94 protein-coding genes and 2 pseudogenes (2 of these 96 only partly in view) are annotated in these 115343 nt (G+C 63.6%); 49 read left to right on the forward strand and 47 right to left on the reverse strand.

The features are described from left to right. The 3 genes from putA to mutM all read right to left on the reverse strand — a co-directional run. Positions 1 to 1901, reverse strand: partial view of a bifunctional proline dehydrogenase/L-glutamate gamma-semialdehyde dehydrogenase PutA gene (gene putA, locus J2R99_RS05795; protein WP_307153509.1) — the 5' portion only. It extends 1822 nt beyond the left edge of the window; 1901 of the gene's 3723 nt are visible here — the first part of the coding sequence; the start codon lies at positions 1899 to 1901; its stop codon lies off the left edge, out of view. 215 nt (positions 1902 to 2116) lie between these two features. Beyond that, positions 2117 to 2890, reverse strand: coding sequence for an enoyl-CoA hydratase (locus tag J2R99_RS05800; RefSeq protein WP_307153510.1), 774 nt, complete (start codon positions 2888 to 2890; stop codon positions 2117 to 2119). 74 nt (positions 2891 to 2964) lie between these two features. Next, entirely contained in the window at positions 2965 to 3855 is an 891-nt protein-coding gene (gene mutM, locus J2R99_RS05805; RefSeq protein WP_307153511.1) for a bifunctional DNA-formamidopyrimidine glycosylase/DNA-(apurinic or apyrimidinic site) lyase, read from the reverse strand. A gap of 120 nt (positions 3856 to 3975) precedes the next feature. Between mutM and ubiE the strand changes: the two genes are divergently transcribed. Genes ubiE through coaBC form a run of 3 tightly spaced genes read left to right on the forward strand, consistent with a single transcriptional unit; the run spans position 3976 to position 7588 of the window. Continuing rightward, positions 3976 to 4725: a bifunctional demethylmenaquinone methyltransferase/2-methoxy-6-polyprenyl-1,4-benzoquinol methylase UbiE gene (ubiE, locus tag J2R99_RS05810; RefSeq protein WP_307153512.1), complete on the forward strand. Its 750-nt coding sequence runs from the start codon at positions 3976 to 3978 to the stop codon at positions 4723 to 4725. A 27-nt stretch (positions 4726 to 4752) separates the two neighbouring features. Next, on the forward strand, positions 4753 to 6324 hold the full coding sequence (gene ubiB, locus J2R99_RS05815; RefSeq protein WP_307153513.1) for a 2-polyprenylphenol 6-hydroxylase: 1572 nt from the start codon (positions 4753 to 4755) through the stop codon (positions 6322 to 6324). 40 nt (positions 6325 to 6364) lie between these two features. Beyond that, on the forward strand, positions 6365 to 7588 hold the full coding sequence (coaBC, locus tag J2R99_RS05820; protein ID WP_307153514.1) for a bifunctional phosphopantothenoylcysteine decarboxylase/phosphopantothenate--cysteine ligase CoaBC: 1224 nt from the start codon (positions 6365 to 6367) through the stop codon (positions 7586 to 7588). 47 nt (positions 7589 to 7635) lie between these two features. On the opposite strand, the gene J2R99_RS05825 is transcribed toward coaBC, so the two are convergent. The 3 genes from J2R99_RS05825 to dctP form a co-directional block, all read right to left on the reverse strand. Beyond that, on the reverse strand, positions 7636 to 10107 hold the full coding sequence (locus J2R99_RS05825) for a glycogen/starch/alpha-glucan phosphorylase (protein ID WP_307153515.1): 2472 nt from the start codon (positions 10105 to 10107) through the stop codon (positions 7636 to 7638). Between the two features lie 149 nt (positions 10108 to 10256). Next, on the reverse strand, positions 10257 to 11831 hold the full coding sequence (locus J2R99_RS05830) for a malonate--CoA ligase (RefSeq protein ID WP_307154158.1): 1575 nt from the start codon (positions 11829 to 11831) through the stop codon (positions 10257 to 10259). A 66-nt stretch (positions 11832 to 11897) separates the two neighbouring features. Beyond that, the gene (dctP, locus tag J2R99_RS05835; RefSeq protein ID WP_307153516.1) at positions 11898 to 12827 is read right to left on the reverse strand and encodes a TRAP transporter substrate-binding protein DctP; all 930 of its coding nucleotides are present in this window, start codon (positions 12825 to 12827) and stop codon (positions 11898 to 11900) included. 306 nt (positions 12828 to 13133) lie between these two features. Here dctP and lnt point away from each other — a divergent pair, with 306 nt between their 5' ends. Continuing rightward, positions 13134 to 14756 (forward strand): apolipoprotein N-acyltransferase, encoded by a 1623-nt coding sequence (gene lnt / locus J2R99_RS05840; RefSeq protein ID WP_307153517.1) that lies wholly within the window; start codon positions 13134 to 13136, stop codon positions 14754 to 14756. Positions 14757 to 14849: 93 nt separating this feature from the next. Further along, a complete protein-coding gene (locus J2R99_RS05845; protein WP_307153518.1) occupies positions 14850 to 15278 on the forward strand; it encodes a helix-turn-helix domain-containing protein in 429 nt (142 codons plus the stop codon). A gap of 77 nt (positions 15279 to 15355) precedes the next feature. Here the strand turns inward: J2R99_RS05845 and J2R99_RS05850 are convergent, their stop codons facing one another. The 5 genes and pseudogenes from J2R99_RS05850 to J2R99_RS05865 form a co-directional block, all read right to left on the reverse strand. Beyond that, a complete protein-coding gene (locus J2R99_RS05850; protein WP_307154159.1) occupies positions 15356 to 16102 on the reverse strand; it encodes a M48 family metallopeptidase in 747 nt (248 codons plus the stop codon). 202 nt (positions 16103 to 16304) lie between these two features. After that, positions 16305 to 16736, reverse strand: a complete 432-nt coding sequence (locus tag J2R99_RS05855) for a DUF2852 domain-containing protein (RefSeq protein WP_307153519.1) — start codon at positions 16734 to 16736, stop codon at positions 16305 to 16307. A gap of 172 nt (positions 16737 to 16908) precedes the next feature. Then, on the reverse strand, positions 16909 to 17166 hold the full coding sequence (locus J2R99_RS17775; protein WP_503167843.1) for a helix-hairpin-helix domain-containing protein: 258 nt from the start codon (positions 17164 to 17166) through the stop codon (positions 16909 to 16911). 69 nt (positions 17167 to 17235) lie between these two features. Beyond that, positions 17236 to 18516: pseudogene (locus J2R99_RS05860) on the reverse strand (polyhydroxyalkanoate depolymerase); the annotation flags it as partial. Positions 18517 to 18621: 105 nt separating this feature from the next. Next, positions 18622 to 19422, reverse strand: a complete 801-nt coding sequence (locus J2R99_RS05865) for an ABC transporter permease (RefSeq protein WP_307153521.1) — start codon at positions 19420 to 19422, stop codon at positions 18622 to 18624. 225 nt (positions 19423 to 19647) lie between these two features. Here J2R99_RS05865 and J2R99_RS05870 point away from each other — a divergent pair, with 225 nt between their 5' ends. Further along, positions 19648 to 20415, forward strand: coding sequence for an NAD(P)-binding domain-containing protein (locus J2R99_RS05870; protein WP_307153522.1), 768 nt, complete (start codon positions 19648 to 19650; stop codon positions 20413 to 20415). A 16-nt stretch (positions 20416 to 20431) separates the two neighbouring features. Here the strand turns inward: J2R99_RS05870 and J2R99_RS05875 are convergent, their stop codons facing one another. From J2R99_RS05875 to J2R99_RS05900, 6 genes are all read right to left on the reverse strand, one after another. Then, positions 20432 to 21187: an ABC transporter ATP-binding protein gene (locus J2R99_RS05875; protein ID WP_307153523.1), complete on the reverse strand. Its 756-nt coding sequence runs from the start codon at positions 21185 to 21187 to the stop codon at positions 20432 to 20434. 116 nt (positions 21188 to 21303) lie between these two features. Next, entirely contained in the window at positions 21304 to 21615 is a 312-nt protein-coding gene (locus tag J2R99_RS05880; protein ID WP_307153524.1) for an HPr family phosphocarrier protein, read from the reverse strand. Beyond that, a complete protein-coding gene (locus J2R99_RS05885; protein WP_092811793.1) occupies positions 21612 to 22013 on the reverse strand; it encodes a PTS sugar transporter subunit IIA in 402 nt (133 codons plus the stop codon). The genes J2R99_RS05880 and J2R99_RS05885 overlap by 4 nt, the downstream gene beginning before the upstream one ends. Positions 22014 to 22067: 54 nt before the next feature. Continuing rightward, positions 22068 to 22514: an HPr kinase/phosphorylase gene (locus tag J2R99_RS05890; RefSeq protein ID WP_307153525.1), complete on the reverse strand. Its 447-nt coding sequence runs from the start codon at positions 22512 to 22514 to the stop codon at positions 22068 to 22070. 6 nt (positions 22515 to 22520) lie between these two features. After that, positions 22521 to 24314: a sensor histidine kinase gene (locus tag J2R99_RS05895; protein WP_307153526.1), complete on the reverse strand. Its 1794-nt coding sequence runs from the start codon at positions 24312 to 24314 to the stop codon at positions 22521 to 22523. 14 nt (positions 24315 to 24328) lie between these two features. Then, positions 24329 to 25030 carry a response regulator transcription factor gene (locus tag J2R99_RS05900; protein WP_092811799.1) on the reverse strand — a complete coding sequence of 234 codons (702 nt, stop codon included), beginning with the start codon at positions 25028 to 25030 and terminating at the stop codon, positions 24329 to 24331. Positions 25031 to 25322: 292 nt separating this feature from the next. Here J2R99_RS05900 and J2R99_RS05905 point away from each other — a divergent pair, with 292 nt between their 5' ends. Beyond that, the gene (locus J2R99_RS05905) at positions 25323 to 26936 is read left to right on the forward strand and encodes a phosphoenolpyruvate carboxykinase (protein ID WP_307154160.1); all 1614 of its coding nucleotides are present in this window, start codon (positions 25323 to 25325) and stop codon (positions 26934 to 26936) included. Between the two features lie 140 nt (positions 26937 to 27076). Next, entirely contained in the window at positions 27077 to 28549 is a 1473-nt protein-coding gene (locus tag J2R99_RS05910; protein ID WP_307153527.1) for a gamma-glutamyltransferase, read from the forward strand. A gap of 4 nt (positions 28550 to 28553) precedes the next feature. On the opposite strand, the gene trmB is transcribed toward J2R99_RS05910, so the two are convergent. The 6 genes from trmB to rph all read right to left on the reverse strand — a co-directional run bounded on the left by trmB (position 28554) and on the right by rph (position 35347). Next, positions 28554 to 29165, reverse strand: a complete 612-nt coding sequence (trmB, locus tag J2R99_RS05915) for a tRNA (guanine(46)-N(7))-methyltransferase TrmB (RefSeq protein WP_307153528.1) — start codon at positions 29163 to 29165, stop codon at positions 28554 to 28556. Between the two features lie 88 nt (positions 29166 to 29253). After that, complete coding sequence (gene metK, locus J2R99_RS05920; protein ID WP_307153529.1) at positions 29254 to 30423, reverse strand: methionine adenosyltransferase; 1170 nt, start codon at positions 30421 to 30423, stop codon at positions 29254 to 29256. Positions 30424 to 30576: 153 nt separating this feature from the next. Continuing rightward, complete coding sequence (locus J2R99_RS05925; RefSeq protein ID WP_307153530.1) at positions 30577 to 32733, reverse strand: transglycosylase domain-containing protein; 2157 nt, start codon at positions 32731 to 32733, stop codon at positions 30577 to 30579. Between the two features lie 86 nt (positions 32734 to 32819). Continuing rightward, complete coding sequence (gene hemW / locus J2R99_RS05930) at positions 32820 to 33977, reverse strand: radical SAM family heme chaperone HemW (protein WP_307153531.1); 1158 nt, start codon at positions 33975 to 33977, stop codon at positions 32820 to 32822. A gap of 6 nt (positions 33978 to 33983) precedes the next feature. Beyond that, complete coding sequence (rdgB, locus tag J2R99_RS05935; RefSeq protein ID WP_370872273.1) at positions 33984 to 34634, reverse strand: RdgB/HAM1 family non-canonical purine NTP pyrophosphatase; 651 nt, start codon at positions 34632 to 34634, stop codon at positions 33984 to 33986. Then, on the reverse strand, positions 34634 to 35347 hold the full coding sequence (gene rph, locus J2R99_RS05940; protein ID WP_307153533.1) for a ribonuclease PH: 714 nt from the start codon (positions 35345 to 35347) through the stop codon (positions 34634 to 34636). The genes rdgB and rph overlap by 1 nt, the downstream gene beginning before the upstream one ends. 131 nt (positions 35348 to 35478) lie before the next feature. Between rph and hrcA the strand changes: the two genes are divergently transcribed. The 3 genes from hrcA to pyrE all read left to right on the forward strand — a co-directional run bounded on the left by hrcA (position 35479) and on the right by pyrE (position 38095). Next, the gene (gene hrcA, locus J2R99_RS05945) at positions 35479 to 36540 is read left to right on the forward strand and encodes a heat-inducible transcriptional repressor HrcA (RefSeq protein WP_307153534.1); all 1062 of its coding nucleotides are present in this window, start codon (positions 35479 to 35481) and stop codon (positions 36538 to 36540) included. Positions 36541 to 36647: 107 nt separating this feature from the next. Continuing rightward, positions 36648 to 37322: a nucleotide exchange factor GrpE gene (grpE, locus tag J2R99_RS05950; RefSeq protein ID WP_307153535.1), complete on the forward strand. Its 675-nt coding sequence runs from the start codon at positions 36648 to 36650 to the stop codon at positions 37320 to 37322. Between the two features lie 209 nt (positions 37323 to 37531). Next, positions 37532 to 38095: an orotate phosphoribosyltransferase gene (gene pyrE / locus J2R99_RS05955; protein ID WP_307153536.1), complete on the forward strand. Its 564-nt coding sequence runs from the start codon at positions 37532 to 37534 to the stop codon at positions 38093 to 38095. 18 nt (positions 38096 to 38113) lie between these two features. Here the strand turns inward: pyrE and J2R99_RS05960 are convergent, their stop codons facing one another. Beyond that, positions 38114 to 38725 carry an alpha-ketoglutarate-dependent dioxygenase AlkB gene (locus J2R99_RS05960; RefSeq protein ID WP_307153537.1) on the reverse strand — a complete coding sequence of 204 codons (612 nt, stop codon included), beginning with the start codon at positions 38723 to 38725 and terminating at the stop codon, positions 38114 to 38116. 290 nt (positions 38726 to 39015) lie between these two features. Between J2R99_RS05960 and dnaK the strand changes: the two genes are divergently transcribed. From dnaK to trxA, 11 genes are all read left to right on the forward strand, one after another. After that, the gene (gene dnaK, locus J2R99_RS05965) at positions 39016 to 40941 is read left to right on the forward strand and encodes a molecular chaperone DnaK (protein ID WP_307153538.1); all 1926 of its coding nucleotides are present in this window, start codon (positions 39016 to 39018) and stop codon (positions 40939 to 40941) included. Positions 40942 to 41291: 350 nt separating this feature from the next. Further along, complete coding sequence (dnaJ, locus tag J2R99_RS05970) at positions 41292 to 42431, forward strand: molecular chaperone DnaJ (protein WP_307153539.1); 1140 nt, start codon at positions 41292 to 41294, stop codon at positions 42429 to 42431. Positions 42432 to 42633: 202 nt separating this feature from the next. Next, positions 42634 to 43107, forward strand: a complete 474-nt coding sequence (locus J2R99_RS05975) for a class I SAM-dependent methyltransferase (protein ID WP_307153540.1) — start codon at positions 42634 to 42636, stop codon at positions 43105 to 43107. After that, on the forward strand, positions 43107 to 43685 hold the full coding sequence (locus J2R99_RS05980; RefSeq protein WP_307153541.1) for an NADPH-dependent FMN reductase: 579 nt from the start codon (positions 43107 to 43109) through the stop codon (positions 43683 to 43685). Before J2R99_RS05975 ends, J2R99_RS05980 begins: the two co-directional genes overlap by 1 nt. 255 nt (positions 43686 to 43940) lie before the next feature. Next, positions 43941 to 45341, forward strand: coding sequence for an adenosylhomocysteinase (gene ahcY, locus J2R99_RS05985; protein ID WP_307153542.1), 1401 nt, complete (start codon positions 43941 to 43943; stop codon positions 45339 to 45341). Positions 45342 to 45509: 168 nt separating this feature from the next. Then, positions 45510 to 47981 (forward strand): sensor histidine kinase, encoded by a 2472-nt coding sequence (locus J2R99_RS05990; protein WP_307153543.1) that lies wholly within the window; start codon positions 45510 to 45512, stop codon positions 47979 to 47981. After that, a complete protein-coding gene (gene tsaE, locus J2R99_RS05995) occupies positions 47978 to 49495 on the forward strand; it encodes a tRNA (adenosine(37)-N6)-threonylcarbamoyltransferase complex ATPase subunit type 1 TsaE (protein WP_307153544.1) in 1518 nt (505 codons plus the stop codon). Before J2R99_RS05990 ends, tsaE begins: the two co-directional genes overlap by 4 nt. Before the next feature lie 41 nt (positions 49496 to 49536). Next, positions 49537 to 50235: a nucleotidyltransferase family protein gene (locus J2R99_RS06000; protein ID WP_307154162.1), complete on the forward strand. Its 699-nt coding sequence runs from the start codon at positions 49537 to 49539 to the stop codon at positions 50233 to 50235. A gap of 4 nt (positions 50236 to 50239) precedes the next feature. Further along, complete coding sequence (gene addB, locus J2R99_RS06005; RefSeq protein WP_307153545.1) at positions 50240 to 53353, forward strand: double-strand break repair protein AddB; 3114 nt, start codon at positions 50240 to 50242, stop codon at positions 53351 to 53353. Next, positions 53350 to 56883: a double-strand break repair helicase AddA gene (gene addA, locus J2R99_RS06010; RefSeq protein WP_307153546.1), complete on the forward strand. Its 3534-nt coding sequence runs from the start codon at positions 53350 to 53352 to the stop codon at positions 56881 to 56883. Before addB ends, addA begins: the two co-directional genes overlap by 4 nt. A gap of 51 nt (positions 56884 to 56934) precedes the next feature. Next, a complete protein-coding gene (gene trxA / locus J2R99_RS06015) occupies positions 56935 to 57255 on the forward strand; it encodes a thioredoxin (protein ID WP_307153547.1) in 321 nt (106 codons plus the stop codon). A gap of 63 nt (positions 57256 to 57318) precedes the next feature. Here the strand turns inward: trxA and J2R99_RS06020 are convergent, their stop codons facing one another. The 7 genes from J2R99_RS06020 to J2R99_RS06050 are packed head-to-tail and all read right to left on the reverse strand — an operon-like array spanning position 57319 to position 63574. Further along, positions 57319 to 58629 carry a bifunctional folylpolyglutamate synthase/dihydrofolate synthase gene (locus J2R99_RS06020; protein ID WP_307153548.1) on the reverse strand — a complete coding sequence of 437 codons (1311 nt, stop codon included), beginning with the start codon at positions 58627 to 58629 and terminating at the stop codon, positions 57319 to 57321. Between the two features lie 3 nt (positions 58630 to 58632). Beyond that, the gene (gene accD, locus J2R99_RS06025; protein ID WP_307153549.1) at positions 58633 to 59601 is read right to left on the reverse strand and encodes an acetyl-CoA carboxylase, carboxyltransferase subunit beta; all 969 of its coding nucleotides are present in this window, start codon (positions 59599 to 59601) and stop codon (positions 58633 to 58635) included. Between the two features lie 9 nt (positions 59602 to 59610). Beyond that, positions 59611 to 60468 (reverse strand): tryptophan synthase subunit alpha, encoded by an 858-nt coding sequence (gene trpA / locus J2R99_RS06030; RefSeq protein ID WP_307153550.1) that lies wholly within the window; start codon positions 60466 to 60468, stop codon positions 59611 to 59613. After that, positions 60458 to 60703, reverse strand: coding sequence for a hypothetical protein (locus J2R99_RS06035; RefSeq protein ID WP_307153551.1), 246 nt, complete (start codon positions 60701 to 60703; stop codon positions 60458 to 60460). Before J2R99_RS06035 ends, trpA begins: the two co-directional genes overlap by 11 nt. A gap of 10 nt (positions 60704 to 60713) precedes the next feature. Then, the gene (gene trpB / locus J2R99_RS06040) at positions 60714 to 61961 is read right to left on the reverse strand and encodes a tryptophan synthase subunit beta (RefSeq protein ID WP_307153552.1); all 1248 of its coding nucleotides are present in this window, start codon (positions 61959 to 61961) and stop codon (positions 60714 to 60716) included. Positions 61962 to 61991: 30 nt separating this feature from the next. After that, positions 61992 to 62699: a phosphoribosylanthranilate isomerase gene (locus J2R99_RS06045; RefSeq protein ID WP_370872329.1), complete on the reverse strand. Its 708-nt coding sequence runs from the start codon at positions 62697 to 62699 to the stop codon at positions 61992 to 61994. 59 nt (positions 62700 to 62758) lie between these two features. Next, positions 62759 to 63574 carry an alpha/beta hydrolase gene (locus J2R99_RS06050; protein WP_307153554.1) on the reverse strand — a complete coding sequence of 272 codons (816 nt, stop codon included), beginning with the start codon at positions 63572 to 63574 and terminating at the stop codon, positions 62759 to 62761. Between the two features lie 95 nt (positions 63575 to 63669). On the opposite strand from J2R99_RS06050, the gene J2R99_RS06055 reads away from it, so the two are divergent. The 8 genes and pseudogenes from J2R99_RS06055 to pheT all read left to right on the forward strand — a co-directional run bounded on the left by J2R99_RS06055 (position 63670) and on the right by pheT (position 72297). Further along, positions 63670 to 64833, forward strand: a complete 1164-nt coding sequence (locus J2R99_RS06055) for a glycosyltransferase (RefSeq protein WP_307153555.1) — start codon at positions 63670 to 63672, stop codon at positions 64831 to 64833. A gap of 158 nt (positions 64834 to 64991) precedes the next feature. Continuing rightward, positions 64992 to 65522 (forward strand): annotated as a pseudogene (gene infC / locus J2R99_RS06060) (translation initiation factor IF-3); the annotation flags it as partial. A gap of 588 nt (positions 65523 to 66110) precedes the next feature. After that, on the forward strand, positions 66111 to 66311 hold the full coding sequence (gene rpmI, locus J2R99_RS06065; RefSeq protein ID WP_307153556.1) for a 50S ribosomal protein L35: 201 nt from the start codon (positions 66111 to 66113) through the stop codon (positions 66309 to 66311). 12 nt (positions 66312 to 66323) lie between these two features. Continuing rightward, positions 66324 to 66725 (forward strand): 50S ribosomal protein L20, encoded by a 402-nt coding sequence (rplT, locus tag J2R99_RS06070; protein ID WP_092811868.1) that lies wholly within the window; start codon positions 66324 to 66326, stop codon positions 66723 to 66725. Positions 66726 to 66866: 141 nt separating this feature from the next. Continuing rightward, positions 66867 to 67949, forward strand: a complete 1083-nt coding sequence (gene pheS, locus J2R99_RS06075) for a phenylalanine--tRNA ligase subunit alpha (RefSeq protein WP_307153557.1) — start codon at positions 66867 to 66869, stop codon at positions 67947 to 67949. Then, positions 67946 to 68116, forward strand: a complete 171-nt coding sequence (locus J2R99_RS06080) for a hypothetical protein (protein ID WP_307153558.1) — start codon at positions 67946 to 67948, stop codon at positions 68114 to 68116. The genes pheS and J2R99_RS06080 overlap by 4 nt, the downstream gene beginning before the upstream one ends. Before the next feature lie 106 nt (positions 68117 to 68222). After that, on the forward strand, positions 68223 to 69557 hold the full coding sequence (locus J2R99_RS06085; protein WP_307153559.1) for a protoglobin domain-containing protein: 1335 nt from the start codon (positions 68223 to 68225) through the stop codon (positions 69555 to 69557). A gap of 334 nt (positions 69558 to 69891) precedes the next feature. Further along, positions 69892 to 72297, forward strand: coding sequence for a phenylalanine--tRNA ligase subunit beta (gene pheT, locus J2R99_RS06090; RefSeq protein ID WP_307153560.1), 2406 nt, complete (start codon positions 69892 to 69894; stop codon positions 72295 to 72297). Positions 72298 to 72447: 150 nt separating this feature from the next. On the opposite strand, the gene J2R99_RS06095 is transcribed toward pheT, so the two are convergent. The 5 genes from J2R99_RS06095 to mutS form a co-directional block, all read right to left on the reverse strand. Next, on the reverse strand, positions 72448 to 72942 hold the full coding sequence (locus J2R99_RS06095) for a universal stress protein (RefSeq protein WP_307153561.1): 495 nt from the start codon (positions 72940 to 72942) through the stop codon (positions 72448 to 72450). A 49-nt stretch (positions 72943 to 72991) separates the two neighbouring features. Beyond that, complete coding sequence (gene trpS, locus J2R99_RS06100) at positions 72992 to 74053, reverse strand: tryptophan--tRNA ligase (RefSeq protein ID WP_307153562.1); 1062 nt, start codon at positions 74051 to 74053, stop codon at positions 72992 to 72994. Positions 74054 to 74128: 75 nt separating this feature from the next. Further along, entirely contained in the window at positions 74129 to 75691 is a 1563-nt protein-coding gene (murJ, locus tag J2R99_RS06105; RefSeq protein ID WP_307153563.1) for a murein biosynthesis integral membrane protein MurJ, read from the reverse strand. A gap of 60 nt (positions 75692 to 75751) precedes the next feature. Further along, on the reverse strand, positions 75752 to 78571 hold the full coding sequence (locus J2R99_RS06110) for a [protein-PII] uridylyltransferase (protein WP_307153564.1): 2820 nt from the start codon (positions 78569 to 78571) through the stop codon (positions 75752 to 75754). Beyond that, entirely contained in the window at positions 78568 to 81321 is a 2754-nt protein-coding gene (mutS, locus tag J2R99_RS06115) for a DNA mismatch repair protein MutS (RefSeq protein ID WP_442476014.1), read from the reverse strand. Before mutS ends, J2R99_RS06110 begins: the two co-directional genes overlap by 4 nt. A 170-nt stretch (positions 81322 to 81491) precedes the next feature. Between mutS and sppA the strand changes: the two genes are divergently transcribed. From sppA to truB, 10 genes are all read left to right on the forward strand, one after another. Further along, positions 81492 to 82454: a signal peptide peptidase SppA gene (gene sppA / locus J2R99_RS06120; protein WP_307153565.1), complete on the forward strand. Its 963-nt coding sequence runs from the start codon at positions 81492 to 81494 to the stop codon at positions 82452 to 82454. 10 nt (positions 82455 to 82464) lie between these two features. Continuing rightward, the gene (ihfB, locus tag J2R99_RS06125; protein ID WP_092811882.1) at positions 82465 to 82752 is read left to right on the forward strand and encodes an integration host factor subunit beta; all 288 of its coding nucleotides are present in this window, start codon (positions 82465 to 82467) and stop codon (positions 82750 to 82752) included. Positions 82753 to 82756: 4 nt separating this feature from the next. After that, on the forward strand, positions 82757 to 83107 hold the full coding sequence (locus J2R99_RS06130) for a lipopolysaccharide assembly protein LapA domain-containing protein (RefSeq protein WP_307153566.1): 351 nt from the start codon (positions 82757 to 82759) through the stop codon (positions 83105 to 83107). Between the two features lie 14 nt (positions 83108 to 83121). Then, positions 83122 to 84081, forward strand: a complete 960-nt coding sequence (lhpI, locus tag J2R99_RS06135) for a bifunctional Delta(1)-pyrroline-2-carboxylate/Delta(1)-piperideine-2-carboxylate reductase (protein WP_307153567.1) — start codon at positions 83122 to 83124, stop codon at positions 84079 to 84081. 180 nt (positions 84082 to 84261) lie between these two features. Beyond that, positions 84262 to 84816, forward strand: a complete 555-nt coding sequence (gene rimP / locus J2R99_RS06140) for a ribosome maturation factor RimP (RefSeq protein WP_307153568.1) — start codon at positions 84262 to 84264, stop codon at positions 84814 to 84816. A gap of 96 nt (positions 84817 to 84912) precedes the next feature. Then, positions 84913 to 86523, forward strand: a complete 1611-nt coding sequence (gene nusA / locus J2R99_RS06145) for a transcription termination factor NusA (RefSeq protein ID WP_307153569.1) — start codon at positions 84913 to 84915, stop codon at positions 86521 to 86523. Next, complete coding sequence (locus J2R99_RS06150) at positions 86520 to 87212, forward strand: RNA-binding protein (RefSeq protein ID WP_307153570.1); 693 nt, start codon at positions 86520 to 86522, stop codon at positions 87210 to 87212. Before nusA ends, J2R99_RS06150 begins: the two co-directional genes overlap by 4 nt. A gap of 12 nt (positions 87213 to 87224) precedes the next feature. Beyond that, a complete protein-coding gene (gene infB, locus J2R99_RS06155; protein ID WP_307153571.1) occupies positions 87225 to 89855 on the forward strand; it encodes a translation initiation factor IF-2 in 2631 nt (876 codons plus the stop codon). Between the two features lie 153 nt (positions 89856 to 90008). Then, positions 90009 to 90428: a 30S ribosome-binding factor RbfA gene (rbfA, locus tag J2R99_RS06160; RefSeq protein ID WP_307154164.1), complete on the forward strand. Its 420-nt coding sequence runs from the start codon at positions 90009 to 90011 to the stop codon at positions 90426 to 90428. Positions 90429 to 90430: 2 nt separating this feature from the next. Next, entirely contained in the window at positions 90431 to 91333 is a 903-nt protein-coding gene (truB, locus tag J2R99_RS06165; RefSeq protein ID WP_307153572.1) for a tRNA pseudouridine(55) synthase TruB, read from the forward strand. Positions 91334 to 91964: 631 nt separating this feature from the next. On the opposite strand, the gene J2R99_RS06170 is transcribed toward truB, so the two are convergent. After that, positions 91965 to 92468 carry a hypothetical protein gene (locus J2R99_RS06170; protein WP_307153573.1) on the reverse strand — a complete coding sequence of 168 codons (504 nt, stop codon included), beginning with the start codon at positions 92466 to 92468 and terminating at the stop codon, positions 91965 to 91967. Between the two features lie 877 nt (positions 92469 to 93345). Between J2R99_RS06170 and rpsO the strand changes: the two genes are divergently transcribed. Both rpsO and pnp read left to right on the forward strand, forming a co-directional pair. Continuing rightward, a complete protein-coding gene (gene rpsO, locus J2R99_RS06175; protein ID WP_370872276.1) occupies positions 93346 to 93615 on the forward strand; it encodes a 30S ribosomal protein S15 in 270 nt (89 codons plus the stop codon). Between the two features lie 170 nt (positions 93616 to 93785). After that, complete coding sequence (gene pnp, locus J2R99_RS06180; RefSeq protein WP_307153574.1) at positions 93786 to 95906, forward strand: polyribonucleotide nucleotidyltransferase; 2121 nt, start codon at positions 93786 to 93788, stop codon at positions 95904 to 95906. A gap of 114 nt (positions 95907 to 96020) precedes the next feature. On the opposite strand, the gene J2R99_RS06185 is transcribed toward pnp, so the two are convergent. From J2R99_RS06185 to fabA, 4 genes are all read right to left on the reverse strand, one after another. Further along, a complete protein-coding gene (locus J2R99_RS06185; protein ID WP_307154165.1) occupies positions 96021 to 98048 on the reverse strand; it encodes a putative bifunctional diguanylate cyclase/phosphodiesterase in 2028 nt (675 codons plus the stop codon). Positions 98049 to 98209: 161 nt separating this feature from the next. Then, a complete protein-coding gene (gene fabI, locus J2R99_RS06190) occupies positions 98210 to 99040 on the reverse strand; it encodes an enoyl-ACP reductase FabI (protein ID WP_307154166.1) in 831 nt (276 codons plus the stop codon). A gap of 8 nt (positions 99041 to 99048) precedes the next feature. Beyond that, positions 99049 to 100275: a beta-ketoacyl-ACP synthase I gene (gene fabB / locus J2R99_RS06195; RefSeq protein ID WP_307153575.1), complete on the reverse strand. Its 1227-nt coding sequence runs from the start codon at positions 100273 to 100275 to the stop codon at positions 99049 to 99051. A 36-nt stretch (positions 100276 to 100311) separates the two neighbouring features. After that, complete coding sequence (fabA, locus tag J2R99_RS06200) at positions 100312 to 100839, reverse strand: 3-hydroxyacyl-[acyl-carrier-protein] dehydratase FabA (protein ID WP_128290424.1); 528 nt, start codon at positions 100837 to 100839, stop codon at positions 100312 to 100314. A 196-nt stretch (positions 100840 to 101035) separates the two neighbouring features. On the opposite strand from fabA, the gene irrA reads away from it, so the two are divergent. Then, positions 101036 to 101464 carry an iron response transcriptional regulator IrrA gene (irrA, locus tag J2R99_RS06205; RefSeq protein ID WP_092811906.1) on the forward strand — a complete coding sequence of 143 codons (429 nt, stop codon included), beginning with the start codon at positions 101036 to 101038 and terminating at the stop codon, positions 101462 to 101464. Positions 101465 to 101633: 169 nt separating this feature from the next. After that, entirely contained in the window at positions 101634 to 102749 is a 1116-nt protein-coding gene (locus tag J2R99_RS06210; RefSeq protein ID WP_307153576.1) for an ABC transporter ATP-binding protein, read from the forward strand. A 180-nt stretch (positions 102750 to 102929) separates the two neighbouring features. Here J2R99_RS06210 and J2R99_RS06215 read toward each other — a convergent pair whose 3' ends face one another. Continuing rightward, positions 102930 to 104462: a YifB family Mg chelatase-like AAA ATPase gene (locus J2R99_RS06215; RefSeq protein ID WP_307153577.1), complete on the reverse strand. Its 1533-nt coding sequence runs from the start codon at positions 104460 to 104462 to the stop codon at positions 102930 to 102932. Positions 104463 to 104796: 334 nt separating this feature from the next. On the opposite strand from J2R99_RS06215, the gene J2R99_RS06220 reads away from it, so the two are divergent. Next, on the forward strand, positions 104797 to 105492 hold the full coding sequence (locus tag J2R99_RS06220) for a YrbL family protein (RefSeq protein WP_307153578.1): 696 nt from the start codon (positions 104797 to 104799) through the stop codon (positions 105490 to 105492). Positions 105493 to 105525: 33 nt separating this feature from the next. Here J2R99_RS06220 and gshB read toward each other — a convergent pair whose 3' ends face one another. The 3 genes from gshB to rsmI all read right to left on the reverse strand — a co-directional run bounded on the left by gshB (position 105526) and on the right by rsmI (position 107810). Further along, entirely contained in the window at positions 105526 to 106473 is a 948-nt protein-coding gene (gene gshB / locus J2R99_RS06225) for a glutathione synthase (RefSeq protein ID WP_307153579.1), read from the reverse strand. A 91-nt stretch (positions 106474 to 106564) separates the two neighbouring features. Next, positions 106565 to 106930, reverse strand: a complete 366-nt coding sequence (locus tag J2R99_RS06230; RefSeq protein ID WP_307153580.1) for a YraN family protein — start codon at positions 106928 to 106930, stop codon at positions 106565 to 106567. Between the two features lie 16 nt (positions 106931 to 106946). Beyond that, positions 106947 to 107810 (reverse strand): 16S rRNA (cytidine(1402)-2'-O)-methyltransferase, encoded by an 864-nt coding sequence (rsmI, locus tag J2R99_RS06235; RefSeq protein WP_307153581.1) that lies wholly within the window; start codon positions 107808 to 107810, stop codon positions 106947 to 106949. 150 nt (positions 107811 to 107960) lie between these two features. Here rsmI and J2R99_RS06240 point away from each other — a divergent pair, with 150 nt between their 5' ends. The 3 genes from J2R99_RS06240 to polA all read left to right on the forward strand — a co-directional run bounded on the left by J2R99_RS06240 (position 107961) and on the right by polA (position 113474). Then, positions 107961 to 109133, forward strand: a complete 1173-nt coding sequence (locus J2R99_RS06240) for a penicillin-binding protein activator (protein WP_307153582.1) — start codon at positions 107961 to 107963, stop codon at positions 109131 to 109133. A 117-nt stretch (positions 109134 to 109250) separates the two neighbouring features. Further along, positions 109251 to 110321 carry an acyltransferase family protein gene (locus tag J2R99_RS06245; RefSeq protein ID WP_307153583.1) on the forward strand — a complete coding sequence of 357 codons (1071 nt, stop codon included), beginning with the start codon at positions 109251 to 109253 and terminating at the stop codon, positions 110319 to 110321. 117 nt (positions 110322 to 110438) lie between these two features. Continuing rightward, a complete protein-coding gene (gene polA, locus J2R99_RS06250; protein WP_307153584.1) occupies positions 110439 to 113474 on the forward strand; it encodes a DNA polymerase I in 3036 nt (1011 codons plus the stop codon). 126 nt (positions 113475 to 113600) lie between these two features. Here the strand turns inward: polA and J2R99_RS06255 are convergent, their stop codons facing one another. Next, positions 113601 to 113921, reverse strand: coding sequence for a hypothetical protein (locus J2R99_RS06255; RefSeq protein WP_307153585.1), 321 nt, complete (start codon positions 113919 to 113921; stop codon positions 113601 to 113603). Positions 113922 to 114182: 261 nt separating this feature from the next. Between J2R99_RS06255 and J2R99_RS06260 the strand changes: the two genes are divergently transcribed. Beyond that, positions 114183 to 114824, forward strand: a complete 642-nt coding sequence (locus J2R99_RS06260) for an HhH-GDP family DNA glycosylase (protein WP_307153586.1) — start codon at positions 114183 to 114185, stop codon at positions 114822 to 114824. An 11-nt stretch (positions 114825 to 114835) separates the two neighbouring features. On the opposite strand, the gene J2R99_RS06265 is transcribed toward J2R99_RS06260, so the two are convergent. Beyond that, a protein-coding gene (locus J2R99_RS06265) for a sulfate transporter family protein (RefSeq protein ID WP_307153587.1) crosses the window boundary here: on the reverse strand, positions 114836 to 115343 show its 3' portion. The gene runs 239 nt beyond the window's last position; 508 of the gene's 747 nt are visible here — the last part of the coding sequence; its start codon lies off the right edge, out of view; it ends in the stop codon at positions 114836 to 114838.

Here is a 115343-nt window from a genome sequence, read left to right on the forward strand (position 1 = left end):
CCCGCTTCGCGGGTGGCAAGGGCGATAAGTTCGGCCGCGTTCTCCTCATAAAGCGTCGCGGCGCGCTCCAAGATCTCGGCGCGCGCATCCGCCCCGACCCCCTGCCAGGCCACCACCGCATCGGCGGCCACGCCAAGCGCGTGCCTGGCGGTTTCCGCGTCCGCATCCACGACGATGCCGACCTTTTCGGCGGGCTTCGCCGGATTGAAGACATCCCGCGCGCTGCCGGGGCTTTCCTCGCCCCCGATCAGCGGGGCGGCGCGCCATTGCGCGGCCTCGAACGGCTTCATGGCTTCGGAAAGTGCCTCCAGATCGAGCGGATTGTTGAGATTCCAGCCTTTGGAGTTCTTGCGCTCCGGCTCATAGATGTCGGGCGGCAGCGGGATCAGCGGATGGGCGACCGGCTTTGCCTGCTCGACCAGCGAGATCGGGTCTTCGACCAGCTTTTCCGCCGGCACGTCCTCGTCGAGGAGCTGATGGACGAAGGAGGAATTGGCGCCGTTCTCAAGCAACCGACGGACGAGATAGGCAAGCAGATCCTTGTGGATGCCAACCGGCGCATAGATGCGGCAGGGGCGGCCCGTCTCTTTCCTCAGGCGTTCGTGCAGTGCCTCACCCATGCCGTGTAGACGCTGGAATTCAAAGCGCGCCTCAGGCGGCGCGATTTCCAGAATGGCGCAGGCCGTATGGGCATTGTGCGTGGCAAATTGCGGGAAGATGCGATCGCAATGTGCGAGCAGATAGCTCGCGCCGGCGAGATAGGAGACGTCCGTCGACGGCTTGCGGGTGAAGACCGGGTAAGCAGCAAGACCGAGGATCTGCGCCTGCTTGATCTCGTAATCCCAATAGGCGCCTTTGACGAGGCGCACGGCAAAGCGGCGATCGAGACGTTCCGCCAGCTCCACGATCCAATGGAGGACCGGCAGGGAGGCTTTCGAGAACGCCTGGACGACGAAGCCGAAGCCGTCCCAATCTGCGAATTCCGGCTCAGAAAGTGCGCGTTCCATGACTTGCAGAGACAGATCGAGACGGTCGGCCTCTTCGGCGTCGACGGTGAGGCCGATGCCGGCGGCCTTCGCCTCGCGCATCAACTGCGCAAGTGTCGGCGCGAGTTCGGCTAGAACCCGCTCCTTCTGCACCGTCTCGTAGCGCGGATGCAGAGCGGAGAGCTTCACCGAGATCGACGGATTGTCCGTGACACGTTCCGCATTGGCGGCCTTGCCGATGGCACTGATCGCGGCCGAATAGGAGCGATAATAGGCCTCCGCGTCTTCGCGCGTCCGTGCCGCCTCGCCCAGCATGTCGTAGGAATAGCGGTAGCCCTTGGCACGCATCGGCTCGGCGCGGCGCAAAGCCTCCTCAATGTTGCGCCCGAGGACGAATTGCGCGCCCAGCACCTTCATCGACTGCGCCACAGCCGCCCGCACCACGGGCTCGCCGACGCGCTGCACCATGCGGCGCATCGTATGGATGAGATGCGCCTCGGTCTGCTCGTCCTGCCCTTCAGAGCCATAAAGGCGGCCCGTCAGCATCAGGCCCCAGGACGAAGCGTTCAACAGCAGCGATTCACTTTGTCCGCGGTGGCTGCCCCAATCGGCGCCGCCGATCTTGTCGCGAATGAGAGCATCGAGTGTGTGTGCGTCCGGCACGCGCAGATAGGCCTCTGCAAGGCACATCAACGCCACACCCTCGTCGGTGGAGAGGCCGTATTCGGAGAGAAAGCGCTCCATCAGATGCGGCGCCGGATCGGCCCGCAGGGCCGACACCATACCCGCGGCCTTCGCGCCGGCACGTTTTCGTGCCGCTTCGTCGAGATTTATCGCGGCGAGGCGGTTTCTGACCACCGCCTCCTCGTCTTCATAGGGCGCGCGACGGATGGCAATGCGAGGATCTGTGGCCATGGAGGCTCCGGAAGGCAGAATGGGTAAGGGTCGGTGACCTTCCGCAATGCTGCCCGCAAATACGACTTCATTTCAACTCGTCGAAATACCAAGTCTGGCGTGATCACCCGCGAAATCGCGACGACCGAGACTTCCCTCACGAGAAGACACCGCCCGGAAGATTTCTGTCACGCCCCGACGCGCGCAAAGACGCCCGGACGGCCCAACGGTATTGCTCAACGGTTGTTGAATTGCGGCGAGCGTTTTTCCGCAAAGGCGAGCATGCCTTCTTTCTGGTCTTCGGTCGCAAACAGCGCCTGAAAGAGCCGACGTTCGAAGCGAATGCCTTCCGCCATCGTCGTCTCATAGGCGCGGTTGACGCTTTCCTTGGCCATCATGACGGCGGGAAGAGAGAAGGATGCGATCTTCTGAGCGGCCTTCACCGCCTCTTCCAGGACATCTCCGACGGGCACGACGCGAGAGACGAGGCCGGCACGCTCCGCCTCGTCGGCTTCCATGAGCCGCCCGGTCAGGCACATATCCATCGCTTTCGCTTTGCCGACAAAGCGGGTGAGGCGCTGCGTTCCGCCGGAGCCGGGAATGACACCGAGGCTGATTTCCGGCTGACCGAACTTCGCCGTTTCTGCTGCGATGATGAAATCGCACATCATCGCAAGCTCGCAACCACCGCCGAGCGCATAGCCTGCCACGGCCGCGATCAACGGTTTGCGGCGCTGGCCGACCTTGTCCCATTCGGAGATGAAATCGTCGCGATAGGCGGTGACGAAATCGAGCTCCTTCATTTCGGTGATGTCGGCACCCGCGGCGAAGGCCTTTTCGGAGCCGGTGATGACGATCGCACCGATCTTGTCGTCAGCCTCGAATTCGTCGAGTGCCGCATTGAGTTCGCCGACGAGACCGGCCGACAGCGCATTGAGCGCGTTCGGGCGGTTCAAGGTGATGAGCCCGGCGCGTCCACGCCGCTCCACCAGAATATAATCGTAGGCCATGCCCCCTCCTGACTGACGTTTCCCTGGCGATAGCCGTAATGCGGTTGTGCACGAGCAGCAAGGCAACCTTGCCGTCACCTCTGACAGACAGGGCAATAGAACGTCGAACGGCCGGATTGCACGATACGGGAGACCACGCCCGCACAAGTCGGCCGGGGGCACGGGAAAGCTTCCCGGTCATAGACGGCGAAACTCTCCTGGAAGCGGCCGACGGAGCCATCGGCCTGAACGTAATCGCGCAGGGAGGAGCCACCTGCTGCGACTGCGTCTGCGATCACGTCACGGACCGCCTCCACCAGCCGTATCAGACGCGCGCTCGGCTGCCCATCTTGGCGCACCAAGGTTCCGGCCGCTCGCCGGGGCGAGAGCTTCGCGCGCCACAGCGCCTCACACACGTAGATATTGCCGAGCCCGGCGATGACGCGCTGATCCATCAACACCGCCTTCAGGGGCGCCTTGCGGCCGGCGAATTTTGCCGCGAGCTCGGAGGCGGAGAGAGCGTTGCCGGTCGGCTCCAGCCCGAGATGGGCGAAAAGCGGATGCTCCTCGAGATGACCCGCTTCTGCGAGAGCCATAAAGCCGAAGCGACGAGCGTCGTTGAAGACGAGGTCGAGACCTCCGTCCAAATGGAACACGACGTGATCGTGGATGGTCTTCTTTTTGTTGTCGAAGTAGCGGCCTTCGGCCGGTGTCAGATTGAGCGCACCCTCGAAGCGAAAGGAGCCGGTCATGCCGAGATGCATGACGAGGATGGGGCCGCGCTGCGCCGCATCGGTTTCGACCAAAAGGTACTTTGCCCGGCGGCCGACATGGTCGATGCGGCGGCCCTCGAGCGCGCCAGCAAAGCCCGGCGGCAGGGGAAAACGCAGGTCGGGACGGCGCAACTCGACCGCCTCGATCGACCGACCTTCCAGAACCGGCGCCAGACCACGCCTGATCGTCTCCACTTCCGGCAATTCCGGCATCGCCACTTATCCTTCATCTTTCCGCGCCACGCCGCATGGCGTGTCGCGATGGCTTTCGTTATGGTCCGCGGCAACCGCGCCGCAACACCGGCGCCTCCGGATTTGTCCAGAGGATCAGCTATGAGTGAAAAGACCCAGTTCGGCTACCAAGAGGTGCCGATGGAGGAAAAGCAGGGGCGTGTCGACGACGTCTTCCACTCCGTCGCCCGGCGCTACGACATCATGAACGATCTGATGTCGGGCGGCCTGCATCGGCTTTGGAAGAACGCCATGGTCTCCTGGCTCGCCCCGCCCCATTCGGGACGGCCCTACCGGGTGCTCGACATGGCGGGCGGCACCGGCGACATCGCCTTTCGCATCTCCGACCGCTCGCGCGGTCACGCCGAGATCACGGTTGCCGACATCAACGGTTCGATGCTGGAAGTCTGCCGCGAGCGGGCCGAGAAGCACGGCTACACCAATCTCTCTTATGCGGAAGCCAACGCCGAGGAATTGCCCTTCGAGGACAAGAGCTTCGACGCCTATACGATCGCCTTCGGCATCCGCAACGTGCCGCGCCTCGACAAGGCGCTGTCGGAAGCCTACCGCGTTCTGAAGCCGGGCGGGCGCTTTCTCTGCCTGGAGTTCACACCGGTCTCCACACCGGTGATCTCGCAGCTTTACGAGGCCTATTCCTTCCGCGTCATTCCGATGATCGGGCAGGTCGTCACCGGCGACCGCGAATCCTACCAATATCTGGTGGAATCGATCCGCGTCTTCCCGAACAAGGAGCGCTTCGCCAGCATGATCTCCGACGCCGGCTTTGAGCGCGTCAGCTATCGTGACTATACAACCGGCGTCGTTGCCCTGCATTCGGGCTGGAAGCTCTAACGCGATAAAGCTCTAAGGTCGCACAGCGTGCTCAATCTCATCCGCCTCACGAAGGCGGGCTTTCATATCGTCCGCGCCGGCGCGCTTGGCTTCGTCGATGTCGACGAAGTGCCGCCGGTTGCGGCCCGTTTCGTACGTTTCGCGCGGCTTTTCGAGCCGCGCGGGCTTTCGGACGCCGAACGCGGCCGGCGCCTTTCTGCCCGGCTACACCGGCTCGGCCCCTCCTATGTGAAACTCGGGCAGTTCCTGGCGACGCGGCCGGATATCGTCGGCAACGACGCAGCCGAAGCCCTGTCGGGCCTCAAGGACGAGATGCCGCCCTTCCCGACGGAAGAGGCGAAGGCGATCATCGAAATCAATCTCGGCCGCAAGGTGGAGGAGGTTTTCACCTCCTTCTCAGAGCCTGTGGCGGCCGCCTCAATCGCCCAGGTCCATCACGCCACGCGGCTCGTCGACGGCGAGGAGCGCGAAGTCGCCGTCAAGGTGCTGCGCCCGCATGTGCGTGGCGGCTTTCAGCGCGATCTGGAGACCTTTTATGCCGGAGCGCACTTCCTGGAGCGGCTGTCGGCGGAAGGCAAGCGGCTGAAGCCTGTCGCCGTCGTGCAATCGCTCGAGCGCACCGTGCTCCTGGAAATGGATCTGCGCCTGGAGGCCGCGGCCTATTCGGAGCTGTCGGAAAACATCGTCGGGGAAACGGAATTCCGCGTGCCGGCCGTCGATTGGGCCCATACCGGCCGCGACGTCCTGACGATGGAATGGATCGACGGCATCAAGCTCCGGAATACGGCGGGCATCGTCGAGGCCGGGATCGATCGCCAGAACCTCGCGCGCATCGTCGTGCAGTCGTTCCTGCGCCATGCGTTGCGTGACGGCTTCTTCCATGCCGACATGCACGAGGGCAATCTGTTCGTCGACAAGGAAGAACGTCTCGTTGCCGTCGATCTCGGCATTATGGGCCGGATCGGACCGAAGGAGCGACGCTTTCTCGCCGAAGTCCTCTACGGCTTCATCAAGCGCGACTATCTCAAGATCGCCAAGCTGCATATCGAGATCGGTTATGTGCCGCCGATCCATTCGGCAGAAGATTTTGCCCAGGCGCTGCGAGCGATCGGCGAGCCGATCCACGGCCAGCGTGCGAGCGAGATCTCCATGGCGCGGCTTCTCGGCCTCCTCTTCGAGGTGACGGCGCTCTTCAATATGCAGACGCGGCCGGAGCTCATCCTCCTGCAGAAGACCATGGTCGTGGTGGAAGGCGTCGCTCGGCGTCTCGATCCGGATTTCGACATGTGGGCAGCGGCCGATCCCGTCGTCACGGAATGGATTTCCCGCCATCTCGGGCCCGTCGGGCGTCTTGAGGAAGCGGCGGATTCCTTGCGCGAGATCGGCAAGTTCGTCGAGCATCTGCCGGACACGCTGACACGCGTGGAATCGGCCGTCGACCGGCTCGCAGCGTTCTCCGCCGGCGGCATCAAGCTCGATGACCAGACGGTCGACCGGCTTGCCGACGCCGGCACGCACGAGCTTTTCTGGACGCGTTGGGCGGTTCGGCTCGGCGGGCTCGCGCTCGTCGTCATGGCCGTCGCCTCTCTGTGGCGCTAAGACGGCCTGAGCGAGCGGCCTTTTCGACGGAGCGGCAAGGATGACGAAGCTCAAAGACAAGCGCATCCTGCTCATCATCGGCGGCGGAATTGCCGCCTACAAATGCCTGGAGCTCATCCGGCTTCTGAAGAAGGCAGGCGCCTCGGTCAGCACCGTGATGACCAAGGCGGCGCAGGAATTCGTCACACCGCTCGCCGTTGGCGCCTTGAGCCATGAACCGGTCTTCAGCGAGCTTTTCGACCGTCAGGCAGAGGAAGATATCGGCCATATCCGGCTGTCGCGGCAGGCGGATCTCATCGTCGTGGCACCGGCGACGGCCGACCGGCTGGCCCGGCTTGCCGCCGGTCTTGCCGACGATCTCGCAGGTGCCGTGCTGCTTGCGAGCGACAAGCCCGTGCTTCTTGCCCCCGCCATGAATCCGAGAATGTGGGTGCATCCGGCGACCCGGCGCAATGTCGCGCAGCTTCGCAGCGACGGCTATGGCGTCATCGGTCCCGAAGCCGGCGAAATGGCGGAAAGGGACGAGGCCGGCGAAGGCCGGATGAGCGAGCCACAGGCGATCTTTTCGGAGATTGAACGGCGCCTCTGCGGAACGCCGGAAGGCATGGGGGCATTGTCCGGTCGGCGCGTTCTCGTCACCTCAGGCCCGACGCATGAACCCATTGATCCGGTGCGCTATCTCGCCAACAGATCTTCCGGGCGGCAGGGTCACGCCATCGCTGGCGCCTTCGCCAGAGCCGGTGCGCATGTGACGCTCGTCTCCGGGCCCGTTACGATTCCTGCGCCTGACGGCGTGGACCTCGTGACCGTGGAATCGGCCCGTGAGATGCTCGCAGCGGTCGAAGCCGCACTTCCCGTCGATATCGCAGTTCTCGCCGCAGCCGTCGCCGATTGGCGGACGTCGGAAGAGGCGGAGCGAAAGCTGAAAAAGACGGAAACCGGCGCTCCGGCCCTCACCCTGGTGGAAAATCCGGATATCCTGGCCACGCTCTCGCGGCACCAAAAACGACCGCGCCTCGTCGTCGGCTTCGCCGCGGAGACCCATGACGTCGTTGCCCACGCCCGCGCCAAGCTGCAGCGCAAAGGCTGCGACTTCATCCTAGCCAATGATGTCTCACCCGGCTCCGGCATCATGGGCGGCACGGAAAACGCCGTGCAGCTCATCGGGCCCGCAAGCCACGAAGAATGGCCGCGAATGAGCAAGGAAGCCGTCGCTGAGCGCCTGGTGGCACAGCTCGGCTCTGAGCTTTCTTCCAAAATGTGAGGTGCCTCGGCCGCGCTGATCGCGGCCGGGCTTTCACGTCTTTTGGGCTATTGGCCGCCCTGGTTGATCTCTTCCGCCGAAGGCGTCTCGACGTTCCAGATCTCGCGGGCGTAATCGCGAATGGCGCGGTCTGCAGAGAACCAGCCGACCCGTGCCGTGTTCAAGATCGTACGACGCGTCCAGTCCTCCTTGTCCATGAACGCCCGATCGACCTTGCGCTGCTCGTCGAGATAGGCGGCAAAATCCGCCGTGACGAAGAAATAATCGTCATAGGAAAGCCGGTCGACAATGGCACGGAAGCGATTTGGATCCTCCGGCGAGAAAACGCCCGAGCCGATCGCATCGAGGACAGTCTTGAGGGTCTCGTTGCCGTCGATGACAGCGCGCGAATCGTAACCGGAGACGCGATAATTGGCGACATCCTCCGCGGTCAGACCGAAGATATGGATGTTATCGCGCCCGACCCGATCACAGATCTCGACATTGGCGCCGTCGAGCGTGCCGATCGTCAAAGCACCATTGAGAGCGAGCTTCATGTTGCCGGTGCCGGAGGCTTCCATGCCGGCGGTCGAAATCTGCTCGGAGAGATCGGCCGCGGGGATGATGCGCTCAGCGGTTGAGACATTGTAGTTCGGCAGGAAGACGATCTTCAGTCGGTCGCCGACCACAGGATCGCTGTTGACGGCCCGTGCGACATCATTGATCAACTTGATGATCAGCTTCGCCATCTCGTAGCCGGGAGCGGCCTTGCCACCAAAGATCTTGACGCGCGGCGTCCAGTCGGCGGCCGGATCGTTGCGGATGGCAAAATACTGCGCCACCGCCTCCATGATGTTGAGAAGCTGCCGCTTATACTCGTGCATGCGCTTGATCTGGACGTCGAACATGGCGTCCGGTGACACATGGATGCCGACGCGGCTCTGGATCTCCGTCACCAGACGGCATTTGTTCTCGTGTTTGGCGGCACGGAAGCGTTCGCGGAAGGCCGCATCCTCCGCATAGGGCGCCACCGCCTCGATGGCTTCCAGGTCGCCGATCCAGTCCTCGCCGATGGTCTCGATCAGGAGATCGCTCAGCGGCTTGTTGCACGAATGCAGCCAGCGCCGCGGCGTAACACCGTTGGTGACGCCGAGGATGCGGCTCGGATAGAGCGAATCGAGATCGTGGAAGACCGTTTGCTTCATCAGATCCGCGTGCAGGGCCGAGACGCCGTTGACGCGGTGGCTGCCGACAAAAGCGAGATGCCCCATCCGCACGCCCTGGCCATTGGTGTGGTCGACGATGCGCACGCGCTCCAGATCGAGCGTGCGCTTGGCGGCGGCGGCCGTCCGCAGATGCTGCTCGTCGATCCAGCGGATGATGTCGAGATGGCGCGGCAGAACGGAGCCGAAAAGCTGCAGCGACCAGCGCTCCAGAGCTTCCGGCATCAAGGTGTGGTTGGTGTAGGAAAGCGTATTGCGGGTGAGCTGGAACGCGACTTCCATCGACAGGCCGTGCGTGTCGACCAGAAGGCGCATGAGTTCGGCAACCGCGATCGCGGGATGCGTGTCGTTGAGCTGGATCGCCACCTTTTCCGGAAGCTTCGTGATGTCGTCATGCGACGACAGGTAGCGACGCAGGAGGTCCTGCAGCGATGCGGAGGTGAAGAAAAACTCCTGGCGCAGGCGGAGGTTCTTGCCTTCCTCGGTGGTGTCGTCCGGGTAGAGAATGCGCGACACCGTCTCCGCGCGCACCGCCGCCTCCATGGCGGAGAGATATTCGCCACGGTTGAAGCGATCGAGATCGACGCGTTTGGCGGGTTTGCCGGCCCAAAGCCTGAGCGTGTTGACGTGACGGCCGCGCCAGCCGGCGATCGGCGTGTCGTAGGCTGCGGCCAGCATGACTTCTGCCGGATGCCAGATCGGCTTGCCGTCCGGCGTGGTGATCACCTCGCCGCCGAAGGGAATGTTGTAGACGACCTCGGGGCGCTCGAACTCCCAATTGTGACCGGTGACCAGCCAATCCTCCGGCTCCTCCGCCTGCCAGCCATCGCGAATCGACTGACGGAAGAGGCCGTTCTCATAGCGAATCCCGTAACCGTGGGCCGGAATGCCCAGGGTCGACATGGAATCGAGGAAGCAGGCCGCAAGGCGCCCTAGGCCGCCATTGCCCAAGGCGGCATCGGGCTCTGAGCGCAGGATCTCGTCGTAGTCGGCACCGAGCTCCGTCAGCGCTTCACGCACCGGAGCTTCAAGCCCGAGATTGATGATCGTGTCTTTGAGCAGACGGCCGATCAGAAATTCCATCGACAGGTAATAGACCCGCTTCTGGTCCTGATCGTAGGCGCGGCGCGTGGAGGCCATCCAGTGATCAACAAGCTGATCGCGTACAGCCAGAATGAGCGCGGCGCTCCAATCCTGGCGGACCGAATGCTCCGGATCCTTGCCGACCGCATATTTCAGCTTCTCGATGATGAGCCTTTTCACATCTTCCGCATCCTCGATGCGGCGCGAAAGAGTGACGGCTGTCGCTGCATTCATGATCGCGCTCCTCGCGATTGTTGCCCGACGCGCATGCGCGTTTGGGCAATTTGACACCCACACAAACGGCCGTGACAGCTGACCGGCCGGGCGGGTTCAATGAGGTTTATCTGTTCGTGGCATCGCAACTCCGAGACGAAGCCACTCTATCAAGGCCTGCCTACAGGAATCGGCCGATCCTTGCCTGCCTCAATTTCCTGCAGCACCTGGCTGAATTGCGCGCGCAATTTGCTCTTTTCGACCTTCCCCATGGTGTTGCGGGGCAGGTCCTCCACGAAAATAAGGGCCTTCGGTTGCTTAAAGCTTGCGAGCTTCTCGGCCAGGACGGCACTCAGCTTCTCCGCTTCGGGCGCTTTCCCCGGCGCGGGAACGACGAGCGCGATCACCGCCTCCCCGAAATCGGGATGCGGAACCCCGATGACTGCTGACTCCAAAACGCCGGCGCAGGCATCGAGGACAATTTCGATCTCCTTCGGATAGATGTTCAGACCGCCGGAAATGATCAGGTCCTTGGCCCGCCCGACGATGTGAACATAGCCCGCTTCGTCGATCAGGCCGAGATCTCCGGTGCGAAACCACCCATCATGGAATTCCTCCGCCGTCTTCTCCGGCATGCGCCAATAGCCCATGAAGACGTTCGGTCCTTTCACCTCGATGACGCCGATCTCGCTCATCTTCTTCGGCGAACCCGTTTCCGGATCGGCGATGCGAAGATCGACGCCTGGCAAGGGCAGGCCGACCGTTCCAGGTCGGCGATCGCCCACATAAGGGTTCGACGTGTTCATGCTCGTTTCCGTCATACCGTAGCGTTCCAAGACGGCATGGCCGGTCCGTTCGAGAAAGGCAGCATGGGTTGCAGGCAGGAGGGGTGCGGAACCGGAAATGAAAAGTCGTACTTCCTGCACCAGTTTGTGCACAAGGCGCGGATCGTCAAGAAGACGGGTGTAAAAAGTCGGCACCCCCATCATCACCGTGGCTTGCGGCAGGGCCTCGATCACCAGGTCGAGATCGAAGCGGGGCAGGAAAATCATCGACGCCCCGGCGGCAAGAACGACATTGCACGCCGTGAAAAGACCGTGAGTGTGGAAGACCGGCAGCGCGTGGAGAAGGACGTCATCTTCCGAAAACTGCCAAAGGTCCGTCAAGGTGAGGGCGTTGGAGACGAGGTTGTCGTGGCTCAGCATCGCGCCCTTGGAACGGCCGGTCGTGCCGGAGGTGTAGAGGATCGCAGCGAGGTCGTCGTCGGCCCGCGCCACCGTCTTGAATTGATCGCCGGCCGAAACACCGAGGCGATCGAGACTGCCTGAGGCTTTTTCGCGCTTCTTGCGCACACCGAGCGTCTCAAGCCGTGCCCCGGCTTCTTCCGCGACCGGTGAGAGGATCTCCGCTTTAGCGGGATCGCAGACGAAGAGTGCCGGCTCGGCATCTTTCAGAAAATACGCGACCTCGGCCGGCGTATAGGCGGTGTTGAGGGGCAGGAAGACGGCCCCGGCGCGAACGGTCCCGAGATAGAGAAGCACCGCCTCAATGCTCTTTTCGACCTGCACAGCGACTCGGTCGCCGGGCTTCACCCCAAGTTTGACGAGCGCATTGGCAAAGCGGGCGGAGCCGTTTTCCACGTCGGCATATGTCAGCCTTCGCCCGTCCGTCAGGCGCGCAAAGGGCGCGGCTTTGATCGCGGCGGGAAAAAGGGCGGCGAGACGGGTATAGAGATTGCGATCCATGACCGCCATTCAGGCAGCTCACACGTTTTTGAACAAGAGGTGGCGCGGCCGCAGGCACAAAGACCTTCAATCGCCCGTGATCGCCTCAGCAAGAAGACGCTTGCCGTCCTTCACGTCGCGCGCGAAATCGCGCCAGCTCGATTCCACTGCGACGGCCAGCCATTGGTCAAGCGCGGAGCGCGGCATCTCTTCCACCTCAGCGCCCGCCTTCCGATACATCTGCACCAGCCGGTCGTCCTGGGCGCGGGATTCCCGCGCAGCCCAGGCCGTGACTTTTTCGCCCGCCGCTTTGAGAGCGGCGCGTTCGTCCTCACTCAATGCTTCCCAGCTCGGGCGCGCGATGACGATCGGCTCGTAGCTGAACCAGAGAGCGTCGCTGCCGGGCGCCGTCAGACATTTGGCGGCACGCGCCAGTTCGGGGTCGGCAAGGACGGAGGATGAGGCAAGCGCGCCATCGATGACCCCGCCCGCAAGGGCTGCAGCGAGACGTGCACGCGGCGCCCGCGCCACCGACGCTCCGGATTTCGTCAGGACGGTGCGCAGAGGCTCGCCCTCGGCATGCAGGGTCTTGCCGCTCGTCGATGGCGGCCCTTCAAGACAGGCCCCGGAGGAGACGAAACCGCCGGCAAGCCAGGCATCGGCGAGAACGATCATGCCAGCATTGTCGAGATGGGTCTTGAGGTCGGCCATGAAGGCCGACCGGGCAAGGGCGTCCGCATCGGCATGCCGGCGCGCCAGACCGGGCATCGACGCCGCCCCGAAAATTGGATCAGAAGAGGTGGCCGCAGCGAGCGGCAGAGCCGCGACATCGACGCGGCCGGTCGCGAGCCGGTCCCAGAGAGCCTCGGGCTCGAAGGCTTCGGCCTTCGAACCTCCCGACAGACGGCTCAAGACGAGGTCGGCCTTCTCTTCGCCGAGCGCATGTTCGAGTTCGTCGATCATCGCGCCAGAGAAGCTCTCCGCACCGCCCGCCGTCACCTGCCCGGTGCGGAGCATGGCTGCGGTTGCCGGGAATTCTGAAGCAATGAGGCAAGCGAGGCTCAAAACGGCCACGAGGGCGTGGCGAGCTCGCAGATTTGGCGCAAAGGTTCTTTGAAAAGGCATCAAGGCTCCAGCCAGGCTAAGCTCGACCGCCCCACCCTCTCGGGTTCTGGCGCTGGAATCGGCCGGCGATGGGTATGAAAACGCACCGTCCGCGGGGAATTGGACGATTGAAGGGCGAGTGCGGGGAAAGCCCCGCTTGATTTCGCGTCTCTTAGGCCGTCATCTCGCCGACGCACCGGCAAGCGATTCGAGTTGCACATGAATAGGTTCGCTCAGGCGATCATTCTTTCATGGGGGTGGCGCCGGCGGGGCATCGCTTTTTCGGCCGGAGCGGTTTCGGCCCTCGCGCAAGCGCCCTTCTTTCTGTTCCCGCTCCTGTGGCTGACGCTGCCGGTTCTCGTGCTTCTTATCGATGGCGCGGTCTCGTCGCGGTTTTCTGGCCGCACCGGACGCTCGATGGCGGCTTTCGGGACCGGATGGTGGTTCGGCTTCGGCTATTTCCTCGCCGGACTTTGGTGGGTCGGATCGGCCTTTCTCGTGGAGGCGGATCAGTTCGGCTGGCTGATGCCCTTCGCGGTCGTCCTTCTGCCCGCCGGCCTCGCCATCCTCTGGGGTCTCGGGGTCGTGGCGGCGCGGCTTATCTGGTCCGGCAGCGGCTGGCGGATCTTCGCTCTCGCATTCGGGCTCGGCGGCGCCGAGTGGCTGCGCGGCCATCTCTTCACCGGTTTCCCGTGGAACGCTATCGGTTATGCGCTGACGGCCGGCGAAGTGATGATGCAGTCGGCTTCGCTTGCCAATGTCTACGCCTTGAGCTTCCTCGCCGTCGTCATCTTCTCAGCGCCCATCACGCTGCTGACTGGAGAACGACGCAGATACGTGGCGCCCCTCCTATCGGTCGCCGTGGTTCTGGCGCTCGCGGCTTACGGGCTTTCGCGTCTCGGGTCCGCCTCAGATGCGACCGTGCCAGACATCAATCTCCGCATCGTCCAGCCTGCCGTCGACCAAGCGCAGAAATGGCTGCCGGAGAACCGGAATCGCGTGTTTCAGGATTATCTGACGCTCAGTGCCGAAGCCGGCCGCCATCCTCTCGATGGGGAAACGCTGGTGGTCTGGCCGGAAACCGCCCTGCCCTTCATCCTGACGGACGAGCCCGGCGCACTCGCCGCCATCGGCCGGCTCCTGCCGCAAGGCGCGCATCTCGTCACCGGAGCGGCGCGGCTCGAAAATGAACCGGACGGCAGCCGCCGCGTGTTCAACTCGATCTACCTCATCGACAGCGACGGAACGATCGTCGGATCGTACGATAAGGTGCATTTAGTACCGTTCGGAGAGTACCTTCCGCTGCAAGATTTGCTCGATCGCATCGGGCTTCAGCAGCTGTCTTTGCTCGGCGGCGGGTTCTCATCCGGCACGCGTCGGCGCACCCTCACGCTGCCGTCAGCACCGCCCTTCGTCCCCCTGATTTGTTACGAAATTATCTTTCCTGGTGAGATTCTCGTCGACGACGGTAGCCGCCCAGGTTTCATCTTGAACGTCACCAACGACGCCTGGTTCGGACATACGCCAGGGCCCTATCAGCATCTCCATCAGGCACGAGTTCGCGCTGTGGAAGAGGGCTTACCGGTGGTGAGAGCCGCCAATACCGGCATTTCGGCGATCATCGACTCCTACGGCCGCATCAGGGTGAGCGCAAAGCTCGGCACTAAGACTTTCATCGATGGCGGCCTTCCTGAAGCCGCTGAAATTCCCATGGCTGCACGCTGGGGTGGCATATTTACGTTAATTCACTTGTTAATCTGTTTTTCAGCCGGATTTTGGGCCCTGAGGCGAGAAAACGTGCCCGTACCATTGACTCCCGGGGCCTCCAGGCAGAAACGGTGACCCTAGGTTACCAAGTGATCGGACGCCACGAACCGACCCAATCGCGGGCATGATCGGCCCAAGAAAAATTGGCCGTAGCGTGTAAGGAAAAACATGAACGAAAAGCGGAAGCCGAAGTCGCCGGACGAAATCGACGCTCACATCGGCAGGCAGGTCCGGATGCGCCGTAAGATGGCCGGGCTGTCTCAAGAGAAGCTTGGCGAGCAGCTCGGCGTCACGTTCCAGCAAATACAGAAATACGAAAAAGGTGCAAACCGCATCGCGGCCAGCCGACTCTTCCAGATCGCTGAAGTTCTTGGCAGTCCCTTGTCTTATTTCCTGCCTGACAATTCAGGGAATGGCAGCGAGGAAGGTTTCGCAGAGCGCCAGACGGCCTTCGTGATGGACTTCGTCTCAACAGCCGAAGGCGTGGAACTGAACCGTTCCTTCACGCACATCAAAAGCAGCAAGGTTCGCCGCCGCCTGATCGAACTGGTTTCTGAAATCGCGCGCGACCAAACGGACGACCCAGGCCAGGCATAGCTGGCGGGCGAGGCCACAACCGGCGATCTGCATCCCACCTTCTCAGGTTTTATCGCCGAAACCAGCGTGACGGCCGCTCACGACGTCTGGGCAACCGCTCGACCGATGCGGTGAAGCTCGGCGCCATGACGGCGCAGCCATCTGCGCGCTTCTTCGTAGCCGGGATAGAGTTCGCCCACGAGACGCCAGAAGCGCGGCGAGTGATTCATTTCGCGCAGATGGGCGACTTCATGGGCCGCGACATATTGCAGCACATGCGGCGGCGCGAGAACGAGCCGCCAGGAAAACGACAGCGTCCCCGTCGATGAACAGGAGCCCCAGCGACTCCTGGTGTCGCGCACGGCGATGCGTCGGTGCCGGACGCCCAGCACGTCGCAATAGGCGCCAACCGCCTCACTCAGGTCACGACGCGCCTGACGCTTCAGCCAATCGGAGAGACGCCGCTCCAGATGGCGCGGATCGCCCGGAACGACGACGGCGCGCCCTTCTTCCATATCCAAAATGCGGACGAGACCGCGTGACGGATCCGTCTTGATGAGGCATTGTTCTCCCCGCAGCGAAAAGTACGTCCCCGGCACAAATGGGGCTCCACCCTCATGCGCCCGCATCCGCTCGGCAAGCCAGTCGCGGTGGCCGGCCAGAAAGCTCTCTCCCGCAGAGAGCGGCACAAAGGCAGGCAGCGTCAAAAGCGGTTCACCCGTCGCCGCGTCGAGACGCAGGATCATGCGCCGGGCCCGGCTCGAGCGGCGTACCTTCACGGCAAGCTCGCTCTCCTGAAAGGCAAGACGACAGGTTTCGGGGGTTTTGCGGCGGGAGAATCGCATAGCAGGCACTATGCCTCGTCTTCTGGCCCGGCCAAAGCCATTGCTCCAGTGGCGCGCAGACTTCGCTGAGCCGGCTGATCCCGATTGGTCGAATGCCGCCGCGGGGCTGACATCTCGACCGTAGAGACCATCGTCGAAACAGCCCCGACAACGACAAACGGGGCCTTGTGGGCCCCGCTGTCTTCGCAATCAGGCTGGGATCTTAGAACGCGCGCTGCGCTCCCTCGTCCGTACGCCGGCGGTACTCGGCCATGAAGCGATCGAACTCTTCCTTGTCCTTCGCCCGCCGCAATTCCTTGACGAAGCCTTCGAACTCGCTGCGCATACCTTCGATCTTGCGGCGCTCTTCCTCGAGCCGCTCCAACTCGCGGGTGCGATACTCGTCGAAGGCGATATTGCCGGTGTCGCCGACACCAAATCCGGCTTGGCGTGTGATGCCGCCGAACTGGCTGCGGAATTGATTGCGCATGTCCTGTCCGAACCGGACCAATTCCTGGCCCCAGATCATCCAGGCCAGCATGGCAAGGCCCAGCGGCCAGAACAGAGCAAAACCGATCACCATTAGAAGAATGTTCAGTGGTGACCAGCGACCCCGAGTCGAACAGGCCCGATTGGCAGTAACAGTTTGGTTCATCGAACTCCCCTCAAGCAGTGGATGAACTGGAGATGGGGAGCGCAAAATCGGGATTCAAGAAAAACCGGACGCCAGCCGCCACAACCGGCTTTCGGTCTCTCACGACAACGACGGCCGCATCCCGACGGTCAAGTGCTTCAAGAACGCGGCACCAGCGAACGGAAAAGCCCGCTCAGTGCCGTATTTCAGTGGCCATGCCCATCATACGTCGCGCCTGCGCCACCCAACTCTCGAGCGCCTCGCCGGCGTGTGGCGACATCTCCCCTTGCAAGGCTTCCATCGCCTCGCTCGTCATCTCGGCAAGCTGGCTCACCTGGAAGATGCCGAACTCGTTGAGGCTGTCGGCCGCCGCCGGGCCGAGTCCAACGATTTCGGTCAGGTCTGTCGCCACCGCGGGCAGATTGTCTACGGCAAGCGCCGAGAAGCCCATCGCGTCGGCAAAACGCGCATGATAATCCTCGCGCGGATTGCTGCGCACGGCCTCCGCCGCCCCGTTCAGGGGCTTGGCATCCTCACGCGCGAAACGGCGGATGAAATCTGCGATGACGGGCACGATTTCCTTGCGGAAACGGCTGCCGTTGAAAACACCATAATGGCCGACCTTCGGCTGCAGGTGATGCTTTTTCATCTCTTCGGGCAGGCTGGAGCACAAGGACTGCGCCGCTTCCGTCTGGCCGACACCCGAAATGTCGTCGCGCTCGCCTTCCACCGTCAAGAGTGCCGTCTTTTTGATGAGGTCCGGGCGAACCAACCTCCCACGATGGCGCATCTCTCCGCGCGGCAGATCGTGACGGATGAACACGGTCTCGACCGTCTGCAGATAAAACTCCGCTGTCAGATCCATGACGGCGAGATACTCGTCATAGAAATCACGGTGCTTTTCGGCACTGTCGCCGTCACCGTCAACGAGGTGCTGGAAGAACTCGTGGTGGGCACTCACATGCCGGTCGAGGTTCATGCTCATGAAGCCCGAGAGTTGCAGGAAGCCCGGATAAACGGCCCGCATGAAGCCCGGATGCGGAAACGGCACGTTCATGATGACGTGGCGGCGGAACCAGTCCACGCTCTTGCCGTCGGCGAACATGTTGACGGCAGTCGGGTTGCGTCGCGTGTCGATCGGCCCGCCCATCAGCGTCATGGAGGCAGCCTGGCAGGGATCATCGTCTTCCGCCATCACGGCGGCCGCGGCGAGGACCGGGACGGACGGCTGGCAAACCGCCATGACATGCGTCCCGGAGCCCAGATGGTGCAGCATCTCGACGATGTAATCGACGAAATCATCGAGATCGAAATGCCCCTTGGACAGAGGCACCATGCGCGCATCGGTCCAGTCGGTGATGAAGACCTCGTGGAAGGGCAGCATCGCTTCCACAGTGCCGCGCAGCAAAGTGGCGTAATGGCCAGACATCGGCGCAACGATCAGAAGCTTCGGATCGCGCGGCCGGTCAGATGGCAGATTGCGCTTGAAGTGAAGAAGATCGCAGAAGGGTTTCGACCACACCACGCGTTCTTCGATGGCAACGGTCTTGCCGTCGACCTCGACGTCCTTCAGCCCGAACTCGGGCTTGCCGTAGCGGCGCGTCGTCCGTTCAAACAACTCCGCCGCTGCGGCGACCGAACGGCCAAACGGCGTCTCTGCGAAGGGGTTGAAAGGGTTCTGGAAGGCGAGCCGGGTCACATCTGCCATCGCGCGCCACGGCGCAAGCACGGCGTGATTTAGCTCGTAGAACTGATAGATGCCCACGTTTCCCGCCTTTTCCTTATCGGAATGGCAGCGCATTCTGGCGCTGCACAATAGTCTTCCGCGTTGCAGAATAGGCCGTTTAGGCGCAAACGCAACTGCGGCAGACCCAAAGTCTTCAGGTTGAAAGCTTGCGCGGACCTGTTATTCGCCAAGCTGAAGCAGCGCGCCCGAGCGACGGGCAGAGCGCAAAAAGGCTGCAAAAGCAATGGATGCGGCGGACAAATAAACAAGATTGAGGCCGCCGGCCCACAACATCTCGCCGACGTCGAAACGATTCTCCAAAATGAGGGCGCGCATCCCTTCGAAGACATGCGTGGGCGGCAGCGCCAGCGATATGGGCTGCAGCCAGGCGGGCAGAACCGTCACGGGGTAGTACACACAGGCGAGCGGAAGCAGGAGGAACGAGACGCTCCAAGCGAAACTCTCCGCACCGAGCCCGTTGCGCAGAACGATGCCGCAGGCGAGAAGCCCGATCGTCCAACTTGTCATGATGAGATTGGCGAAGAAGGCGGCGAGCGCCAGACCCAGCCCCCACAGATTGAAGCCGAAGAAGACGATCGCCATCACCGTGACCGGCATCAGCCCGATCAGGAGCCTGATGATGCTCATCACGCCGAGGGCGGCCAGAAGCTCGTACATCCTGAGCGGCGTCATCATCAGATTGCCGAGGTTGCGCGACCACATCTCCTCCAGGAAGGAGACCGAAAAGCCGATCTGGCCGCGAAACAGGATGTCCCACAAAAGGACGGAGCCAATGAAGGCCCCGCCAGCGAGCGCGGCAACAGAGGTCTTCTCGGCCAGATAAGTCTGCAAGAAGCCCCACATCAGCATCTGTACGGTCGGCCAGTAGACGAGGTCGACGAAGCGGGGCCAGGAGCCTCTGAGAAGATACCAATAGCGCAGAACGAGCGCGAAGATGCGGTTGAGGGAGGCAGAGAGCATCGAGTCGTCCTTGAGCGTTCCGGCGGCGAAAAGGCTGGGCGAAGCGGCCGCCCGGCAATCGTAGACCCGCCGCCGCAGCGCGAAAAGCCGGCAATAAACCGGAGAAAAACGCCGCTGACCGGGTCCCGACCCATCGCGTCGACCCTTTCCTCGCGCCGCCCCCTCCCTTCGGCGACCATCATTGCCTAAGGTCCTCGCCGACAAATTCAGCGAAGAGGAAGCCTCATGGTCTATGGCATCATCGGCGTCGGAGCGATCGCTGAGGCGATCGTGGAAGGCTTGTGCAGCGTCGACGTGGGCGCGCCCGCAATCGTGCTGTCGCCGCGCAATGCCGAGATTGCCGCCGATCTCGAGCAGAGATACGCAAGCGTCACCGTCGCGGAGGACAATCAGGCCGTCATCGATCGCTGCTCGGTCGTGATCCTTGCCGTCAGGCCGCAGGATGCGGCGGCGGCGCTCAAGGATCTCGTCTTTCCCAAAGAGCGCCCGGTCATCAGCCTGTTGGCCCGCACACCGCTTGCGCAGCTTTCTTCGCTCGTCGCGCCGGCCACAAAGATCGCGAGAGCCATCCCGCTGCCGCCCGTGCGCACCCGCTCAGGCATCACGCCCGTCTTCCCGGCCGGCGGGGAAGCCAAAGCCCTGTTCGAGACGCTGGGCAGCGCCGTCGAGCTGCCGAGCGAAGAGAGCTTTGAGGCTTTTGCTACGGCTTCGGCGACGGTCGCAGCACATTTCGCCTATCTCAACACCATCGCCGGATGGCTTGCCGCACAGAACGTGCCCCAGGACGCCGCGTCACGCTATATGGCTGCGGTCTTCGCTGGAGTGGCCGGCTCGCTCCAAGACGAAAAGCCGGACTTTGAGCGGCTCGCCAAAGATCACGCCACGCCTGGGGGGATCAACGAGGCGTTTCTTGCCGCCCTCACAAAGGCCGGGGTCTTCGACAAGGTGAAAGACGGTCTCGACGAGCTCGCCGCGAAAACTTCGCTTTCCTAGCGTTTCAGCCGGCGCGTCAGGCCGCCTCACCCTGCCTGCGACCGCGGGCGACATCGAGGAAGACGTCTTCCATCGTCTCGCGGCCGTAGCGCGAGATAAGCTCGGAGGGGGCGCCCTGATCGACGATGATGCCGCCCTTCATCATGACGACGTCGTCGCAGAGACGCTCAACCTCGGGCATGTTGTGCGAGGCGAGGAGAATGGTGGCGCCCCGTTCGCGGCGATAGCGCTCCAGATGGGTGCGCACCCAGTCCGCAGTATCGGGATCGAGCGAAGCGGTCGGCTCGTCTAGGAGGAGGACCTCAGGGCGATTGATCAGGGATTTTGCCAGGGCGACGCGGGTTTTCTGTCCGGCGGAGAGCTTACCCGACGGGCGGTCGAGAAAATCCCGAAGCGCCAGCTCGCCGGCGAGCTCGTCGATGCGCTCCTTGAGGTCGGCGACACCGTAGAGCCGCCCGAAGACTTTGAGGTTCTGCCGTACGGTGAGCCGCATCGGCATTTCCACGTAGGGACTTTCGAAATTGATGCGGTGGAGCACCTGGTAGCGCTGATGCGCCATATCGGCGCCGAGGATGCGGGCTTCCCCGGAACTCGGCGTGATCAATCCCATCAGCATGGCGATCGTCGTCGTCTTGCCGGCGCCATTGCCGCCGAGGAGGCCGGTGACGGAGGCTGCAGGGACCGAAAAGCTGATACCGTCGACGGCGCTGACCGAGCCGTAGCGCTTGGCGAGGCGGGTCACCGCAATCGGACTGACGCCCAGCTGTTGCATCCTCGTGATCCTCACGCATTGCTTCGCCGAGGCCGGGTGCAGTCCCTGCCCCCTCCGGCCGAATGGCTTTGGAAGAATTTGCTGAGATTACGGATGGAAGGCCGGGACTTCCAGCCTCACTCGCGCGGCTCGCGGGTCACATCTTCGCCGAACCCCCCTTCGACGAGGGCAGCAAGCGCCTCAAGCGCGGCATCCGCATCCGGCCCGACGGCGGCGATATCGATGAAACAACCGGGCGCGGCGGCAAGCGTCATCAGACCCATGATGGAGGTGCCGCCAACGCTTTGCCCGTCCTTGATCACCACGACCTCTGCATCGAAACAGCTTGCGAGCTTCACGAACTTAGCCGAAGCGCGTGCGTGAAGACCCCGCTTGTTGCAAATGGTCAGGCGCCGCAAGGGCAGGCTTTCCAGAGCGATCGTGGTCATTTGGCGGATAAGATCCGACTGGCAACGTTGATGTATTTCCGCCCGGCATCCTGCGCCGCAACCGTCGCCTCGTCGAGTTCCGCATCGCCGCGGATGCTTGCGAGCTTGATCAGCATCGGCAGATTGACGCCGGCCACGACCTCGATGCGGCCGGGCTCCATCACCGAAATCGCAAGATTCGAAGGAGTGCCACCGAACATGTCGGTCAACAGGATCACGCCATCGCCGGCGTCGACCTCCTGGACCGCCTGAACGATGTCCTGGCGTCGATCCTCCATATCGTCATCGGGGCCGATGGAGATCGTCGCGCAGCCCTGCTGAGGTCCCACCACATGTTCCAAAGCAGCACGAAATTCAGAAGCGAGCTGACCGTGGGTGACAAGGACTAATCCGATCATACGGGGTTTGCCGATCCATTGTGCAAGGGCCGCCATCTTGGCCACAAAAATGCGTCACCTTGCAAGTCCCTCGCGCGACTGAAGGGCTGCAGCGAGCGCCGTTCGCACGAGCAGCAGCGTCGCAGGGCTGCGCGCTGGAGCCGGCTGGCGCGGCACGCGTATCCCGGCGATCTCCGTCACGAGATCGCCGGCATCCGGCAGACGTTCGAGAGCCGCTTCGGGGAGAAGGTCGATAACGAGGCGAATCACCGCTGCCTGTTCATGAGGCAGCCGCACGAGCCCACGGCCGCGCAGCTCCATCAGCCCCTCTGTCACGGCAGGCGGCGTGACGACGAGACGGCCATGGCAGGCGGTCAGATCGCAATAATCATCGGCAACGAGGCGCCCTCCCTCCGCAAGGATCGACCAGGCGAGCATGGATTTGCCGCTGCCCGACGCGCCTCTGATGAGAATGCCGGCGCCTTGCCAGAGAACACAGCTTGCGTGCAGCCGCAGCGACATCGTCCCTCAATCGGCGGCGGGCAGGACGACCGTAAAGCGCGCTCCGGCCACAGACCCGTCCTGGTTGCGCCTGTTTTCCGCAGTGATGGTGCCGCGGTGCGCCACCACGATCTGCCGCGAAATCGCAAGGCCGAGACCGGAATTGTTGCCGAAAGCCTCCTTCTCGGGACGGTCGGTATAAAAACGCTCGAAAATGCGCTCGAAATTGTCTTCCGGGATGCCGCGGCCGTCATCATCGACCACAACCACGATACGTCCGGGCAGGCGTTCGGCAACGACGCGCACCACGCCATCATCGGGAGAGAAGGAAAGCGCGTTGTCGATCAGATTGTTGAACACCTGGCCGAGGCGGCTGTCATGGCCGAGGACGTAGAAGGCGTCCTTGCCGAATTTGCCGGCCTTCAGGCTCAAGGTGAGTTGGCTCGGATCGGTCGTGCGCACCTCGCGCGCGACACTCACCACGGCCTCAAGGAGGCGGGCAATGTCCACCGGCTCCGTATCCTCGCGCGCCAATTCGGCGTCGAGCCGGGAGGCGTCGGAGATGTCGCTGATCAGCCGATCGAGACGGCGAACGTCGTGCTTGATGACATCGAGAAGCCGTTCCCGGTTCTCCTCGCTGCGGGCGATCGGCAAGGTCTCCACCGCACTTCTGAGCGAGGTCAGCGGGTTCTTCAGCTCATGCGCAACGTCGGCGGCGAAGCGTTCGATCGCATCCATGCGGCTGTAGAGCGCATTGGTCATATCACGCAGCGAACGCGCCAGATGGCCGATCTCGTCCTTGCGCTCGCCGAAATCGGGGATCTGCATGCGCGAACGCACACCGCGACCGACCCTTTCCGCGGCCTGAGACAGGCGGCTGATGGGGCCTGCGATCGTGCTGGCCAGCAGGATCGACAAAAGGACGGTCGAGCTCGCAGCGACCAGGAAGACGCGGAAAATGCCCATGCGCTCGGCATGCACGATCGCGTCGATGTCGCCCGATTCCGTCGACAACAGCAGGGCGCCGAGAACCGCACGGAAGCGCTGGACGGGCACAGCGACGGACACGATCAGTCCGCCATCTTCGCCGACACGGACCACGGAGCCCGCCTGGCCCGAGAGCGCATTGACCACTTCGGGATAGGCCCGTCCGTCGCCGGCACCGACCTCGTGATATTTCGGCAGATCGCCCCGCCGCAGCCAGAGACGGAATTTGTCCCAGGATTTGTCCCACCAGGAGCGGGTCTCTTCCGGCGCGGGCAGATCGAAGCGCAGGATCTGACCGCGCGTATAAAGGCCTTTGGAATCGACGATCAGATTGCCTTCCTGATCGTAAAGGCGGCCGCGAATGCGCGTCGGCGTCATCAGCCGCTTCAACAAGGGCGCAACACGCTCAGGATTGATCGGAAAATCAGCCGATGTCTCGCCGACATCGAAGGGGGAGACGCTTTCGCCCGCCTGCAATTCCAGGAGCTTGTCAGGGTCGATGGTGATCGCGTCGGTTTCGACGGTCGCCTGCGCGGCGATCGCCGCTGCAATGATCTCACCCTGCGTTCTCAGGCTCTCGACGCGCGCATCGATCAAGCCGGCGCGAAACTGGTTGAGGTAAAGGACGGCAAGGACGAGCGCGATGAGCCCAGCGAGATTGAGAGTGACGATGCGCCGGCTGACGCTCGAAAAACTCGCCTGGGCCAGAATCGACAGACCACGGGCGAACGGCAGGACCAGGAGCCGCCGCCAGCGTCGGCGCCTGGCCGCTTCACTGTGCCGCGGCGTCTCCTCACGCCCGTGCGTCTTGCCTGGATGCGTCTCAGCCACCATGGGCTAAAGCGCTCTCATGTCTCGCGGAAGCGATATCCGACACCGTAGAGGGTCTCGATCATATTGAACTCGTCATCGACGGCCTTGAACTTCTTGCGAAGCCGCTTGATGTGGCTGTCGATGGTGCGGTCATCCACATAGACCTGATCGTCATAGGCCGCATCCATCAGCGCGTTGCGGCTTTTGACCACGCCCGGGCGCTGAGCCAGCGCAAAGAGAATCAGAAACTCCGTGACGGTCAGGGTCACATTCTCGTTATTCCAGGTGCAGGTGTGGCGCTCCTGATCCATGACAAGGGCGCCGCGCTCCAATGTCTTCGAACTGTCGCCGGTGCGCGCGGGGCCCATTTCCTTAGGCTGAGCGCGGCGCAGGACGGCGCGTACTCGTTCGACCAGAAGGCGCTGTGAGAACGGCTTCTTGATGAAATCGTCAGCCCCCATTTTGAGGCCGAAAAGCTCGTCGATCTCTTCGTCCTTCGAGGTCAAGAAGATCACGGGAAGGTCGGTCTTCTGCCGCAGCTTGCGCAGGAGCTCCATGCCGTCCATGCGCGGCATCTTGATATCGAGGATGGCGAGGTCTGGTGGGGCCTGCGTCAGCCCGTCCAGCGCGGAGGCGCCGTCGTTGAAGGTGGTGACGCGATAGCCTTCCGATTCCAGCGTCATCGCCACGGAAGTCAGGATGTTGCGATCGTCATCCACGAGTGCGATGGTCGCCATGGGTGATGCTCCTACGGGTGGTTTGCGGCGGCAAAGACTGCGCCTGCGCCGCTCTTGTGACAGAATGCGAACGAATTGTGGCAGGTTGCACAAAAAATGCCGTTGCGGAACATGAGAAATCTGTAAGGTTCCATAACTTAAAAGATGCCTGCCATCGCAGAGGCACAACTGCGAATTAGGGATCAGAGTTGCAAATGTCGCTCTTGCGACTGCGCATATCACCCGTCTATGCAGAAACAGGAGTGGCCGGCTCCGGGGGGATGTCCGGCCCAAAGACATATAGGAGTGAATGGTGGAGGAGAGTGGCAAGCGCAACCCCGCATGCGGGGTCGAAGCTGTTGGGCTTGATAGGGTCAAAAGGGTTTTCTGGAATCTTCCGCAGGCGGAGCTTGCCGAGCACGCCATCCGGCGAGGCGAGGCCCGCTTTTCTTCAGACGGTGCCGTTGTCGCCACGACGGGCAAGCACACCGGTCGGTCGCCGAAGGACAAGTTCATCGTCCGCGACGAGAAGACGGAAAACACCATCTGGTGGGGTGGCAACGGCGCCATGGAGCCGGACGCCTTCGAGCGTCTGCGCGAGGATTTTCTCGCCCATGCCGACGGCATGACGCTTTATGCACAGGACATGTGCGGCGGCGCCGATCCGGTTCATCGCCTCAATGTGCGTGTCTATACCGAGCTCGCCTGGCATTCGCTGTTCATTCATAACCTCCTGCGCGTACCCGACGCAGAGGCCCGCGCCTCCTTCCTGCCGGAGTTTACGGTCATCGATCTGCCGAGCTTCAAGGCGGATCCCGAGCGGCATGGCTGCCGCACCGAAACCGTGATCGCCGTCAACTTCTCGAAGAAGCTCATCCTCATCGGCGGGTCCGCCTATGCCGGCGAGATCAAGAAGTCGGTCTTCACGCTTCTCAACTATCTCCTGCCGGAGAAGGGCGTGATGCCGATGCATTGCTCGGCCAACGAAGCCGACAATGGCGACGTCGCCATCTTCTTCGGCCTGTCGGGCACCGGCAAGACGACGTTGTCGGCCGATCCTGAGCGCACGCTCATCGGCGACGACGAGCATGGCTGGAGCGAAAACGGCGTCTTCAATTTCGAAGGCGGCTGCTATGCGAAGACGATCCGGCTTTCCGCTGAGCAGGAGCCGGAAATCTACGCGGCCTCGACGCGCTTCGGCACAGTTCTGGAAAACGTCGTCCTCGACGAAGATACGCGCAAGCCGGACTTCGACGACGGATCGCTGACGGAAAACACGCGCTCCGCCTATCCGCTCGACTATATCGCCAATGCGAGCGAGACGGGCATGGGTGGTCAGCCCAACCATATCGTCATGCTGACCTGCGACGCGTTCGGCGTTCTGCCGCCGATCTCCAAGCTCACGGCCGAGCAGGCGATGGTACATTTCCTGTCCGGCTATACCGCCAAGGTGGCAGGCACCGAACGCGGTGTGACCGAACCGGAAGCGACCTTCTCGACCTGCTTCGGCGCACCGTTCATGCCGCGCCTTCCCGCCGTCTATGGCGATCTGCTGCGCGAGCACATCAACAAGCACGCCGTCACCTGCTGGCTGGTCAACACCGGCTGGAGTGGCGGCCCCTACGGCGTCGGCAAGCGCATGCCGCTGAAGCTGACGCGGCGGCTGCTGGAAGCCGCGCTTGAAGGCACGCTCGAGAAAGCGCCGATGGAAAGGGAGCCGGTCTTCGGCCTTGAGATCCCGACCGAGCTCGAGGGCGTCGATGGCAAGGTTCTGCATCCACGCGAAACCTGGAGCGACAAGGCGGCCTACGACCGTCAGGCCGAGAAGCTCCTGGAAATGTTCTCTGAGAACTTCAAGCAATTCGCCGACGACGTCGATGCAGAGGTTCTGGCCGCCGCGCCGCGTCTGAAGGATGCCGCCGAATAGGCGACGCGGTCATCTTTGTTGTCACGGCCGGCGTATCGCAACGGTGCGCCGGCCGTTTTGTATCTGGCCTCGGGACCCGTCCAATGCATATCGGGTGTCGGTTCATCGTTTTGGTCTCATCTGCGGCTTAGCGAGGCTTCATGGGCAAAGAGCAGGCAAAGGGGGCTGTCGCCTGCGGCCATCCTGAGACGGCGGCCGCTGCGGTCGCTATCCTCTGTGAAGGCGGCAATGCGGTCGATGCCTGCATCGGGGCGCTCCTCACCGCCTGCGTCACCGAACCGATCCTTGCCGCGCCGGGCGGGGGCGGTTTTCTCATGGCCTATGACGGCGCACGGCCGCATCTCTTCGACTTCTTCTGCGATGCGCCGCTCGCCCTGCCGCCTGACGGGGATATCGAGTTCTTCGAGATCCACGCCGATTTCGGCGAGACCACGCAGTCCTTCCATATCGGCGCCGGCGCAGCCGCAACGCCCGGTTTTCTCGCCGGGATCACGGCCGCCTCGCAAAAGCTCGGCCGCCTGCCGCTCAGCGATCTCGTCGAGCCTGCTCTCGCGGCTGCCCGCAAAGGTGTGACGATCACGCCGCTGCAGGCACGCATGTTCGAGATCGTCGAGCCGATCATCACCGCGGATGCGCAGGTGCACCGCCTCTTCGCGCCCTCGGGGCGGCTTCTGAGAGCCGGAGAAGTCTTCCGCAACGAGGCACTTGCAGAGGCCTTCCAGGAAGTGGGTGCTGGACGTCTTGCCACGCTCGAAGCGGCCATGATCGAGCAATGCACCGCCCATGGCGGCCTCCTGGAAGAGGCGGATTTTCGCCGCTATCAGGTGCAGGAGCGCAATCCGCTCGCCCTCATCCTCGGCGACACCACGCTCTTCCTCAATCCGCCTCCAGCCCTCGGAGGCACGCTCTCGGCGATCGCGCTTCAGGCGCTCGTCCGGCTGAAGCGAAGTGACGGACCCGCCAGGCTGACAGCTCTCAAAGACATGGAGAAAGCCCGTCTTTCCGGCAATTTCGACGTGCTCCTTGCGATCCGGGACGACGATGATAGGCCAAGCCGCGTCGTCAGCCGCGGCACCACGCATGTGAGCGTCGTCGACAGTGCCGGTATGGCAGCCGCCGCCACCGTCTCCAATGGCGAGGGCAACGGCCGCATGGTGCCCGGAATGGGCTTCATGCTCAACAACATGCTGGGCGAGGAAGATTTGAACCCGAAGGGCTTCCACGCCTGCGAGGCGGGCATGCGCCTCTCCTCCATGATGGCACCGACGCTGGCGCTCAGCGAGGATGGCCCGATCACGGCGCTCGGTACGGGCGGTTCCTCGCGTATCCGCACAGCGATCTTCAACGTCGCTGCAAACCTGCTTCTTGAGAACGCGGATGCGGACACAGCCGTATCGGCGCCGCGTCTGCATTTCGAGAACGGTCGGCTCGACGTGGAAGCGGCCGGCGAGCGGCCCGACCTCAAGGCTCTGAGAGATATCGAGCCGGAGCTCAAGGCCTGGCGCGAGCGCTCGCTCTATTTCGGCGGCGTGCATGTCGCTGAAAGCGACGGAAAAGGTGGCTTCTCAGGCGCCGGCGATCCGCGTCGCGGCGGCGTCTTCACGTGCGCCTGAGGCCTTATCTCTTGCTGAAGCTCAGATAAGCAGGCCGGCGCCCTTCGCGCAGCGCCTTCGCCTCGTAGCGCGTGCCCGGCCAACCGGGATAAGGCTCGTGCCAATCCGCCACCGTCTCCGCCGGCCATACGAAGCCACCGTGGCGCAGAACCCGGATCATCGTCCAATCGACATAAGAGGGAATGTCGCTTGCAAAGCGGAAAACCCCGCCCGGGCGCAGCGCTCGATGAATGCGCGCAAGGTTTTCGGCATTGACGAAACGCCGCTTCCAATGCCGCCGCTTCGGCCAGGGATCGGGGTAGAGGAGATCGACGCGCAAAAGGCTTTTCGAGGGCAGCCAATCGAGGAGGTCCGCCGCGTCGCCATCATAGAGCCGGATGTTCGTCAGCTCTTCGCCTTCGATCGCGGCGACGGCCTTCGCCATGCCGTTCACGAAAGGCTCGACCCCGAAGAAGCCGCAGGAGGGCGCTTTGCGGGCTTCGTGGATCAGATGCTCGCCCCCGCCGAAGCCGATCTCCAGGCGCACGTCATCGACGCGAGCCGCAAAAAGCTCGGCCGGATCGTCAGAGAGCGGCTCACTCAGATCGAGAGCAAGCTGCGGTAGAAGGCGCTCCATGAGCGCCTCGCGATGAGCAGTGAGCCTCTTTCCCTTGCGGCGCCCGTGAAGCGAGCTTGCTGTCGGCCGGTCCGCGGCCGACACCTTCTCAGAGCGCGTCGCGGATGCTGTCGGCGAGATCGGTCTTTTCCCAAGAGAAGCCGCCATCGGCCTCCGGCGGCCGGCCGAAATGACCATAGGCAGCCGTGCGGGCATAGATGGGGCGGTTGAGCTGCAGGTGCTGGCGGATGCCGCGCGGCGACAAATCCATCACCTTGTTGATCGCACGTTCAATGTCGGACGCACGCACGTTCTTCGCCGTCTCATGCGTATCGACATAGATCGACAAGGGCTTGGCGACGCCGATCGCATAGGAGACCTGGATGGTGCAGCGTTCAGCGAGGTCGGCCGCGACGATGTTCTTGGCGAGATAACGCGCCGCATAAGCCGCCGAGCGATCGACCTTCGTCGGGTCCTTGCCCGAGAAGGCACCGCCGCCGTGAGGGGCCGCACCGCCATAAGTGTCGACGATGATCTTGCGGCCGGTCAGGCCGCAATCGCCATCGGGACCACCCACCTCGAACTTGCCGGTCGGGTTGACGTGCCAGATGGTCTCGTCGTTGATCCAGCCTTCCGGCAGCGCCTTATAGACGAAGGGCTCGACGATCTTGCGCACGTCCGCGGAGGTCAGGCCTTTGGCGTGCTGCGTCGAAACCACGATCGAATGCACGCCGACCGGCACACCGTTTTCGTAGCGCACCGTCACCTGCGATTTGGAATCCGGCATCAGCTCCGGCGCAGCGCCGGAATGGCGCGCTTGCGCCATCAGGTGCAGAATCTTGTGCGCATAAAGGATCGGCGCAGGCATGAGCTCCGGCGTCTCGCGGCAGGCAAAGCCGAACATGATCCCCTGGTCGCCGGCGCCTTCTTCCTTCGCCTCGCCCGCATCAACGCCCTGCGCGATGTCGGGAGATTGTTCATGAAGGAGCACATCGACCTGACAATTCTGCCAGTGGAACCCTTCCTGCTGATAGCCGATGTCGCGGATGGCCTCGCGAGCGCATTGCTCGACGACGGCTGCGTCGACCTCGGGAGAGCCGCGCACTTCACCGGCGATCAGAACACGGTTGGTCGTCGCCAGCGTCTCGCAGGCCACGCGGGCTTCGGGAAACTTAGCCAGATGGGCATCGACCACGCAGTCCGAAATGCGGTCGCACACCTTGTCGGGATGGCCCTCCGACACCGACTCGCTGGTAAACAAGAAATGTTCTCGGGGCACGCACACGCCTCCTTTAGATATGGGAGAGCTACCCGAAGGCTGATCCGCACGGGCAGGAAGGTCGTTCGGTGGGTCTTGCCCGGCAGGGGCGTCGCCGTCAAGGTCGCTTTGCATGTGCGAAGCGCGCCTGTTGTCGCGATGACATAAATCCTTCTAATTGCCGAAGATACGGCCGAAGAATCCGCCAATGCCTCCCTGGCCGCCATTGCCGCGCTGGGGCCGTGCAGGGCCGGTGTGCGTGCGGTCGCTGTCGCGGTTGAGGATCCAGTCGCGATATTGGGCATCGCCGCCGGATCCCGCAGCCGAGGGCTGGCCCATCCCAGGATTTTGCGCGATCGCAGGGCTGTAGAGCCCCTCGCCCGGCAGGGCCGCCACCGCAACGCCGCGATGCGCCGCCTTCATGAAATCCGCCCAGATCATCGAGGGCACATTCCCGCCCGAGGCCTTCTTGGTCGGCGAATTGTCGTCGTTGCCAACCCAGACGCCCGCCGTCAGATTGGCCGTGTAGCCGACGAACCAGGCGTCTCGCCAATCCTGGCTGGTGCCGGTTTTGCCACCGGCGGGCCAGCCGGGGATCTGCGCCTTTCTCCCGGTGCCGATCTCCAGCGTCGCCTTCATCATCTCGTTCATCATGGCGACGATGCGAAGATCGACGACGCGACCGAGACCCGGGCTGGACCGCTGGAAAAGGGTTTCGCCATCATCGGTGACGACCCGTTCGATCGCGTGCGGGAGGACGGCGAACCCGCCATTGGCAAGCGGCGCATAAGCACCCGTCAGCTCCAACAGGCTTACCTCCGACGTTCCGAGCGCGATGGTGGCATTGGCCTTGAGGTCGGAACTGATGCCCATGCGGTGGGCGGTCGCCACGACGTTTTTCGGCCCAACCTCCGCGGCAAGCTGTGCGGCCACCGTGTTCAGCGAGCGGGCGAGTGCCGTCTTGAGCGTCACCGGCCCCTCATATTTGTTGGAATAATTGTGCGGCTCCCAATTGCCGATCCGCACCGGCTGGTCGACGCGCACCGTCTCCGGTCTGAGCCCCTGTTCAAGCGCCGTCAGATAGACGAAGGGCTTGAAAGAGGAGCCGGGCTGGCGCTTGGCCTGGACCGCACGGTTGAACTGGCTCTTGTCGTAGGAACGCCCGCCGACCATGGCGCGGATCGCACCGGTGCCATCGAGCGCCACCAGCGCGCCCTGATGGACGCCATATTTCTCGCCGTTCGCCTTCAGGCCTTCGACGAGCGCCTTCTCCGCCTCGCGCTCCAGCGAAAGGTCGATGGTGGTGTAGACGGTAACGTCCTCATCGATCGCACCGACATAGGAAGGCAGCCGATCCATGACGAAATCGGCGACGTAGTTTTCCGCATGAACGCGGTGACGCGAGGCGATGCGCGGGGGATTTTCCTTGGCATACTTCGCCTGCGCAGCCGTGACATAGTCTTCGCGCACCATCGCATCGAGCACGAGACGGGCGCGCGCCTCGGCCGCATCGAAATTGCGATCGGGCTGATAATGCGACGGCGCCTTGACGAGACCCGCCAGCATCGCGGCCTCCGCCAGGTTGAGATCGCTTGAATCCTTGGCGAAGAAACGATGGGCCGCAGCGTCGACGCCATAGGCGCCCCCGCCGAAATAGACCCGGTTCAGATACATCTCCAGGATTTCGCCCTTGGAGTATTTGTGCTCCAGCCAGAGCGCCAGAAGCATCTCCTGAATCTTGCGCCGGATCGAGCGTTCCGGCGTCAGGAACATGTTTTTGGCAAGCTGCTGGGTGAGCGTCGAGCCACCCTGCACGACACCGCCGGAGACGAGATTGCGCACGACCGCGCGCGACAGACCAATCGGATCGACGCCGAAATGCTGCCGGAAGCGATGGTCCTCGATCGCGATCACCGCCTCGGGCACATAATCGGGGAGTTCGGCGAGCTTGACCGCCTGGCCACCGGTGTCGCCACGATTGCCGATCAGGGCCCCGTCGACAGCGAGGATGCGCACATTGGGCGGCCGCTCCGGCACCCGCCATTCCGACGTCGGCGGCATCTGGACGCCGTACCAGGCGATGATGCCGACGACGGCGATCAGGCCCCACACAGCCAGAACCGAGCCCCAATAGACCGTGCGCCGCAGAAATCCGCCGCCGGACCCGCGTGCCTTTTTTCTGCGGGGCGCGGACGAACGGCTCTTTGCGGTCTTTGCCTTCGGCTTGCGCTGCGACGCCCCGCCCGCCGGCCGGTCGCGCGCTTCCACGCGGATGCCGCCGCTCTCGCCGAGCCGCGGCTCGACGCGCTGCTTTGCCTTCCGCCCCGCCATCAGATGTCCTGCGCTGCCATAAGGGTCCGGTGTAACGCTAAAAGCGGCAATTTAAGGCCGGGTTAACCACCATCTTAAGGCTCTCATCACGCAGCAAGATCGGCAACGACGGCATCCAGGACCACGAGACCGGCAGGCGTCGCACGCAGTCGGCCGTCCGGTTCGAGCTGCATCATGCCGTGTTCCACGAGGTCTTGGATCCGGCTTTCCTGCAGCGGGCGGCCGGCAAGCGCCTGATAACGGGCAAGGTCAATGCCCTCGACGAGACGCAGGCCCATGACGAGGAGCTCGTCCGCCTCCTCCTCGAGGCTCAAAAGACGATCCTCGATGAGGCCGTGGCCCGCTTCTTCGACGCGGCGGCACCATGTCTCCGGATGCGCCTCCGTCACAGTCGCGAAACGCCCGCCCTCACCGCGGATGCGACCATGGGCACCCGGGCCGACACCGACCCATTCGCCATAGCGCCAGTAGGTGAGGTTGTGACGGCTTTCCGCCCCGGGCCGCGCATGGTTGGAGATTTCATACGCCGGCAGGCCGGCGGCGATCGCCATCTCCTGCGTCAGTTCGTAGAAATCGGCCGAGGCGTCGGGATCGGGCAAAGTGAGCTTGCCGGCCTGGTGGAGAGCCGCAAAGGGCGTGCCGGGTTCAATCGTCAGCTGATAAAGAGACAGATGATCGGCCGCAAAGCCGATGGCCTCGCCGAGCTCGCGCCGCCAATCCTCAAGGGACTGGTTCGACCGGGCATAGATGAGATCGAAGGACAGGCGCGGAAAGATCTCGCGGGCGAGTTCCACGGCCGCGAGTGCCTCGGCACGGTTGTGCAGGCGGCCGAGCGCCTTCAGCGAGGCATCGTCGAGCGCCTGCACGCCGAGGGAGACCCGGTTCACGCCCTCTTTGCGGTAGCCGCGGAAACGCTCCGCCTCGACGCTCGAGGGATTGGCTTCGAGCGTGATTTCGGCGTTCTCCGCGACCGTCCAGTTCGCGGCGACCGCATCGAGAAGCGCTGCCACGGTCGCAGGCTCCATCAAGGATGGCGTGCCGCCACCGAAGAAAATGCTCGTCACCCGCCGCCCGCGCGTACGTTCGGCAAAAAAACCAAGCTCGCGACGGAAGGCCGAAACGAAGGCCGCCTGGTCCACTTTCTGGTGCCGCACATGCGAATTGAAATCGCAATACGGGCATTTGGCCGCGCAGAAGGGCCAATGCAGATAGATGCCGAACTCCGTCTCCGTGGCCGGGACCATGCGGTGTCAGCCTTTGTCGAGGCCGAGGCAGGCGACCGCGAACGCTTCAAACGCACGCGCGCGATGCGAAAGAGGATCGCGTTCACCGGGCTTCCAGCCGTGTTTTTCTTCAGCGCTCATCTCGCCGAAGGTGCGCTCATGGCCCTCCGGCTGAAACATCGGATCGTAGCCGAAGCCATGTTCACCGCGCGGCGGCCATACCAGCGTGCCAGCGACTTTTCCTTCAAAGCTCTCCACCACGCCGTCAGGCAGGGCGAGCGCCAGGACGCAGACGAAGGCGCCGCGCCGTGCCTCGGGCGTCACCGCCCCCTGCATCTGGAGCTTTTCCTCGATGTTGCGCATCGCCTGGGCAAAGTCCTTGTCCGGCCCCGCCCAGCGGGCGGAATAGATGCCGGGATCGCCATTCAAAGCATCGACCGTGAGGCCGGAATCGTCGGCAAGCGCCGGCAAACCCGCGGCCTCGCAGGCGGTGCACGCTTTCAAAATCGCGTTTTCGGCGAAGGTCGAGCCGGTTTCCTCCGGCTCGATCAGACCGAGATCAGCCGCGGAATGAACCGTGAAGCCGAACGGGTCGAGCAGCTCTCGGATCTCCGCCACTTTGCCGGGATTGTGGCTCGCAACGACGAGGGGTCCGGGATCCAAGGCCATTTTCAGCATCACTCGACCGCCATCTTCTGGAGATCAACGAGACGGCCGATACCTTTGCGCGCCAGGCCCATAAGGGCCATCAGCTCTTCCTCGCTGAAAGGCTTGCCTTCCGCCGTCGCCTGCACTTCGACGAGATTGCCGCTGCCGGTGATGACGAAATTCGCATCGGTCTCCGCGTCGGAATCTTCGGCGTAATCGAGATCGAGCACCGGCTCTCCGCGATAGATGCCGCATGAGACCGCGGCCACATGATCGGTGAGGACCGGAGCCTTGACGATGTCGCGGGCGCGCATCCATTCAAGCGCGTCGTGCAGCGCCACCCAGGCGCCTGTGATCGCCGCGGTGCGGGTCCCGCCATCGGCCTGGATGACGTCGCAATCGACGGTGATTTGGCGCTCTCCGAGAGCCTTCAGATCGACGACCGCGCGCAATGAGCGGCCGATCAGGCGCTGGATCTCCATGGTGCGACCGCCCTGCTTGCCCTGGCTCGCCTCGCGGCGCATGCGATCGCCGGTCGAGCGCGGCAGCATGCCATATTCGGCCGTCACCCAGCCGCGGCCACCGCCGCGCAGCCAGGGCGGCACCTGCTCGGCGACACTTGCCAGACACATCACCTGCGTATCGCCGAAGCGTACGAGACACGATCCTTCCGCATATTTCGAAACCCGGCGCTCAAGCGAGACGGCGCGCATCTCCTCGGCGGCCCGTCGCGATGGGCGCATGAAATCCTCCTTCAAGAATGTTCGCCCTGTTACGCATTCCATCCGCCGACGGCAAGGCGAGTGCCTTGCGTGATGCCCTCGACGAAGCAATATGAGGCATCAAAGGTGCCCTCGGCACCGGGGAACATCCCATGATGAAATCGGAAATGCTGACAGCTTTGGACGACCGTTCGCGGGAGATCTTTCGACGCATCGTCGAAAGCTACCTCGAACGCGGCGAGCCCGTCGGCTCGCGCAACATCAGCCGCCTCCTGTCAACGGCCTTGTCGCCGGCTTCCGTGCGCAATGTCATGTCGGACCTGGAAGCCATGGGGCTGGTTTTCGCGCCGCATACGAGCGCGGGACGCATGCCCACGGAAATGGGCCTCAGGTTTTTCATCGATTCTTTCCTGGAGGTCGGCGGCCTCAGCGACGGCGAGCGGCAGGCGATCGAAAAGCAGGTGCGCACCGGCGACGGCGAGAAGAGCGTCGAATCGCTCCTGACGGAGGCGAGCCAGACCTTGTCGGGCCTGTCGGAAGGCGCCGGAGTGGTGGTTGCAGCCAAACAGGATCTGCGGCTCAAACACATCGAATTCGTGCGCATCGAACAAGATCGTGCACTCGTCGTGCTCGTTGCCGATGACGGCACGGTAGAAAACCGCGTCGTTAACGTGCCGCGTGGTCTGCCGACCTCAGCTCTGACGGAAGCGTCCAACTATCTCAACGCCCATATCCGCGGGCGGACACTGGCGGAAGCACGCGCCGAGCTCGAGCGCAAGCGCGAAGAGCGCCGACAGGCCATCGATGCCTTGTCGGAGACGATCATTTCGGAAGGGCTGGCCCAATGGTCGGGCCCGGCGCAGGAGCCCGCCACCCTCATCGTGCGCGGCCGATCCAAGCTTTTGACCGATCTTAGGGCGATCGAGGATCTTGAGCGCATCCGTATCCTCTTCGACGATCTGGAAACCAAGACGGACATCATCCAGCTCCTGAACCTGACCGAAGAAGGCGAAGGGGTGCGCATCTTCATCGGCTCGGAGAACAAGCTTTTCTCGCTTTCCGGCTCGTCGCTCGTCGTGGCGCCTTTTCGCGATAGCGGGGAGCGCGTCGTGGGCGTGCTCGGCGTGATCGGCCCGACGCGACTGAATTATGCCCGCGTCATTCCCGTCGTCGATTACACGGCGCAGCTGATGACACAGCTCATCCGCCGCTGAGAATGTGTGATTACACATAGGTTGCGGGCCGGCGGGTTGATTTTCCCCGTGCGAGCCCTGATATGCCGCTCGACTTGAGATCACCTACGAGAGATCGAAGCTTCGCGATGGATACCGAAAAGCGTAACACCGAAACCAACGAAGCGCCGAGACAGGACAACGAGCCGACGCTTGGCGCTGGCGCCGAATTTGCTATGGATGCGGCAGAGGCGGACGCCGCCGCGCAGGCCGCCGAGGACGCTGCCGCACAAGAGAGTGTGGAAGAGCTGATCGCCCGGCTGGAAGCGGAGAAGGCGGACCTCACGGACCGGCTTTTGCGGGCCGCCGCAGAGGCGGAAAACCTTCGCCGCCGTGCGGCCCGAGACGTCCAGGACGCGCGCCGCTATGCGATGACCAAATTCGCGACCGACATGCTGCAGATCGGCGACAATCTGCGCCGCGCGCTGGGTGCGGTCGACGAAAACGCCTGGGGCACGGAAGATCCGGAGCTGAAGGCGCTGCTCGAAGGCGTGCAGATGACGGCGCGTGAGCTCGACCGCATTCTGGAGCGCCACGAGGTCGTGATAATTCCGGCGATGGGCGAGCGGTTCGATCCGCATCGGCATCAGGCGATGTTCGAGGTCCCGGATCCGAGCGTGCCGGCCGGCACCATCGTTCAGGTTGCCCAGGAAGGCTATATGATCGGCGACCGCATCCTGCGTGCGGCCCTCGTCGGCGTTGCCAAAGGCGGTCCGACCCCGGACAAGGCCGCTAATCCGGCACCGAAGCCCGAGGCGCAATAAGCGCCCTGATCACCCGATTCGACCGACGCGCCTCCTCGCATGAGGGGGCGCTTTTTGCATGACGCCGTTTGTGTGAAGCCTGACGGCGCAGGCCAGGCTTAAGCGCGTCGCTTGCCGAAAGGCCTGCACAAATCCTTGCCCGGCACGCTGGAGGCTTGACCCGTCGCCGGCTTTGCTGGCTTTCCTGCCTTTCGGGAGACGGAAGCGACATGGACGATCAAGCAACACTTTTTTCCATCATCAAGGAACGCTCCTTCCGCCAGGGTGGCGAGTTCACGCTCGTCTCGGGGCGCAAGAGCACGATCTATTTCAACCTGAAACCGACGATGCTCGATCCGGAAGGCGCACGCCTCATCGGTGCGGCCGTCGCGGCAAAAGCACACGAATTGAAGCTCGCCTATGTCGGCGGGCTCGCCATGGGTGCCGTGCCGCTCGTCTCGGCGACTGCGGCGATGAGCGCAGTCGTCGGCACGCCGGTGAAGGCGATCTTCGTGCGCAAGGAAGCGAAGGGTCACGGCACGCAGAGCCAGATCGAGGGGCTGAAGGAAGGCGAAAGCCTTGCCGGCCAGTCTCTTCTCGTCGTCGAAGACGTCACCACCACCGGAGGATCGGCCATGCAGGCGATTTCGATCCTGCGCGAGGCCGGCGCCAAGGTGGAGCATGTTTTGACGCTCGTCGATCGCCAGGAAGGTGCGGAAGATACCTTCCGTGAGGCCAGCATCACGCTCCACGCCCTCTTCCGCAAAAGCGATTTCGGCAAGGATCTGGCATAGCCGCCCACGCGGGCACGCCTATTCGCCCTTCGTCACCCGCCGCAGCGTCAGATTGATCCGCCCGCCCTTCGGCAAGAGCGTCGAGGTGCCGGCGATGATCCGGTCGACACCGTGGAAGGCGAGACGTGCCTCGCCGCCCAGAACCAGCGCATCGCCAGATTTGAGGCGCAGCGAGCGGGTCGGATCCTTGCGGCTCTGTCCGCCGATGCGGAACACCGCCTCGTCGCCGAGCGACAGCGACACGACGGGTGCTGCGAAATCTTCCTCGTCGCGGTCCTGATGCAGGCCCATGCGCGTTCCGGACGCGTAGAAATTGATCAGGCAGGCTTCCGGCGGCTTCGAATAGCCGCCGAGTTCGCCCCATGCGGCCAGGAGAACCTGTGGGATCGGCGGCCATGGCCGTCCGGTCTCGGGATGTGTCGGCTGGTAGCGATAGCCGTCACGGTCGGACACCCAGCCGAGCGTCCCGCAATTCGTCATGCGCACCGAGAAAGGCTTGCCGGAGCGCGGCATGACGGGGGTGTAGAAAGGCGCCTCTTTGAGAAGCGCACGAAGATCTTCGACGAGCTGCTCCTGCGCGCGCCGCTCAAGGAAACCTGGCGCCAGCTTGAAGCCTTCAAGATTGTTCATACCGATCTTTCAGCTCAGACTTTCAGCGTTTTCAGACGCTTGCCTGCGAGCGTGGGGAGCTGCGGCAGCGGCTTCAACATTATCTCGGACGGGCCCTCGGCTTGCGCAACCTCTGGCCCCTTCTTACTTGCGGCTCAGAAACCCCCTTCTTATATGACCGTCAACGCGCGGCGGAGAGCCAGCGCGAAGGGTTTTTCGAACGTCAGACCACGGGGGCTGGTGAAGGCGTTTTGCCTCGTGCGGATGCCAGAAGGGGTCCGGCCGGCCTGCCGACAAAGGAGTGATTGAACATGGCGAAAGTCATCGGCATTGACCTCGGCACGACGAATTCGTGCATCGCCGTCATGGACGGCAAGAATCCCAAAGTCATCGAGAATTCAGAGGGCGCGCGCACCACGCCGTCCATGGTGGCTTTCACGGAGGAGGACGAGCGCCTCGTTGGGCAGCCTGCGAAGCGGCAGGCCGTAACCAACCCGCAGCGCACCGTCTTTGCCGTCAAGCGCCTGATCGGCCGGCGCTTTGACGACCCGACGGTTGCCAAAGACCAGAAGCTCGTTCCCTACAAGATCGTGCGCGCCGACAATGGCGATGCATGGGTCGAGGCGAACAGCGAGAAATATTCGCCTTCGCAGATCTCTGCCATGATCCTGCAGAAAATGCGCGAAACGGCGGAAAGCTATCTCGGCGAGAAGGTCGAAAAGGCCGTCATCACCGTTCCGGCTTACTTCAACGACGCGCAGCGCCAGGCGACCAAGGACGCCGGCAAGATTGCGGGTCTGGAAGTTCTGCGCATCATCAACGAGCCGACCGCGGCCGCCCTCGCCTACGGGCTCGATAAGAACGACGGCAAGACCATCGCCGTCTACGACCTCGGCGGCGGCACCTTCGATATCTCGGTGCTGGAAATCGGCGACGGCGTGTTCGAGGTGAAGTCGACGAACGGCGACACCTTCCTCGGCGGCGAGGATTTCGACATGCGCCTCGTCGATTATCTCGCCGACGAGTTCAAGAAAGAGCAGGGCATCGACCTCAGGAACGACCCGCTTGCGCTGCAGCGCCTCAAGGAAGCTTCGGAGAAGGCGAAGATCGAGCTTTCGTCTTCGCAGCAGACCGAGGTGAACCTGCCCTACATCACCGCCGATTCGTCGGGCCCGAAGCATCTCACCATGAAACTCTCGCGCGCCAAGTTCGAGAGCTTGGTGGATGACCTCGTGCAGCGCACGGTCGAGCCGGTGAAGGCGGCGCTCAAGGATGCCGGCATCGCGGCCGGCGACATCGACGAGGTGGTTCTCGTCGGTGGCATGACGCGCATGCCGAAGGTCCAGGAAGTGGTGAAGAACCTCTTCGGCAAGGAGCCGCACAAAGGCGTCAACCCGGACGAGGTCGTCGCCATGGGTGCGGCCATTCAGGCCGGTGTTCTGCAGGGCGAAGTGAAGGACGTTCTGCTTCTCGACGTGACGCCTCTGTCGCTCGGCATCGAGACGCTCGGTGGCGTCTTCACGCGCCTCATCGATCGCAACACCACGATCCCGACCAAGAAAAGCCAGGTCTTCTCCACGGCCGAAGACAACCAGAACGCCGTGACGATCCGGGTCTTCCAGGGCGAGCGCGAGATGGCGGCCGACAACAAGATCCTCGGCCAGTTCAACCTTGAAGGTATTCCGCCCGCACCGCGCGGCATGCCGCAGATCGAGGTGACCTTCGACATCGACGCCAACGGCATCGTCAATGTCTCGGCGCACGACAAGGGCACCGGCAAGGAGCAGAAGATCACCATTCAGGCCTCGGGCGGACTTTCCGACGAGGACATCGACAAGATGGTGAAGGAAGCCGAAGCCAATGCCGACGCCGACAAGAAGCGGCGTGAGGTGGTGGAAGCCAAGAACCAGGCCGAAGCCCTGATCCACGGCACCGAGAAGTCGCTGTCTGAGCATGGCGACAAGGTCGACGGTGAAACCAAGCAGGCGATCGAAACCGCGCTTGCCGAGTTGAAGGAAGCCGCCAAGGGCGACGACAAGGCCGATATCGAGGCGAAGTCGCAGGCGCTTGCGATGGCTTCGATGAAGCTCGGCGAGGCCGTCTACAAGGCGCAGGACGAATCTGGCGCCGAAGGCGGTGCGGAAGCCGATGGCGAAGCTTCCGGCAACAAGGACGAGGATGTGGTCGACGCGGATTTCGAGGAAATCCAGGACGACGACCAGAAAAAGTCCGCGTAACGCCAATGATCGAGAGCCCGAGGCAACGCCTCGGGCTCGTCATTTTCGCCCGATCCATGGCCATTGCTGCAATCCTCGCTGCGAGAATTCCGGTCCGCCTCGCTTATTTTGCGGATGATGGAGACAATCGCGCGGGAATGCCGCATCGAAAGCGCCGTTGCTTTCGGCCGGCTTGCCGGGCATCGCGATTTGCAATGGTAAATAAGAGCAATTGGCGTATCAGCCGCCGATCCCGCATTGCCGCCATCAGGCGCGCCCGCTACACGCTTGATGGGCGCAGCCGCGGCAAAGACGCATTGCGGCCGGTGGGGGTTGTGCCTTTCGCATCAATCAAGAGGAGCGCCTGAGCCGTGGCCAAGCGCGACTATTACGAAGTTCTGGGCGTCGGCCGAGAGGCCGACGAGAAGGCTCTCAAATCAGCCTTTCGCAAAATGGCCATGCAATACCATCCGGATCGCAATCCGGGTGATGAAGAGGCCGAGCACCGCTTCAAGGAAATCGGCGAAGCCTATGAGGTGCTGCGCGACCCGCAAAAGCGCGCCGCCTACGATCGCTTCGGCCATCAGGCCTTCGAGAACGGCGGCTTCGGCCGCGGTGGCGGCGCCGGTGCGGGGGCTGCAGGCTTCGGATCCTTCTCCGACATCTTCGACGATATCTTCGGTGAGTTCATGGCCGGCGGGCGCCGTTCCGGCGGACGCGAACGCGGTTCCGATCTCAGGTACAATCTCGAAGTCACCCTCGAAGAGGCCTTCACCGGCAAGACGGTGGAAATCGAAGTTCCGACCTCCGTCACCTGCGACATATGCTCGGGTTCCGGCGCAAAGCCCGGCTCTTCGCCGACCACCTGCCCGACCTGCCGCGGCGCCGGACGCATCCGCGCCACGCAAGGCTTCTTCCAGATCCAGCAGACCTGCCCGACCTGCCATGGTCGCGGCACCGTCATTTCCGATCCGTGCAGCAAATGTTCGGGCTCCGGGCGGCTTTCGGAGCGGCGGACCCTGTCCGTCAACATCCCCGCCGGTATCGAGGATGGCACGCGCATCCGTCTTGCCGGCGAGGGCGAGGCGGGGCTCAGAGGCGGACCGTCGGGCGACCTCTATATCTTCCTGTCGATCAAGCCGCACGAATTCTTCCAACGCGACGGCGCCGATATTTTCTGCCGTGTGCCGGTCTCGTTCACCACTGCGGCGCTCGGCGGTCAGTTCGAAGTGCCGACGGTCGAAGGCGGGCGCACGCGCGTTCGGGTCCCGGAAGGCACCCAAACGGGCAAGCAGTTCCGCCTCAAGGGCAAGGGCATGCCGATCCTGCGCTCACGCAATTTCGGCGACATGTACGTACAGATCGTCGTCGAAACGCCACAGAACCTGTCGCGGCGGCAGCGCGAAATCCTTGAGGAATTCGAAAAAGCACAGTCGGAAGACAACAATCCGGAGTCCACGGGTTTCTTTGCCCGGGTAAAGGATTTCCTGGAATCTCTCGGCGACACATAAGTTTCATGGAAATGCCTGAAACGGGGGAACCGGCGCGTTACTTTATCCGTGCCGTGACAAGAGCATGAAAGGTCGAAAAATGGTCCAAACGGGGACGCCTTTAGCGGAACGGATCGAAGACGAATTCCGCTTCTTCAAGACTTGGGCCCAACGCCCTTTGAAAATGGGGGCGGTTTCGCCGTCCAGTCGAGCCTTCGCCCGCATGATGATCAAGCACGGCCGGCCCGACCCGGAAGGCTGGACCCTGGAGCTCGGACCTGGCACCGGCGTCATCACCGAGGAGCTCATTCGCTCCGGCATTCCGCAGGAACGCCTCGTCTGCGTGGAGTTCGAGCAGCATTTCTATGACCTGCTGAAGAAGCGCTTCCCGAGGGTCAACCTCATCCGCGGCGACGCCTTCGACCTTCAGAACACGCTCGGCGAATTCGCCGATACCAAGTTTTCCGCCGTCCTGTCCGGCGTGCCCGTCCTGCTCATTTCCGAAGAGAAGCGGCGCCGTTTCATCGAAGACTGCCTGTCGCGCGTGCGTCCCGGCGGAAATCTGACCCAGCTTTCTTATTCCTTCACATCGCCGCAGAAGTCGGTTCCCGGCTCCTTCACGGTCGAGAAGTCGCCGTGGGTGGCCTTCAACCTGCCTCCCGGGCGCGTCTGGATCTTCGAAAAAGAGGCCGCCTGATGGCCATTCGGGTGCTGGTGCTGCCGGGCTCGCTCAGCTCCGGTTCGCTCAACACCCGGCTCGCCGCTGTCGCCACCAAGACGCTCGCCCTTCGGGGCGCGGAGGTGACACGGGTGTCGCTCGGCGATTACCCTTTGCCGTTCTACGAGGGCGATGTGGAGTTGCGGGGCGGCATCCCGGAAAAAGCCCGCGCCCTTGCCCGGCAATTTCGGGCTCACGACGCCGTCTTGATCGTGAGCCCGGAAGACAATGCCGGCATCCCCGCGGTCTTGAAAAATGCCCTCGACTGGGTCGGCCGTGAGGATGTGACGCCATTGCGCGATCGCGTCTTTGCGCTCGCATCGGCGTCGCGTGACCCGTTCGGTGGTCTTTGCGGCATCCTCGCTCTGCGTCAGGTGCTCGAGGCAAGCGCGCTGAGCGCTCTTGTGATCCCCGAGCATTTTGTCCTGCCGGATGCCGAAAACGCTTTCGACGAGCGCGAGGAGCTGAAGGACCGCGCAGCGTCGCGACGCCTCGACGGCGTGCTCCAGGCCTTGTTGCAGCGTGCTGCCGCACTCAAGCTCGCCCGTGAAAGCTGAACTGGACTTCGCTCGATGCAAGGCTGTGCAGCTTTCTTCGGATCGTCGCGGGGAGCGAAACTGCACCGCCAAATCCTAGACTTTCCTGGCGTTTTGGTATCGGTGCGGGCTTCGCCAGCTTTTGAGAGACAGCCCCGCGCAGGTTCCCTATCGTCAACTGGCGGTCGACAGAGGGAGCGCCCGCGACTTGCTGGCCTCTGCCCTCCATGGTAACCGCCCGCCAAGCAAATTAATCTTCCACAAGCCGAGAACCGCATGTCCCAGAACGAAGATTTCATCGTCAAAGATCTTTCGCTGGCCGATTGGGGCCGCAAAGAAATCGAAATCGCCGAGACCGAAATGCCGGGCCTCATGGCGCTTCGGGAGGAGTTCGGCGAATCGAAGCCTCTCAAGGGAGCGCGCATCGCCGGCTCGCTGCATATGACGATCCAGACGGCGGTCCTCATCGAGACGCTGGTCGCTCTCGGCGCGGAAGTGCGCTGGGCTTCCTGCAACATCTACTCGACCCAGGACCACGCAGCCGCCGCCATCGCCGCTTCCGGCGTTCCGGTCTTCGCGATCAAGGGCGAGACGCTTCCCGAATACTGGGATTACGCCGACCGCATCTTCGAGTGGCCGAACGGCGAAACCGCCAACATGATCCTCGACGACGGCGGCGACGCGACGCTTCTCATCCTCCTCGGCGCGCGCGCCAAGGACGACCCGTCCCTCATCTCTGATCCTCAGAACGAAGAGGAAGAGGCGCTCTATGCGGTGATCAAGCGCCGGCTTGAGAAGGACCCCGAGTGGTTCGCGAAGGTGCGGGGCGCCGTGCGCGGCGTTTCGGAAGAGACCACGACGGGCGTCATGCGCCTCTACGACCTGCAGCGGAAGGGCCTTCTTCCGTTCCCGGCCTTCAACGTCAACGACAGCGTCACGAAGTCGAAGTTCGACAACAAATACGGCTGCCGCGAATCGCTCGTCGACGGCATCCGTCGCGCCACCGACGTGATGATGGCCGGCAAGGTCGCTCTCGTCTGCGGTTACGGCGATGTCGGCAAGGGCTCGGCGCAGTCGCTCAGGGGCGCCGGCGCCCGGGTGAAGGTCACGGAAGTCGACCCGATCTGCGCCCTGCAGGCGGCGATGGACGGCTTTGAGGTCGTCACACTCGAAGAGGCGGCCCCGGAGGCCGACATCTTCGTCACCGCCACCGGCAACAAGGATGTCATCACCCTCGACCATATGCGTGCCATGAAGGACATGGCGATCGTCGGCAATATCGGTCATTTCGACAACGAAATTCAGGTCAGCGCCCTGCGCAACCTGACATGGACCAATGTCAAACCGCAGGTCGACATGATCGAGTTCCCGGACGGCAAGCGGATGATCCTCTTGTCGCAGGGACGTCTCCTCAATCTCGGCAACGCCACCGGCCATCCGAGCTTCGTCATGTCCGCCTCGTTCACCAACCAGGTGCTGGCGCAAATCGAGCTGTGGACGAAGTCGGAAAAGTACGAGAACCAGGTCTACGTGCTGCCCAAGCATCTCGACGAAAAGGTTGCTTCTCTGCACCTCAAGAAGCTCAACATCACGCTGACCAAGCTCAGGCCGGATCAGGCGGACTATATCGGCGTGTCGCCGGATGGCCCATTCAAGGCGGACCATTACCGCTACTGATCCGTCTCGACGAAGCGTTTCATCGGGCCGGCCGCTGGGGAGCGGCCGGCCCGAATGTTTATTAAATCGTGGTAACCTTTCCGACTTTCGGCGAAGCGGGTAAGGTACGATTCGGGTGTGAATGCCGGGGCGGTCACCCGGTATCAAGCAGACGTGGCGGAGACGATATTGAACCGGCAGGCCCGGCACAGAGCGATTCGAGCTTCGGGCAGGATCATACCTGGCGTCGCGACCGCAGCCCTCTTCGCCTTTTCCGCCGACAGCGCGCTTGCCCATCCGCTTTTCGGAGAAGAAACGGGCTTTTCCCAGATCCTCTGGCTCGCCATCACGGCAGGCTTCGCCGGCGCGGCTGCGATTGCGTTGTCGCTCCTGTTGCGGCGCGACCGCGACAACGGCCTCTCCTCCGCGCAGCAGCAGATCGCCCGGCTCAAGCAGGCGCTCGATCGCTCCGAAGCGCTTCTTGCCAGCGACGACCAGAAAACCCTGTGCTGGAGCCGTCCCGACGCGGCCGCGGATGTGCATGGCACGTTGCCGGAACATGTCGGCGCGCCAACCTCCGGTGAGCTCTTCCTCGACTTCTTCTCGTGGCTCGAGCCGCGCAGTGCCGAAGAATTGCAATGGGCCCTCGATCAGCTCTGGGAGACGGGCGAAGCCTTCCATCTCTCGCTGCGCACGCAGACCGACTGCTTCCTGGAGGCAAACGGGCGCACCAGCGGCCCCCGCGTCATTTTGCGCCTGCGCGAACTTACCGGCGAACGCCGCTCATTCGCCGAGTTGAAAGAACAGGCCGGCGTCGTCATTGCCGAGATGACGGCGCTGCGCAGCCTCGCCGAGGCTCTGCCCTTCCCGCTGTGGCGCCGCAATCAGCACGGACGACTCAGCTGGGCGAATTCCGCCTATGTCAAAGCCGTGGGCGCGCCCGATCTCACGATGGTGACGACGCGCGGCACGGAATTGCTGGAACCGACGACGCGCGGCGCCGTGCGCGAGGCCCATCGCGACGGCGCCCATTTCCATGCGGTCGCTTCGGTCGACATTGCCGGTGCCGAGAAGCAGATGGAGATCTTCGACATCAAGGTCGAGAACGGCACGATCGGCCTTGCCATCGACGTCACGGAAGTGGAGACCGCGCGCCAGGAGCTCAAGCAGAACATCGAGGTCAATTCCCGGCTCCTCGACCAGCTCTCGACCGCGATCGCCGTTTTCGACGGCGAAGCGCGGCTGCAATTCGCCAATGCCGCCTTCCGGGCCTTGTGGGATCTGCCGGCGCGCTTTCTTGCGACCGGTACCGAAGAGGGCGTCCTTCTCGACCAGATTCGGGCCGAGCGGCGTCTGCCCGAACAGGCCAATTACCGCGAATGGCGGCGCCAGCATCTTGAACATTACGCCGACCCGCAGCCGCGCGAGGAAATGTGGCACCTGCCGGACCGGCGTTCCTTCCGCATGATCGCCACGCCCAACCAGCAGGGCGGCTTCACCTATATCTACGAGAACGTCACCGAGCGCCTGTCCCTGGAAAGCCGCGTCAACGCCCTGTCACGCATGCAGGGAGAGACGCTCGACCACCTTTCGGAAGCTGTCGGCGTCTTCGGCTCGGACGGAAGGCTCAGGCTCTACAATCCGGTGCTCGCCGAGATGTGGCAGCTGTCACCGGATTTCCTCAAGGAAGAGCCGCATATCTCCACCCTCATCGGGCATTGGATGCTGTTCTTCCCCGAACAGGGTGCCTGGACGAAGATCTCCAACGCCATCACGCGGATGGAGGCGGCTGAGAGCCTCGCCGGGCGGATGGAGCGGCGCAACGGCTCCATCATCGAATATTCCACCGTGCCGCTGCCGCAGGGCATGACGCTCCTGACTTTCGCAGACGTGACGGAGAAGGCGGAGGCGCATCGCTTCCTGGAAGAGCGCAACAGGCTGCTTGAGGAAACGGACCGGCTGAAATCCGATTTCATCCAGCACGTCTCCTACGAACTGCGCTCGCCCCTCACCTCCATCATCGGTTTTGCGCAGATCCTGGCCGCCGGCGCGGCGGGCGAGCTCAACGCCCAGCAGCGCGAATACATGGACCACATCGCGCAATCCTCCGATTCGCTCCTCGTCCTCATCAACAACATCCTCGATCTCGCCACCGTCGATGCCGGCATCATGGAACTCGAGATCGACGAGGTGGATATCAGCGAAGTGGTGCATGCCGCGGCCGTCGGCGTGCGTGACCGGATAGACGAGAAAGACATCGACCTGTTCATCCAGGCCGATGAGACGCTTGGCCATTTCCGCGCCGATGCGTCGCGCGTGCGCCAGATCCTCTACAATCTTCTCTCCAACGCCATCAATTTCTCGCCGCCGGGAAGCCGGGTGGAGATCCGCGCGCAGCGCCAGGACGGTTCCGTCGTATTCGTGGTGCGCGACCAGGGGCCGGGCATTCCGCCGGAGATCCGCGACGACGTCTTCGAACCCTTCGAAGGCACAGCGCCGGAAGGCGGCCGGCGCGGCGCCGGCCTCGGCCTGTCGATCGTCAAGCGCCTCGTCGAGCTGCATCAAGGCGACATCGCCATCGATTCAGAGCCCGGGGAAGGGACCACGAGCTGGGTGCGCCTGCCTGCCGATATCAGCAAGGCTCAAGAAGCCGCCGAATGACTGGCGCGGACGCGATCGAGCTGAAGCAGGCGGGGGCGGACTTGAAGCTGCACCTTGCCGACGAAGCGGCAACGAACCGGCTCGCCGAAGATTTCGCAGCGGCCGCGCGGCCCGGCGACCGCATCCTCCTGTCGGGCGATCTCGGCAGCGGCAAGACGAGCTTCGCGCGCGCCTTCATCCGCAGCCTTGCGGGCGATCCCGCCCTCGAAGTGCCGAGCCCCACCTTCCCGCTGCGCATCGACTATCCGTTCGCTCGCTTTGCGGTCGTACATGCCGATCTCTACCGGCTCGGGGGCGCTGAAGAGGCCGAGGAGATCGGGCTTTTCGACCTCTCCGACGAGATGGTCCTTCTCGCGGAATGGCCGGAGCTCGGCGACCTCAACTGGCCGGAGGCCGCCTATCTCACCTTTGCGCTGGCAAGCGAAGGACGCGACGTCGTCATCGCGGCCGGTGGGGACTGGAACGATCGGCTGACACGCAGCTTCGCGATCCGCCGTTTTCTCGATCGCTCGGGCCGGGCCGGCGCCACGCGCCATCCGATCCTCGGAGATGCCTCCGGACGCAGCTACGAGCGGATCTCAAACGGCGCCGAGGCGATCCTGATGAACGCGCCCGCCCGTCCCGCGGGCCATGCGGTCTGGCAGGGCAAGAGCTACGATGCCGTGGCGCACCGCGCACGCGATCTCTCCGCCTTCCTCAAGGTCGGGTCGCTGCTTTCCGAGCGCGGCATACGGGTGCCGCAAGTCTTCGCCGGGGATGTGGGCGACGGGCTGCTTCTGGTGGAAGATTTCGGCAGCGAGCCGATCATCACGGCCGACCGCCGCCCGATCATGGAACGCTATGAAGCCGCGGCCGATCTTCTCCTGCACCTGCATATGGGAGAGGTCTCCGCAGACGTCGCAGCGCCTGGCGGCGGCCGCACACCCGATCTGCCGCCCTACGACACGGATGCGCTTCTCATCGAGACGGCTCTCTTCACCGAGCATTTCGTGGGGCGCGAGGCGGGGCCGGACATGAGCCCGCAGACGCGCGATGATTTTCTCACGGTCTGGCGCGCGCTTTTCGACAGCCTTGCCGGCCGCGAGCGGGTGATCGTGCTGCGCGATTATCATTCGCCGAACATCATCTGGCGCGAAGAGGCTGAGGGGACCGACCGGGTCGGCGTCATCGACTTCCAGGACGCGCTGTTGGGCGATCCCGCCTATGACCTCGCTTCGCTTGCGCAGGATCTGCGCGTCGACATCGACGAGGCGGAGGAGGATGCGCTCGTCGCGCGCTATATCAGAGGCCGCCGCGCCGCGAATCCCTCCTTCGATGAGGTCACTTTCCGGGAGGCCTACGCCATTCTGGGCGCACAACGTGCCACGAAAGTGCTCGGGGCCTTCGCGCGGCTTGCACACGAGGGCAAGCCGGCCTATCGCAGCCACATTCCGCGCATCCGCGCGCGGCTCCGTCGCAGCCTCGAGAGGCCGGTTCTGTCGGAGCTTCGCCGATGCTATGACCCCTATCTCTGATCGTTCCGGAGTTGCCGCACTTGGCCGTTCTCTCCACCGCCATGGTGCTGTCCGCTGGCTATGGCCGGCGCATGCGCCCGCTTTCCACCACCACGCCCAAACCTCTGATCGAGGTCGCGGGCAAGGCCCTCATCGACCATTGCCTTGACGGCCTCGCGGCTGCCGGCATCGAAAAGGCTGTCGTCAACGTCCACTACATGGCCGACCTTGTCGAGGCGCATCTCGGACGGCGGCGCGCGCCCAAGACCGTCGTCTCCGACGAGCGCGCGAAGCTTCTCGATACGGGCGGCGGCTGCCTCAAGGCTCTGCCACTTCTGGGCGAGGGACCTTTCCTGCTGCGCAATTGCGATTCCTTCTGGCTCGAAGGCGTGCGGCCCAATCTCGATTGGCTGATCAGCGGCTGGAACGACGAGGAGATGGATGGTCTTCTTCTCCTCGCCTCGACCGTCGCCTCAGCCGGCTATTGGGGTACCGGCGATTTCATGCTCGGCAAGGACGGGCGCCTGACGCGCCGGGCCGAGCGGACGGTGGCACCATTCGCCTATGCGGGTGCTGCGATCCTGTCGCCGCGGCTCTTCCGCGATCCGCCCGGAGAGGTGTTCTCCCTCAACGCGCTTTTCGATCGCGCCCTCGAAGAAGGCCGGCTTTTCGGCGTGCAGCTCGACGGCCTGTGGATCAACGTGGAAAACCCGGACGCCGTCAAAGCCGCCGAAATGGCCATCCTGGAGAGCGCCGCCTGAACCGATGACGACGAGCACCGGCACGCAGGACCGTCCCAACGTTTTCACACTGCCTGCCGGTGTCGCCTTTCTCGATGAGCTGGTGGATGCGCTCTATGACGGGCGTCTTCCAGGCACCGGGCGTTTCGACGATCCGCTGGCGCTCGCCGATCTCACGCTTTATCTGCCGACGCGTCGCGCCGCCCGCGCCATCCGCAGTAGTTTTCTCGCGCGCAGCCGCACCGGCATCATCCTGCCGAAGATTCGCACGCTCGGCGATCTCGACGAAGACGAACCGCTCAGCGCGCTCGATGGGCTCGATGCGGAGAATCTGTCCCGTCCGGTCATGGCGCCGCTTTCGCGGCAATTGATTCTCACGCGCCTCGTACTCGGCTGGTCGGGCGCGATCATGCGGCAGAAGGCGGGTCTCGGCGACGAGCCGTCGCTCATTCCGGCCTCGCCCGCCGATGCGGCACGCCTTGCCGCTTCGCTCGCAACCCTTCTCGACGATGTCGGCCTTGCCCCAGAGCGCTGGCAGGCGCTCAGCCAGCTCGCGCCCGACGACCTCGCCCGCTATTGGCAGATCACCCAGGAATTTCTGAAGATCATCTCCGAGGCGTGGCCCGCGATCTTGAGCGAACGCGGCCTCGCCGATCCGGGCGTGCAACGCGATCTCCTTCTGCGCGCAGAGGCACGCCGCCTCGCCGAGCGGGGATCGAAAGGTCCGGTGATCGCTGCCGGCTCCACCGGCTCGGTGCCGGCAACGGCGGAGCTCCTTGCCGTCATTGCCCGCCTGCCGAACGGCGCCGTCGTGCTGCCGGGTCTTGATCAGGAACTCGACGACGCCGGATGGGAGGCGATCGGCGATGCGCGCAACGACCCCGCCGATGCCGGCCATCCACAGTTTGGGCTGAAGAAGCTGCTTAAAAGCCTCGGCTGCGCGCGCGATGCGGTGATCCCACTCGCATCCGCCCCCGTTGTCCTCAGCCGGCGTATGCGCTTCGTCTCGGACGCGCTCCGACCGGCCGCCACCACCGATATATGGGCAGAGACGGTGCCCGCACCGGAGGTTCTCGCTGACGCCCTCGACAACGTCGCGCTGATCGAGGCCGCCGAAGAGCGCGAGGAAGCGTTGGCTGCCGCGCTCGTCCTGCGCCGGGCCGTCGAAGATGGGGAAACCGCCGCCCTCATCACGCCCGACAGGGCGCTCGCCCGCCGCGTCTCTGCCATGCTGGAACGCTGGCAGATCCGCGTCGACGATTCCGGCGGCATGCCGCTGTCGCTGACACCGCCCGGCATCCTGGCGCGGCTCGTCGCGGAAGTCGCCTGGCGTGGTGCCGCCGCGCTCCCGCTTCTCTCACTCCTGAAACATCCGCTCGCACGTTCCGGCTGGCCGGCAGGGCGGGTGCGCCACGGAGCCCGCGTTCTGGAACGGGCCGTGCTGCGCGGCCCCGTCCTTGCCGAAGGTCTGGAGGCGCTTCAGCGCGCCTTCTACAAACGCCGTGCCGAATGGCACGACAAAAAGGTGCGAAGCGCGGCCCTCAACGGGCTCGAGGAGCGCGATTGGGACGAAGCGGAGGCGCTTTTAATCGAGCTTATGGCTGCGCTTCAGCCCATGCTGGAGGTGTCGCGAGAGGCTCCGCTCTCTACACTCCTTGCGGCGCATATGGCGGCGCTCTCAGCCATCGGACGCGACGAGGAGAGCGGCCCTGGCGAGCTCTGGCAGGAAGAGGCGGGCGAGGCCATGGCCGCGCGCCTCGATGCGCTGACAGAGGCCGCGGCCGAGGGTCCGGAGCTTTTCTGCGGCGATTATCCCGCCCTGTTCGAGGCGCTCATTGCCGATGTCCGGGTGCGCCGGCGCGGCGGCAACGATCCGCGCGTGCACATCTGGGGTGCGCTCGAAGCGCGTCTGCAGAAAGTCGACGTCGCCATCCTCGGTGGTCTCAACGAGGGTGTCTGGCCGCGCCCCTCGCAGAGCGATCCATTCCTTTCGCGGCTGATGGCGGCCTCGATCGGTCTCGATCCGCCGGAGCGCCGGCTCGGCCTTTCTGCCCACGATTTCTATCAGGCGCTCGGGCACCCGCAGCTCTATCTCAGCCGCGCATTGCGGCAGGGGGCGGAACCGATGGTACCGTCGCGCTGGCTGCAACGGCTGACCGCCCGCGCCGGCGAGAACGCAACACAAGCATTGCGGGCACGCGGCGACGAGATTTTAGGCATGACCCGTCTTCTCGATCGACCGGAGACGTATATTTCCCTTGCCGCGCCGGAGCCGCGACCGCCGCTCAACGCCCGTCCGAAACGGCTTTCCGTCACGCGTATCGAAACGCTCATTCGCGATCCTTATGCGATCTACGCACAATACGTGCTGGGCCTCGACGCCTTCGAGGAGATCGCCTCACCCGCCGGTGCGGCCGAGCGCGGCATGCTGGTCCACGACATTCTTGAGCGCTTCATCAAAGAGCGCCCCGCCGGCCCCTATGACGAGGCGGCAAAGACACGCCTTGTCGCGGTGGGCCGCGAGGCTTTCGCGGCCTACGAAGATTGGCCGGAAGTGGCAGCGCTGTGGTGGCCGCGTTTTCAACGCATCGCCGACTGGTTCCTCGCGCAAGAACGCGGCCGCACGGAGGTCCGCGAGCGGCATGTGGAAGCGACGGGGGACTGGGCCCTCAGTCCAGAATTCCGCCTAACGGGCCGGGCCGACCGCATCGACCTTCTGAATGACGGACGGCTTGCCATCATCGATTACAAGACCGGCACGCCGCCTAGTCCCAAGGCGGTCTTGTCGATCAGCCCGCAATTGCTGCTCGAGGCGCTGATGGCGCGGCGCGGCGCCTTCAAAGACACGCCGTCCGGCGAAACCGCGGAACTCCTCTATTACCATCTCTCCGGCCGCGGCGAAGGCGGGCAGGTCCACGCACGCGGCTTCCGTAAGGCGACGAAAAGCGAACCGGGCGTCAGCCTGGAAGAATGCCTGCGCGCGACGGAAGAGAAGCTTTTGGCGCTGATTGCCCATTTCGCACAGGCCGACACGCCTTATCTTTCGAACCGCGTGCCACGCTCGGAGCGGGAGTTCGGCAGCGATTACGATCATCTCGCACGTATCGGCGAATGGTCGCTCGGCGAGGGCGAGGAATGAAGCGCGCGGCGAGCCCGACCGAACGCCAGCAATGGCAGGCCTCCGATCCCACGTCCTCGGCCTGGGTGGCGGCCAATGCCGGTTCCGGCAAGACGCATGTCTTGACCCAGCGCGTCGTACGGCTGCTGCTCGCCGGAGCGGATCCGGCCGCCATCGTCTGCCTCACCTATACCAAGGCCGCGGCGGCAGAGATGTCGGGCCGCGTCTTCAAGCTGCTCGGCGAATGGGCGACGCTCCCGGACGCCGAGCTGATGGAGGCGATTGCCCGAAGCCAGGGCGAGACGCCGCGGCCGGAGACGCTGATGCGTGCGCGCCGGCTCTTTGCGCAAGCATTGGAGACGCCGGGTGGCCTCAACATCCAGACGATCCACGCCTTTTGCGAGCGGATCCTGCACCAATTTCCGTTCGAAGCGAATGTGCCGGGGCATTTCGAGGTGCTCGACGAGACGGCCGCCGAGGGGCTGCTCCTCGAAGCGCGCCAGGCGGTGCTGCGCGCAGCCCAAGCGGATGGTTCACGCCTCGGCGCGGCGTTCACGCGGCTTGCAACACTGAGATCCGATCAGGACATCGAGGCGGCTCTTGCGGCGCTCGTGGCCGAGCGCGATCGGCTGGAACGATGGATCGCGCATACGGCAACAAAGACCCCTTCCGACGATATCGACGATGCGATCGCCGATCTCCGGCACCGGCTGGGGCTCAACGGGGATGAGAGCGAGGAGGCGCTGTGCGCGGAGATCTGTCGCGCCTCAGGCTGGGGAGCGAAAGATTGCCGAAGTCTCTGCGATGCGCTTTCCACCGAGGCGGCGAACAGCACCGACGAGGGGGCACGGACCGCTCTTGAGGCGATCCTCGCCCATGAGGGCGGTCCGCTTGAGACCGATTTCCGCGCCGCCTTCTTTATGACGGCAAAGCCGGAGGGCTGGTCCCCCCGCAGCGAGAGCCGGCGGTTTTCCGCCGCCTTCCGCCGCAACCGGGACGGCCTCGACGACCTCTTTTCGGCTGAAGCCGCCCGCCTTCAGCCCTTGCGCGAACGTCTGTCGCTGGCGCGCACGGCGGAAGCCACGGAAGCGCTTCTCCTCATCGGCGGCGCCATCCTGCAGCGCTACCGCATCCTCAAGCAGCGCCGTGGCTTCCTCGATTTCTCCGACCTCATCCTGCGCACCCGCAATCTCCTGCAGCGGCCGGAGGTGGCGGCCTGGGTGCAATACAAGCTCGATGCCGGCATCGGCCATCTTCTCGTCGACGAGGCGCAGGACACATCTCCAGACGCCTGGGCGATCGTCGAGAGGCTGGCGGAAGAATTCTTCGCCGGCGAGAGCGCCGACCGCCGGCCGCGAACCGTTTTTGCCGTCGGCGACGACAAGCAGTCGATCTACGGTTTCCAGGGCGCCGAGCCACGGCTTCTCGCCGAGCTCGGCCGCAACTTCAAAGCCCGCGCCGAGGCCGCGGAACAGGAGTTTCGCGCCGTCTCGCTCGGCGTCTCCTTCCGCTCAACGCAGGCGGTGCTCGACGCGGTCGACACCGTCTTCGACGGGCCGCTTTCGGAGCGGGTGACGCGTCTCGGATATCAGCAGCACCAGGCCTATCGGCAGAATGTTCCCGGACGTGTCGAGATCTGGCCGCGGATCGTGCGACCGAAAGGCGAGATGCCGGAGGATTGGTGGCAACCCTTCGACGCGCCGGCGGAATCTGAACGAAAACTCGCAGAAGACATCGCCGACGAGGTCGCGACCTTGCTTCACCCTGAGGCACGGCTTCCCTCCGGCAAGGTGATCTCCGCCGGCGAGATCATGATCCTGACGCGCAAGCGCGGCAGCTTCGCCCGCGCCATGGTCAGGGCGCTCAAGGCCCGCAACCTGCCGACGGCCGGCGCCGACCGGATCGCGCTTGCCGACCACATCATCGTGCAGGACCTTCTGGCGCTCGCCGATGTCGTTCTCCTGCCGGAAGACGATCTGCAGCTTGCGGCCCTTCTGAAATCGCCGCTCTTCGGTTTCGACGACGAGGATCTGATGGCGCTTGCGATCGGGCGCGGCAGAGAGAGCCTGTTCTCGCGGCTTCGTGCAAGCGAGGACCCCCGTCACAGCCAGGCGGCGGAACGCTTGCGGCATTTGATGGCGATGGCCGACCAGATGCCCCCCTTCGCCTTTTATACGCGCCTCGTCGAGGCCGAGGGCGCACGGAAAGCCTTCCGGGCGCGGATGGGCAGCGAGGCCGACGATGTGCTCGACCTGTTCCTCTCAGCCACGCTGAGCCTGGAGCGCATCTCCCCACCGAGCCTGCAGGCCCTGGCGGCCGCGCTTCGTGAAGGCGGTGGCGACATCAAGCGCGAGCTTTCGGAGACCACCGACGCGGTGCGCGTGATGACGGTGCATGGGGCGAAGGGGCTCGAGGCCGACATCGTCTTTCTTGCCGATACCGGCGGCCTGATTGCGGCAACGCAGCACCGCGACGCGCTCGCTTTCATCGGCGGCGAGGACGATCCCGCCTTCATCTGGCGCCAGAGCAGGGAAGACGCGACGCCCCAGCAGCGCGAGGTCGAGGCAAAGGAGGCGGAGGCCGCACGCGACGAATATTTCCGGCTCCTCTATGTGGCGATGACGCGCGCCCGTGACGTCCTCTACGTCACCGGCATCCGCGGCCCACACACGCCCAAGGATGGCTGGTACGCGACGGTGCGAGGAGCGCTGGCACCGCAAAAGGATGAAGAGGCCGAGGAAGGTTCAGACGAGGAGCTTGCCGAGCGCCTGCGCTTCTTCGGACTTGAACCGGGAGGCGGTCCGCCGCCACCGCCCGAAGAGAGAGTGGAGACACCGTCGGTTGCTGCGCCCTCCCTGCCGGAATGGGCGGCACGGCCGGCGACCCCTGCTCCACGCCCGCCGCAGCCGCTCCGTCCTTCCAGCGCGCTCGCCGAAGAGGATCCGCCCGACAGCGCGCCGGCACCCGTTATTGCCGGACGCAACGAGGCGATGCGCGCCGCAGCCGGCCGCGGGCGGGCGATCCACCGGCTTTTGCAATTCATGCCCGACTGGGCTGCCGAGGAAAGGCAGCAGCGCGGCGAGCGGCTTCTCGCACGTGACTGGCCGGAGGCCGTGCCCGCAGATGTCGCAGCAGCGCTTTCGGAGGCTTCAGGCGTCCTCGCGCATCCCGACCTTGCCGGGTTCTTCGCGCCGGGAAGCCGCGGGGAGGTGTCGCTCGTCGGCGAGATCGCGACCTCACACGGGACGTTCGCCGTCGGCGGGCGCGTCGACCGCCTGGCGGTGACGGAGAGCGCCGTCCTTCTCGCCGATTACAAGACGAGCCTGTCGCCTCCCGCCTCGCTTGCCGCGGTCGATGAAGGAATGATCCGCCAGCTCGCTCTTTACGCGCATCTCCTCGGCCCCCTCTATCCGGGGCGGAGGGTCCAAGCGGCCCTCGTTTTCACCGTCGGGCCGCGCATTTTTCCGGTGTCTGCCGAGCGTCTCGAAGAAGCGCTCAGCCCTCTCAACATCGTGCATGGCAGTCCATCGTCGGGCGCGCCGCTCGCTTGACCGACCCCAAGCCCCTCCCTACTTTCCTCGTGAAATCTCAGGAGAATCTCTATGACCACCGAAACCGTGAGCGACGGCACATTCGAGGCCGACGTGCTCAAGTCCGAGACACCCGTCGTCGTCGATTTCTGGGCGGAATGGTGTGGTCCCTGCAAAATGATCGCCCCGCATCTGGAAGAGATCGCGGGCGAAATGCAGGGCAAGGTGAAGATCGCCAAGCTCAATGTCGACGACAATCAGCAGACCGCGATCAAGTACGGCGTGCGCTCCATTCCGACGCTGATCATGTTCAAGGGCGGCGAGCCCGTCGACATGAAGGTCGGCGCGAGCGCCAAGAGCGATCTGCAGAAGTGGATTGCCGGCGCCGCGTGAGCCGCCGCTTTGTCTGCTGCGCCTCCGAGCGATCGGCGGCGCGAATTTTTCACGGCCCTTTGCCTAAACCGGCAAGGGGCCGTTTTCTTTGAGCACCTGACCAGCGAGATAGAGCGAGCCGCAGATGAGAATGCGGGGCGGCTCCGTCGCCATGTCGCCGATCGCCTGCAAGGCGGTTCGCACATCAGGGGCAGAGCGCGCCGGCAACCCGACCTCGTTGGCACGTACGGCAAGCTCGCGCGGATCGAAGCCCGCATGTCCTTCGACGGGGACGGTAAAGACATATTGGGTGAGACTGTCGAAGGCGGAGAAGAAGCCGTGCGGATCCTTCGTCGTCAGCATGCCGGTGATGAGGAAGAGCGGCTTCGGTGCGCGGTCGAAGAGTGAGGCCATTTCCGCCGAAATAACCGCGCCGGCGGACGGATTGTGCCCGCCGTCGAGCCAGACCTCGCTCCCGGGAGGAGAGGAAGCGACCAGCGGGCCTTCGGAAAGGCGCTGAAGCCGCGCCGGCCATTGCGCCTCGCGCAGGCCCTGGCCGATTGCCTCGGCACTGATGTCGACGCCGATGGCGCGGAGCACTGCGACCGCCGTCCCGGCATTGTCGATCTGATGCTGACCGAGAAGCCGCGGCAAAGGCAGATCGAGCAATCCATCTTCGTCCTGGTAGACGAGACGGGCGTTTTCGCCATGGGCGGCCCATTCCTGATTGTGCCGAAATGGAACGGCATGCGCCGCTTCCGCTTCAAGGCCCAGAAGCGCCATCACATGCTCGTCCTGGCGGCCGATCACGGCGGGCGCACCAGCCTTCAGGATGCCCGCCTTCTCCATGGCGATCTCGGCGATCTCTGTGCCGAGGAACTCGGCATGGTCGAGGCTGATCGAGGTGACGACGGAGGCGAGCGGCTTGGCGATCACATTGGTCGCGTCAAAGCGGCCGCCGAGCCCGACCTCGATCAACGCGAAATCGGCAGGCCGCTCGGCAAAAAGCTTGAAGGCGATGGCCGTGGTGACCTCGAAGAAGGTGATCGGCTCGTCCGCATTCGCCTCGCGCACGGCCTCGATCGCAGCCATGAGCGTTGCGTCATCGACCAGCTGACCGCCGCCTGCCGCGCCCAGTCTGATGCGCTCGTTGAAGCGCACGAGATGCGGCGAGGTGTAGACATGCGCCGTCTTGCCGGACGCCTCCAACATGGCGCGCAGAAACGCGACCACGGAGCCTTTACCGTTGGTGCCGGCGACATGGATGACCGGGGGCAGATGCTCCTGTGGATTCCCGAGGCGCTCAAGCAGCCGGGCGATGCGCTCAAGCGAGAGATCGATACGCTTCGGATGCAGCGCCAGAAGCGCTTCAAGTCTCTCTTCGAGTGAGGCCATCTATCAGGCCGGCTGCGGCCCGGACGCGGCAGCCTGCTCTTCCGCCGGCTTCTCTGCCGCCGGTGCCATCTGAGCCTCGTCCGCAAGCGTGTCTTCGTCGAGCGTGGGCTCGGGCGGAGGTTCGGGCAGCTTCATCAAAAGGCGGCAAAGACGCGCCACCGTCGGGCGCAGATCCTGACGGGGCACGACCATGTCGATCATGCCATGCTCCAGAAGATAATCGGAGCGCTGGAAACCGTCGGGAAGCTTTTCGCGGATGGTCTGTTCGATGACGCGCGGGCCGGCAAAACCGATGAGGGCACCAGGCTCGGCGATATGGATGTCGCCCAGCATGCCATAGGAGGCGGTCACACCGCCCGTCGTCGGATTGGTGAGAATGACGATATAGGGCAGTCCCGCTTCCTTCAGCCGATCGACGGCGACCGTCGTACGCGGCAGTTGCATGAGCGAGAGGATGCCTTCCTGCATGCGCGCACCACCGGATGCGGTGACGAGCACGAAGGGCACGCCGCGTTCAAACGCCGCCTCGGCGCCGGCAATCAAAGCCTCCGCCGCGGCCATGCCGAGCGAGCCGCCCATGAATTCGAAGTCCTGCACGGCGACGATGAGGGAGACGCCCTCCACCTTGCCTTCGGCAACCAGGATCGCATCCTTGAGGCCGGTCTTCGCCTTCGCGGCTTTGAGACGGTCAGAATAACGCCGTTCGTCGCGGAAACGCAGGGGATCCGTCACCGGCTCGGGGAACTCGATTTCCTGCCATTGCGCAAAATCGAGAAACAGGCGCAGCCTGGTGCGCGCATCGATGCGCTGATGATAGCCGGAGCCGGGAAAGACGAACTGGTTCGCCTCCAGGTCCTTGTAGAAGACCATGGTGCCAGTCTCCGGGCATTTGACCCAGAGGTTGTCGGGCACTTCGCGCTTGGTCCAAAGACCGCGGATCTTCGGGCGGACGACGTTGGAAATCCAGTTCAACGGTGTCTCCTATTCGGCGGCCATCTGGCGTGCGAAACGCACGCCTTCGGCCAGCTCCTGCACCAGCGCCTCGACGGCGGCAACCGTGCCGTCGGTCGCGTGGCCTTTTTCATCCAGGCTTCCGGCGACCGCCTGCACAATCGCGGAGCCGACAACGACCCCATCGGCGGTGCGGCCGATGGCGGCTGCCTGTTCGCGCGTCCTGACGCCGAAACCAACGGCGACCGGCAGATCGGTATGCGCCTTGATCCGCTCCACCGCGGCCGCCACTTCGCTCGTCTTGGGGGCGGAAGAACCGGTGATGCCGTTGATCGAGACGTAATAGACGAAGCCGGAGGTGTTTTGCAAAACCACCGGCAGGCGCCTGTCATCGGTCGTGGGTGTGGCAAGCCGGATGAAATTGAGCCCGCCCTTCAGCGCCGGGATGCACAATTCGTCGTCCTCTTCCGGCGGAAGATCGACGACGATGAGCCCGTCGACGCCCGCAGCGCAGGCATCGGCGACGAATTTCTCCGGCCCGTATTGGTAGATCGGGTTGAAATACCCCATCAGCACGATCGGCGTATCGGCATCGGTTTCGCGGAAACCGCGCACAAGGGCGAGCGTCTTCTTCAGGGTCTGCCCGGCGTTGAGCGCGCGAAGACCAGCCGCCTGGATCGCGGGGCCATCGGCCATCGGATCGGAAAAAGGCATGCCGAGTTCGATTATGTCGGCACCGGCCTTGGGCAGTGCGCCCAAAATGCGTGCGCTCGTTTCAAGATCGGGATCACCCGCGGTCACGAAGGTGACGAGGGCCGGCCGCAATTCCTGAGCGACGGTCGCAAAGCGGCGCGCGATCCGGCCGCCGGAAGACATCTCAGCTGACATGCTCTCTCACTTCGATGGTCACGGCGAAAGCGAAGAAGCCGTTGCGCTCGATATGCTCGCGCGCGACTTCCGCATCGAAGGCGATGCGCGGGTTTTCGTCGTCGGGAATGTTGCGGAGAAAGACGAGATTTTCGCTGTTGCGAATGCCTTCGGCCTCCTCGCGATGGTCACCGGCACGGACGGCAACATAATGATCGCGGTTTTGCAGCGAACGGTAGATCTCAAAATAGGTCATCGTCCCCCCTTTAGATCTCCATATCGAGATGCTCGGCCACAGCGAAGATGTCCTTGTCGCCGCGCCCACTCATATTCATGACGATGATCTGGTCACGGTCCATCTGCGGCGCAAGCTTCAGCACATGGGCCAAGGCATGGGCCGGTTCGAGCGCGGGGATGATGCCTTCAAGGCGTGTGCAAAGCTGGAAGGCGTCGAGCGCCTCGCGGTCGGTCGCCGAGACATAGGTGACGCGCCCCGTCTCCTTGAGCCAGGCGTGCTCCGGTCCGATGCCCGGATAATCGAGGCCGGCAGAGATCGAGTGGCCTTCGAGGATCTGGCCGTCCTCATTCTGCAGAAGATAGGTGCGATTGCCGTGCAGGACGCCGGGCCAGCCGCCGTTAAGAGACGCGGCATGACCGTTCTCTACATCGAGCCCGTGGCCGCCGGCTTCGACGCCGTAGATCTGCACCGCCGGATCGTCGAGGAAAGGATGGAAGAGCCCGATCGCGTTCGAGCCGCCGCCGAGACAGGCGACGAGCGCATCGGGAAGCCGACCTTCCATCTCCTGAAGCTGGTCCTTCGCCTCGTTGCCGATCACCGCCTGAAAGTCCCGCACGAGTTCGGGATAGGGATGCGGGCCCGCGGCCGTGCCGATGATGTAATAGGTATCCTCGACATTGGTGACCCAATCGCGGAGCGCCTCGTTCATGGCATCCTTCAAGGTGCCGGCACCGGCGGTGACCGGTTTCACCTCGGCGCCGAGAAGGCGCATGCGGAAGACGTTCGGCTTCTGCCGCTCCGTATCGGTCTTGCCCATATAGATCGTGCAGGGAAGCCCGAAGCGCGCCGCCACCGTTGCCGAGGCCACGCCATGCTGGCCGGCACCGGTTTCGGCGATAATGCGCGTCTTGCCCATACGGCGGGCAAGCAGGATCTGGCCGAGGCAATTGTTGATCTTGTGCGAGCCCGTATGGTTGAGCTCCTCGCGCTTGAAATAGACTTTGGCACCGCGGCCGGCGCCAGCCTCCTCGCGCAGATATTCGGTCAGCCGCTCGGCATAATAGAGCGGGCTCGGCCGGCCGGAATAATGCTTGGCGAGATGAGCAAGCTCGGCATTGAATTCCGGATCGGCCTTGGCGCTCTCATAGGCCTCTTGCAGCTCAAGGATATTCGGCATCAAGGTCTCGGCGACGAAGCGGCCGCCGAAAATGCCGAAATGACCGCGCTCGTCCGGGCCGGTGCGGTAGGAATTGGGCTTCATTGCTGGCTCAGCCATCAGGACAATACCTTCACAGTCAAACGTTGCTCAGGCCGCAGCGACCGGGGCGGCATTCGCCGCAGGCCTTGCGTCTTCCGCGACTTTGCAGCGTGCATCATGGGCGCGCACGGCCGCGACGAAACGAGCGATTTCGGCCGGATCCTTCTCACCCGGCGCCCGCTCGACACCGGAGGACACATCGACGGCCGGCGCCTTTGTCGCCGCCAAAGCGGCGCCAATGTTGTCGCCATTGAGGCCGCCCGACAAAAACCAGGGCATACCGGGCTCAAAGCCTTCCAGGAGACGCCAGTCGAAAGACGCGCCGTTACCGCCTGGCCTCGTCGCACCTTTGGGCGGGCGGGCATCGAGAAGCAGACGCTCGACATGGCCGGCGTAAAGGGACACCTTGTCGAGATCCGCACGCTCGCCGATACCGAGCGCCTTTGCCGTGCGCAGGCCAAAGCGTGAGCGGACTTCCGCAGCGCGCTCCGGCGTTTCCGAACCATGCAGCTGCATGAGGTCGGGCCTGAGCCCCTGCGCGATCTCCTCGATGAGATCGTCTTGGGCATCAACGGTCAGCGCGACAATGCCCACTCGACCGCGTGCGGGTGCCGCGAGCTCCGTCGCACGCGCAACCGACAGCGAGCGCGGGCTCTTCGCAAAGAAGACGAAGCCGATCCAATCGGCGCCGGCAGCGAGCGCCGCGTCGATGTCTTCAGGCTTCGTCAAACCACAGATTTTGACCTCTGTCTCCATCGCCTTCCAGTCGCACGAATCCTTGGTCTTGTCCAACATCGGCAGGGGTTTGAGGCCCCTCATAAGCCTCTGCCGGGAACCGCTTCGGCAGCCATCGTCTCCACCGCGGCAACGAGCCGCGCGAGATCTTGCGGCCGCGACAGACGGTGGTCGCCATCACGCACCAGCGTCAGGATCGCATCGTCATAGCAGAGCCGGTCGAGAAGCGCCTCGGCGTGGCGCCAGGGGACATCGGTATCGCGCATGCCCTGCAGGATATGCACCGGGCACCCGATCTCGATCGGATCATCGCCGAAAAGATGCTTTTCGCCGTCCTCGATCAGCTCTCGCGTCAGGATATAGGGTTCTGCGGCATAATCGGAAGGCTGTTCGATGAAGCCTTTCTCCGCCATTTGCCCCCATTCCGCCTCGCCGAAATGATCGCTCATCAACGTCTTGGTCATATCCATGGCGGGCGCGATCAGGACCATGCCCTGAAGACGGTCCGTTTCGCCGCGTTCTGCCAGAGCCTTCGCCAGAAGAAGGGCAATCCAGCCACCCATGGAGGAGCCGACGACGATCTGCGGCCCTTCGGTGAAGGCCTCGAAGACCGCAAGCGCCTCTTCCAGCCAGCGTGAAATGGTGCCGTCGCGGAAGACGCCTTCCGACTGGCCGTGGCCGGAATAATCAAAGCGGGTGGCGGCGCGGCCGCTCTGCGCCGCCCAGGCATCGAGCGCCTCGGCCTTGGAGCCGCGCATGTCCGACTTGAAACCGCCGAGCCAAAAAACACCAGGCGAGACGACACCAGGACTGCGGCCATTGCGCCTCAAAACGGCGATGCGGCGCTTTTCTTTGCCCTCTCCAACGGCGAGGCTTTGCAACTCCGTCTCCGTCATTCTAAGTCTCGCTCCTCGCAGCTCGGCTGTGGACACGGCGCAGGAGGTGCGCCGAGCCCGTGCCGGCGTCAACCCGTCCACAGCCTCTTTCGTTCATGCCAAAGACCATCCTGCAGGTAATCCCCCAGCTCGAAACCGGTGGCGCGGAGCGCACCGCCGTCGACATGGCCGCGGCCGTCGTCGAGACGGGTGGGCGGGCCCTCGTCGCCAGCGAAGGCGGACGCATGGAAGAAGAGTTGCAGGCCAAGGGCGGCGAAGTGGTGCGCCTGCCGGTCGCCTCGAAGAACCCTTTCGTCATGGCCGCCAATGCCCGCCGGCTCGCCGCTCTGATCCGCCAGGAGAAGGTCGACCTCGTCCACGCCCGCAGCCGCGCCCCCGCCTGGTCGGCGCTTCTCGCCTGCCGCCTGACCGGCGTGCCCTTCATCACCACCTATCACGGCATCTACAATCAGAACGGCGCCGTCAAAGGCCTCTACAATTCCGTGATGGCCCGCGGGACGGAGGTCATCGCCAATTCCGATTTCACCGCTCGCATCATCATGCAGCGCCACGGCACGCCGCGGGAGCGCATTCGCACGATTTACAGAGGCACCGATCTCGCCCGCTTCGACCCGGCGGCCGTGCCGGGGGCACGCATCGAGGCGCTGCGCCAGGCCTGGGATCTGCCCGCGGACCGGCCCGTCATCCTCAATGTCGCACGCATCACCCAATGGAAGGGGCAGCCTACCCTGATCGAGGCGGCGGCGCGGCTTGCCGACAACAAGGATTTTCTGCTCGTTCTCGCGGGTGACGCGCAAGGCAGGGAAGCCTATCTCGCCGGGCTGCGCCGACAGGTTTCGGAGGCGGGGCTCAGCGGGCGCGTGCGCATTCCTGGCCATTGCGACGACGTGCCGGCAGCGCTTGCGCTCGCCTCGGTCGCGGTCGTCGCCTCCGTCGAGGCGGAAGCCTTCGGGCGCTTTGCGGTGGAGGCGCAGGCCATGGGCGTCCCCGCCATCGTCACCGATCTCGGTCCTTCGCGGGAGACGGTGCTCGCCCCGCCAGAGGCCGAAGAGGCGGAGAGAACCGGCTGGCGTGTGCCGGCGGGCGATGCTGCAGCACTTGCCGCCGCCCTTGACCATGCCCTTTCGCTTACCCATCTGGAGATCGACGATCTGGCACGACGCGCCAGAGCCCACGCGTCGCGTTTTTCCCTCGATGCGATGACCCGGGAGACGCTGGCGCTTTACGAAGAAGTTCTGTCGAGAGGCGCAAAAACCTAAGACAGACCCCGGCGGGTGGGCCTGCGACCTTGTTTCGATGAGGTTTTTCTCGGCCCTGCGTTCCGATTTACGTCTCGAAATGCTATTGTACCCGCCCAGCGTGGCCTACGAGCCCGCTCCAAGCCTGCAAGACAGCAATTATATAAGGAGAGCTGACCATTCGCAGACCCCATCGTGCGCCACCTCCGGTGAAGGAGGGGCCCCGCGTCAACGACGAGATCCGGCTTCCCGAGATCCAGTTGATCGATCATGAAGGCACTAATCACGGCGTCATTTCCACGGACGAGGCCAAGGCCATCGCCGCGGAAGCGGGGCTTGATCTCGTCGAGATCTCGCCCAATCAGCGACCGCCCGTCTGCAAGATTCTGGACTACGGCAAGTTCAAATACATCTCGCAGAAGAAAGCCTCTGAGGCGCGCAAGAAGCAGAAGACCGTCGACGTCAAAGAAGTGAAGATGCGGCCGAACATCGACACGCACGATTACGAAGTGAAAATGCGCAATGCGCGTCGCTTCGTCGAGGACGGCGACAAGGTCAAGGTGACGATGCGCTTCCGTGGGCGCGAAATGGCGCATCAGGAACTCGGGCTGCAAGTCCTCAATCAGGTTCGTGACGAGCTGGAAGACCTTTCCAGGGTGGAACATGCCCCCAAGATGGAAGGCCGCCAGATGATCATGATCCTTGGTCCTGATCCGCGGAAGGTCGCAGCTCTGCAGAAGGCGCAAAAGGAAGCCGAGAAGGCTCGCAAGCGCGAGGAACGCCTCGCCGCGCAGCGAGACGGCAATGCATCGGACGAGGCCGAAGAGCCTGAGATGGAGGCCGAAGATCCCGAGCTCGACGCCGACGAGGCGAACGAGACGGAGTCGGAGGACGATACCGATCGGCAGACGGCTCAGGCGGCAGCCGAGGCATAACCGAAGGCTCAATCCGCCGCGTCGCAAGGCGGTCTCGCCTGCGGTCGGCGTTGGTGCGACTCTCTCGACCGAGAGCCGGAGTTCTGCCGGCTTTCGGCATGTGGCAGGCCAGATCTCCGCATCATCGGCCTGCGATGGCCGAAGGTATGGTGGAGCGGCATTGATCCTCTCGTGAAAAACGGCAGGGGCGGCGCCCTTGCCTTTGATTTGGTGCTTATCTATAAGCGCGCCTGCCGGATCGCCCGGCTATCTGCCTTCGGGCGGATTGGGCATGCCGTGGCGATCCAGAAAGCTCGTACATGAGCCGATCAGGGATGGGCTCCGCATCCGGCGGGGCCTCTTCCTTATGGAAAGGAGAGCAAAATGCCCAAAATGAAAACGAAAGCGGGCGCCAAAAAGCGCTTCAAATTTACCGCCTCCGGCAAGATCAAAGTGGCCGCGGCCGGCAAGCGCCACGGCATGATCAAGCGCACGACGAAATTCATCCGCAGCGCGCGCGGCACGATGGTGCTCAGCGACCAGGATGCGAAGATCGTCAAAAAATACATGCCCTACCAGCGTTAAGGAGAGCGGATCATGGCACGTGTGAAACGCGGCGTGACGGCTCACGCCAGGCACAAAAAGGTCATCAAGCAGGCGAAGGGCTATTATGGCCGCCGCAAATCGACCTTCCGCGCCGCCAAGCAGGCGGTGGAAAAGGCGAACCAGTACGCCTATCGCGATCGGCGCGCGAAGAAGCGCAATTTCCGCGCTCTTTGGATCCAGCGCATCAATGCCGCTGCGCGCCTCAACGGCCTCACCTATGGTCGCCTGATCGACGGGCTCGGCAAAGCCGGCATCGAGGTCGACCGTAAAGTCCTGTCCGATATCGCCATCCATGAGCCGGAGGCGTTCACGGCGCTCGCCAACAAGGCGAAGGATGCGCTCGCGTATCTCAAGGACCATACGCCGAACGAGTTCGAGGCCGCCGTCCGCTGACGCCGGTTGCAGCATTCGATATTCAAGGGCGGCCGCGGGCCGCCCTTTTTCGTTGCGGCGATTTTCGAACGACACACGCTTGCGTCAGAAGAGCGAGAGGTCTTTTCTCCGGCGCGCGATGACGCTAGAGCGGTTCCCACCATGACCGAAGACAATGATCTCCTCGCGCTGGAGCGCGATATCCTTGAGCGCATCGATAACGCAGAGAACGAGGCGGCGCTGGAAGACGCGCGCATCGCCTCGCTCGGCAAGAAAGGTGTCGTCTCGGAACGCCTCAAAGGGCTCGGCAAGATGACGCCGGAGGAGCGCCAGGTCGCCGGCCCGGCCCTCAACGGCCTCAAGGCGCGCATCACCGAAAAGATCGAGGCGCGGCGCAGCGTTCTCAAAGAGAAGGTGCTGACAGAGCGGCTGAAGAGCGAGACGATCGACGTCACGCTGCCGGCACGACCGGAACAGCGCGGCACCATTCACCCGACCACGCAGGTCTGGCAGGAGGTGATCGCCATCTTCGCCGATATGGGCTTTTCGGTCGCCGAGGGGCCGCATATCGAAAGCGACTGGTACAATTTCGGCGCGCTCAACATTCCCCCGGAGCATCCCGCCCGGCAGGAGATGGACACCTTCTATCTGAAGCCGAAGGAAGACGGATCGCGCATGGTTCTGCGCACGCACACCTCGCCCGTGCAGATCCGCACGATGGAAAACGAGACGCCGCCGATCCGCATAATTGCGCCGGGGCGCACTTTTCGCTCCGATTCCGATCGCACGCACACGCCGATGTTCCACCAGATCGAGGGCCTCGTCATCGACGAGACGACCCATATGGGTCACCTCAAGGGCACGCTGGAGGCCTTTTGCAAGGCGTTCTTCGAGGTGGAGGAGCTGAAGATGCGCTTCCGCCCGTCGCACTTTCCGTTCACCGAGCCCTCCATGGAGGTCGATATCGGCTGCCATTGGGAAGGCGGGGAGCTGAAAATCGGGGAGGGCGACGATTGGCTGGAGATTCTGGGTTCCGGCATGGTCCACCCGAACGTCATCCGTGCCGGCGGTCTCGATCCGGAAAAATATCAGGGCTTCGCCTTTGGCGTGGGGCTCGACCGGCTCGCCATGCTGAAATACGGCATTCCGGATCTGCGCGCCTTCTTCGAGGCGGATCTGCGCTGGCTCCGGCATTATGGCTTTGCCGCGCTCGACATGCCGAGCGTTGCCGAAGGCTTGAGTTGATGCGCCAGGGAGTGCGGCTCCTTCCCCTCGTGTTTTTGATCCTCGGGCTTGCCGGCTGCCAGAACGCGCCGGCTCCCGCCCCGGCGTCCGACGACGCCGTCACGGTGGGCAACTGGACCGTGCGCACCGGTGCGGCGGTTCGCGTCGACGCCGTCTATTCGAAGTGATCTAAGGCGACTCTCCCTCTGGTCGCGACGTAAGCTTCGCGCAACCTCTTGATGTGCAACTTCCCCGTGCGGGCCGCTATCGGCGGAGAGCGATGGGGATGACATTATGGAAACTGAATCCGCGCTGCGGGAGCGACTGTCCTTTCTCAACATTGGACAAGAGGAGCGCGATCAGCTGCACGCCATGTGGCCGCTGATCGAGCCAGCACTGCCCGGGATCATCCATCGCTTCTACGACCATGTCGGCAAGGTCCCGCATCTCAAGGCGATGATGGGCAACAAGCAGGATCGGCTCGTAGGTCTCCAGGCCGGCCATTGGGGGCATCTATTTTCCGGCGCCTTCGACGATGCCTATTTCGCCTCCATCCGCCGCATCGGCCTCATCCATCATAAGATCGGCCTGGAGCCGCGCTGGTACATCGGCGGCTATGCCTTCGTCCTCAACGAGCTCGTCCGCCACATCACGTCGCTGGGCCGGGTCGGTCGCCGCACCCGCAACCACTGGCTGACCGCGATGAACAAGGCGGTGATGCTCGACATGGACATCGCCATCTCCGTCTATGAAGAGGTCCTCGTCGAAGAGCGCCAGCGCCGCGGGGCAACGCTTGCGGAAGCGATTTCGGCCTTCTCGGTCGCGGTGGAGGAAAGTCTCTCCGTGTCTCGCCAGGCCAATCTCGACCTGTCGACGAGTGCGGAGACCCTCGACGGCACAACCGGTTCGGCGAGCGCGCTTGCCACACAGGTGGTGGCCGCGGCGGAACAAACAGCCTCGAACATGCAGGCCGGCGCGGCTGCGGCCGAACAGCTCGCCGCGTCTGTCCGCGAAATCGCCGAACACGCCGGACGCTCGGCGAAAATCGTTTCGAGCGCCGTTGTCGGCACCAAGACGACGAGACAATCGGTCTCCGGGCTCGCCGGACATGCGCGCCAGATCGGTGCCGTCGTCGATCTCATCAACCAGATCGCGTCGCAAACCAATCTCCTGGCGCTGAACGCCACGATCGAGGCGGCACGCGCCGGCGAGGCCGGCAAAGGCTTTGCCGTCGTCGCCCAGGAAGTGAAAGCGCTCGCCGGCCAGACCGCGAGAGCGACGACAGAAATCGTCGGGCTCGTCACCGCCATCCAGGCCGCGACGCAGGAGACGGAGGATTCCATCGGTGACATCAGCCGCATCATCGAGGAAGTGAGCGAGACCGCGACGGCGATCTCGGCCGCCGTCGAAGAGCAGAACGCGGCCACCGCCGATATCGCCAGCAACGTCAATCAGACCGCGGACAATGCGCGCTCGGTGGTGGAGAGTATGGAGATCCTCAATTCCTCCACGAGCAACGCCGCCAATGTCGCCCATAAGGTCAAGATGGCGAAAGACACGCTCGACCGGGAGCTTGGCCGGCTGCAGGGAGACATCTCGAAGTTTTTGGAGACGGCGCAGGCAGCCTGAGCCTCGCGTCAGCGCCGGGGGCGAGAGTTTGATCGCGCCTCTCCAAGGCTACCGGTCCCGCGTTGGCGCCGCGCCTGAAACTTGACCAAATGCGCCCGACAGAGCGGGTGCCGGCTGCACGAAAAGTGAAAACTCGGCACCGCCATCGTGCCATGCGGACTTTTATGACGGCGCAAAGATCTCCCCCGGGACGGGCTGGGGGTTCGCCAGCACCGGCTTACCGCCATTTCCGCCACGGATCTTCCTCGCGGTCGCGACACCTCGCCTGCCCGCCCACCTTGCTTGGTGAGGCGTAGGCGTCTAGGGATCGGCAACGATCGCGACGAAGACAAAAATGAAATTCACTCTCTCCTGGCTCAAATCCTTCCTCGACACCGACGCCTCGGCAGAGGAAATCGCCGACAAGCTCACCATGATCGGGCTCGAGCTCGAAAGCCTCACCAACCCGGCCGATGCGCTGAAGCCCTTTGTCATCGCGAAGGTGCTCGAAGCCAAGCAGCATCCAAACGCCGACAGGCTGCGCGTCTGTCAGGTCGATCCGGGCACAGGCGAGGCCATTCAGGTCGTCTGCGGCGCACCCAATGCCCGAACCGGAATGATCGGCGTTTTCGCGCCCGTCGGCTCTTACGTTCCAGGCACCGGCATCGAGCTCAAGGCCGGCAATCTCCGCGGCCAGGCCTCGAACGGCATGCTGGTGTCGGAACGCGAATTGATGCTCTCCGACGATCACGAAGGCATCATCGATCTTCCCGATGACGCACCGGTCGGCACGCCTTATGCGGCCTGGGCGGGGCTGGACGATCCCGTCATCGATATCGGCGTGACCCCAAACCGCCCCGATGCTCTCGGCGTCTACGGCATCGCCCGCGACCTCGCCGCCGCCGGAATGGGCACGTTGAAGCCGCTCGACACGGCACCGGTCGAGGGCGCGTTTGAAAGCCCGATCGGCGTCGAGCTGCGCTTTGCCGACGAGGATACGAGCCCCTGCCCGCATTTCGTCGGCCGTTATATCCGCGGCGTCAAGAACGGCCCCTCGCCGGCCTGGATGCAGAAGCGGCTACGGGCGATCGGGCTTCGGCCGATTTCTGCCCTTGTCGACGTCACCAATTACATGACCATCGCCTATGGCCGCCCGCTGCACGTCTTCGATGCCGCGAAAGTCAAAGGCACGATCCATGCGCGCCTGGCAAAGCCCGGCGAAACCATCGAGGCACTCGACGGGCGCACCTATACGCTCGACGAGACGATGACGGTGATTGCCGACGATGCCGGGCCGGAAGGACTTGCCGGCGTCATGGGCGGCGAGGTGTCGGGCGTCAGCGAGACGACGACGGAGGTGTTTCTGGAATCGGCCTATTTCGACCCCATCCGTACCGCCTCCACCGGCCGCAAGCTCAATCTTCTTTCCGATGCGCGCTATCGCTTCGAGCGCGGCATCGACCCGGCCTTCACCGAGCCGGGCGCGGAGATCGCCACCCGCCTCATCCTCGACATGTGCGGGGGCGAAGCCTCCGAGATCGTGATAGCCGGGGAAGCCCCGCTCAGAAACGCCAATGCGCGCCTGCGCATGGACCGCGTAAAGACGCTGGGGGGCGTAGAGATTGCTCCACGAGCACAAGTCGACATTCTAGAAAGTCTCGGCTTCGCCGTTGCCGGCACCGATGAGGAGATCGTCGCGGCGATCCCCTCCTGGCGTCCGGACGTGAATGGCGAGGCAGATCTCGTGGAAGAGATCGTGCGTATCCATGGGCTCGAGAAGATCGCGCATGTCATGCTGCCGCGCACGGACGCGGTCACGAAGCCGAAGCTTTCCGTGCAGCAGCGGCGCCGGTTTCGAGCCGCCCGCGGTCTTGCTTCGCGCGGCTTCAACGAGGCCGTCACCTGGTCGTTCCTGCCGTCAGATCAGGCGCGTCTCTTCGGCGGAGGCGAAGACCGTCTCGCACTCGACAACCCGATCTCCACGGAACTCTCCGATATGCGGCCCTCGCTGCTTGCGGGACTGATCGCGGCCGCCTCCAAGAACGCCGACCGGGGAACGGAAACGCAGGCGCTTTGCGAGGTCGGACAGGTCTATCCGGGCGACCGCCCGGAGGATGAACGCCTCCACGCCTCGGGCATCCGCCTGGGCGCGACGGGACCGCGCAGCGCGCTTCAGGCGCCGCGCGGCGTCGACCTTTTCGACGCCAAAGCCGACGTGCTCGCGGTTCTGGAACTTCTCGGCGCACCTGTCGACAAGGTTCAGGTGCAGGCCGAAGGGCCCGACTGGTATCATCCGGGGCGTGTCGGCACGGTCACTCTCGGTCCGAAGAACAAACTCGCCACATTCGGCGAACTTCATCCCCACATCCTGGAAGCCTTCGATGTGTCGGGACCGCTCGTCGGCTTCGAGATCGACATCGACGCCATTCCGGTGCCGAAATCGCAGCGTGCCGCACGCACGGCGTTGAAGATTTCGGGTTACCAGACGGTTCGACGGGACTTCGCCTTCGTGATCGAAGACAGTGTTCCGGCGGAAAAGCTGGTGCGTGCGGCGAAGGGTGCGGAAAAAAGCCTGATTACTCAGGTCAACGTCTTCGACGTCTTCAAGGGCGCGGCGATCGGTGAAGGCTATAAATCCCTTGCCATCGAAGTGACGCTCACGCCTGATGACCGGACACTGACAGAAGCGGAGATCGAGGCAGTTTCCAGCCGCGTCGTTCGAGCCGTTGAGAAGGCAACCGGCGGGCAGTTGCGGCGTTGACACCTGAAGAGACCTTCCACAGCTTGTGGTAAAGCTGTGGAAATCTCATGATTTTAGATGAAGAACGTCCAGCGTCCCAAGATGTTGGCGGGCGTTTTTGCTTTGTTCTTCCCGGACGGAAGCCTTCAGATCAAAGCAGGAACATCGTCCTCAGACGATCTCGTCCATCACCTCGTCTGAGAGGTTCTCCGGGACAATCGTGACCGGGATAGGGAATGCGGCGCCGCCTTTTTGCGCGATCGAGGAGACGAGCGGGCCCGGACCTTCCGAGCCACCAGAGGCGGCGAGGACGAGAATGGCGATGTCCTCGTCTTCTTCGATGAGCTTGCGGATCTCATCGGCGCGCTTGCCTTCACGGATGACGAGCTCGGGCTCGATCCTCGACACGTCGGCCATGCGCGAGGCGAAGCGGCCCAGAATGTTCTCCGCCTCCTCCATCGCTTCGGCGCGCATCACTTCCTCGACCCCCAGCCAATGCTGGAAATCGCCCGGTTCGATGACAAAAAGCATGGTGACGGCACCGTTGGTGCGCTCCGCACGCTTGGCGGCATAGCGCATCGCGCGCACGCATTCCGGCGTGTCGTCGATCACCACCAGGAATTTCCGCTTATGGCCCTCGGCCCGGGCGCGTCTCGGCCGCATCATACGCCCATGCTGCCATTCGCGGGAGCTGTCAGCAAGACTGCCGTCGCCATCATGCGGCATGTCCTCCCGTCGCGTGCGGCCGCAAAAGGCCGACCACGTCCTTCACCTCATCCATGATCGGATCGGCAATTTCGCGTGCCCGGTCCGCGCCGCGGGCGAGAAGCGCGTCGATCTCTGCCGGGTCGGCAAGGAGGCGTCGCATCTCGTCGGCGATCGGGGCGAGACGCGCGACGGCGAGATCGGCAAGCGCCGGCTTGAAAGCGGCAAAGCCCTGACCGCCATATTCAGCGAGCACGGCTTCCTTGCTCGTGCCGGCGAGCGCGGCATAGATGCCAACGAGGTTTTCTGCGCCGGCACGATCCTTGAGGCCCTCCAACTCCGAGGGCAGCGGCTCCGGATCGGTACGCGCCTTGCGCACCTTTTGCGCGATCGCATCGGCGTCGTCGGTCATGTTGATGCGTGAATAATCGGAAGGGTCCGATTTCGACATCTTCTTGGTGCCGTCGCGCAGGCTCATGACGCGCGTCGCCGGCCCGGTGATGAAAGGTTCAGGCAGCGGGAAGAACTCCTCCGCAAAACCGTTCGCGGCGATCGATTCGGCGAAGTCGTTGTTGAACTTCTGCGCGATGTTGCGGGCGAGTTCCAGATGCTGCTTCTGGTCCTCGCCGACCGGCACATGCGTTGCCCGGTAGACGAGAATGTCGGCGGCCATCAGGTTGGGATAGACGAAGAGGCCCGTAGAGACGTTCTCGCGGTCCTTGCCCGCCTTCTCCTTGAACTGCGTCATCCGGTTGAGCCAGCCCATGCGGGCGACGCAGTTGAACACCCAGGCGAGCTCGGCATGTGCCGCCACAGCCGATTGATTGAAGATGATGGAGCGCTCAGGGTCGACGCCGCCGGCGATATAGGCGGCGGTCAATTCGCGGATATTGGAGCGCAGCTCCTTCGGATCCTGCCACAGGGTGATGGCGTGGAGATCGACGACGCAATAGATGCAATCATGCGTCTCCTGCATCTTCACCCAGTTCACCATGGCCCCGAGATAATTGCCGAGATGCAGCGAATGCGTCGGTTGCATGCCGGAAAAGACACGGTGTGGATGGCTTGTCATAGGGAATGTCCGAAGGAAACGGTGGGAATTTGGGATGCCGTTATCGCCGCTGCATCACCGCCACGCAAGGCCGCTTCACGCAGCCCTGCGCCGCATGAGACCGGCGAGCGCACGCAGGTCCGCAGCACCGATCAGATGCGCCACGGCAAAGTAAATGGCGGCCGCAACGCCGCACAAACCAAGCAGCAGACCAAAGCGCACGAGGAAGGGTTCGCCCGGCGCCATCAGGGGCGCCAGCCAGAAAGCGCCGGCGTAGAGCACACCGCCCAGAACGGCCGATGCTGCGACAATGCGCGGCGTCCGGCGCAGAACGACGCTGTCGACCGCCCAATGGCCGCGGCGGCGCAACGTCAGCAGGAGCAGCGTGATGTTGGTCCAGCCAGCAACCGCCTCGGCGGTCGCGATTCCCGCCTCGGCAAAAATCGGAAAGAGCGTCAGAGCGAGCGCCACGTTGATCGCCACCGCAATCGCCGAAAACATCATCGGCGTCTTGGTGTCCTCACGGGCGAAATAGCCGGGCGTGAACACCTTGACGAGGACGAAGGCTGGCAGGCCGAAACCGAAGACGCGTAGGGCCGCGGCCGTCGCCTCTCGCGTTTCCACCGAAAAGGCACCGCGTTCGAAAAGCACACTCACCAGCGTCTCAGGAATGGAAATCAGTGCCGCCGCCGCCGGCAGCGTCAGGAAGAATGCGAATTCGAGCGCTCGGTTCTGCACATGCGTCGCCTCCCGAAAATGCTCCGCCTTCAAGGTGCGCGACAGTTCCGGCAGAAGCACGACACCGATTGCGATCCCCACCACACCCAACGGCAACTGATAGAGCCTGTCGGCATATTGCAGGATGGAGATGGCGCCGGCCTTCGTCGAGGCGATGATCTGGCCGATGAAGAGATTGATCTGGGTGATCCCGCCGGCGGCGGCCGCGGGTGCCGCAAGCCAGAGAAGCCGCTTTACGCTGGGTGTCAGCTTGGGCCGCTTCAGACGCATATGGAAACCGATGCGGCGCGCCGCCCAAGCGACCATGACGAGCTGCAGAACACCCGCCACCAGCACCGACCAGGAGAGGATGCGGCCCACCTGGGGTCCGCTCATGTCCTGAAAGAACGTAACGGCGAGCGCCGCGATGGTGGTGAGGTTGAGAAGGACGGGGGCGAGCGCGGGAATGAAAAAAGTGCGGTGGGCGTTCAAGACGCCCGTCACCATCGCCGTCAGTGACATCAAGACGAGATAAGGAAACATCACCCTGAAAAGCTCGATCGTCAGGGTGAACTTTGCGGGATCCTCGCGAAAGCCCGGCGCCAGAATGGTGACGATGAGCGGCGTCGCCACCATCACGATAGCGGTGAGCGCGAGAAGCACGAACATCAGCGCCGCCAGCACGTCCTCGGCGAAAAGCCTGGCTCGATCCTCGCCGTCGCCTTCGAGCGTGCGCGAATAAAGCGGCACAAAGGCCGCATTGAAGGCGCCTTCTGCAAAGAGCCTGCGAAACAGGTTCGGAAATCGGAAGGCGGCGTAGAAGGCATCCGCCACCGGCCCGGCGCCAAGCGCGGCGGCGATCAACATTTCGCGGACGAAACCGAGAACCCGGCTGGCGAGCGTTGCGCCGCCGACGGAGACGAATTTTTTGACGAGACTCACGGGCAGCGGCTCATTGTGGAGAAAAGCGCGTGGGGAAGAAAAGAGGCAAAGAGGCCGCCCTCAAGAGGCGGCCAATGCAGCCGCTTCCGCGGCAGCGCCTTCGATGATGGCGACCAGTTCGCGGCGGATGCGCTTCTGGCGCGCCTGCGCCGTGATCTTCTGGCCGAGAAGGTCCGTCACATAGAACGTATCGACCGCGCGTTCGCCGAAGGTGGCAATGTGGGCGGAGGCGATGTCGAGACTGAGATCGGCGATCACTCTCGTCAGATCATAGAGAAGCCCGATGCGGTCGAGACAGGCGATCTCGATCACCGTGAAGCGGTCGGACAGAGAATTGTCGATTTTGACGTCCGGCTCGATGGTGAAGGCATCCTGCTTGGCGGGCCCTTCACGCCGCTTGGCGAGCATGTCGGGCAGATGCACATGGCCGGCCAGCGCTTGTTCGATCAATGCTGCGACCCGCTCGGCGCGGCGTCGTTCGTCCGCCTCCGCCTCGAAAGCGCGGGAGACGACGATCGTATCGAGCGCGCGCCCGTCGGTGGTCGTGAAAATTTGCGCGTCGACGATGTTCGCACCCGTCGCCGAGCAGGCGCCGGCCATCAAAGCGAGAAGCCGCGGATGATCGGGCGTCAGAATGGAAATCTCGGTGACGGCCTCGAAATCGCGCACCGTCACCTCATGGGCGAAGGGCCGGTCGCCACCACCCGTGCGACGGATGAACTCCGCGTGCCGGACCTGATCTTCAAGCGCGGTGCGCAGCCAATAGGCCGGATAATGCAGTTCGAGCAGACGTTCGCGCTCTTCCTGCGGCCAATCGGAAAGATTGGCGGAGAGCTCGGCGCGGGCGCGGGCGATGCGCTCGTTGCGGGCAATCTTGGAATGGCCGCCGGTCAGGATCAGCTCTGTCTCGTTGTACAGCGTGCGCAGGAGCTGGCCCTTCCAGCCGTTCCAGACACCCGGCCCGACGGCACGGATATCGCAGACGGTGACGATCAGAAGCAGCTTCAGGCGTTCCGTCGTCTGCACCACCTTGGCGAAGTCCATGATGGTGCGCCGATCGGCAAGGTCGCGAGACTGCGCCGTCATCGACATCGTGAGATGCTGTTCCACGAGCCAGGCGACGGTTTCCGTCTGCTGCGCACTCAGACCAAGCCGAGGGCCGACCTTTCGGGCAATGCGGGCGCCGGCGATAGAATGATCCTCAACCCGGCCCTTGGCGATGTCGTGCAGAAGTAGCGCCACGTAAAGCACCGTCTTGTCGGGCATCTCCGACATGAAATCGGTGCACAACGGCAGGTCTTCGCTGAGGCGTCCGCTTTCCAACGCAGCCAGCGTTCCGATCGTACGGATCAGATGCTCGTCCACCGTGAAGTGGTGATACATGTTGAACTGCATCATCGCGACGATGCGCCCAAACTCCGGCAGGAACTTCCCGAGCACTCCGGTTTCGTTCATCTGCCGCAGAACCACCTCGGTATTCTCTCCCGAACAAAGGATCGAGAGGAACAGCCGGTTCGCCTCCGGGTCTTTCTGCAGGTCCGGCCCGATCAGGCGCAGCGATTTCGTGATGAGGCGCACCGTATCGGGATGGAAGGCATGGCTGCCTTCCGCGGCATAATGAAAGACGCGGATGAGATTGACCGGATCGCGGGTAAAGACGCCCTCGTCGCGCTCGCGCAGCCGGTTGTTCTCGACATAGAAGTCGCCGAGAAAAGCGGCCTCCTGCCGGCGCACCTTGAACGTCCGCAGGAGACGGTTGAGACGCGCTTCCTTCTTCTGCTGGCGCTCTTCAAGCGCCGCACAGACGATGCGCGTCAGATCGCCCACATCCTTCGCCACGAGAAAATAATGCTTCATGAAGCGCTCGACGGCTTTGAGCCCGGGATGCCGGGTGTAGCCGAGCCTACGGGCGAGCTCCGGTTGGAGATCGAAAGAAAGGCGTTCTTCCGCCCGGCCGGTGATGAAATGCAGATGACAGCGCACCGCCCAGAGGAAGTCGTCGCATTTTCGGAAGAGACGGTTTTCGGCGCGGCTCAAGAGCCCCGCCTCGACCAGCGCCTCGCCGCCGGCATGGGTCTGGTAGACGTATTTGCCGATCCAATAGAGCGTCTGCAGATCGCGCTGGCCGCCCTTGCCCTCCTTGACATGCGGCTCCACCAGATAGCGTGACGTGCCGATGCGCGAATGCCTGGAATCGCGTTCTGCGAGCTTGGAGGCGATGAATTCCGGTGCCGTGCCCGCAACCACCTCCTTGTTGAAGCGCTCCTGCAGATCCTTGAAGAGACTGTCCTCGCCGCAGAGGAAGCGCGCCTCCAGAAGCGCCGTGCGCACGGTCATGTCCTGCTTGGCCATGCGGATCGATTCCGTCACCGTGCGGGTTCCGTGGCCCACTTTGAGGCCGAGATCCCACAGCATGTAGAGAACGAATTCCGTCACGCTCTCCGACCAGGCCGTAGATTTGTAGGGAAACAGAAAAAGCAGATCGATGTCGGAGCCCGGCGCAAGCGTGCCACGGCCGTACCCCCCGACGGCGGCAACCGTCAGCCTCTCGGCGGAGGAAGGATTGCTCGCCGGATAGACCAGGCCACCGAAATCGACCAGAGCCACGATCATGGCATCGAAGAAGGTCGAAAGCCTCTGCGCGGCCCGGACCCCCTTGCCGTCGGACTCCAGGTCCTCGCGCACCTTGGCACGCGCCTCGCCGAGGACGGCTTTGAGCCCAGCAAGAAGCTGCGCTCGCGCCTCAGACCTCGCCGGATCGCCTTCGGAAAGAGGCGCACGAAACACCTCTGCCAATCGCTCGGGATCGATCGGCAAATCCGCGTAGCGGGAAAAGTCGAGATCTATTGCAGAACGGAGTTCGGTTTCAGTGACGCTCATGTCTTTGCCGATCGACGCAGGCGTTTCAGTTCAAACAATTGGTCGAGAGCCTGCCTTGGGCTGAGCTCGTCCGGGTCGAGCCCGTCAATATAAGCCAACAGCTTCGTCGTTTCTTCATCGATCTCGACACGCGCCGGCCTTGCGGCGAAGAGCGGCAGATCGTTCAACAGCTCCGCCGGACTGGACTTGCGGTCGGCCGCCTCCAAACGGTCGAGGATGATGCGAGCGCGGGCGATAACAGGCGACGGCAGGCCGGCGAGTTTTGCGACCTGGATGCCGTAGGAGCGGTCGGCAGCGCCGGACACGACCTCGTGCAGGAAAACCACATCGCCCTTCCATTCCTTGACCCGCATCGTGGCGTTGTCGAGGCGGGGAAGCTTGCCGGAGAGCGCGGTGAGCTCATGGTAATGGGTGGCAAAGAGTGTGCGGCAGCGGTTCTGCTCATGCAGATGTTCAACCGCCGCCCAGGCGATGGAAAGTCCGTCGAACGTCGCCGTGCCGCGGCCGATCTCGTCGAGAATGACGAGGGCTCCGGGCCCCGCCTGATTGAGGATCGCGGCCGTCTCGATCATCTCCACCATGAAGGTGGAGCGGCCGCGGGCGAGATCGTCGGCAGCCCCCACGCGGGAAAAGAGCCCATCGACGACGCCGATATGCGCGGCCTTTGCCGGAACATAGGCGCCGGTCTGGGCGAGGATCGCAATGAGGGCGTTCTGGCGCAGAAACGTCGACTTGCCGGCCATATTCGGACCGGTGACGAGCCAGATGCGACCCGTCTCGTCGTCGGCGTTGCCCAGGTGGCAGGAATTGCCGACGAAGCTGTCGCCCGAGCGGCGCAGCGCCTGTTCCACCACGGGATGACGCCCCTCCTCCACGACAAAGGCACGGCTTGCGTCGATTTGAGGGCGAACGCAGTTTTCTGCCGCTGCGAATTCGGCAAAGCCCGCGGCGACATCGAGGGCGGCCAACGCTTCGGCCGTCTGGCGGATATCGCCGGCGAGCTTCCCGGCCGATCGTGCGAGATCGGCGAAAATCTGCAGCTCAATCGCCAGCGCCCGATCGGCGGCGGAGGCGATCTCACGCTCCAACTCTCCGAGCCGCGGCGTCGTGAAGCGCATCGCATTGGCGAGTGTCTGGCGGTGGATGAAGCCGGATTCCGCCTTCTGCAAGGGTGCGGCCTGGGCGGCACTCGCCTCGACGAAATAGCCGAGCACGTTGTTGTGGCGGATCTTGAGCCCGCGAACGCCTGTCGCGTCGCTGTATTCCTTCTGCAGGGAGGCGATGATGCGACGGCTTTCGTCGCGGAGAAGCCGGAGCTCGTCCAGGTCGGAAGAGAAACCTGCCCGCACGAAGCCGCCGTCCCGTTTGAGGAGCGGCAGCTCCTCGGCAAGTGCTGAGTCGACCGACTGACTGAACGCGCGGGGCGCGCGGGAGAGGACGTTGGTGATTTCCTTAAGCTCTGATTCTGCGGATAAATCGAGCTCAGACAAGAGTTCCGACAAAGACAGAGCGACCCGCAGACCGGAGGAAAGCGCGGAGAGATCGCGGGGTCCACCGCGGTCCAAGGTCAAGCGCGTGAGGGCGCGCAGAATATCAGGTACCTCACTGAGAACGCGCCGCATTCTGGTTCTGAGCGCGTCTTCCTCGAGAAGCGTCGCGACGCTGTCGAGGCGAAGATTGACCGCGGCCGGATCGGTCAACGGGCTTGCCAGTCGCTGGGCGAGAAGACGCGAGCCCGCGGGTGTCACCGTGCGGTCGATCGCCTCGATCAACGAGCCCTTCTTCTCGCCGTGCAGGGTCCGGAAGAGTTCCAGATTGGCACGTGTTGCGGCGTCGATGCGCATCGCCGCGCCGTCATGCTCGCGGCGCAAGGGGGCGATCGGCGGCCGCGCCGAGATCTGGGTCTTTTCAACATAGGCGAGGATGGCCGCGGCCGCGGCCGTCTCGGCGCGCGAGAAATCGCCGAGGCCGTCGAGCGAGGCGACGCCAAAATAGGTCGTGATGCGTGCGCTCGCCGTCCCCAGTTCGAAAAACGAGGCCGGCAGAGGCGACAAAGTCGCCCCAACGACACCGACGGCCGATGCCAGCGCCTGGTCGCTCGCCAGCCTGTCGACGACGAGCACCTCACTCGGCTCGAGCCGGGCAAGACAGCGCTCCAGCCCACCCGCCGGCACGGTCGTCACGCAGAACTCACCGGTCGAAATGTCGATCCAGGCGAGCGCATGGGCCGGGACCTCGCCGTCGGAGGCCGGGATCCGGCTGACGGCCGCCAGAAAGTTGTTGCGCCTCGCGTCGAGCAACGTCTCTTCGGTGAGCGTGCCGGGCGTAACGAGGCGCGTCACCTCGCGCCGGACCACGGATTTCGATCCGCGGCGTCGGGCCTCCGCCGGATCTTCCGTCTGCTCGCAGACGGCAACCCTGAACCCCGAAGAGATCAGCTTCTGCAGGTAATCGTCGGCCGCATGCACGGGCACGCCGGCCATCGGGATATCTTCGCCGAGATGCTTGCCGCGTTTCGTCAGCGCAATGCCGAGGCAGCGCGACGCCTTCTCCGCATCATCGAAAAAGAGCTCGTAGAAATCGCCCATGCGATAGAACAGGAGGCAATCCGGATTGGCCGCCTTGATCTCGATATATTGCTCCATCATCGGCGTCAGCTTGGGAGCAGCCGCCTCCTTGAGAGCAGGCTCGGCAGGACGGGGCACCGGGGACGACGCCGGAGCGGTTTTTGTAGCGGAAGCGGTCGGCATGCGCGAAGCTTAACGACAGCGTCGCGCCGATGCCACATCGACCGGGCGGAAGGCCCCAAGTTTCCGAAGCTGCGACGCTTGCAGATTGACGAATATGTAGCGGGCAGAAATGCATGCGAGCGCTTGCGGCTGTGTCTGGCTGCTGCTACCTCGCCCGGAAGGAGTACCGGATGGACACTGAGGATCTTATCGAGCGCCGCCGTTTGCGGCGCCGCGCCAGTTTCTGGCGGGTCGTCGCCTTCGTCGTGGCGATCGTCGCCGTGGCCTTTTTCGTGCAGCAATCCGGTGTCGTCGGCGGGTCCAACGACCAGATTGCACGCATCTCGGTGGAGGGCTTCATCCCGACCCGTCCCGACGCGGTGGACCTCCTCAAGCAGGCGGCCGACACGGACAGCGTGAAGGCCATTATCCTGCGCATCGATTCACCCGGCGGCGCGGCATCCGGAGGCGAGGCACTCTATAAGGCCGTGCGCGAGGCGGCTCAGAAGAAGCCGGTGGTCGCAACGATCGAGGGTCTCGGGGCCTCTGCCGCCTATATGACGGCAATCGGCGCCGATCATATTCTGGCGCGCGAGACGGCCCTGACCGGCTCGATCGGGGTGATCCTGCAGTTCGCGACGGTTGAAAATCTTCTCGACAAGCTCGGCGTCAATTACGTCGAGGTGAAGAGCAGCCCACTGAAAGGCGAGCCAACGCCGTTCGAGGCGCCGAGCCCGGAAGCGCTTGCCATGGTGCAGTCGGTCATCGACAGCTCTTATGATTGGTTCGTCGGTCTCGTGGCAGAGCGCCGCAACCTTCAGCCCGATGCGGCGCGCCGCCTCTCCGACGGAAGCATCTTCACCGGGCGCCAGGCCGTCGAAAACGGCCTGATCGATGCCGTCGGGGGCGAAGACGAAGCCAAAGCGTGGCTTTCGGCAGAGCGCAACGTCTCTGCCGACCTGCCACTCAATGACTGGGAAAAGGACGAGGGGACGTTCTCCGGTCTCACCTCCGCCGGCGCGGCGGCGGTTGTGAAGGCGCTGGGTCTGGAAGACCAGTTTCAGGCGCTTTTGGGTACTCTGCCGCAGCGGCTCGCTGTTGACGGGCTCGTATCCGTTTGGCAGGGTAATTCTTCAATAAGATCAGGTCGCTAGGGGGACGGCGATGATCAAGTCAGAACTCGTACAGAAGCTCGCGGACAAAAATCCGCATCTCTATCAACGGGATGTGGAAGCGATCGTGAACGCTATTCTGGAAGAAATCGTCGGGGCGCTGTGCCGCGGCGATCGTGTCGAACTCAGGGGATTCGGCGCTTTTTCTGTGAAGAACCGGCCTGCCCGCACCGGCCGCAACCCCCGAACCGGGGAAGCCGTTTCCGTCTCAGAGAAATACGTGCCATTCTTCAAGACCGGCAAGGAAATGCGGCTCAGGCTCAACGGCGGAGACGAATAAGGCGATGCAACAGCTCGCTTGGCTCATCAAGTGGATCATCCTGCTTCCGATCCTGGTGGTGATCGCGCTTCTCGCCGTCGCCAACGATCAGACGGTGGCACTCAGGCTCAACCCGTTCGATGCCGACGACCCCGTTCTCAGGGTCGAGCTGGCACTGTATCAGGTGGCGTTCGCCGCCTTTGCCATCGGTGCCATCTGCGGCGGCATCGTCATGTGGAACGGACAGCGCAAATATCGCCGGCAGGCCCGCGAAAAGCGGCACGAGGCGGCAACGCTTCAGGCTCGCGCCGACAAGGCGGAACGGCAGGCACGTGAAAATGCCGGCCTTCTTGCGGGGCCGGCGCCGCGCGCCTGACAGCGGATCTTTCGATGCGCGTCATTCCCGCAGCCGATATCGCGGATGTTCTGACCTTCCCCGAGCTTATCGAAACGCTGAGAGGCGCCTTTCGACAAGGGGTCGTGACACCGGTCCGCCATCATCATTCGATCCATTTTCCCGATCAGGCGGAAGCGACGCTGCTTCTGATGCCGTCGTGGAACGATTTCGATCAGCAGGGCCATTCCGAGCGCGGCTATGTCGGGGTCAAGATCGTGACGGTCTTTCCCGACAATGCAAGCCGCGGCAAGGCGGCCGTTGCCGGCGTCTACCTCCTCTTTTCCGGCAAGAGCGGTGAGCCGCTCGCCGTCATCGACGGGTCCGCGCTGACGGTGTGGCGTACGGCGGCGGCCTCAGCACTCGCCGCCTCCTATCTTGCCCGCCCAGACGCGAAGCGCCTTCTTATGGTGGGCGCCGGTGCGCTTGCCCCCTATCTCATCGAAGCGCATGCGGCCGTGCGCCCGATTGAAGAAGTGCTCATCTGGAACAGACGCCCTGAAAAGGCGGAACGGCTTGCGGAAAGACTGCGCCCGCGACGCTACCGTCCGCATTTCACCGAAGATCTGGAAGGCGCCGTGCGCGGCGCCGACATCGTCTCCTGCGCGACCTTGTCGAACCATCCGATCGTCAAGGGCGAATGGCTCAAGCCCGGCGCCCATCTCGACCTCGTCGGCGGTTTCCGCCCGGAGATGCGCGAAACCGACGACGACGCCATCCGCCGTGCCCGCGTCTTCGTCGACACGCGCGAGGGGGCGATGAAGGAAGCGGGCGACATCGCGCAGCCGCTTGAAAGCGGCGTCTTAACGGCAGACGATATCACCGCGGACCTCTTCGAGCTCACTCGCGGCGAGAAGGCCGGCCGCCGCTTCTACGACCAGATCACGCTGTTCAAATCGGTCGGGACGGCACTCGAAGATCTGGCCGCTGCGATCCTGGTGTTTTCGCGCGCCTGACCCCGCGTCTCGGCGAAGTCTTCTCGGGGCGCTTGAAACGTCGGCGGTAAAATCGTATATCGGCGGCAACAATTCTCGAATACCGTCGAGAGTGGGTCCTCCGGGTCCCGCTCTTTTTTATTGCCGCCACTTGGCTCAAGCCGTTGCTGCAAGGCGGGTTTCCGCATCTTCGGGAGGAAGATGACCGACTCAGACATGCACACTCCGTCGAGCGAGCGATTGATCCGCGAGACCGGGTTGGAAGCTCGCATCGCACATATCGCCGAGCCCGTCGTCGCGGGCCTCGGCTACGAACTCGTGCGCGTCAAAGTGTTGGGCCAGAATGGCATGACCGTGCAGATCATGGCCGAGCGCCCGGATGGGACGATGGGCGTCGACGATTGCGAAGCCATCAGCCGCGACCTGTCGCCGGCTCTCGATGTCGACGATCCGGTCGGGCGGCCTTACCATCTGGAAGTGTCCTCTCCTGGCATCGACCGCCCGTTGACGCGGGTGAAGGATTTCGAATTGTGGGCCGGCCACGAAGCGAAAATTGAAATGGCGGCCTTGCAGAACGGCCGCAAGCGCTTCCGCGGCATCTTGCTCGGTGTACGCGACGGCACCACGGGCATTCGGGTGACCAGCGAAGGCGGCAACGAGGATGTGTGGCTGCCGCTTGGCGAGGTCGCCGATGCCAAACTCATTTTGACCGACGAGCTGATCGCGGCGACGCAGGCGGACCGCCAGAGCGACTGAACAACGAGCGAGGGATCAGGGATTTCGGTCCCGATCGCTTGAGGCCCGCAAGGGCAGGGATAACAGGCCCGGTGGGCCGGGAAACGGAGCTGTCCAATGGCAGTGAGTGCAAACAGGCTCGAACTTCTGCAGATCGCCGACGCGGTCGCACGGGAGAAGAGCATCGACCGGCAGATCGTCATCTCCGCAATGGAGGACGCGATCCAGAAGGCGGCCAAATCGCGCTATGGCGCGGAAACCGATGTGCGCGCCGAGATCGATCCCAAGACCGGCGACATCCGACTGCAGCGTCTCCTGGAAGTGGTCGAGACGCCTGAGGATTTCGCCACCCAGATTGCGCTTGAAGATGCGCGCGGTCGCAACCCCGCCGCGCAGGTCGGCGACTTCATCTCCGAACCTCTGCCGCCTCTCGATTATGGCCGCGTCGCCGCGCAATCGGCCAAGCAGGTCATCATGCAGAAGGTGCGCGACGCGGAGCGCGACCGGCAGTTCGAAGATTACAAGGACCGCATCGGCGAAATCGTCAACGGCACGGTCAAGCGCGTCGAATACGGCAATGTCGTCGTCGATCTCGGGCGCGGTGAGGCGATCATCCGCCGCGACGAACTCATCCCGCGCGAGACGTTTCGTTATGGCGACCGCGTGCGCGCCTATGTCTACGATGTGAGGCGCGAACAGCGCGGCCCGCAGATCTTCCTGTCGCGCACGCATCCGCAGTTCATGGCCAAGCTCTTCACCATGGAAGTGCCGGAAATCTACGACGGCATCATCGAGATCCGCTCGGTGGCCCGTGATCCGGGCTCGCGGGCAAAGATCGCCGTCATCTCCAACGATTCATCCATCGATCCGGTCGGCGCCTGCGTCGGCATGCGCGGTTCGCGCGTGCAGGCCGTGGTCGGCGAATTGCAGGGCGAGCGCATCGACATCATTCCCTGGTCGCCCGACGCCGCGACGTTCATCGTCAATGCCTTGCAGCCGGCGGAAGTCTCCAAGGTAGTTCTCGACGAAGATGCGGAACGCATCGAGGTCGTGGTGCCGGAAGACCAGCTGTCGCTCGCCATCGGCCGCCGCGGCCAGAATGTGCGGCTCGCCTCGCAGCTCACCGGATGGGATATCGATATCCTGACGGAAGACGAGGAATCCGAGCGCCGTCAGAAGGAATTCCAGGAGCGTACCGAGCTCTTTCAGAATGCGCTCGACGTCGATGAGATGGTGGCGCAGCTCCTCGCCTCGGAAGGCTTTGCGGACGTGGAAGAGATCGCCTTCGTGGAAATCGACGAACTCGCCACCATCGAAGGGTTCGACGAGGACACTGCGGAAGAATTGCAGATGCGCGCCCGCGAGTACCTGGAGGCTCTGGAAGGCGAACAGGACGAAGAGCGCAAGAAGCTCGGCGTCGCCGACGAGCTCAAGGAAATCACCGGCGTGACGACGGCCATGCTCGTCGCGTTCGGCAAAAACGACGTGAAGAGCGTGGAAGATCTCGCCTATTGCGCCGTCGACGATCTCGTCGGCTGGACCGAGCGCAAGGACGGCGAGACGAAGCGCTTTGCGGGCATCCTGGACGACTTCTCTCTGTCGCGCGAAGAGGCGGAAGAAATGGTCATGGGCGCCAGGCTTCATGCCGGCATCATCACCGAAGCCGATCTCGCTCAGCCTGAAGAGGAGAGCGACGAGGCCGAGGAGGAGGAGACGGCATCAGCGTGATCGAGGCGGCTCCAGCTCTTGCAGAAAAGCACTCCGGCCCCAAAATAGGGAGGAGACGAATGTGTGCAGTCTCCCGGCAGGTGCTGCCGGAGGACAGGCTGATACGCTTCGTCACATCTCCCGAGGGCGACGTCGTCGCCGACCTCAAAGCACGCCTCCCCGGGCGCGGCATGTGGCTCGAAGGGCGGCGACCCGTCATCGAAGAAGCCCGCCGCAAATGCGTCTTCGACCGTGCTTTGAAGACCAAGGTAAAGGTCGCCGAGGATCTCGGCGATCAGGTCGCCTCGCTGCTGAAGAGCCAGCTTCTTGGCCGTCTCGGACTTGCAGCAAGAGCGCGGCAAGTGGTGTGCGGCTTCGCCAAGGTCGAAGCGGCCCTGCGTTCCGGAGAGGCGATCTGCCTCGTGCATGCCGTCGAGGCGGCGGCTGACGGGCGCAACAAGCTGGCGGGCGCGGCGCGACAAGGTCTGGCCTCAACCGGCAAAGACGAGCCCCTTTTCGTCGCCCATTTGACGACCGCCGAATTGGGTTTGGCATTGGGGCGGCCACATGTGATACATGCTGCCGTGCTGGATGGCGCGGCGGGACGAAGTTTTCATGACGCGGCGCTGCGCAATCTCCGCTTCGACAACGAGATCTGTCAGCAGCCGTCAGAGCGCGAACACGATATTGACGTCGCCGACCGGCGATGAATGGGAATAGGCATGAGCGAGACGACAAGCAAAGGCGACAAAACGCTTCGCGTAGGAGGCCGTAAAACGCTGTCCTTGAGGCGTGACACAGATACGGTGCGCCAAAGCTTCTCCGGCGGACGATCGAAAGCAGTCGTGGTGGAGAAGAAGCGTCGCCGCCACGGGGGTGGCGATCGTCCCGATGCGCCCGAAACGCCGATCCAAACCACCACGCGCCCGACCCAGGCCGCCAAGGCTCCGCCGCCACCGCCCACGCCGCCGGTGCGCGAACAGCAGCAGCGCGGCCGCACGGGCCTCGTGTTGAAATCCCTGACCGAGGACGAGCGTGACGCCCGCGCCCAGGCGCTGGCCGATGCCCGCGTCCGCGAAGCGGAAGAGCGCCGCCAGGCCGAGATCGAAGCCGCGCGCCGGGCCGAGGAAGAAAAGCGCCTCGCTCAGGAGCGCGAAGAAGCCGCGCGCCGCCAGGCCGAAGAGGACAAGCGCCGCGCCGCGGAGACGGAAGCGCGCAGCCGCAGCGAAGACGCCGCAGGCAAGCGCGAGCCGACCCCGGGCGCCGGAGAACAGGCCGCAGCGCCGGCTGCCGCGAGCTCGGCACCGGTCGCAACGGCCAAGGCCGCAAAAGCGGCACCAGCCGCCGCCGGCGGAGCCGCGGGCAGTGCCGACGAGGCGCCCAAGGAAATCCGCGCCGTGCAGAGGCCGAAGCGTCCGGAAGTCGCAAAGCCGGCCAAAAAGACGGCAGGTGGTGGCGATCGCCGCCGTGGCCGCCTCACCGTGACGAATGCGCTCGAGGACGGCGACCGCGAACGTTCGCTCGCTTCGATCCGCCGCAAGCGGGAGAAGGAGAAGCGTCAGCAATCGGGCTTCTCACCCTCCAACGAGAAGATCATGCGCGACGTGGTCATCCCGGAGGCGATTTCCGTGCAGGATCTCGCCAACCGCATGGCGGAACGCGCCGTCGACGTGATCCGGCTTCTGATGAAGTCCGGGACGATGGTGAAGATCACCGACATTCTCGATGCCGACACCGCGCAGATCGTGGCTGAAGAAATGGGGCACAATGTGCGCCGTGTCGCCGCCTCAGACGTTGAGGAAGGTCTGTTCGACGAGCCGGATGCGCCGGAGGACAGGCTGCCAAGGCCGCCGGTCGTCACCATTATGGGCCATGTCGACCACGGCAAGACCTCGCTTCTCGACGCGATCCGCGAGACCAAGGTCGTCGCCGGCGAGGCGGGTGGCATCACCCAGCATATCGGCGCCTACCAGGTGGAGAAGAACGGTCAGAAGATCACCTTCATCGATACGCCGGGCCACGCGGCCTTTACCGCGATGCGGGCCCGCGGCGCCCAGGCGACGGATATCGTGGTTCTTGTCGTGGCGGCCGACGACGGCGTGATGCCGCAGACGGTCGAAGCCATCAATCACGCGCGCGCCGCCGGCGTGCCGATGATCGTGGCGATCAACAAGATCGATAAGCCCGATTCCGATCCGATGCGGGTGAAGACCGACCTTCTGCAGCATTCGGTGGTCACGGAATCGATGTCCGGCGACACGCTCGAAGTCGAGGTGTCAGCCACGAAGCGGATCAATCTCGACGGGCTTCTGGAAGCCATCCTGCTGCAATCGGAGCTTCTCGACCTGAAGGCCAATCCGAACCGCAGCGCGGAGGGCATCGTCGTCGAGGCGCAGCTCGATCGTGGCCGCGGCCCGGTGGCAACCGTGCTCGTACAGCGTGGCACGCTGCATTCGGGTGATATCATTGTGGCCGGTTCTGAATGGGGACGTGTGCGCGCGCTCATCGACGACACCGGGGCCCAGGTGAAAGAAGCCGGGCCGTCTCGGGCCGTCGAGGTGCTCGGTTTCCAGGGAACGCCTGAGGCCGGCGACCGTGTCGCCGTCGTCGAGAGCGAAGGCCGTGCCCGGGAGATTTCCGAATATCGTCAGCGCGTGCGCCGCGAAAAGGCGGTGGCTCGTCAGACGGGTCAGCGCGGGTCGCTCGAGCAGATGATGAACCAGCTGCAGGTGGAAGGTACCAAGACCTTCCCGCTGGTGATCAAGGGCGATGTGCAGGGCTCGGTCGAAGCGATTATCGGAGCTCTCGACAAGATCTCCACGGACGAAGTCGCAGCAGACATCGTGCATTCGGGCGTCGGTGGCATCACCGAATCCGACATCACGCTTGCCGCGGCCTCCAATGCGGCGGTCCTCGGCTTCAACGTGCGCGCCAACAAGCAGGCCCGCGAAGCGGCGGCCCGCGATGGCGTGGAGATCCGCTACTACAACATCATCTACGACCTCACTGATGACGTGAAAGCGGCGATGTCGGGCATGCTTTCACCCGAGCGTCGCGAAACCTTCATCGGCAATGCCGAGATCCTGGAGGTGTTCAACATCACCAAGGTCGGCAAGGTCGCCGGTTGCCGTGTCACCGAAGGCAAGGTGGAGCGTGGGGCCGGTGTGCGCCTCATCCGCGACAACGTGGTGGTGCACGAAGGCCGGCTTTCGACGCTCAAGCGCTTCAAGGACGAGGTCCGCGAGGTGCCGGGCGGCCAGGAGTGCGGCATGGCCTTCGAGAAGTACGAGGATATGCGCGTCGGCGACATCATCGAGTGCTACCGCGTGGAAGAAGTGGCGCGGACGCTTTAGGCGTCAGCACTTCGCCAGGGTTTCCAGAAATTCGCCTCCGGCATCGCCGGGGGCGATATTGCGCACGGAGCCAGGCAGGGTCCAATCCTTGAGCCAGGGATGCGCGTCCCTGCCTCCGCCGATCTACCCATCAATGCCATTGCCTTGAACACCATGTCCCGTTTTGAAAGTTCTCAGTCTGCAGGCCCGTCGCAGCGTCAGCTGCGGGTGGGCGAGCTTGTCCGGCACGCGCTTGCGGAAGTTCTGCAGCGCGGCGAAAGCAACGATCCAGCGCTCGAGGGCGTGATCGTCAGCATTTCCGAGGTGCGCATGTCAGCGGATCTCAAGCATGCGACCGCTCTCGTTCATCCCCTCGGCATCGAGGATGGCGACGGCGTCGTGGCGGCGCTCAACCGCAGTGCACGCTTTCTGCGCGGGCGGATCACGCCGGCGCTTCGTCAGATGCGCTCCATGCCGGACCTCAAATTCCGTCTCGACACGCGCTTTGAGGACGATGCCCGCATCGACGAATTGCTGCGCTCGCCGGACGTACAAAAAGATCTCCATGACGACGATGAAGAGGAAGGCCGCTAGACATGTCCCGTCGGCGCAACAAAGGCCGCGACGTTGACGGCTGGCTCGTCCTCGACAAACCCGTCGGCATGACCTCGACGGAAGCCGTCGCCAAAGTGAAACGCGCTTTCGATGCGAAAAAGGCCGGCCATGCGGGAACCCTCGATCCCCTCGCCTCCGGCTGTCTGCCCATCGCTCTCGGCGAGGCGACGAAAACCGTCGCTTTCGTCATGGATGGGCGCAAGGTTTACGAATTCACCGTGCGCTGGGGCGAGAAGACGGAAACCGACGATCGCGAGGGCCCGGTCGTCGAGCGCTCGGACGTGCGACCCAGCGAAGACGACATCCGCGCCCTCATTCCCGATTTCACTGGCACGCTGTCGCAGGTGCCGCCGCGCTATTCGGCCGTCAAGATCGCCGGCGAGCGAGCCTACGACCTTGCCCGCGACGGCGAGACGGTCGAGCTCGAGCCGCGCGAGATCGTCGTGCACCGTCTCGATCTCGTCGAATGCCCCGATGCCGATCATGCGATCTTCCATGCCGAATGCGGCAAGGGCACCTATGTGCGGGCCTTGGCACGCGACATGGCCGAAGAGCTTGGCACCGTTGCGCATGTCTCTGCCCTTCGCCGGCTTGTCGTCGGACCTTTCGGTGAAGACGACATGGTGCCCTATTCGGAGCTTGAGGCGAATGCCGAGACGCCGGGTGCCTTGTTGCGCCCGGTCGAGGCTGGGCTCACCGACCTTCCCTCGATCCGAATCGACAATCACGCCGCGATGCGGCTCAGAAATGGTCAGGCCGCTTTCCTGCGCGGCGCCGATGCCCCGATCGGTGGCAGTGCCTATACGGTCTCGGAAGGCCGCCTCGTCGCGCTCGTCGATATCGCCGGCGGCGAAATGAATCCGCGCCGGGTGTTCAAGCTCTAGGAGCCAGCTGAATAGGCTGGTTATTCGTCCGGTGGTCACTGGCTCGTCGGTGATCTCCATCGTTGTCGACCTGAGCGCATAGCCGGAGCCGAAAACGGTCTCAAGTGCTGATGGATCGAGCATTCTGCCGCTCGCGGGATTGGAAGGGTCGGAAAAGGTTGCCAGTTGCGGATAGTTCTTGCGGCCAAGGGTAACGGTCCCCTTGTAGGTCTGAACAAGCCCGAGCCGTTCGCCACCCTCGCTATCTGCTGGCAACTCGTCGGCGACGGCCCGCTGGAGACGCCATTTCATCTCCTCGTCGACAAGCACCAGAAGCAATCTGCCCTGGCCGAGGTCGACAATGGCAGCTTCACCGGTGAGCTTGGACCCCTCCATCGTCGCGGCAAGCCAAACCCGCCCATACCAGCTTTCGACCTTACTTGCGGTCGAACCGCCGACCGGGCCAGACGGAGTGTCCACGATCAATGTCAGCTTCTGGTGCCAGCTATAATAATCACGACATCCAGCAAGCGCCAACATGATGCCAAGGATGAGAATCGCTCGCTTCGTAGGCCTGTACTACGTGTCATCTCTGATCGGCGTGGCGCTAATCAGAGTGTGCCGCGCGGAGCAACATCAGCGTGTCCAGCACTCAACGTAGATGTTCATCAGGATCCGCGTCTACCGGGTTTCCGTCGGCATCCACTCTGTATCTATTGATGAGGTTGACCAACGTGACGGCGCAATAGGTGGGCGAGTCGTAAATCGCTTGGTGAATGTTCGTTTCTCGTTGCTGCAGAAAGGACCTCGGCAGTTGTCGATAGCGGCGCTCTTTCTTCCACTTCTCGTTTATGGAAAAGAGCGCATAGACAAATTGATAAAGGGCGCTGCCGAAGCCCGCGTAATCGACTAGGTCTTTTCGCGACGTTGAAAGTGATGCTCGTATCATCTCGGCGGCTTTGCGTTCGCGACCCGACAAATCTGCATAGTCCGGCCAGATAAGGGACGGGTTGTAATCACCACCGGCCCGTTCAACGGCAATCGCAAACGGCATAAGCCAATACATGCCGTCCGCGGGGCCAGTGAGTTCTCGCTGACTGCGAAGCGTCGATAGACCATTCAGATAGCTGGCTCGCAGCTCGGCCTCATCAATCATGCCAGCTTTCTCCATTTTCCAGTGGAGAGACTGCACAATGTTTCTGCAGTTCCCTCATGTCGGAATCTGACTCCCAACTGTCCGACCTGCACACAGCGCTCATTGCGAAATGCCCCCATTTTCGATGCGCCTCCAAACTGAACCACAGGGGACGTTAAGAAATTTGCGCCGTTAGGCTAAGTGGCCGTGAGATGTGCGCATGAGGCTGTGGGATGTCGCCGATCAAAAGCAGTGCAGTCGAGATCGAAGCCTCTATGTCCTTTAGCGTGATGGCCGGCAGCGACTGCTATTGGCGACCCATGGATCTGATCTCTACGACCGACATTGGGGCGCGTTGCAGTCGAAGTGCGGCAGCCACCCGAATGGCGGCTCACCCTGCTCCGCCACCCAGAAGCCGCCTGTCAGGAATCCACCCCTGAGCTGCCCTAAGCGTAAGGTACCAAGCGTTAGCTAGGTCGTGAACTCACAAACGAGGCGGCAATGGTATGAGCGGATTGGCTCCGATACGAGGCGCGAAGGCGCAGGAACTGCGCGCATTTTCAAGCCCTTCGCAACGACGTAGCCGGGCGACGTAGCCGGGCAAGGCCGCCATATGCTTTGCACGGCGAAGTGGCTGCGGGACCGCTTCGCGCATAGCTTTGCCATTTCAGCCGCCATTTTCGTCCCGCTTATGCGTTCACGACCGAGGAAAGTGGCAAGGCAATTCTCCCCGCAGCCGCCTCGGCACTTTAAAAAAGCCGCATTGTTCCGTATATGGCGGCCAACGGTTCCGCCCGCCTTGCGTGGAATGCCATAACGGCAGGAGAGCGGCTTTCCGTATTGCGGCCTTGGCTGGACGACATCCCGGCCATGGCATCACCCAACGAAAGGAACGACGATGTCGATCACACCCGATCGCAAGCAAGAACTCATCAACGAATACGCCACGAAGTCGGGCGATACCGGCTCCCCGGAAGTCCAGGTCGCGATCCTCTCCGAGCGTATCGCCAACCTGACGGAGCATTTCAAATCGCACGCCAAGGACAACCATTCCCGGCGTGGACTTTTGAAGCTCGTCTCGCAGAGGCGCCGGCTTCTTGATTACCTGAAGCGCAAAGACGCGGAGCGTTACCAGACGCTCATTTCCCGTCTCGGGCTGCGCCGCTAGGCGCCTAATACGGGCAGCGGACGGCAAAGGCCGCCGCTGCCCTTTGATGTTCAAGGCTGGAACGGCCATGGCAGGATCGCCGGATGGTCTCGCTGCCGGGACCGGAGCGAAGACCTTCCCGCCATCTTGCGCATGGTCCTTCTCGCCTCCATACGAAAGGCAGAACAATCATGTTCGATCACCAGACAGTTGAAATCGAATGGGCCGGGCGTCCGCTCCGGCTCGAGACGGGCAAGGTCGCCCGTCAGGCGGACGGCGCCGTCGTCGCCACTTACGGCGAGACCACCGTCCTCGCCACCGTCGTCTCCGAAAAGGAACCGAAGCCCGGCTTCGACTTCTTCCCGCTGACGGTCAACTACCAGGAAAAGTACTACGCGGCAGGCCGGATTCCGGGCGGCTTCTTCAAGCGTGAGGGACGTCCGACCGAGAAGGAGACGCTGACCTCGCGCCTCATCGACCGGCCGATCCGTCCGCTTTTCGCACCGGGCTACAAGAACGACACCCAGGTCATCGCGACCGTCCTGTCGCACGATCTTGAAAACGATCCCGATATCGTCGCCATGGTGGCGGCTTCCGCAGCCCTCACCCTTTCGGGCGTTCCCTTCATGGGCCCGATCGGCGGTGCGCGCGTGGGCTACATCAACGGCAGCTACGTTCTCAACCCGACCGTGGACGAGGTGAAGGAATCGCGCCTCGATCTCGTCGTCGCCGGCACGGGCGATGCCGTGCTGATGGTCGAATCTGAGGCCGATGAGCTTCCAGAAGACGCCATGCTCGGTGCCGTGATGTTCGGTCATAAGGGCTTCCAGCCCGTCATCGACGCGATCATCAAGCTTGCCGAGCGCTCCGCCAAGGCGCCGCGCGCCCATGACGTCGCGGACCGAAGCGCGCTTCTTGCGCAGGTCCGGGACATCGTCACGGAAGACCTGAAGGCAGCATATCTCATCGCCGACAAGGCCGAGCGCAAGGGGGCCGTCGATGCCGCCAAGGCGAAGGCCGTCGAGGCGCTGACCGACGAGACCAATCCCGAAGCTCCGACGAAACAGGTCGTCGGCGACATCTTCAAGAAGCTCGAGAGCGAGATCGTCCGCGGCCGCATTCTCGACGACGGTGCACGCATCGACGGACGCGACCTAAAGACGGTCCGCCCGATCGTGGCCGAAGTCGGCATTCTTCCGCGTACGCATGGCTCGGCCCTGTTCACCCGCGGCGAGACGCAGGCCCTCGTGGTCGCCACGCTCGGCACCGGCGAAGACGAGCAGATGATCGACAGCCTGGAAGGCACCTACAAGGAAGCCTTCATGCTGCATTACAATTTCCCGCCCTTCTCGGTCGGTGAGACGGGCCGCATCGGCTCGCCGGGCCGTCGCGAGATCGGTCACGGCAAGCTCGCCTGGCGCGCCATCCATCCGATGCTGCCGCCGGCGCACGAATTCCCGTACACGTTCCGCGTGGTCTCCGAGATCACGGAATCAAACGGCTCGTCGTCGATGGCAACCGTCTGCGGCACTTCGCTCGCTCTGATGGACGCCGGTGTGCCCCTGAAGAACCCGGTCGCGGGCATCGCCATGGGCCTCATCAAGGAAGACGAGAAGTTCGCTGTCCTCACCGATATCCTCGGTGACGAGGATCATCTCGGCGACATGGACTTCAAGGTCGCCGGCACGATCAACGGCGTCACGTCCCTGCAAATGGACATCAAGATCCAGGGCATCACCGAAGAGATCATGCAGGTTGCGCTCGACCAGGCAAAAGACGGCCGCATGCACATCCTCGGCGAGATGTCGAAGGCGTTGACGCAGGCCCGTCCGGAACTCGGCGAATATGCGCCCCGCATCGAGACCCTGAAGATCCCGGTCGACAAGATCCGCGAAGTCATCGGTTCCGGCGGCAAGGTGATCCGCGAGATCGTCGAGAAGACCGGTGCCAAGGTCGATATCTCCGACGATGGAACTGTCAAGGTCGCTTCGCCGAACGGCGAATCGATCCGCGCGGCCATCAAGTGGATCCGCTCCATCACGGACGACCCGGAAGTGGGTGCGATCTATCGTGGCACCGTGGTGAAGACCGTCGATTTCGGCGCCTTCGTCAACTTCTTCGGCTCCAAGGACGGGCTGGTGCATATTTCCCAGCTCAACAACGGCCGCCCCGCCAAGGTGACCGACGTCGTCAAGGAAGGCGATGAGGTCTATGTGAAGCTCATGGGCTTCGACGAGCGCGGCAAGGTGCGTCTGTCCATGAAGGTCGTGGACCAGGAGACCGGCGAGCCGATCGAGCCGGAAGCCGCCTGATCGGTCTGGCAGAGAAAAACAGGAAAGGGCGCCCGCGAGGCGCCCTTTTCTTTTCGGCCTCACCACGCCTTCCGGCGGACGAGCCTCCAGCGCACTCAGAAAGCCCGAGATCGTTCAGCCGTTGGCGACGAGCCGGATGTTGCGCCCGCCGCCGCGTGTGGGGCCGGGCCCGGGAGTGGCCGCCCCGCCCACAACGCCATCCGCAGCGGTGTCCGCAGTCGTGTCCATACCTCCGCGGCCGCGCGCGGCCGTCGCGAGCGCCTCTTGCCCGATTACCTCTTCGACGGTGACGGGCGCGCCAAAGAAATAGCCCTGGGCGAGGTTGCAACCGCTCTCGCGCAGGAGATCACGATGCGCCTCGTTCTCAACCCCCTCTCCCACGACCGCCATACCGAGCGATTGGCCGAGGCGGCATACGGCGGACACGACTGCGCGTGCCTTTTGCGGATCGGAGATACGCGACAGGAACGTACGATCGAGCTTGATCTTGTCGAAGGGATAGCGAGAGAGAAGGCCAAGACTCGAGGTTCCGACGCCGAAATTGTCGAGGACGAGGGAGACCCCGGCTTCGCGCAGCCTTTCAAGCCGCGAAAAGGCCGCCTCTTCTCCGCGTCCGAGAATGCTTTCGTTGACCTCGATTTCGATCCGGTTGGGCGCGATATCTGAGTTCGCCAAGGCTTCGGCAATGTAGGTTTCCGTGCCATCGCGCTGCAGCTGCGCGGCCGAGAGATTGACCGCGACGCGCACACCGGGGGGCAAGGCACGACAATCGCGGGCGACCTGGCGGATCACCCATTCGCCCATCGGGATGATCAGGCCCGTCTCCTCGGCAACCGACAGGAACATCGATGTCGGGACGAGATTCTCATTGGTGAGCTTCCAGCGCAGAAGCGCCTCGTAGCAGACGACCTCGCCGCTCTTCAGATCATATTGCGGCTGATAGAGGAGGGTGAAGAGGTCGTTCTGGATGGCGTAGCGCAAGCCGTCTTCCAGGGTTTCGCGCGAGCGCTGGTCCTCTGCCATCTTCGGGTCGAAGAAACGCCAGGTCTGCCTGCCTCCCGCCTTGGCCCGGTAGAGAGCGAAATCGGCGTTTCGGATCAGCGTCTTGGCGGTATCGCCATTGTCCGGCCCGACGGTGATGCCGATCGAGCAGCCGATGGTGATTTCGTGGCCTTCGATGCGAAACGGCTGTTCGATCAACCGGATCATGCGATCGGCGAGCGCCGGCAGAGCGTGATTGTCGGGGACGACAGGGACGATGACGGCAAATTCATCGCCGGACAGCCGACAAAGCAGATCTTCGTCCCGCAGCGAGTTCTTCAAACGCTCCGCCGTCGCGCGCAAGAGATTGTCGCCGACCGGATGACCGAGCGTATCGTTGATGCTCTTGAAGCCGTCCAGGTCGAGGATCAGAAGGCCGATCTTGTGGCTCTTTTCGGAAGCCTTGGCGAGCATCTCCCCCAGGCTCTGTTCGAATTTCTTCCGATTGCCGAGCCCGGTCAGCTCATCGTGCATGGCGAGGTAGACGAGATCCTGTTTCTCGCGCTGCATTTGCTGCGTGCGGTAGGTGTAGCCCGCCATGAAGGAGAAGAACGTCACAACGGCGATGCCGGTCAGATAGACGAGCTGGCGGTTGAACGTCGTCAGGAGCTGGGACGCCTCAAATGTCTGGTCGAAGCGGACGGCGACCTGGCGCCCCTCGGGAGTGACCGGAAAAACGACCCAGGTCGCAAAATAGGGCGAAAGAAACAGGGATTCGTCGACAGCGTGAACCGAACGCTGCGGGTTCCCTGGGTGGCTCCCCGCCGTCTCCAGGATCGGCCGAAGCTCTTTTTCGGAGCGGCCTTCGTCGCCGACCACTGTCACGATGCCCGCCTGCGGATCACCGACGGCCAGTGTATCGATCGCAAAGGAGCGCAAAAGCGGTGCGTTGAGCGCTTCGGAGCGCCCGTCGAGGAGACCGTCCAGGCCGCTTCGGCCGTGGCGCGCACTCTCATACCAGGCCGTGGCGACAAGTGCCGCCTCGTTCTTCAGAACGGAACGGATCTGGTAGTGGCCGACAAGGAACATGCCGACGACGACGCTGACGGCAATGAGGACCGCAAGAAGCGGAGAGACTAGCCTCTTGCCGATCAGACGCATGCTCAATCCCCGTCGCTGCGATGGCTGCGCCATCCGATCGTCGGGAAGCTAGGTCACTGCGCTTAGAGAAGCGTAAATGGAGGACGAGACACGTTGTGGGAAACGGGGATAGAGGCGCGGCGAAATGGCAAACCGGCTAAATCTCTCGTGCGAAAAGCAGCCTATTCCGAGGCCGCTTCCTCATCGATGATATCTTCTTCCCGCTTCAACATCTCCAGACGGGGCATGGAAACGGTGCTGTAGCCGGAATCGACAAAATGGATCTCGCCCGTGACCGCTGCCGAAAGATCGCTCAACAGATAAAGCGCGGCACCGCCCACGTCGGAGATCGTCACGGCTCGACGCAGCGGCGAATTGGCCCGCTGATAGTTGAACATGAGCCGCGCATCGGAGACGCCCGAGCCGGCGAGCGTGCGCACCGGGCCTGCCGAAATCGCATTCACGCGAATGCCATCCGTGCCAAAATCGCTCGCAAGATAGCGCACCGAGGCCTCGAGCCCCGCCTTGGCGACGCCCATGACATTGTAATTCGGCATGACCCGGGTGGAGCCCGCATAGGTCAGGGTGAGCGCCGAGGCGCCCGGCGACATCAGCGGCGCAGCCCGGCGCATAATATCGGTGAAGGAGAAACACGAGATCACCATCGTGCGCACGAAATTGTCGCGCGAGGTATCCACGAAACGGCCCTTGAGCTCGGCGCGGTTGGAAAACGCGATGGCGTGGACGAGGAAGTCGAGCCGTCCCCAATCATCTGCGATCTTCGAGAACACGCCGTCCATGGAGGCGTCGTCCTCGACGTCGCAAGGATAGACGCGGGTCGAGCCAACGCTCTCGGCCAGCGGTTTCACACGGCGGCCGAACTGTTCGCCCTGATAGGTGAAAGCGAGCTCCCCGCCATGTTCGGCAACCGCCTTGGCGATGCCCCAGGCGATCGAATGATCATTGGCGACACCCATGACGAGGCCGCGCTTGCCTTCCATCAGGCCTTTTATGTGAGACATCAGGAACCGAGCCGTTGAAACACCAAAGTGGCATTGGTGCCGCCAAAGCCGAAGGAATTCGACAAGGCTGTGTTGATCTCCACGCCGTCGCGCCGTTCGCGCAGAATCGGCATGTCGGCGAAGGCGGGATCCATCTCCTCGATATGAGCACTCTCGCAGATGAAACCGTTTTGCATCATGAGAAGCGTGTAGATCGCTTCCTGCACCCCCGTGGCGCCTTGCGAATGGCCGGTCAGTGACTTTGTCGCCGCGATCGGCGGACATGCGTCGCCTGAGCCGAACACCTCGCGGATCGCCTCGATCTCCTTGAGGTCGCCGACCGGCGTCGAGGTGGCGTGCGGGTTGATGTAGTCGATCTTCTCGCCGACGTTCTGAAGGGCCATACGCATGCAGCGGATCGCCCCCTCGCCACTCGGCGCGACCATATCGACACCATCGGAGGTGGCGCCGTAGCCGACAATCTCCGCATAGATCCTGGCGCCTCGCGCCTTGGCGTGCTCAAGCTCCTCGAGCACGAGAACGCCCGCACCGGCGCTGATGACGAAACCGTCGCGGTTCTTGTCGTAAGCACGCGAGGCAATGGCCGGACGGTCGTTGTACTTCGTGGAAAGCGCGCCCATGCCGTCAAAGAGCACCGACAAAGTCCAGTCGAGCTCCTCGCAGCCGCCGGCGAACATCACGTCCTGCTTGCCGTATTGAATCTGCTCGCAGGCATTGCCGATGCAATGGTTGGACGTCGCGCAGGCCGAGGAGATCGAATAATTGATGCCCTTGATCTTGAACCAGGTCGCAAGCGTTGCGGACGCCGTCGACGACATGGCCTTCGGTACGGCGAAGGGGCCGACCTTTCGCGAGGAACCTGCCTCGCGGGTCTTGTCCGCTGCCTCGATGATGGCGCGGGTCGACGGCCCGCCGGAGCCCATGATAATCCCGGTCCGCTCGTGGGAGATGTCGCCCTTTTCGAGCCCCGAATCCTCAATCGCCTGTTCCATGGCGACGTGATTCCAGGCCGTGCCGCCGCCGTGAAAACGCATGGCGCGCCGGTCGACGACCGCGCTGGCATCGAGCGTCGGCGCGCCGTGCACCTGACTGCGCAGGCCATGCTCGGCATAAGACGGCGCGAACACGATACCCGAGCGCGCTTCCCGCAGGCTGGTCAAAACCTCCTGCGTATTGTTGCCGATCGAGGATACGATCCCCATACCGGTGACGACGACCCGCCGCATCACCTTCTCCCTTTGATAGTCTGGTCCCGACGCGCCTTACGCAGTGGCGACAGCCTGATTCGCTGTGAACAGCCCGACCTTCAGATCTTTTGCGCGGTAGATGACTTCTCCGTCGGCCTTCAGCCAGCCATCGGCGATGCCGAGCGTGAGTTTGGAGCGCAGGATGCGCTTCAGCTCTATTCCGTACTCCAGTCGTTTGACGGTCGGAAGAACCATACCGGAGAATTTCACTTCGCCGACTGAAAGCGCGCGCCCTTTGCCCGGGGCGCCGAGCCAGCCGAGGAAAAAGCCGAGAAGCTGCCAAAGGGCATCGAGACCCAGGCAGCCCGGCATCACCGGATCGCCATGGAAATGGCAGGGAAAGAACCAGAGGTCGGGACGTACCTCCATCTCGGCACGGATCCGCCCCTTGCCGTATTCGCCACCTTCGTCAGCAATCTCCGAAATACGGTCGAACATCAGCATCGGAGGCAGCGGCAATTGAGCGTTGCCCTCCCCGAAAAGCTCTCCCCGCCCGCAAGCAAGGAGGTCCTCATACTCGAAATGGCTGCGCCGCTCATTCATTGCATTGGTCTTTCTGTGAGGCGGGTCATTTGGGTTCCTTAACGACAACCCGCTACCTAACATACCGCGCCGCGTAGCGAAACCGAGCCACGCGGCAACAGCGACACAGCGTCAGAGTTGTCAGAACGATACAAATTCGCATATAGGGCTAAAGGCAGCGTTCCATAAACTCTTCGACTGCCGAGAGCGAGCTGACATGACGGCTATACACAACCACAATTCGCCTGAGCAGCTGACCCGTTGGCTGCGCCGTGCCGGTCTGCGGCCGACGAGACAGCGAGTGGCCCTGGCTGGTTTGCTGTTCAAGAAGGGCGATCGGCATATTTCTGCGGAGCTTCTGCACGAGGAAGCGCAATCTATGCGCGTGCCGGTTTCGCTTGCGACGATCTACAACACCCTGCATCAGTTCACGGAAGCCGGGCTGCTGCGAGAAGTCGCAGTCGATGGGGCGCGGACCTATTTCGACACCAATGTGTCCGACCATCACCATTTCTTCGTGGAAGGTGAAAACTCGCTCATGGACATCGAAGGGCCGGTCAGCCTGACGCAGGTTCCCGAGCCCCCGGAGGGCATGGAAATCACCGCCGTCGAGGTCGTGGTGCGGGTGCGCCGGACAGATGCCTGAGACGAAAGCCGGACAGGACTTCCTCAGTTTTTGCGGCCGAAGATAGCTTTTGGCCGAACAGGGCTGCAGCCACTCGCCCTATCGTGCGTTTCCCAGACAATTGCTGCAGCGACGGGCCGCTGGGTCCGGCGCTGAAAAAGCGATCGGTCGTCAGATGGGAGGAGCTTCGATGGCCAATGTCAGGCTGAGCGGGGTCGATAAGGCCTTTGGCAAGGTCAAGGTGCTCGAGGGCATCAATCTCGACATCAAGGATGGCGAATTCGTCGTCTTCGTCGGTCCATCCGGTTGCGGCAAATCAACGCTTTTGCGTGTGATCGCCGGGCTGGAAGACATCACGCGCGGCACGCTTGAGATCGGCGGCGAAACCGTCAACGACCGCACTCCGAAGGAGCGCGGCATCGCCATGGTCTTCCAATCCTACGCGCTCTATCCGCATATGAGCGTTTACGACAACATGGCCTTCGGGCTGCGCCTCGACAAAGGTTCGGGCCGCGACGCGGTGGACAAGCGGGTGCGCGAAGCGGCGCGCATTCTCCAAATCGAGCCCTATCTCGACCGGTTGCCGAAAGAGCTATCCGGCGGCCAGCGCCAGCGCGTGGCGATCGGACGCGCGATTACCCGTGACCCGGCGGTCTTCCTCTTCGACGAGCCCTTGTCGAACCTCGACGCGGCCCTGCGCGTGCAGACGCGCATCGAGATCGCCCGGTTGCACGAGAAGATGCCCGACACGACGATGATCTATGTCACCCACGACCAGGTGGAGGCGATGACGCTCGCCGACCGCATCGTCGTCTTGAACAAGGGCCGGGTGGAGCAGGTCGGCACGCCGCTCGAGCTCTACCATCGGCCGGACAATCTGTTCGTGGCGCAGTTCATCGGTTCGCCCGCGATGAACATTCTGCCTGCCACCTTCAACACCTCGCAAAACGCGCTTCGTGTCGTCCCCGAAGGCGGCAATGGTCTCACTTTGTCGCTTCCCGAAGGCATCGCCGTCTCACAAGGCCCTGGCCATCTCGGTGTCCGCCCAGAAAGCCTCCGGCTGGTTGGCGCCGGCGAAGAGGCTCTGATCGAGGGCGAGGTGACGCTTGTCGAGCTTCTGGGCGAGGTCACGCTCGTCTACGTCGATATCGGCCGCCAAGACGATCCGGTGGTGGCAAAGCTTGCCGGGGAAGCCGCGATCGAGCGCGGAGAAAACGTACGCCTCGCCGCCGACGCCGAGGATCTGCAGCTTTTCGACAAGAGCGGCCGGGCGCTTCGCCGAGATCCGCTGCAGAAAGCTGCCTGACCGACCGTTTGCGCCCGCCGTGGCGAGGAAAGACGTGGCGTGGCGCGGAAAGATGCCGTTCAGGCAAGGACGGGGCGAGAGATAGCCAAGACCTGCAAGACAAGGCGGGAGGATGCTCGCAAGCCCACCGAGCAAGCCCCCCGGGCGGAGCCTCCGCCGACCTGTCCGCGGGCGCCGCGATCATGCGGCCGCGGCCAGCAAAGACGCGCTCTGACGATAGCTTAACGCCTCCGCCACGTGGATGCGGCGCACCTTTTCCTCCTGATCGAGGTCGGCGAGCGTGCGCGCAACCTTGAGAACACGGTGATAGCCGCGCGCCGACAAGCCCATCGCCTCTGCGGCATCGCGGATGAGGCGAGCACCGGCCTCGTCCGGAGCTGCGACGTCTTCCACGACGCGACTGCCGGCCCGCGCGTTGATGCGCAGGCCCGGGAGGCCGCGGGAGATGTAGCGCTCAGCCTGCATTGCACGCGCCGCTGCCACACGTTCGCGCACGGCCGCGCTCGGCTCCGCCTCGGCCGGCCCGATCAAATCGATGGCGGAGAGTGCCGGCACCTCGATGCGAAGATCGATGCGGTCGATCAAAGGCCCTGATAGTCGCGCCTGATAGTCGGCAGCACAGCGGGCGCCGCGGCGACAGGTATGGCCGGGCTCGCCCGCCATGCCGCAGCGGCATGGATTCATCGCCGCGATCAACTGAAACTCCGCCGGATAGGTGACACGGTGATTGGCCCGCGCAATGACGGCTTCTCCGGTCTCCAGCGGCTGGCGCAGCGAATCGAGCACGGCCGGCGTGAACTCCGGCAATTCATCGAGGAAGAGCACGCCGTGATGGGCAAGGGAGACCTCACCCGGACGCGCATTGATGCCGCCGCCGACCATCGCCGCCATGGAGGCCGAATGATGCGGCGCCCGATAAGGTCGCTGGCTCGACAGCCGCCCGCCGGCGAGCGTGCCGGCAATTGAGGAGATCATCGACACGTCGAGGAGTTCGCGCGGGGCAAGCGGCGGCAGGACCGACGGTAGCCGGCTTGCCAGCATCGATTTGCCCGCGCCCGGCGGGCCGATCATCAGCATGTTGTGGCCGCCGGCCGCGGCAATCTCCAACGCCCGTTTGGCGCTCTCCTGGCCGCGGATCTCCGAGAGGTCGGGCAGCACCTCGCTCGCCGCGCGAAGCGCGGGCTTGGGCTGTGACAGGACCTGACTGCCGGCGATGTGGTTGGCGAGCGCGATCAGGCTCTTCGGCGCCAGAATAGCGAGTTCTTCACCCGCCCAGGCAGCCTCCCCGCCGCAAGCGGCGGGACAAATGAGCCCCTTCTTCAGCGCATTGGCACTAATCGCCGCCGGCAGCACCCCCGCCACCGCTTCGATGCGCCCGTCGAGGCCGAGCTCCCCGAGCACCACATGATCACCGACTGCGTCGGCCGGAATGGCGCCCATCGCCGCCATCAGCGCAAGCGCGATCGGCAGATCGTAATGGCTGCCTTCTTTGGGAAGGTCTGCCGGGGCGAGATTGACGGTGATGCGCTTGGCTGGAAGCGCAAGACCCGAAGCATGAATCGCCGCCTGCACGCGTTCGCGGCTTTCCGCCACCGCCTTGTCGGGCAGACCGACAATGTTGAAGAGCGTGCGCCCCGGCGCGATCAGCACCTGGACATCGACCGGGATCGCTTCGACCCCACGGAACGCCACTGTCGTAACGCGAGAAACCATCGCCCACACCCCCGTTCTGATTGCAGGATGACTCAGCTTTCACACAATGACAAGAACGAAAACGGAACGCGATCCGAGGGGCGCACCTGTTGCGCAAGGGGAACATTCCGAAACGCATCGGTCACATTTTTGCGCCCTCGCCGTTCCGGTCCTTGCAAGTGCGGTTTGTGAGGACTTTATGAAGGATACATAACACTCGCGGCGGATCGACGCTGCGGGTGCGAACAGGCGGCCGGGGCACATGGTCTGCGATTCGATTGAAAAAAGGCGCGCTTCCGCGCGCCTTAGGGCTTTTTTTGCGCCGGTTTGGGCATTTATCGCCGGACCGGAGACAATGCATGCGAGAGCGGACCGGCGTTCGGTGGCAGCTGCCGTCGATCTGAGCCGGGCGATCCCGTTTGCGCGCGGAGGACGACGGCTATGCTTTGTCGATCCCGCCCGCAAAGACCGCGGCATCAAGGTACGGCGACCGGATTACACGCTCGCCGACCAGCGCCGGGCGAAATCCGCATGGAAGCGTCTGCGTCCGCTCGTGCGCTTCGATGACAACCGCCAGGACGAGCACATCCTGCGTCGCCTCGGCCAAAGGCGCGGCGAGGTCGCCTTTGCGCATGTGGCGCGGCAGTTCGGATTCGTGTCGACGAGTTTGGGGCTCGGGCTCTCGGTGGAGCTCATTCGCGACGGCGACGGCGAGATCTCACGCACGCTCGAAAGCTATCTGACGATCCACGGCTATTCGCCGGAATGTCAGGCGGCCGTCGAGGTGTTTTGCGAGCATCTCGCCACCTATCGCGTCCCGACACGAAAAATCATGCTGTGCAATGTTCTCGTCCAGGAAGACGTCGACGGCCAAATCCGCCGCCTCGTCCTCATCGACGATTTCGGCACGACCAATTATTGCCCGTTCTTCCTGCGCACCGACACCTCGCAACAGCGCAAGGTGTTGCGCAAGGTCGACGATTTCGTCGCCCGCATCCACGGCTTCGTCGCCGGCGAGGTGACGCCGTCGGCCGTCTCGCTTCTCGACTAAGCCGGCCTTGAGGGCGGGGTTCTGCCCCGCCCGTCAGCCCTTGCAGCGCTGTTCGATTGCGTCCCACACCATCGCGGCCGCGTCGATATCCGAAAAACGCTGGAGCTCGCGGATGCCGGTCGGCGAGGTGACGTTGATCTCCGTCATCACGTCGCCGATCACGTCGATGCCGACGAGGATGAAACCGCGCGCCTTGAGTTCCGGGCCGATGCGGGCGCAGATCTCGCGGTCGCGATCGGTAAGCTCGGCGGCAACGGCTTTGCCGCCGACATGCATGTTGGAGCGCGCATCGCCCACGGCCGGGATCCGGTTGATCGCACCGGCGGGCTCGCCATCAACGATGATGATGCGTTTGTCGCCCTTGCGGATCTCCGGCAGATAGCGCTGCACGACGAAGGGTTCGCGGAAGGTCGTCTCGAAGAGCTCGATCAACGAGGACAGGTTTTCGTCCCCCTCGCTGATGCGGAAGACAGCCGCTCCGCCATTGCCGTAGAGCGGCTTCAGGATGATGTCGCGGTGTTCTTCACGGAAGGCGCGGATCGCCGCAATGTCGCGCGAAATCAGCGTCTCCGGCATGAGATCAGAGAATTCGGTGACGAAGAGTTTTTCCGGCGCGTTGCGCACATGGGCGGGATCGTTGACGACGAGGGTCTTCGGATGAACCCGCTCCAAAAGATGTGTCGCCGAGATATAGGCCATGTCGAAGGGCGGGTCCTGGCGCATCAGGACGACGTCGAAATCTTCAAGTCCGAGCTGCTGTTCCGCCTCGTCCAGCTCATAGTGCCGCCCGACCTCGTCGGCGACGCTGACCGCCCGCATGCGGGCAAAGACGCGGCCGGCTTCCATCGAGAGATGCCGCGGCTCGTAATAGAAGAGGCTGTGGCCGCGCTTTTGCGCCTCCAGCATCAGCGCGAAGGTCGTATCGCCGCGAATGTCGATCTGCGCGATCGGATCCATCTGCACTGCGACTGAAAGGGCCATTGGTCTCTCCGTTCTTCTGGCTTCTGCGTTAGCCGCGCTTCGTTCCGGATGCAATCGAGTGGCCGGATGCAATCAAGTGGGCCGGGTGCAATCAATTGGGAGGGCGAAAGGCGTCCGCAAGATGCCGGGGCAAACGGAAGGGCGAGACGAGGACGAGATCGAAGCGCTGCGTGAATTGCATGGCGGCCGGATGCCGGGAGATCCAAACGCTGGCCGCGGCGCCGATGCGCCTTTCGCTGCGCGGGGTGAGCGCCCAGTCTGCGGCCTCTCTCTCACCGCGAAGCTTCACTTCGACGAAAGCGATGGTGCGGCCGCGACGAACAATGAGGTCGATTTCGCCGAGCGATGTGCGGTAGCGGCGCGCGAGGATCCGGTACCCTTTCATCATCAAGAAGAGCGCCGCCGCCATTTCGGCCATGTGGCCCTGTCGGTAGGCGCGGCGCCGCTTCTCGCTCATTGGAGGCCCCGCTCTCTCACTCCTTGCCGAGCGAAAGCGCGCGCTGATAAAGCACGCGGCGCGGCAGGCCCGTTTCCTCGGCAACCTCGCGGGCGGCATCCTTGACCCCCATCGTGCCGAGACGTTCGGCGAGCATGCGGTCAAGATCTGCTTCATCGAAGCCTGCGCCCGCCTCCTTTGGCGCGGGGGGGCCGACGATCACGACGATCTCGCCTTTGTCCTGCCCGCCGGCCGCGTCGGCAAGATCGGCGAGCGAGCCGCGCAGGAAAGTCTCGTGCAGCTTTGTCATCTCCCGACACAGGCAGACCGGCCGGTCTCCGAGAATCTCTGCCGCGTCGCGGGCGAAAGCTTGAAGCCGATGCGGCGCTTCTAGGAGGACGAGGGCGAAGGGGAGGTCAACGAACCCCTGAAGCGTATCGCGGCGGGCTTTCTCCTTCGCCGGCAGGAAGCCGAGAAAGAGCGTCGCCTCGGCGGAAATACCGGCGACGCTCAAGGCTGCGGTCAGGCTCGAGGCTCCCGGAATGGGATGGACGGCGATACCTTCTCCAGCCGCACGCGAGACGAGCCGCGTTCCGGGATCGGAGACGACCGGCGTGCCGGCATCTGTGACGAGGGCAACGGCCTCGCCCTCCGCCATCAGTTTGACGAGGCGCTCGTCGACATCGGGATGGGAGTGCTCGTGATAGGCGGTGAGGCGGGTGGTGATGCCATAGCGCGAGAGGAGTTTGCGGGTCACCCGCGTATCTTCAGCCGCAATCACATCGGCCGCGGCCAGAACCTCCAGCGCCCGGATGGTAATGTCGCCGAGATGGCCGATCGGCGTTGCCGTGACATAGAGGCCCGGCTCAAGATGCGGCGCCGTCATTTCGTGGCCCCGCATGACGAAAATTCTATCTCTGTCTCCGGCCATTCTCTGCGGCTGCCCTTGAGACGGCGCCACGCGCCGCTTATGACGAATGCCTAGGATCCAAAAGGGGCCCTGGCAACCATTCCGGGCGGGAGAGACGACGTGTTCAGGCGGAATTTTTCAATGCCGAGTGGCCTCTTCGGCTGGGTCTCAGCAACTCTCCTTTTCCTGTTTCTGGCGGGATGCACCTCGATGTCGGGGAACGGCGGCGGTAATCTGCCGGTCAATCAGGGGCCGGCCGCTCCGACCGGCGAGGTCATCGGCAGCGGGACCACGCGGGTCGCCATGCTTTTACCGCTGACGGCGACAGGCAATGCCGGCAATGCCGCGCGGGCCTTCCGCAATTCCGCCGAGATGGCGATGAGCGATTTCCCCAATGTGCCGATCTCGCTCATCGTCTATGACACCGGCGGCACACCCGCCGGTGCGCAGGCCGCCGCCGAAAAGGCTGTCGCCGAGGGAACCAAGATCGTTCTCGGACCGCTCTTTGCCTCCTCGGTGAGCGCCGCTGCACCCGTGGCGCGCCGCGCCAACGCGCCGATGGTGGCCTTCTCCTCCGACGCCGCCGTCGCCGGGCCCGGGGTCTATCTCCTGAGCTTCCTGCCGGGCTCCGATGCCGAACGCATCGTCTCCTATGCGGCGAGCGAAGGGCGGGAATCCTTTGCCGCGCTCCTGCCCAACAACGCCTATGGCACCGTCGCCGACGCGGCCTTCCGCCAGGCGGTCGCCAATGCGGGCGGACGCGTCGTGGCGATCGAGCATTACGACCTCAACGACACCGACATCCGGGCAAAAACGGCCGATATCGCTGCCATTTCCTCACGCATCGACGCGCTTTTCATTCCAGACGCCGGCCAGGCCCCAGCCCTCATTTCGCAGGCGCTCGGCTCCGCCGGCAGCAATATCAAGCTTCTGGGCAGCGGACAGTGGAACGACCCGGCCGTCCTCAACAACGGTGCGCTCGCCGGCGGCTGGTTCCCGGCGCCGACGCGGCGCACCTTCGACGGATTTGCCGCGCGCTACCGGGCCGCCTATGGCTCCGAGCCGCCACGCAATGCAACGCTCGCCTACGACGCCACGGTGCTGGCGGCCGGGCTGGTGCGGCAGAATCCGGATGATGCGTTCTCCGCGAGCCTTCTCACCAACGCCAACGGTTTCAACGGCGTGGACGGCGTCTTCCGCCTGAAATCGGACGGCACCAATCAGCGCCAGCTGGCCGTCTACGAAGTCACCGGCTCAGGCGCCCGTCTGATCGACGAAGCCCCACGCAGCTTCTCCGGCGGCAGCGGCTTTTAAGGTCGAGTGCCGGCGCCCCATTCACTGCAATTTTAACTGTCTTTTAGAATTTGTCGCGACGTCGTGGCGCAAGCTTCCCATATTACGTGGGGTCTACCCCAATGGAAGGATCGCGCCATGGATGCGGCCGGCACGGCGACCAGCCCACGAACAACGCGTGTCGCATGGGTCGACGTCGCCAAGGGGTTTTGCATCATCATGGTGGTGATGATGCATTCCACTTTGGGGGTGGAGAAGGCGGTCGGCGCCAACGGCTGGATGAATTACGTCGTCGAATTCGCCCGCCCGTTCCGGATGCCCGACTTCTTCATGATTGCGGGACTTTTTCTGTCGGCTCGCATCACCGCGCCCTTGCGCCTCTATGTCGACCGCAAGATCCTGCATTTCGCCTACTTTTACGCACTCTGGCTCACCATCCAGTTCGTTCTGAAGGCGCCCGAATTCGCCTCAGACTATGGCTGGGGCGGTGCCTTGCTGTTCTACCTGAAGAGCTTCGTGGAGCCCTTCGGCACGCTCTGGTTCGTCTATCATCTGGCGATCTTTTTCGCCGTGACGCGCCTCGTCCATGGCCGCGTGCCGGCCTGGCTCGTCTGGCTCGTGGCGGCCGGGCTCGAGATTGCGCATATCGACACCGGCTCGATGCTGATCGACGAATTCGCGTCCCGCTTCGTCTATTTCTACACGGGCTTCATCCTGGCCGATGCGATCTTCCGTTTCGCGGACCGCACCGACCGGCATCTTCTTTTTGGCGTCGGCTATCTGGCGGCCTGGGGTGCCCTCAACGCGGCCTGTGTCTTCGGCGGTATCTCGAAACTCCCCTTCGTTTCGCTCGGCCTCGGTTTTGCGGGAGCGGTTGCGGTGTGCACCTTCTCGGTCTTGCTGGCGAAGACGCTCGTCTCGCGTCCGCTCACCTATCTCGGCGCCAATTCGATCGTCGTCTATCTCGCGTTCTTCCTGCCGATGGTGGTGGCCCGCACCATCCTTTTGAAGCTCGGTGTCATCACCGATATCGGCACGATCTCACTTCTCGTCACCGCGGCAGGCGTCATCGGCCCGGTCATTCTCTATGAGTTCACCCGCCGCACCGGCTGGGGCACCTTCCTCTTCGTGCGGCCCGCCTGGGCCCGGATCGACCAGCCCTGGCGCCGCAAGCCCGGGCAGAAGGCGGCGATTGCTCCGGCGGAGTAAATCTCCTCTTCGCAGGGGATGCGGCGTAGGCCGGATCGGTTCTGCTTGAAATCGGAGGCGCGGCAGTCAAATCTCCGCGCCATGAGCTCCTCCGAAAAATCCGCCCAAGGCGCCGGTATGACATCCGGCGATCATCTCGTCCTCGTCGACGGCTCCGCCTTCATCTTCCGCGCCTTCCATGCCCTGCCGCCGTTGACGCGTAAATCCGACGGCCTGCCCGTCGGCGCCGTCTCCGGCTTCTGCAACATGATCTGGAAGCTTCTGCAGGATGGGCCGACGCCGGAAAAGGGCGACGAGCCCACGCATTTCGCCGTCATCTTCGATTATTCGGCGAAGACGTTCCGCAACGAGATCTATCCCGAATACAAGGCGCATCGGCCCGAACCGCCGGAGGATCTCGTTCCGCAGTTCAGCCTGATCCGGGACGCCACGCGCGCCTTCAATCTCGCCTGCATCGAACAGCAGGGATGGGAGGCGGACGACCTCATTGCCAGCTATGCGAAGCTCGCCTGTGAGGCCGGGGCACGCACGACCATCATCTCCTCCGACAAGGATCTGATGCAGCTGATCGGGCCCTCCGTCATCATGTTCGACACGATGCGCGACCAGCTCATCGATGCCGAATTCGTCATGCAGAAATTCGGTGTCTTCCCCGACAAGATGATCGATCTGCAGGCGCTGACCGGCGATCCGACCGACAATGTGCCGGGGGTGCCGGGCATCGGGCCGAAGACCGCCGCGCAGCTTCTGCACGATTACGGGGATCTCGAAACGCTTCTCTCCCGCGCCTCGGAGATCAAGCAGAACAGGCGCCGCGAGAACCTGATCGAGTTCGCGGATCAGGCGCGCATCTCCAAAAAGCTCGTCGAACTTTCGACCAGCGTGCCGCTTGAGGTGCCGCTTGGCGATCTTGCCGTGGAGAGCCTCGATGCGGCGAAGGCGATCGGCTTCTGCAAGGCGATGGAGTTCAACACGCTGACCCGCCGCATCGCCGAAAAGATGGAGGCCGATGCGGCAGCGATCTCAGCGCCCACGCTCGAGATCGCGGGCTGGGGTGCAGGCCCCGCCGCCCACGGCCCGGACCTTGCCGAGACGAAAGGGGACGGGTCGGGCGATGTCGTGGCGGCTGTCGACGGCGCCTTAGCCGCCGAGCGCGGCTTCCTGGCGACCCCGGCCGATCTTGCGCGCCAGCGCGCCGAGACGGCGGCTGAGCCCAAGATCGATCCGAGCTCTTACGAATGCGTGCGCGACGTCGAGACGCTGCAGGCCTGGATTGAGCGCGCCTACGCGGCGGGCCGTCTCGCCTTCGATACGGAGACGACGAGCCTCAATCCCTTGCAGGCGACGCTATGCGGCGTCTCGCTTGCCGTCGCGCCGGGCGAGGCGTGTTACGTGCCACTCGGCCATCGCCGCCCGGAGGCCGCCCCCCATTCCGATCTTTTCGGCAATGGCCCGGAGACGGGAAAAGCCGGCGAAACCGCAGAGCGCGACGGTGCGGACTCTCTATCGTCGTCCGATTCTGGCGATAGTGACTATACGCAGATCGGGGAAGCCAAGGCGCTCGAACTCCTGAAGCCGCTCCTGGAAGATCCCACGATCCTCAAGATCGGCCAGAACCTCAAATACGACTGGCTGCTTTTGAAAGCGCGCGGCGTCGAGATCGCAGGTTACGACGACACGATGTTGATTTCCTATGCGCTCGATGCCGGCTTCGGCCAGCAGCACGGCATGGACATTCTGTCGGAGCGCCATCTCGGCCATAAGCCGATCGCCTATAAGGACGTCTGCGGCACGGGCCGCGACAAGGTCACCTTCGACTTCGCACCGATCGACCGCGCCACCTCTTATGCCGCCGAGGACGCCGACGTCACGCTGCGCCTGTGGCTCGTCTTGAAGCCGCGTCTTGTCGCCGAGGGGCTCACCAATGTCTACGAGCGGCTGGAGCGGCCGCTTCTTCCGGTGCTCGCCCGGATGGAAGAGCGGGGCATCAAGGTCGACCGCGACATCCTCTCGCGCCTTTCCGGACGCTTTGCCCAGAAAGCGGCAGGGCTCGAAGCGGAGATCGTCGAGATGGCGGGCGAGAGCTTCAACATCGGCTCGCCAAAACAGCTCGGGGAAATTCTCTTCGGTAAGCTCGGCCTGCCCGGCGGGCGCAAGACCAAGGGCGGGCAATGGTCGACGGACGTCAAGGTGCTGGAAGATCTGGCGGCCGAGGGCCATCCCCTGCCGATGAAGATCGTCGCCTGGCGCCAGCTCACCAAGCTCAAGGGCACCTATACCGACGCCATCCCCTCCTATCTCGATACGCGCGGGCGGGTGCACACCTCCTATTCGCTCGCCTCCACAACGACGGGACGGCTCTCATCGTCGGAGCCGAACCTGCAGAACATTCCCGTGCGCACCGAGGAGGGGCGCGAAATCCGCACCGCCTTCGTGGCCGAAGAGGGCACGAAACTGGTCTCGGCCGATTATTCGCAGATCGAACTCCGGATTCTCGCCCATATCGCGGAAATTCCAGCGCTTCGCCGCGCCTTCGAGGACGGTCTCGACATCCACGCGATGACGGCCTCAGAGATGTTTTCAACGCCGATCGAAGGCATGGACCCGATGATCCGACGCCGCGCCAAGGCGATCAACTTCGGTATCATTTACGGCATTTCGGCCTTTGGGCTCGCCGCCCAGCTCGGAATCGGCCGCGAGGAGGCGGGCGACTACATCAAGACCTATTTCAAGCGCTTCCCGGGCATCCGCGATTATATGGAGGAGACGAAGGAGAAGGCGCGCGACAAGGGCTATGTGGAGACGCTCTTCGGGCGCCGGGCGCATTTCCCGAACATCAAGCACTCCAACCATTCGATCAGGTCAGGCGCGGAACGCGCGGCGATCAACGCGCCGATCCAGGGATCTGCGGCCGATATCATCCGCCGCGCCATGATCCGTATGGAAGCCGCGCTCGCCGAGACGAAGCTCTCCGCCCGCATGCTCCTGCAGGTGCATGACGAACTGATTTTCGAAGTGCCGGAGGACGAGGTCGAGACGAGCCTGCCGGTCATCCGCGAAGTGATGGAAAAGTCGGCAGAGCCGGCCGTTGCGCTCCGGGTGCCGCTGCAGGTCGATGCGCGGGCTGCGGACAATTGGGAAGCGGCGCATTAGGCAGCCGCCGTATGGTGTCCCGTTAGGCGAACAAGCGCGCGCCCGGCCTCTCCTCGTCGGAGAGACCGGGCGCGGTGCAAACCTGCGGCCGGCATGCGTCGACCGCAATCGACAACGAAGCTTCAGTTACGCGGCGGTGCCGTCGGCACCGTTCGCGGGACCGGCGGGAGCCAGATCCAGGACAGCGCCCGAAGCCTTCGGCTCGATCGGCTGCAGCTGCTTGCGTTCCTCGTCGGTCCACGCGGCGATATGGATCACAGCCGCCGGCTCACCAGGCTGGTTCGGATCGTTCACCGGTTCCAGGACGAGAAGGCCCGTGTTGTCGACGTAAAACGTGTGGTCGCCGAAGTTCTGCTTCAGCGGCTCCATAGCCGGGTTGTCTTCCGGAATGGGTTCGGCACCCACGGTCTCACGGACCGCGGCAATCTGGTTGTCGCTGAGTTTCAAGCGTAGCCCCCATAGTACGGGGTTCGGACCCGACGCCACCGAACGTCTGCGGGTCCATCTATTGGGCGAAAGGGCGGCGCCATTCCTCGCAGGTAGGCGTCCCGCTTTGCTCCGCAAGGGGCGGAAGCCGGGCCTGCCGCGTTTTTATGCAGCTATCTGGTGTATTTTTGCAGTTTGACGTTGTTCCAGACGCTTCACATTGTGGGGAACAGCGAAGGAAGGCTCGGGTTTTCCAGATGAGCCAATTCCGGGGAGAGAGAGATGCCCGCATCGAAATCGGCGCGAATCAGGGCGCTCCTTGAGCGCCACGGCACCACCTATTGCGACGAGCTCGGCATTCCGATCGCCAAGAACACGCCCTCTCCCCTGTTTCGCTGGCTGACGGCCTCGATCCTGTTTTCGGCTCGCATCAGCGCCGACAATGCCTTTCGCGCGGCAAAGGCTTTGACGGAGGCGGGCTATACGACGCCCGACAAGATGGCCGCAGCGAGCTGGCAGGATCGCGTCGACGTTCTCACCTCGCATGGCTACGCCCGTTATGATGAAAGCACGTCGCGGATGCTCGGCGAGACGTCGGAATTGCTTTTGGAGAAGTATCGCGGCGACCTCCGGAAACTGCGCGAGGCGGCCGACGAGGAACCGGCCCAGGAACGCAAGCTCCTGAAGGAGTTCAAGGGTCTTGGCGATGTCGGCGTCGACATCTTCTTCCGCGAGGTGCAGCCGGCCTGGGACGAGCTTTTCCCCTTCGCCGACAAGAAGGCGCTTGCCGCAGCCAAAAAGCTCGGGCTCGGCGGGGATGCCGAGGAGCTCGCAAAACAGGTGTCGCTCAAGGATTTTCCACGCCTCGTCGCAGCTCTGGTGCGCGCCGATCTTGCCCGCGACCTCGGCAACATCGCCGGCTGATATTCACGTATTCACGCGGGCGCGAGAATACCACCGGGGGCACGTTCGCTCTTTTGGATGCGCTTGTGCACATGCACCATGAAGGCGGTGGCGAAAAGCGGCGCCAAGAGATTGACGAGGGGCACGGCGGTAAAGCCCGCGATCACGAGGCCGGCCAGGAAGATGCGGCCCGAATGGCGCAAACGCAGGACCTTGGCGGTACGCCGATCGTGGAAGCGCCGCGCCGCAAGGTCGAAATATTCCCGGCCGAGAAGATAGCCGTTGGCGACGAAGAAGACGACGACGCCGAAGCCGACAAAGAGCACGAGAGGCAAGGCGACGAGATTGACGCCGACGACCACGAGCGTGAACTTCAACGTGGTGAGAATGCCCTCCATCAAGGGAAGCGCCCTGCCCGCCGGCTCGCTCGGATAATGGTTCGTCTCCACCACCTCGGCGATCTCGTCGAGAAAGATGCCGGCAAAAAGCGAGGTCGCAGGCGCCACCAGGAAGGCGAGACCGACGATGAGGCCAATGCCT

Origin of the sequence: Rhodopseudomonas julia, assembly GCF_030813515.1 — a bacterium.
Classification (GTDB): domain Bacteria; phylum Pseudomonadota; class Alphaproteobacteria; order Rhizobiales; family Afifellaceae; genus Afifella; species Afifella julia.

Excerpts from the sequence above, each read along its gene's own strand:
- J2R99_RS05800 (WP_307153510.1), bottom strand. The coding sequence starts at position 2,890 with ATGGCCTACGATTATATTCTGGTGGAGCGGCGTGGACGCGCCGGGCTC.
- mutM (WP_307153511.1), bottom strand. The coding sequence starts at position 3,855 with ATGCCGGAATTGCCGGAAGTGGAGACGATCAGGCGTGGTCTGGCGCCG.
- ubiE (WP_307153512.1), top strand. The coding sequence starts at position 3,976 with ATGAGTGAAAAGACCCAGTTCGGCTACCAAGAGGTGCCGATGGAGGAA.
- coaBC (WP_307153514.1), top strand. The coding sequence starts at position 6,365 with ATGACGAAGCTCAAAGACAAGCGCATCCTGCTCATCATCGGCGGCGGA.
- J2R99_RS05825 (WP_307153515.1), bottom strand. The coding sequence starts at position 10,107 with ATGAATGCAGCGACAGCCGTCACTCTTTCGCGCCGCATCGAGGATGCG.
- J2R99_RS05830 (WP_307154158.1), bottom strand. The coding sequence starts at position 11,831 with ATGGATCGCAATCTCTATACCCGTCTCGCCGCCCTTTTTCCCGCCGCG.
- dctP (WP_307153516.1), bottom strand. The coding sequence starts at position 12,827 with ATGCTCCGCACCGGGCAGGTGACGGCGGGCGGTGCGGAGAGCTTCTCT.
- lnt (WP_307153517.1), top strand. The coding sequence starts at position 13,134 with ATGAATAGGTTCGCTCAGGCGATCATTCTTTCATGGGGGTGGCGCCGG.
- J2R99_RS05845 (WP_307153518.1), top strand. The coding sequence starts at position 14,850 with ATGAACGAAAAGCGGAAGCCGAAGTCGCCGGACGAAATCGACGCTCAC.
- J2R99_RS05850 (WP_307154159.1), bottom strand. The coding sequence starts at position 16,102 with ATGCGATTCTCCCGCCGCAAAACCCCCGAAACCTGTCGTCTTGCCTTT.
- J2R99_RS05855 (WP_307153519.1), bottom strand. The coding sequence starts at position 16,736 with ATGAACCAAACTGTTACTGCCAATCGGGCCTGTTCGACTCGGGGTCGC.
- J2R99_RS17775 (WP_503167843.1), bottom strand. The coding sequence starts at position 17,166 with ATGGGCTTCTCGGCGCTTGCCGTAGACAATCTGCCCGCGGTGGCGACA.
- J2R99_RS05865 (WP_307153521.1), bottom strand. The coding sequence starts at position 19,422 with ATGCTCTCTGCCTCCCTCAACCGCATCTTCGCGCTCGTTCTGCGCTAT.
- J2R99_RS05870 (WP_307153522.1), top strand. The coding sequence starts at position 19,648 with ATGGTCTATGGCATCATCGGCGTCGGAGCGATCGCTGAGGCGATCGTG.
- J2R99_RS05875 (WP_307153523.1), bottom strand. The coding sequence starts at position 21,187 with ATGCAACAGCTGGGCGTCAGTCCGATTGCGGTGACCCGCCTCGCCAAG.
- J2R99_RS05880 (WP_307153524.1), bottom strand. The coding sequence starts at position 21,615 with ATGACCACGATCGCTCTGGAAAGCCTGCCCTTGCGGCGCCTGACCATT.
- J2R99_RS05885 (WP_092811793.1), bottom strand. The coding sequence starts at position 22,013 with ATGATCGGATTAGTCCTTGTCACCCACGGTCAGCTCGCTTCTGAATTT.
- J2R99_RS05890 (WP_307153525.1), bottom strand. The coding sequence starts at position 22,514 with ATGTCGCTGCGGCTGCACGCAAGCTGTGTTCTCTGGCAAGGCGCCGGC.
- J2R99_RS05895 (WP_307153526.1), bottom strand. The coding sequence starts at position 24,314 with ATGGTGGCTGAGACGCATCCAGGCAAGACGCACGGGCGTGAGGAGACG.
- J2R99_RS05900 (WP_092811799.1), bottom strand. The coding sequence starts at position 25,030 with ATGGCGACCATCGCACTCGTGGATGACGATCGCAACATCCTGACTTCC.
- J2R99_RS05910 (WP_307153527.1), top strand. The coding sequence starts at position 27,077 with ATGGGCAAAGAGCAGGCAAAGGGGGCTGTCGCCTGCGGCCATCCTGAG.
- trmB (WP_307153528.1), bottom strand. The coding sequence starts at position 29,165 with ATGGAGCGCCTTCTACCGCAGCTTGCTCTCGATCTGAGTGAGCCGCTC.
- J2R99_RS05925 (WP_307153530.1), bottom strand. The coding sequence starts at position 32,733 with ATGGCGGGGCGGAAGGCAAAGCAGCGCGTCGAGCCGCGGCTCGGCGAG.
- hemW (WP_307153531.1), bottom strand. The coding sequence starts at position 33,977 with ATGGTCCCGGCCACGGAGACGGAGTTCGGCATCTATCTGCATTGGCCC.
- rdgB (WP_370872273.1), bottom strand. The coding sequence starts at position 34,634 with ATGCTGAAAATGGCCTTGGATCCCGGACCCCTCGTCGTTGCGAGCCAC.
- rph (WP_307153533.1), bottom strand. The coding sequence starts at position 35,347 with ATGCGCCCATCGCGACGGGCCGCCGAGGAGATGCGCGCCGTCTCGCTT.
- hrcA (WP_307153534.1), top strand. The coding sequence starts at position 35,479 with ATGATGAAATCGGAAATGCTGACAGCTTTGGACGACCGTTCGCGGGAG.
- grpE (WP_307153535.1), top strand. The coding sequence starts at position 36,648 with ATGGATACCGAAAAGCGTAACACCGAAACCAACGAAGCGCCGAGACAG.
- pyrE (WP_307153536.1), top strand. The coding sequence starts at position 37,532 with ATGGACGATCAAGCAACACTTTTTTCCATCATCAAGGAACGCTCCTTC.
- J2R99_RS05960 (WP_307153537.1), bottom strand. The coding sequence starts at position 38,725 with ATGAACAATCTTGAAGGCTTCAAGCTGGCGCCAGGTTTCCTTGAGCGG.
- dnaK (WP_307153538.1), top strand. The coding sequence starts at position 39,016 with ATGGCGAAAGTCATCGGCATTGACCTCGGCACGACGAATTCGTGCATC.
- J2R99_RS05975 (WP_307153540.1), top strand. The coding sequence starts at position 42,634 with ATGATGATCAAGCACGGCCGGCCCGACCCGGAAGGCTGGACCCTGGAG.
- J2R99_RS05980 (WP_307153541.1), top strand. The coding sequence starts at position 43,107 with ATGGCCATTCGGGTGCTGGTGCTGCCGGGCTCGCTCAGCTCCGGTTCG.
- ahcY (WP_307153542.1), top strand. The coding sequence starts at position 43,941 with ATGTCCCAGAACGAAGATTTCATCGTCAAAGATCTTTCGCTGGCCGAT.
- tsaE (WP_307153544.1), top strand. The coding sequence starts at position 47,978 with ATGACTGGCGCGGACGCGATCGAGCTGAAGCAGGCGGGGGCGGACTTG.
- J2R99_RS06000 (WP_307154162.1), top strand. The coding sequence starts at position 49,537 with ATGGTGCTGTCCGCTGGCTATGGCCGGCGCATGCGCCCGCTTTCCACC.
- addB (WP_307153545.1), top strand. The coding sequence starts at position 50,240 with ATGACGACGAGCACCGGCACGCAGGACCGTCCCAACGTTTTCACACTG.
- addA (WP_307153546.1), top strand. The coding sequence starts at position 53,350 with ATGAAGCGCGCGGCGAGCCCGACCGAACGCCAGCAATGGCAGGCCTCC.
- trxA (WP_307153547.1), top strand. The coding sequence starts at position 56,935 with ATGACCACCGAAACCGTGAGCGACGGCACATTCGAGGCCGACGTGCTC.
- J2R99_RS06020 (WP_307153548.1), bottom strand. The coding sequence starts at position 58,629 with ATGGCCTCACTCGAAGAGAGACTTGAAGCGCTTCTGGCGCTGCATCCG.
- trpA (WP_307153550.1), bottom strand. The coding sequence starts at position 60,468 with ATGTCAGCTGAGATGTCTTCCGGCGGCCGGATCGCGCGCCGCTTTGCG.
- J2R99_RS06035 (WP_307153551.1), bottom strand. The coding sequence starts at position 60,703 with ATGACCTATTTTGAGATCTACCGTTCGCTGCAAAACCGCGATCATTAT.
- trpB (WP_307153552.1), bottom strand. The coding sequence starts at position 61,961 with ATGGCTGAGCCAGCAATGAAGCCCAATTCCTACCGCACCGGCCCGGAC.
- J2R99_RS06045 (WP_370872329.1), bottom strand. The coding sequence starts at position 62,699 with ATGGAGACAGAGGTCAAAATCTGTGGTTTGACGAAGCCTGAAGACATC.
- J2R99_RS06050 (WP_307153554.1), bottom strand. The coding sequence starts at position 63,574 with ATGACGGAGACGGAGTTGCAAAGCCTCGCCGTTGGAGAGGGCAAAGAA.
- J2R99_RS06055 (WP_307153555.1), top strand. The coding sequence starts at position 63,670 with ATGCCAAAGACCATCCTGCAGGTAATCCCCCAGCTCGAAACCGGTGGC.
- rpmI (WP_307153556.1), top strand. The coding sequence starts at position 66,111 with ATGCCCAAAATGAAAACGAAAGCGGGCGCCAAAAAGCGCTTCAAATTT.
- rplT (WP_092811868.1), top strand. The coding sequence starts at position 66,324 with ATGGCACGTGTGAAACGCGGCGTGACGGCTCACGCCAGGCACAAAAAG.
- pheS (WP_307153557.1), top strand. The coding sequence starts at position 66,867 with ATGACCGAAGACAATGATCTCCTCGCGCTGGAGCGCGATATCCTTGAG.
- J2R99_RS06085 (WP_307153559.1), top strand. The coding sequence starts at position 68,223 with ATGGAAACTGAATCCGCGCTGCGGGAGCGACTGTCCTTTCTCAACATT.
- pheT (WP_307153560.1), top strand. The coding sequence starts at position 69,892 with ATGAAATTCACTCTCTCCTGGCTCAAATCCTTCCTCGACACCGACGCC.
- J2R99_RS06095 (WP_307153561.1), bottom strand. The coding sequence starts at position 72,942 with ATGATGCGGCCGAGACGCGCCCGGGCCGAGGGCCATAAGCGGAAATTC.
- trpS (WP_307153562.1), bottom strand. The coding sequence starts at position 74,053 with ATGACAAGCCATCCACACCGTGTCTTTTCCGGCATGCAACCGACGCAT.
- J2R99_RS06110 (WP_307153564.1), bottom strand. The coding sequence starts at position 78,571 with ATGAGCGTCACTGAAACCGAACTCCGTTCTGCAATAGATCTCGACTTT.
- mutS (WP_442476014.1), bottom strand. The coding sequence starts at position 81,321 with ATGCCGACCGCTTCCGCTACAAAAACCGCTCCGGCGTCGTCCCCGGTG.
- sppA (WP_307153565.1), top strand. The coding sequence starts at position 81,492 with ATGGACACTGAGGATCTTATCGAGCGCCGCCGTTTGCGGCGCCGCGCC.
- ihfB (WP_092811882.1), top strand. The coding sequence starts at position 82,465 with ATGATCAAGTCAGAACTCGTACAGAAGCTCGCGGACAAAAATCCGCAT.
- J2R99_RS06130 (WP_307153566.1), top strand. The coding sequence starts at position 82,757 with ATGCAACAGCTCGCTTGGCTCATCAAGTGGATCATCCTGCTTCCGATC.
- lhpI (WP_307153567.1), top strand. The coding sequence starts at position 83,122 with ATGCGCGTCATTCCCGCAGCCGATATCGCGGATGTTCTGACCTTCCCC.
- rimP (WP_307153568.1), top strand. The coding sequence starts at position 84,262 with ATGACCGACTCAGACATGCACACTCCGTCGAGCGAGCGATTGATCCGC.
- nusA (WP_307153569.1), top strand. The coding sequence starts at position 84,913 with ATGGCAGTGAGTGCAAACAGGCTCGAACTTCTGCAGATCGCCGACGCG.
- infB (WP_307153571.1), top strand. The coding sequence starts at position 87,225 with ATGAGCGAGACGACAAGCAAAGGCGACAAAACGCTTCGCGTAGGAGGC.
- rbfA (WP_307154164.1), top strand. The coding sequence starts at position 90,009 with ATGTCCCGTTTTGAAAGTTCTCAGTCTGCAGGCCCGTCGCAGCGTCAG.
- truB (WP_307153572.1), top strand. The coding sequence starts at position 90,431 with ATGTCCCGTCGGCGCAACAAAGGCCGCGACGTTGACGGCTGGCTCGTC.
- J2R99_RS06170 (WP_307153573.1), bottom strand. The coding sequence starts at position 92,468 with ATGATTGATGAGGCCGAGCTGCGAGCCAGCTATCTGAATGGTCTATCG.
- rpsO (WP_370872276.1), top strand. The coding sequence starts at position 93,346 with ATGTCGATCACACCCGATCGCAAGCAAGAACTCATCAACGAATACGCC.
- pnp (WP_307153574.1), top strand. The coding sequence starts at position 93,786 with ATGTTCGATCACCAGACAGTTGAAATCGAATGGGCCGGGCGTCCGCTC.
- J2R99_RS06185 (WP_307154165.1), bottom strand. The coding sequence starts at position 98,048 with ATGCGTCTGATCGGCAAGAGGCTAGTCTCTCCGCTTCTTGCGGTCCTC.
- fabB (WP_307153575.1), bottom strand. The coding sequence starts at position 100,275 with ATGCGGCGGGTCGTCGTCACCGGTATGGGGATCGTATCCTCGATCGGC.
- fabA (WP_128290424.1), bottom strand. The coding sequence starts at position 100,839 with ATGAATGAGCGGCGCAGCCATTTCGAGTATGAGGACCTCCTTGCTTGC.
- irrA (WP_092811906.1), top strand. The coding sequence starts at position 101,036 with ATGACGGCTATACACAACCACAATTCGCCTGAGCAGCTGACCCGTTGG.
- J2R99_RS06210 (WP_307153576.1), top strand. The coding sequence starts at position 101,634 with ATGGCCAATGTCAGGCTGAGCGGGGTCGATAAGGCCTTTGGCAAGGTC.
- J2R99_RS06215 (WP_307153577.1), bottom strand. The coding sequence starts at position 104,462 with ATGGTTTCTCGCGTTACGACAGTGGCGTTCCGTGGGGTCGAAGCGATC.
- J2R99_RS06220 (WP_307153578.1), top strand. The coding sequence starts at position 104,797 with ATGCATGCGAGAGCGGACCGGCGTTCGGTGGCAGCTGCCGTCGATCTG.
- gshB (WP_307153579.1), bottom strand. The coding sequence starts at position 106,473 with ATGGCCCTTTCAGTCGCAGTGCAGATGGATCCGATCGCGCAGATCGAC.
- J2R99_RS06230 (WP_307153580.1), bottom strand. The coding sequence starts at position 106,930 with ATGAGCGAGAAGCGGCGCCGCGCCTACCGACAGGGCCACATGGCCGAA.
- rsmI (WP_307153581.1), bottom strand. The coding sequence starts at position 107,810 with ATGCGGGGCCACGAAATGACGGCGCCGCATCTTGAGCCGGGCCTCTAT.
- J2R99_RS06240 (WP_307153582.1), top strand. The coding sequence starts at position 107,961 with ATGCCGAGTGGCCTCTTCGGCTGGGTCTCAGCAACTCTCCTTTTCCTG.
- J2R99_RS06245 (WP_307153583.1), top strand. The coding sequence starts at position 109,251 with ATGGATGCGGCCGGCACGGCGACCAGCCCACGAACAACGCGTGTCGCA.
- polA (WP_307153584.1), top strand. The coding sequence starts at position 110,439 with ATGACATCCGGCGATCATCTCGTCCTCGTCGACGGCTCCGCCTTCATC.
- J2R99_RS06260 (WP_307153586.1), top strand. The coding sequence starts at position 114,183 with ATGCCCGCATCGAAATCGGCGCGAATCAGGGCGCTCCTTGAGCGCCAC.